Origin of the sequence: Mycolicibacterium doricum (genome assembly GCF_010728155.1) — a bacterium.
Classification (GTDB): domain Bacteria; phylum Actinomycetota; class Actinomycetes; order Mycobacteriales; family Mycobacteriaceae; genus Mycobacterium; species Mycobacterium doricum.
In genome coordinates this window covers 1,423,954-1,535,641 of the sequence record NZ_AP022605.1, presented here as the reverse complement: position 1 = coordinate 1,535,641, position 111,688 = coordinate 1,423,954, and the positions used below count along the sequence as shown (strand labels likewise).

Sequence of the window (111,688 nt, the reverse complement as noted above, 5' to 3'; positions counted from 1 at the left end):
AACGGGATCGCCGACCCGATGTTGGACATTGCCGAGGCCATCGAGACGGCGACTGTGAGGACATAGTCGACCAGTAGCGCGCTCGCCACCGTGAGGCCGGCGGTCGTCCCGAGGTTGGTGGTCACCACCTCGTAATCGCCTCCGCCGGAAGGGTATGCGTGCACGTTCTGCCGGTAACTGGCGATCACGATCAGCATGACACCGGCCACTGCGAGGCCGATCCACGGCGCCATGGCATATGAAGCCAAGCCGGCCACCGACAGCACCAGGAAGATTTCCTCCGGTGCGTACGCCACCGATGACATGGCGTCCGAGGCGAACACCGGTAGCGCGACCCGTTTGGGCAACAGCGTGTGGGAAAGCCGGTCGGTGCGGAACGGCCGCCCGAGCACCAGTCGCCGCGTCGCGGTAGAAAGCTTGGACACGAGGTCCAAGAGTATGCCCAGTGACGTAGGGCTGTAGCGTTCCCGTTGCGGAGATTCGCTACTGACATGACAGCAGCACAGCCGAAGGGAACGCACGTGCATGTAGTGGTGATGGGATGCGGCCGGGTGGGGGCCTCCCTGTCCGACGGCCTGTCGCGCATCGGTCATGACGTGGCCGTGATCGACCGGGACGCCACCGCCTTTCACCGGCTCAGTCCCGAGTTCGTGGGCGAGCGGGTGCTCGGCATGGGCTTCGACCGAGACGTGCTCCTGCGGGCAGGGATCGAGGAGGCGAGCGCGTTTGCCGCAGTGTCCTCGGGTGACAACTCCAACATCATCTCCGCACGTGTCGCGCGGGAGACGTTCGGTGTGGAGCGCGTAGTGGCCCGCATCTACGACGCGAAACGCGCAGCGGTGTACGAACGCCTGGGAATCCCCACCATCGCCACAGTCCCGTGGACGACCGACCGGCTGCTCAACGTGCTGACCCTGGAGACGGAGACCACTAAGTGGCGCGATCCGTCGGGCAACGTCGGGGTGGCCGAGCTACCGCTGCATGAGGATTGGGCCGGCCACCGCGTCACCGAACTGGAGTCCGCGACCGGCGGCCGGGTGGCATTCCTCATCCGCTTCGGAAGCGGTGTGCTGCCGGATTCCAAGTCCGTCATCCAGGCCGGCGATCAGGTGTACATCGCCGCGGTGGCCGGCCACATCGCCGAAGCGATGGCGATCAGCGCGCTGCCGCCGAGTGGCGACGACTCGTGAAAGTAGCCATCGCCGGTGCCGGCGCCGTCGGCCGGTCCATCGCCCGGGAACTCCTCGAGAGCAATCACGAGGTCACCCTGCTCGAACGCAACCCCGGCCACATCGACGTCGACGCCATACCGGCCGCACACTGGCGGCTCGGCGACGCCTGTGAGATCTCGGTGCTGGAGTCGGTTCGCCTCGAGGAATTCGACGTGGTCATCGGCGCCACCGGCGACGACAAGGTCAACGTCGTGGTGAGCCTGCTGGCCAAGACAGAATTCGGCGTCTCGCGGGTGGTCGCCCGGGTCAACGATCCGCGCAACGAGTGGCTGTTCGACGAGAATTGGGGCGTCGACGTAGCGGTGTCGACACCCCGGATGCTGGCATCTCTGGTCGAGGAGGCGGTCGCCGTGGGCGACCTGGTGCGGCTCATGGAGTTCCGCAAGGGGCAGGCCAATCTGGTGGAAATCACCCTGCCCGACGACACGCCGTGGGGTGGTAAACCCGTCAAACGTCTCGAACTGCCTAGGGATTGCGCGCTGGTCACGATCCTTCGCGGTCCGCGGGTCATCGTGCCGGGGGCCGACGAACCACTCGAAGGCGGCGACGAGCTGTTGTTCGTCGCCTCCGCGCAGGTCGAGGGCGAGCTGAGCCACCTGCTGCTGCGCCACCGCAGCCAGCCCTGAGCGTCAGTCCGTCCGGCTGTCTGCAGTGCTGTGTTCCTGCGGTGCGACCGCGGGGTGCAGGGCGCGCTGGGCGCTGCGGATGGCGAAGTAGGTCGCCAGCGCGGCGACGGCGGTCAGCGGCCATCCCATCGCGATCCGGGCGACGCCAAGCCACCCGGTCTGGTCGGCGCCGTAGAGGTGGTGCTGGACGACGAAGCGGGACAGGAACACCGCCACCCAGGTCGCCGTGGCGATGTCGAATGCCCTTACCGCAGTTCGCATTCCGCGCCAGTCGTCACTGTGACCGTTGATCCAGCCCCAGAGGTAGCCGACGACGGGCCGCCGGATCACCACCGACAGGGCGAACACGCTGGCCCAGAACAGCGACATCCAAATTCCCAGCAGGAAGTAGCCCTTCGACTCGCCGACCAGGTAGGCGATGAGCGCGCTGATGCCCACCCCGATGAACCCGGAAATCGCCGGCTGCACGGTGTCCCTGCGCACGAGGCGCCAGAGCAGGATGAGCGCGGCGACACCGAGCGCGGCGGCGACCGCCGGCACCAGACCGGCGATGGAGGAGACGGGTACGAACACGAGGACGGGCAGCGAGGAATAGATGAGGCCACTGACGCCGCCCATCTGGGCGAGGATCGCCTGCGCGCCGGTCGACTTGTCGGCTTCGGGTGCGGGGTCGCTCACTTCTGGATTTCGTAGTGCGGGTTGTAGATCGCCTTCGTCCCGTTCTCCAGCTTGCCGACCCGGCCGTGTACCCGCAGGGTCCTGCCGGATTCGATACCCGCGATACGCCGCTGTCCGAGCCACACCAGCATCACCGAGTCGGTGCCGTCGAAAAGCTCGGCCCGGACGCCGCCGGCGCACCCTTTGGAGTTGGTCTCCACGCTGCGCAACGTGCCCACCATCGTGACTTCCTGCCCGCGCTGACAGTCGATCGCCTTCTGGGCGCCGGTGTGGGCGGCTTCATCGCTGAGCTCCTCGACGTCGAGTTGCTCGGGGTCCTCCGTCAGACGTCGAGTGAGCCGACGCAGATACCCTTCGGCCGTGGCCATGGCCTCTCCTGACCTTTCGCAGATCCACCGTGGACCCGCACTCAATCCAACGCCACGGTAGACCTGTTGGTTCCCTTATGCCACGCGGGGTTGACCATGCCGCACGGTTCTCACCGCACCCGACCCGCAGGCAGTGCACGATCATGTGATGACGGTCGATCTGCGTGGTGTGACGACGGTGCTGCTACCCGGAACCGGGTCCGACGACGACTACGCCTACCGGGTGTTCTCACCCGCTCTGCACGAGGTCGGGGCAGTCGTCGTCACCCCGCGCCCGCAGCCCGCCCGGCTGGTCGAGGGGTATCGCGACGCGCTCGAGGAGGCCGCCTCCGCCGGGCCGGTCGCGGTCGGCGGAGTGTCGATCGGCGCGGCGGTCGCCGTCGACTGGGCACTGGCCAATCCGAACGCTGCGCTGGCAGTGCTGGCGGCCCTGCCGGCATGGAGTGGGTCGCCGGTGGCGGCGCCGGCGGCGATGATGGCACGTTACTCGGCGCAGGTGTTGCGTCGTGACGGGCTGGTGGCGGCGACGTCGCAGATGCGCGCCTCGAGCCCACGCTGGGTCGGTGAGGAACTCACCCGGTCATGGGTGGCGCAGTGGCCGGCGCTGCCCGACGCGATGGACGAGGCCGCGGCCTACGTCGCGCCGACGTGTGCGCAACTCGAGATGCTCAGTGTGCCGATGGGTGTGGCGGCGGCGACCGACGATCCGGTGCACCCGTTGGAAGTCGGGATGGAGTGGGTCTCCGCGGCGCCGTGCGCGGCGCTGCGGACGGTGACTCTCGACGAAATGGGCGCCGAACCCGCGGTGCTCGGCGTCGCCTGCCTGGCAGCGCTCGCCGAGGCGTTCGACCGGCTGCCCTAGCCCCGGCCGGGATACGCCGACGCTGGCGGAGGTCGCCGGCCACGGGCAGATGACCGCCCGCGATCCCCAGCTAGCCGCCGGTGATGGTGCGCAGCTGCTGCATCGCCGAACCCTGCGCGCTCCGACGCGCGGTGGGCTGCGGGGGAGGCGGGGGCGGCTGCTGCTGATCGGGCTGCTGCCCCTGCTGCGCGGCGGCAGCGGCCCGCAGCTGGGCGGCCATCGGCTCGGGCAGCTGGACTGCTAGCGGCGTGCGCACCGGCAGCGGTGTGTCGCCGCGGCGCACTACGGTGTCGCGCAGGGCTTCCCGCGCCTCGGCGGTGAGTGCGTCAATGCTCTCGGCGACCCCGTTCACGACACACCGGATCATCCAGCGATAGCCGTCGACGCCGATGAACCGCACCACCCCGGTTGCCGTGCCGACCACCTCGCGGCCCCAAGGCCCGTCCTGGACGGTCACCGCGGCGCCGTCTTTGCGCAGCGAATCGGCCAGTTCACCGGCCACCTCGCGCCACAGCCCGGCGGACTTCGGCGCCGCATAGGCGGCGATGGTGAAGCGGCCGTTGGGTGTGACCACCCACACCGCGCTGGGCACGCCGGCCTCGTTGAGCTCGACCTGCACCTGACCCGCGGCGGGCAGCGGCACCAGCACAGATCCCAGGTCCAGCCGCCCCTGGGCGGCCACCTCCGGATCGTCGAAGTCGTCGATGTCGAACGGGCCCTCGACATCCTCCTCGCTCGCCGGTTCGACGACGGGTCCGGCGGTCGGCTCCATGGCCGGCTCGCCGATCTTGTCGCCGGTGCTCTTGCGTATTCCGAATGCCATCACAAACTCGCATGTCCGCCGGAGGATCCGTGGCCACGTTCGCCACGGGTGGTTTCTGCCAGTCCGGCTTCGTCGAACGACGTCACCTCGACCAGCTCAGGTAGTTCAACCCGCTGCACCAGCAGCTGGGCGATGCGGTCCCCGCGCCGAATGACGATCGGCGCCTGTGGATCGAGGTTGATCAACGACACCTTGATCTCCCCCCGATAGCCGGCATCGATCGTCCCCGGGCTGTTGACGATGGAAAGCCCCACGCGGGCAGCCAAACCCGACCGCGGATGAACCAGGCCCACCATGCCATGGGGAATCGCCACGGCGACCCCCGTCGGCACCGACTCCCGCTGCCCAGGGGCCAGTTCGACATCGCGGGCACTGAACAGGTCGACGCCCGCGTCACCGTCATGGGCCCTTGCGGGCATTGGTAGCTCGCGGTCCAGACGCAGGACCGCCAGAGAGGTGGACACGACGTCACAGATTACTCTGAGGCGCGTGTCCGACACGCGTGCAACCACCCAAACGGTGCGCTACCGCGAACGGCTCTCGGTGCCGTGGTGGTGGTGGCTGCCCGGACTTGGGCTGGCGGCACTGATCGCCTACGAGGTCAATCTGGGCGTCGAAGCCCTGCCGGACTGGGTGCCGTTCGCGGTGTTGCTGCCGGTCGCCGCCGTCATCCTCGCGTGGTTCGGCCGAGCCGAGCTCCGCGTGGTCGGCGGTCCTGCCGGGGATACCGAACTGTGGGTCGCAGACGCGCACCTGCCGGTCAGCGTCGTGTCGAAATCGGCCGAGGTGCCCAAGACGGCGAAATCTGCGGCGCTCGGGCGCCAGCTCGACCCCGCCGCCTATGTCGTGCACCGGGCCTGGGTGGGTCCGATGATCCTGCTGGTCCTCGACGATCCCGAGGACCCCACGCCCTACTGGCTGGTGAGCACCCGCCACCCCGAACGGGTGCTGTCCGCGCTGGGCCGCTGAGCTCAGGCCGCACAGTCCGAGCAGATCATCATGCCGTTCCTCTCGCTGGCGAGCCGGCTGCGGTGGTGCACCAGGAAGCAGCTGGAGCAGGTGAACTCGTCGGCCTGCTTCGGGATCACCCGGACGGAGAGTTCCTCCCCGGACAGGTCCGCACCGGGCAGCTCGAAATTCTCGGCGGTCTCCGATTCGTCGACGTCGACGACCGCGGACTGCGCCTCGTTCCGTCGCGCCTTCAGTTCTTCGAGCGAGTCCTCGGAGACATCGTCGGTCTCGGTACGCCGTGGGGCGTCGTAGTCAGTAGCCATCGTCTTGTCCCCTCCGGTGAACCTTGCAGCAGTGCTTTGTACCAGCGTCGAACGCTTTCCCCAAACGATTCGTGCCCGTTGCCGCCGCGATCCCGCTGTGATTTACACCACACTCCTACGCCCGCGGCGCACCGACCGCAAGTGAGCAGCAGCGCGGGGCGCTCTACAGTGCATGAGTGGTTTCGAGTATCACCGAAGGCACCGCGTTCGACAGACACGGTCGCCCCTTCCGCCGGCGCAACTATGTGCCCGGCCTCCTCACGATCGGTGCACTCGCGGTCGTCACGTTGGTGGTATGGGTGATCGCCCTGAATCAGCCGACCGACGTGCGCGCTGCCGCCGTCTGCAACCCACCGCCACCGGCACCGGCCACCGGGCCGCCGCCGCCGGTTCTCGGTAAGCAGGTTGGGCACACCGACATGATCGACGTCACCCCGGCGAAACTGGCCGACACCAGGATCCGGGTACTCAACGCGAGCGGACAGGGCGGTCAGGCCGGCGAGATCGCCGGCGAACTGCGCGATCTCGGATTCGCCCAGCCCGAAGCGGCCAACGACCCGATCTACGTGACCGAGCGCCTGCAGTGCCAGGGACAGATCCGGTTCGGCCCGTCCGGGCGTGCCGCCGCCGCCGCGGTGTGGCTGGTGGCGCCCTGCACCGAACTGTTCGAAGACGGGCGGCCGGACCCCACCGTCGATCTGGCGATCGGCACGGAGTTCGCCGAGCTGACCGCCAGCGACGACATCGACGCGGTGCTGGCGAGCCTGCGCCCCGACGCCACCGCCCCAGCTGACCCCGAACTGCTCAAGCGCATCCACACCCGCACCTGCTGACCGCGTCAGCGCAGTACCCCCACGCCCCGCAGCGCATCGTCGAATTCGGCTGCGATTCCTGGTGCCACGGCGACGACCAGCCCGGCCCCGCCGACCGCGCCTGCGGGAGTTGGCAGTGACACGGTGGCCCCCGCCTCGGCGGCGACCAGAGCGCCGGCCGCCCAGTCCCACACGTTGACGCCGTCCTCGTAGTAGGCGTCCAGCTGTCCGGCCGCGACCATGCACAGATCCAGGGCACAGGACCCGATTCGGCGCATGTCGCGCACCCGGGGCATCAGCTCGACGAGGAGCTCGGCCTGCCTGCGGCGGCGTTCCGGCGCATAGGCGAATCCGGTTCCGAGCAGCGCCATGGCGAGCCGCTCGGGCGCGTTGCAGCGCAACGGGCGCGCCGTGCCGTGTCGACGCAGCTGGGCGCCGTGTCCCAGCGCGGCGGAGTACACCGCGGCCGCGGCCACGTCGGCGACCGCACCGGCCACCGATTGGCCGTCCCGCTGCACGGCGACCGACACCGCGTAGGCCTCGATGCCGTAGACGAAGTTCACTGTGCCGTCGATCGGGTCGAGGACCCACGTCAGCTGGCCGACGCCCGCGTCGGCGGCGCCGCCCTCCTCCTCGCCGAGGATATGCTCACCGGGCCGGTACTCGGCGAGCCGGTGGCGTAGCAGCCGCTCCGTCTCGGTGTCGACGACGGTCACCGGATCGGTCGGTGTGCTTTTAGCGGCCACTGCACCCGCGGGCGTGTCACCGGAGCCGGCGCCGAACACCTCGCTGCGCCGGGCCCGCACGAATTCGGCTGCCTCCGCGGCCAACTGCTCGGCCACCTCACGCAACACCACCGGGTCGTCGTCCATCCCGACATAGCATCACGTCGGAGCGAAATTGTCCCGCGGGTTGCCCCGACCCCTGTCCGGGGTCCCGGTAGCCACTAAGGTGTTGGGACGCGTACCGCCGGGCCGCCACTGTGAGGAGCGCTGATGACCGCGACCGATTCGCCCGTCGCAGATCCGGACGCCGCCGGCGGGGACGCGCGCCGCGGATTCGGCGTCGACGTCGGCGGCAGCGGCGTCAAGGGCGGCGTCGTCAACCTCGACACCGGACAGCTGATCGGCGAGCGATTCAAACTACCCACCCCACAGCCCGCCACGCCCGATGCCGTCGCGGAGACGATCGCCGCCGTCGTGAAGGAATTCGGCTGGACCGGCAAGCTCGGCGTGACCTACCCGGGCGTGGTGACCAGCGGGGTCGTGCACACCGCCGCCAACGTCGACAAGTCGTGGCTGGGCGTCAATGCCCAGGAGATCTACAGCGTCGCCCTCGACGGGCAACCGGTCACCGTGCTCAACGACGCCGACGCGGCGGGGCTGGCCGAAGAGCGGTTCGGCGCGGGCCGGGACAACACCGGCGTCATCGTGCTGCTGACTTTCGGCACCGGCATCGGATCGGCCGTCATCCACAACGGGGTCCTGCTGCCCAACACCGAATTCGGACACCTGGAGGTGGGCGGGAAGGAAGCCGAACACCGGGCCGCCTCCTCGGTCAAGGAGCGCAAGGGCTGGACTTACGAACGCTGGACGCGCGAGGTGACCACGGTCCTGGTGGCGATCGAGAACGCCATCTGGCCTGACCTGTTCATCGCCGGCGGTGGCATCAGCCGCAAGGCCGACAAGTGGGTGCCGCTGCTGCAGAACCGCACACCGGTCGTGGCCGCAGCGCTGCAGAACACCGCCGGAATTGTCGGCGCCGCGATGGCCGCTGAGGTGGACGTCACAGCTACCGACCGGTAACTATGCCCTCCGGCTCGCCCGGGCGTCGATTTTCAAGCGCTCGGCACGGCGTCGCCCCACAGTGTCGTTACAATGGAGTCGTTACAATGGACTTCGGGTCGTTGGACTTCGGGTCGTTACAATGGACTTCGGCGGCCGCCAACCGAATAGCGGCAGATATCCGAGTTGAGATCACGCCGACATTCGACATAGCCGACATTTCGGGTTGGTGCCTGCTCCCCACATTTGTTGGGTGTCGGGTGCCCACCGGAACAGTAAGACCGAAAGGGTGTATGTGGCAGCGACAAAGGCAAGCCCGGCAACCGATGAGCCGGTGAAGCGCACCGCCACCAAGACCCCCGCGAAGAAGAAGACCGCCGCGGCGAAGGCCCCGGCGGCCAACGCTGCGAACGGCACCGCGCCGGCCAAACGGGCGGCCAAGGGCACGGCGACCAAGACCCGCGGCCCGGCGAAGAACGACGGCGCCGCCCCACATGGTCGCGGCAAGAAGTCCACTGCGCCCGAGGCCGGCACCGCCGACGCCCTGGTCGACGAGGACCTCGACAGCGCCGACACCCTCGACGCCGAACCGGACATCGACGTCGAGGACGCCGACCTCGACCTCGAGGACCTCGACACCGGCGACGACACCGACAGCGGCGACGACTCCGACAGCGGCGACACCGACGCCGCCGAGGTCAAGGCCGTCCCGAAGGGCGGTGCAGTGCCCGCCGCACCCGCCACCGAGGATGACGAGATTGCCGAGCCGTCCGAGAAGGACAAGGCCTCCGGCGACTTCGTCTGGGACGAGGAGGAGTCCGAGGCGCTGCGCCAGGCCCGCAAGGACGCCGAGCTCACCGCCTCGGCCGACTCGGTGCGCGCCTATCTCAAGCAGATCGGCAAGGTGGCGCTGCTCAACGCCGAGGAAGAGGTCGAGCTCGCCAAGCGGATCGAGGCCGGCCTGTTCGCGACTCAGAAACTGGCCGAACTCGCCGAGAGGGGCGAGAAGCTGCCGGTGCAGCAGCGCCGCGACATGCAGTGGATCTGCCGCGACGGCGACCGCGCCAAGAACCACCTGCTCGAGGCGAACCTGCGCCTGGTGGTGTCGCTGGCCAAGCGCTACACCGGCCGCGGGATGGCCTTCCTGGATTTGATCCAGGAGGGCAACCTCGGCCTGATCCGCGCGGTCGAGAAGTTCGACTACACCAAGGGCTACAAGTTCTCGACCTACGCCACGTGGTGGATTCGTCAGGCCATCACGCGCGCCATGGCCGACCAGGCCCGCACCATCCGCATCCCGGTGCACATGGTGGAAGTCATCAACAAGCTGGGCCGCATCCAGCGAGAGCTGCTCCAGGACCTGGGTCGCGAACCCACGCCCGAAGAGCTCGCCAAGGAGATGGACATCACGCCGGAGAAGGTGCTGGAGATCCAGCAGTACGCGCGTGAGCCGATCTCTCTGGACCAGACGATCGGCGACGAGGGCGACAGCCAGCTCGGCGACTTCATCGAGGACTCCGAGGCCGTCGTCGCCGTCGACGCCGTTTCGTTCACGCTGTTGCAGGACCAGCTGCAGTCGGTACTGGAGACGCTGTCGGAGCGCGAGGCCGGCGTGGTGCGGTTGCGGTTCGGCCTCACCGACGGCCAGCCACGCACCCTCGACGAGATCGGCCAGGTCTACGGCGTCACGCGCGAACGGATCCGCCAGATCGAGTCGAAGACGATGAGCAAGCTCCGGCATCCCAGCCGGTCCCAGGTGCTGCGCGACTACCTGGACTGATCCCCGCCGAAGCTGGACTGATCCCCGCCGAAGCCTTCGAGGGCTCCGCCCCAACGGGTGGTGCGAACTTGTTGGCCGGAGCCGGTTTTCGACTCATCCGCGTCATCGACACCGCGACTCCGCTGTGGATCATCGAAGCCGAGCCGGTCTGATGTCCATTGGCCGCGCGCCCTTGGGATCCGGTTCGGGTCCAAGCGCCGGTGGGCTATTTCAGCGCGCGGTACGGCTGTGGGGAACTGTGTCATGGTGGTCGGCACGGCCAGGCCGGCAACGACATCGTCGTGCGAGACTTGAGATGCTTTGTGGCGCAATGCATTAGCGCTCGCTCAAGCGGGGGCCTCCCGTTAGGACGTGGTGCGCACCCGCATGTACGTCACCGACATCTCGCGGTGGCGTGAGGCGGGTTGGTACACGCGGATGTGTTCGGGACATTCGGCCGGTGGCGACTATGGTTGCCGGTGGCGACTATGGTTGCCGGTGGCGACTATGGTTGCCGGTGGCGACTATGGTTGCCGGTGGCGACTATGGTTGCCGGTGGCGTCGGCGTTGATCTCGCCCGATCTCTACGTCGAGATCGACGGCGACGCTCACACCGACTGATCGAACGGTGACTGATCAACAGGCGCGAACGTGCCGTCGGGTCCGGGTCGATACGGTCTAACAGCTGTCACCGCCGTCGCGGGCAGCGGTCCGTAGAGATGCGGGAACATCATCCCGCCGGGATCCGTTGGAACACCGGGCTCCCAGAGAACCGGGTCGGTCAGCCGGCACGGGTCGATGTGGAGCAGCACCAGATCGGTCCGGCCGGCGAATAGCCGGTTGGCCGGGAGGTGCACCTGCCGGGGTGTCGACAGATGCACGAAGCCGACACCTCCGAGCCCGTCGGGCCGGTGTTCGCCTTCAGCTGAAATCGCCTGCCACTCGGCCGCAGTGCACAAGTGCACGAGGACACGTGGTTTCGGGGCTGAATGTGGGTACACCGGTCTAGCTTGCCTCCGGCAAACCGGCGTTGACGTGAGACACCACACACCGGTGAACCCCTAGGGAACAAGGCCGGAACTGAATACGTCTGACAGAGTGGAGATACGCGAGAGGGTGAACCGCCCGATCGCAGAGAAGGAAACGGAGGGACCATGACCGCAACTCTGACCAGCCCCGAACTCACGATGGCTGATCGATGCGATCGCTGTGGTGCCGCAGCGCGTGTGCGCGCAAAGCTGCCCTCCGGCGCGGAACTGCTGTTCTGCCAGCACCATGCCAATGAACACGAGACGAAGCTGGTCCAGCTCGCAGCTGTCCTCGAGGTGAGCCCGGTCGAGGCCTGAGTTACCACCACGGCGTCCCGCCACGGCAGTAGCCCTTCTGGGCGGTCACGCCCGTCGTCAGTAATGCTGGTCTGGTCATGACAGCCCAGCGGTCCCCGGTTGAACCCTCCCGGCACCAGGTTCGGGCCGTCGTTATCCGGACGTTGTCGAAGAGCTGGGATGACTCGATATTCTCGGAGTCGGCCAAGGCGGCGTTCTGGTGCGCGTTGTCGCTACCGCCCCTGCTGTTGGGCATGCTCGGCAGCCTGGCCCACATCGCGCCGCTGTTCGGTCCGGATGTCCTCCCGACGATCGAGAACCAGCTGATCGGCACCGCCGACAGCTTTTTCTCGTCGAACGTGGTCAACGAGATCATCGAGCCGACGGTGCGCGATATCGTCGAAGGCGCCCGCGGTGAGGTGGTGTCACTGGGCTTCGTCATCTCGCTGTGGGCAGGGTCGTCGGCGATCTCGGCGTTCGTCGAATCGATCGTCGAGGCGCATGATCAGACGCCGCTGCGCCATCCGGTCCGGCAGCGCTTCTACGCGCTGGGGTTGTACGTGATCATGCTCGTGTTCGCGATCGCCACGGCCCCGCTACTGGCGCTCGGGCCGCGCAAGGTGGCCGAGTTCATCCCGGACGACTGGGACCCGGCGCTGCGCTTCGGTTACTGGCCGACGCTGTTCGTCAGCTTGATGATCATGGTGAACATCCTCTACCGGGTGTCGCTGCCGAAACCGCTGCCGTCACATCGGCTGATCTTGGGCTCCATCCTGGCCGCCGTGGTCTTCCTGGTCACGACGCTCGGGCTACGCGTGTACCTGACGTGGATTACCGGCACGGGCTACACCTACGGCGCACTGGCGACGCCGATCGCCTTCCTGCTGTTCGCGTTCTTCCTCGGTTTCGCGATCATGATCGGCGCCGAACTCAACGCGGCCATCGAGGAACAGTGGCCGGCACCGGCCACCCATGCCGGTCGGGTATGGGGCTGGCTGGAGGGCAGGGCCGCCGCCGGATCCCCTGCCACCCCCGCCGCTGCGCCGGTCCCCCCGGACGAGCCGGCTACGTCTTGAGCGACTCGTAGATCCGCTTGCAGTCGGGGCACACGGGGGAACCGGGCTTGGCCGACTTCGTCACCGGGAACACCTCACCGCAGAGCGCGACGACATGCGTTCCCATGACGGCACTCTCGGCGATCTTGTCCTTCTTGACGTAGTGAAAGAACTTGGGGGCGTCGTCGTCCGTCCCGTCGTCGAGGCGTTCGTCGGTGTCCGGGCGCTCGATGGTCTGCGTCTGCATACGTCCATTGTGCCCGGCAGGCATTCGGCAAGTAATGCGACGGCACTGTCGGCCCGAGGTGTGGAACAGTGGAGGTATGAAACACGGCTCCGGGCTGAGTTTCGACGATGAGGGTCGGCCGGTTCTGATCACTCGTGCGGCCCTGGCGTACGAGGAGCAGCACCGTGCCCGCGTCCGGAAGTACCTGACGCTGATGTCGTTCCGCATTCCCGCGCTCATCCTGGCCGCTGTCGCCTACAGCATCTGGGAGAACGGCCTGGTCTCGCTGGGCATAGTGGCGCTGTCGATCCCGCTGCCGTGGATGGCCGTTCTGATCGCCAACGACCGGCCGCCGAGGCGTGCCGAGGAACCCCGCCGCTTCGACAACAGGCGGATCCCGTTGTTTCCCACAGCCGAACGGCCCGCACTCGACCAGCGCACCCGCACCCCACCGCAACCGGACGTCGTCGGCGACGACCCCGACGCGCAACGCTGACCGGCGCGACCGGCCATTCTCAGCACATTCTCAGGACGTCCGCGAGAAACCGCTGATCAACACGTGTGAAGCAGGTGATACCCGGGAACTACTGACGGCACTTGAACGTTGAGGCTCATGACAGAACGAGCTGATCAGGAGGCCGTCATGGCAAATGCCACCACAAGCCGCGTCGATAGCGATCTGGACGCTCAGAGCCCGGCCGCTGACCTCGTGCGCGTGTATCTCAACGGCATCGGCAAAACGGCCCTACTGAACGCCGCCGACGAAGTCGAGCTGGCCAAGCGCATCGAGGCGGGGCTCTACGCCCAGCATCTGCTGAACACGAAGAAGCGGCTCGGCGAGAGCCGCAAACGGGATCTGGCCGCGATCGTCCGTGACGGCGAAGCCGCCCGGCGTCACCTGCTCGAGGCCAACTTGCGCCTCGTGGTGTCGCTGGCCAAGCGGTACACCGGTCGCGGCATGCCGCTGCTCGACCTCATCCAGGAGGGCAACCTCGGCCTGATCCGCGCCATGGAGAAGTTCGACTACACCAAGGGCTTCAAGTTCTCGACGTACGCGACATGGTGGATCCGTCAGGCCATCACCCGCGGCATGGCCGACCAGAGCCGTACGATTCGGCTACCGGTGCACCTCGTCGAGCAGGTCAACAAGCTGGCGCGGATCAAGCGGGAGATGCACCAGAACCTGGGCCGCGAAGCCACCGACGAGGAACTCGCCGAGGAGTCAGGCATTCCCGCGGAGAAGATCGCCGATCTGCTCGAGCACAGCCGCGACCCGGTGAGCCTCGACATGCCGGTCGGCAGCGACGAAGAAGCCCCGCTGGGCGACTTCATCGAGGACGCCGAGGCGATGTCAGCGGAGAACGCGGTGATCTCGGAGCTGCTGCACACCGACATCCGGCACGTCCTGGCAACGCTCGACGAGCGTGAGCAGCAGGTCATCCGGATGCGGTTCGGTCTCGACGACGGGCAGCCGCGCACGCTGGACCAGATCGGAAAGCTCTTCGGGCTGTCCCGGGAACGGGTCCGCCAAATCGAGCGCGAAGTGATGGCCAAGCTGCGCAACGGCGAACGCGCCGACCGGCTGCGCTCCTACGCCAGCTGACCGACACCATCTGAAGGACACCGTGCTCGCCGGAGCACTGAGGCGGGCACGCCGGTCGTGACCCCACATCCACCGTGCGGGTGGTCACCGATGAAGGCCCGCCGATGAGGCGGCTCAACGGTAGACTCAACGCGACAACGGGTCTTGAGAGGCGCCGAATGAACGACTTGGTCGATACCACTGAGATGTACCTGCGCACCATTTACGACCTCGAGGAAGAGGGCGTGGTGCCGCTGCGTGCGCGCATTGCAGAGCGCCTCGACCAAAGCGGTCCGACGGTCAGCCAAACTGTGTCCCGCATGGAGCGCGATGGGCTGCTCAAGGTTGCCGGAGACCGGCACCTCGAGCTCACCGAGAAGGGCCGAGCACTGGCGATCGCCGTGATGCGCAAGCACCGGCTCGCCGAGCGGTTGCTGGTCGATGTGATCGGACTGCCGTGGGAGGAAGTGCACGCCGAGGCGTGCCGTTGGGAGCACGTGATGAGCGAGGACGTCGAGCGGCGCCTCGTGCAAGTGCTCGACGACCCCAGTACTTCGCCGTTCGGTAACCCGATCCCCGGGCTGTCCGAACTCGGACTCGAGGCGTTGTCGCGGGCGGGGTCTGCCAACCTCGTCCGGCTCACCGAGCTGCCGGCCGGGATGCCGGTCGCAGTCGTCGTTCGCCAGCTCACCGAACACGTACAGGGCGACACCGAACTCATCGCACGCCTCAAGGACGCCGGCGTGGTGCCCAACGCCCGCGTCACCGTCGAGTCGGCCGACCACGGCGGGGTGAACATCGTCATTCCCGGCCACGAACAGGTCGGGTTGCCGCACCACATGGCCCACGCCGTGAAGGTCGAGAAGGTCTAGCCCGCGCGTCGGCGGATCCGCCGACGCGGCGGCAGTCGAACGCCCAACTGCTCGGCCAGCCGGTAGCCGGTCAGGGCCAGTTCGCGAATCCGTTCCGGGCGAAGTCCCGATTGCAGCGCCTGATCGAGCATGCCCGCCATCCGGTGGACGGGGTCGATGCGCAACGCGGCGTCCAGCGACACACCGGCCAGGGGGCCGTCGCCGCGGGCGTATGCGGAGAATGCCAGCAACACGAGCGCCTCGGTGCGCCACGGAGCGGGCAGAATGCGCGCCAGCAACACCCACAGCGCCTCCGCCCGGTCGGCTTCCTCCCCCACCGCGAGCGCGAACAGGGTGTCGCGCACCCGCACGTCGCTCAGTGCGCAGCCCAGTCGCGCGGCCGCCTCGTCGGACAACACGCCGCCGTCGGCCACGTGTGCCGCTGCGGCCCGGGCCTCGTTGATCACCGCGCAGGCCTGGCCGTCGGACAGAATCTTGCCGACCCGATCGGAAGCGGCCGCGATCACCTCGGCCAGTTCCGCGGTCCGCACCGGATCGACAGCGACCACTGCCTGCAGTTCGGCGCGACCGGTGTAGAGCCTGCGGCCGTCGAGCACCGCTGCGACCGCCAGCGGGGAGGCCGACGGATCCTCGATCACACCGCCGCGGCCGCAACCGTCGGCGCAGTGCCACCGCCCGCCTGTGGCGACCCGGTCGACAACGTGCGCACCGAGCAGCGCGATGTCCCAGGAGGCGAGTTGTTCAGCCAACAGCTCGGCCAGCTGCCGGTAGTCGTCATTGCACGGGCCGCAGCCCGACCCGTGCTCGTCGACGATCACCGCCACCGCGCCGTCGGACCGGCCCGCCGAAGCCACCTCGGCGAGGTGGGCAATCTGCTCCTCCATGTCGTCGCACAGGTCGATCCGGAGGACGCACCCGAGGTCACCCCGGTCCATGGTCATTAGCACGAGTGACATCTCGGGCACGAAGCCCAGGACGGCGGGCACGGCAGCGATCAGCGTGCCCGGACGGTCGAGTTCGAAGTCGGGGGTATGCGATGTCGTCATACCTCGAACAGTGGCCGCCCCCGCCGTCAGTCCGGTCGACGCGACGGCTGCGCCGGCCTCATCTGTGAATGAAGTCGCCGTTGGGGAAACCGGTGTCACTGTGCGGCGCGCCGCAACGCCTGCAAGGCGTCGGTGAACAGGACGTCGAGCGCGGCGGTGTCGGGTTCGACGTCGAGATCGTTGGTTAGCCATGCGACGGTCACCCGGGCCTCGTCGATCTGGGCGCCCAGTGTCTGGACCCGCACCGCCGGCTCGGTGGACCGCAGGATCGTGGTCCGGCTTGCGAGGGAGTCGTCAGCGTCCACCGGCGGCGGGGCCAGCAGCACGGTTTCGACGGTGCTGACCACCTCGCCTGCGGTGGCCGTCAACGACGCGCACCGCGCAAGTTGGTCGCGTCGGGTCGACAGCTTGGTGTCGGCGCGGGTGAGGATCACGGTGAGCGCGGCCCCGGTCCCCGGGTCAACGCCTTGGGCGGCCACCGCATGTTGCGGGCCAAGTCCGACGGGAGGCGGCGCACAGCCGGCCGGTTCGACGGTGGCGCCCGTGGGCACACCGTCGACGCTCGCGACGGCCTCGGCGGTGGCGTGTGGGTCCAGGACCGCCGCGTCATAGGACCGCGGGAAGCGGGACGGTTCGATGAGCGCCTCGGCGAGGACGACGGGTCTCGCGTCCGCGTCCAGTGAAGGTGCGCCGCCGGTCATGCGCACACATCCGCACAGCACCGCACACACCAGCACAACCGCACCCGGTGCCCCGATACCCTGGACGTGCACGCCGTTCATCGCGGTCATCGTCTCACCGCGCGACCACCGCGAGGGTAAGGCGCGCGGCGCGACCGTTCACGTGCTGTGGACATGGGTCTCGGCGAACAAGCCGCGGCCAACGACCCGATCCGTTGTTGGCGGCACCGCCGGTTCTGGCAAAACCGCCGGTTAGCACAGACCCATCCGGGCACCCTGCGTGGAGTGCGGTGCCACTCGCACCGTGACCGCGAACCGGTACCCGCGGCAGCCGGCGCGGCAAAATGCGCGACACTTATGGTCACGACGGACGTCGCAGAGGCGTTGACACCGCGGCGAGGAGGCGAACCGAGATGGCTGACCATCCAGACATCCCAGAGCAGTATCAACCCGAGCCGACCGGCATGTACGAGTTGGAATTCCCCGCTCCGCAGCTGTCGGCGGCCGACGGACGAGGACCGGTGTTGCTCCATGCACTGGAGGGTTTCTCGGATGCGGGGCAGGTGGTACGGCTGTCCATCGCGCACCTCAAGAACAGCCTCGACACCGAACTTGTTGCGTCGTTCGCCATCGACGAACTCCTCGACTACCGTTCGCGGCGGCCGCTGATGACGTTCAAGAGCGACCACTTCTCGGGCTACGAGGAACCCGAGCTGAACCTCTACGCCGTGCACGACAGCGTCGGTACGCCGTTCCTGCTCCTGGCGGGAATGGAACCCGACCTGCGCTGGGAGCGGTTCATCACTGCGGTCCGGAGGCTGGCCGAACAACTCGGTGTCCGCCAGACCATCGGGCTGGGCTCCATTCCGATGGCGGTGCCGCACACCCGGCCGGTGGCGATTACCGCGCACTCAAACAACAAGGAACTGATCGCCGACCACACTCCGTGGGTGGGCGAGGTGCAGGTGCCTGCGAGTGCATCGAACCTGTTGGAGTTCCGGATGGCCCAGCACGGCCACGAGGTGGTCGGTTACACCGTGTACGTGCCGCACTACCTGTCCCAGACAGCGTATCCACCGGCCGCCGAGGCCCTGCTCACCGAGGTCGCCAAGACCGCGGCGCTGCAGATCCCGCTGACCGCACTCGCTGAGGCAGGCGCGGAAGTCTACGCCAAGATCAACGAACAGGTCGAGGGCAGCGTCGAGGTTGCTCAAGTGGTGACCGCACTGGAGCGCCAGTACGATGCGTTCATCGCCGCTCAGGAGAACCGGTCGCTGCTCGCACACGACGAAGACCTCCCCAGCGGTGACGAACTCGGCGCCGAATTCGAACGGTTCCTCGCCCAGCAGGCAGGCGAGAAGGACAAAGAGGACCGGTACCGGGACGGCTTCTCCGACGGCGAGGACCGTAGCTGAGCACACCGCACGCCGCCGGAGCACTCCGGCCCGATGATGAGGTTGGCGCCATGACTGACCGCACACCCAACCTTCATCCGGTGCGGGATCTGACGCCGAAGCTGCAGTACCGCACCATCCACGGATATCGCCGGGCTTTCCGGATCGCCGGTGACGGCCCGGCGATCCTGCTGATCCACGGCATCGGTGACAACTCCACGACGTGGGGCACCGTGCAGCCCAAACTCGCACAGCGTTTCACCGTCATTGCGCCGGACCTGCTCGGGCACGGCAAGTCGGACAAACCTCGGGCGGACTATTCGGTGGCCGCCTACGCGAACGGCATGCGGGATCTGCTGAGCGTTCTCGACATCGACCGGGTGACCGTGGTCGGCCATTCCCTGGGCGGCGGGGTGGCGATGCAGTTCGCTTACCAGTTCCCCCAGTTCGTCGACCGCCTCATCCTCGTGGCCGCCGGCGGGGTGACCAAGGACGTCAACATCGCACTGCGCGTGGCCTCCCTGCCGATGGGAAGTGAGGCGCTTGCGCTGCTGCGACTGCCGCTGGTGTTGCCGACGCTGCAGTGCGCCGGGCGCGTCGCGGGCACGGTGCTCGGCACCACCAAGATGGGCCGCGACCTCGCCGAGATGATGCGGATCCTCGCCGACCTGCCCGAACCGACGGCGTCGTCGGCTTTCGCGAGGACCCTGCGCGCCGTGGTGGACTGGCGTGGTCAGGTCGTCACGATGCTCGACCGCTGTTATCTCACCGAATCGGTTCCCGTCCAGCTCATCTGGGGCAGCCACGATTCGGTGATCCCGGTCAGCCACGCCCGGCTGGCGCACGCGGCGATGCCCGGGTCGCGGCTTGAGGTATTCGAGGGCTCGGGACACTTCCCGTTCCACGACGACCCGGACCGGTTCGTCGAAACCGTCGAGCGCTTCATCGATTCCAGTGAGCCGGCGGCCCACGACCAGGACCTGCTCCGCCAGTTGTTGCGGACGGGTTTGAGCGAATCGACGATCAGCGGGTCCGTCGACACGCGGGTCGCAGTGCTCGACGCGATGGGCGGCGACGAACGCAGCGCTACCTGAGCGCCCAGCGCCGGCGAACACGTATGATCGGCCGATGGCCATCGATGTCCAGGCCTTGCGCGTCTTCACCGACTCAGAAGGGAACCACGGCAACCCGCTCGGCGTCGTGGACGCGGCGACCGTGGATCCCGGCGACCGGCAGCGCATCGCTCGCGAACTCGGTTACAGCGAGACCCTTTTCGTGGATATCCCGCAGGCCGGTGCCACGACGGCGCACGTCAGGATCTTCACCCCCGCCACCGAACTCCCGTTCGCCGGGCATCCCACCGTCGGTGCGTCGTGGTGGCTTCGCGAGAACAGGCTGCCAGTGCGCACCCTGCAGGTCCCGGCCGGAATCGTCCAGGTCCGCTACGAGGGCCACCTGACTGTGGTCAGGGCGCGCTCCGACTGGGCGCCGGAGTTTGCGATCCACGACCTGCAGTCCCGCGAGGCGTTGGCCGCCGCAGACCCCGGCGACTATCCCGACGACGCCCATCACTACCTGTGGACCTGGACCGACCGCGGCGCCGGACACATTCGAGCGCGTATGTTCGCCCCGGGTCTCGGAGTGCCCGAAGATGAGGCGACCGGAGCTGCGGCGGTGCGCATCACCGATCACCTCAGCCGCGATCTGACGATCGTGCAGGGTAAGGGCTCGGTGATCCACACCGCATGGAGCCCCGACGGCTGGGTCAGCATCGCCGGCCGCGTCATCGCCGACAGCAGGCGTCGCCTGGACTGATTCCCGGTCAGCCCGACCGCGTGACGTCCTGGTGGGCGCGCAAAGCTTCGATCTCGCGTTCGAAATCGGCTGCGGACTCGAAGGATCGGTATACCGAGGCGAACCGCAGATAGGCGACCTCGTCGAGCTCACGCAGCGGACCGAGGATCGCCAGACCCACCTCGTGGCTGGGTACCTCGGGGGAACCGGTCGCCCGGACCGCGTCCTCGACCTGCTGGGCGAGCAGATTGAGCGCGTCGTCGTCGACCTGGCGCCCCTGGCACGCCCGGCGGACACCCTTGATGACCTTCTCTCGGCTGAACGGTTCTGTCACACCGCTGCGCTTGACGACCGCGAGCACCGCGGTCTCCACCGTGGTGAACCGCCGGCCGCACTCCGGACAGGAGCGGCGGCGCCGGATGGCCTGACCTTCGTCGGTCTCCCGAGAGTCGACGACACGCGAATCGGGATGACGACAGAACGGACAGTGCATCACCGCTCCTTCGCCAAACCGCCGGGTACGCCTTTCGAACCTCTCCGAGCGTACCCGGATGGCATCCTCGCCGCCGACGGCTCGGGTCGGTGGCCACCCGACATGCGGCGCCGGGAGCAGCGTGGGGGCCCAGCACCGAAATCCCCCTGTCCACGGCACCCGTCAGCCGACAGGGGAGATCAGCATCTGGCCGGCATCGATCGCCGCCGAGTCGAGCTCGTTGAGTTCACGGATCCGCTCGACGACAGCACCGATCGGGGCGTCCGGGGCGACCCGCTGCGCGACCTGATGCAGGCTCTCCCCGCCCTGCACCTGCACCACCGCCAGTTCCGCGGGCACCGAGTCCTGCTGGCGCGCCACCCCGCCCAGGTTGGCGACCAGCCCGAGCCACACGGTGATCCCGGCGGCCACCAGCGCGAGAAGCACTGTCGTCGCGGGCGTGACGGGGCGGCGGCGATGCGACGCGCGGGAGATGAGCACCCCGGTGCCCCGGTGCCGCAGGGCGGCACCGGCGGGACGACCCGCGCCCGGCCGTCGAGTGCCCGGCCGCCGAGTGCCCGGCCGCCGAACATCCGACGCCCGGCGCACACCGCGTGCGGCCGGATATTGCGGGGTCTGCCTCACTTCGAGGATCGTCATGCGCGCGCCCTTCCTGTGGTAATCGCCTGTGTGTTCGAATATAGTCGATCGTATGTTCGATGGTAGAACGTGTGATCGAACTGTTGCAGACGATAAGTGAAGGGTCCGACAAGTACATCGGTGCCGTTGCCGCTACATCGGTGCCGTTGCCGCCCCGGGGATCCGGCGCGACATGCGTCGAACAAATGTTTGATCATCGGAGGTCGGGAGACTAGATTCAGCCCCATGATCGACGACAGCAGCGAAACCGGCACCGGCGGGCGCCGCGGCACAGACGCCGGCCTGACCGAGCGACAACGCACCATTCTGGAGGTCATTCGCGCCTCGGTGACCAGCCGCGGCTACCCCCCGAGCATCCGAGAGATCGGCGACGCTGTCGGACTGACGTCGACGTCCTCGGTGGCACACCAGCTCCGCACGCTCGAACGCAAGGGCTACCTGCGGCGTGACCCGAACCGGCCCCGGGCCGTCGATGTACGCCTCTCCGACCAGCCGGCCGCGCCGGTGGTTACCACCGATGTCGTCGGCAGCGATGCGCTACCCGAACCGACGTTCGTACCGGTGCTCGGCCGGATCGCGGCCGGCGGGCCGATCCTGGCGGAGGAAGCGGTCGAGGACGTGTTCCCGCTGCCGCGCGAACTCGTCGGTGAGGGCTCGCTGTTCCTGCTCAAGGTGGTGGGCGACTCGATGATCGACGCCGCCATCTGCGACGGAGATTGGGTCGTCGTCCGACAACAGGCGGTCGCCGACAACGGCGACATCGTCGCAGCCATGATCGACGGCGAAGCCACCGTCAAGACCTTCAAACGCAGCCGTGGGCAGGTGTGGCTGATGCCGCACAATCCCGCGTTCGAACCCATCCTGGGCAACGACGCCGCCGTGCTGGGTAAAGTCGTCACCGTCATCCGCAAGATCTGACGGCTGCTCAGGCGCCGCGCACGAACCCGTTGGTACGCGCGAAATCCTCACTTGGGAAGAAGATCTCGGCGACCGCATCGTCATAGCCGCGGCTGCCCGGCGCCCAGTAGAGGCCCGTCTTGGTGTCCGCCTTCACCGGGTAACCCGCCGGCGGCTCATCGGAGCCGTCGACAGCCAGCTGGATCGCCGTCCGGCCGGGGCCCGGCTCGTCGATGTCGATGGCCGCGTGTCTACCGCTGGGCGCGTCGTCGACGAAGGGCGCCGCCATGAACCCGCCGGGCACCACCGGCTCCTCGTCCGTCGTGTCTGCTCTGAGCGCGTCAGCGGGCGCGGGTAGAGACGGCTCCTCCAGTGCGGACTGCGCGCGTGTCTCGTCGCTCACCGCAGCCTCGATACGCGTCGGCGCGGTGTCGATCGAGTCCAGATCGTCCCGCCCACCGAACAGGTCATCGGGGCCAGACGCCGAAGCCCGCGCCGCCGCCACCCTCTCGACCGCCTCTTCGGCCGATTCGTCACGCAGGTCCCAAGGGTTCGCCGACGTGTCGCGTCCTCCGTACCCGCCGGGATACCGGCCGTGGCGTTCGTCGCCGTCATCGGCATCAGACACCCCGTGGCCGGACGGCCGGTACCGGGCGGCGTCGTCGACGATGTCGTCGTCATCGCGGAAGTGGCCGGCCCGGTCGCCGCGACGGCGGTTCCACAGCAGCGCGCCGGCGACGAGTCCGACCACGAGCAGCACCGGGATCAGCGCCAGCAGCCACCACCAGTTCCACCGCCAGCTCAACCACTCGCCGTCTCCACCGGCCGCCGACGACTGCGGCTCCGCAGGAGCCTTCGGCACCTCCTCGCCCGGCACCTGGAGACCGGCCAGCCGCGCGGCGAGGTTCGCCGGCTCGGTGCTGAACCTGCCGGTCGATCGGTCGTAGGACAGCACCCCTTCGCTGAACCGCTGGGTGACGACGTCACCGCTCTCCGTCTGATCGGCCATGGGGGCGCCCAGCGGTCCCTGTGCGCCGTCGAGTTCCGACCACCCCGCGTTCATCGCCCCACGTACGATGACGGCGCCGTAATCCGGGGTCCAGAAGATGACCGGGTTGTCCTCTGCCGCGAACGTACTGATGCGGCTGTCGGAGCCCAGACCACCGTCGGCTTCGCTGCTCGTCGGGAAGCCGAGGTCGCCCTCCGGCCCACCCACGCTCTCGTACTTCTCGAGCACCTGACCGGTGACCACGTTCGCCCCGGTCTGCGGCGTGTAGAAGATCTTGCCGCCGACGAAGTTCTGGCCGACTCCCCCAGCCCCGATCTCGTACTGCGGCCCGTCCTTGGCGCCCAGCGGCCCCAGGGCGCCGCCCGCGGCGCGCCGGGCGGCCGCGATGGCCGATGTGGCGTCCTCGGGAATCGGCAGGTCCTTCAGTTGATCGGCGAGTTCGGGTGGAACCGTCGTGAAAGTCTTGTCCGTGCGGTTCCAGGACAGCTGTCCGCCGGTGAACTGCTGGGACACCACGTCGCCGCGGTACACCTCGTCCTCCGCGGGCACGCCGAGCCCGCCCGCCGACCCGCCCAGCCGGTCCCATGCGGCGTTGATCGCACCGCGCACGACGCGGGCACCGGTCCCCGGTGTCCAGAAGATCACCGGCTTGTCCGCGGCCGAGAAGGTGACGTTCCGGCTGTCCGGGCCGACCCGGCCCGGACCCTCGTCGATCGTGGGAAAGCCGAGGTCACCGTCCGCCGGTCCGCCGAGCGACTCGTACCTCTCGAGGACGGCGCCCTGCATCCAGTGCGCGCCGGTGGCCGGGGTGAAGAACATCTTGCCCGCCGCGAAGTTCTGGCCGAAACCCTCGCCGACGGGATAGATGCCGCCTTGACGCACGCCGAGCGGACCGGTGATACCACCGCTGCCGTCGTAGGCCGCGGTGATCGCGTCGTTGGCCTCGGTGGCCGGGTCAGCCGTCGCCAGAGGCGCCCAGAACAGACCCGCCACCCCCACCGCCAGACCGGCCGTCACGCGCACCAGCGCCGTGTGCAGCAGGGTTCGCCGCCCGTTCATCGAACCTCCCGTATTCGGCGCGAAAGTGTCTCGAAAGTATCGCGTCAGCCAATCTTGTGACAGCCGACGTCCATTTCGCGGGCACGACAGGCGAATTTCGGGAAGTTACTTGCAAATCCCACCAATGTGAAGGTTTTTTCCGCCGCTGCGCCGACATCGTGTTCCCCTGGCGCCTTGAGGGCTGAGCGGGCCGCCCGCGGTGGAAGGTGCGCGGTGGAAGGTGCGGCGTCGGGCAGCCCTAGACTTTCCGCCAGACCAGCCTCACCCACTGTGGACGGCTTGGACACCGCGATCTTGTCCGGTGACACCACATCGGTGGCGCCCCGAATGGACCTTTTCGCGGCATTCGTCCAACTCGGGCGCAGCCAGGCAGTGCTGAACGACGGCTAGCGGGCGGCCTGCGGACGTCGGCGCGGGCCGCGCGAGCGCGTACCGTCGCCGCCGCCCTGAGGGCGTCCCTGCCGCTCGCCGTGGCCCTGCGGCTTCGAACGCCTGCGGGGACGGTCAGCGGCGGCGCGGGGCTGCTCGACGGCCTTCATGGCCGGCGCGCGATACGGCGCGACCTCGCCGACCAGTTCGGCGACCGACGGTGAATCGGCACCGACCTGCTGGGGTGCGACGTTGATACCGGCCCGCCGCAGCAGCGCGGCGGTGTCCCGCCGCTCCTCGGGCAGCACGACGGTGACGACGTCACCCGCACTGCCGGCGCGCGCGGTGCGGCCGGAGCGGTGCAGATACGCCTTGTGCTCGACCGGCGGATCGACGTGCACCACGAGTTCTACCTCGTCGACGTGCACGCCACGGGCCGCGATGTCGGTGGCCACCAGCACCCTGGCGTCACCGGAGGAGAAGGCGGCGAGGTTGCGCTCGCGGGCGTTCTGCGAGAGGTTGCCGTGCAGGTCGACCGAGGGCACACCGGACTCGGTGAGCTGACGGGCAAGCTTGCGGGCCTGATGTTTGGTGCGCATGAAAAGGATTCGGCGTCCCGACCCGGCGGCCAGCGTGTGCACCAGCGCCTTCTTCTCGTGGGCACCGGCCACGTGGAACACGTGGTGGGTCATGGCCGGCGGCGGCGCGTTGACCTCGTCCACCGAGTGGGTGACGGGCTCCCGCAGGAAGCGGCGCACCAGCTTGTCGACGCCGTTGTCGAGCGTCGCCGAGAACAGCAGCCGCTGACCGCCTGCTGGTGTGGCGGCCAGGATGCGTGTGACGCCGGGCAGGAAGCCGAGGTCGGCCATGTGGTCGGCCTCGTCGAGGACGGTGATCTCGACACTGTCCAGCGAGATGATCCGCTGGCGCATCAGGTCTTCGAGCCGTCCGGGGCAGGCGACGACGATGTCGACACCGGCCCGCAGCGCCGCGGCCTGTGGATTCTGCGAAACGCCACCGAAGATGGTGGCGACCTTCAAATCGTATGCCGCAGCAAGGGGTTGGAGCACCGCGGAGATCTGGGTGGCCAGCTCACGGGTCGGTGCGAGCACCAGGCCAGAGGGGCGCGACGAACGCCGCTTGGTATCGGCGAGCCGGCTCACCAGCGGCAGCGAGAACGCCAGGGTCTTACCGCTGCCCGTCTTCCCACGTCCGAGCACGTCACGGCCGGCCAGGCTGTCGGGCAACGTCGCGGCCTGGATCGGGAACGGGCTGTCGATGCCGCGGTTCTCCAGAACACGGCGCAGCGGTCCGCGCACACCGAGGTCGGCGAATGATTGTGCAGTTGTCATGCAGGTGTTTGCCTTTCAGGGCAGTGTCGCGTACCCCGCGCAGCGCCGTTGCAGGGCACAGGTGATGGGTACACAGGTGGCGAGATTGCCGGTTGGCAACATCGATCGCCGCGAGAAGAGCTTGAGCCGGACGCGATGGTAAGCGTTCCACGACGAGCCGTCGTCGGTTTCGGTGACGCCGGCGCTGGCATAGTCTAGCGCATCAGAAGGTGGCGAAATTTCGCAGGGCCGCCGCGAGGGCTACCGGCACCCTCGCTTTGACGCGCGTTCCATCGGTGGTGTGCTCGGTGGCGTCGACGTGCCCCTCCCCGTGGACGCGGGCGACGAGTTCGCCACGCTCGTAAGGAATCGTGACGTCGACGGTGACGTCGGTGGATTCGACGAGCTCCGACATCCGGGCGGATAGCCGGTCCAAGCCTTGCCCGGTGCGCGCCGAGACGAACACGGCATCGGGCAGAGCGCTGCGCAGATGTGCCAGCGAGAGCCCGTCAGCTGCGTCGATTTTGTTGACCACCAGCAATTCCGGCGCCGGCTTGGCGTTCTGTTCGGCGATGACCTCGTCGATCACCTCGCGCACCGCGCTGATCTGTGCCAGCGGGTTGGCATCCGAGCCGTCGACGACGTGGACGAGCAGGTCGGCGTCTGCGACCTCTTCGAGGGTCGACCGGAAGGCCTCGACCAACTGCGTCGGCAGGTGTCGCACGAAGCCGACGGTGTCGGTCAGCACGAACGGCCGACCGTCGTCGAATTCGCCTCGCCGCGTCGTCGGTTCCAGCGTGGCGAAGAGCGCGTTCTCCACCAGCACGCCGGCGCCCGTCAGCGCGTTGAGCAGGCTGGACTTGCCCGCGTTGGTGTAGCCGACGATCGCGACCGACGGCAGCTCGGTGCGGCGCCGCCCACTGCGCTGGGTGTCGCGGATCTTCTTCATGTCCTTGATCTCGCGCCGCAGCTTCGACATCCGCTCCCGGATGCGGCGACGGTCGGTCTCGATCTTCGTCTCACCGGGACCGCGGGTGCCGACGCCGCCGCCGGCGCCGCCGGCACGGCCGCCCGCCTGCCGTGACATCGATTCCCCCCAGCCACGCAGCCGAGGCAGCATGTACTCCATCTGCGCCAGCGACACCTGGGCTTTGCCCTCGCGACTGGTGGCGTGCTGGGCGAAGATGTCGAGGATGAGGGCGGTTCGGTCGATGACCTTCACCTTGACGATCTTCTCCAGTGCGGTCAGCTGGGCAGGGCTGAGCTCACCGTCACAGATGACCGTGTCGGCTCCGGTGGACAGCACGATCTCGCGCAGTTCGGCGGCCTTGCCGGAGCCGATGTAGGTGGACGCGTCGGGTTTGTCGCGGCGCTGGACGACGCCTTCGAGCACCTCGGAGCCCGCCGTCTCGGCCAGGGCAGCGAGTTCGGTGAGGCTGGCTTCGGCAGCGGCCGCGCTGCCCTCGGTCCACACACCGACCAGGACGACGCGTTCAAGGCGCAGCTGCCGGTATTCGACCTCGGAGATGTCGGCCAGTTCGGTCGACAACCCTGCGATACGGCGCAGAGATGCACGGTCTTCGAGCGCCAGTTCGCCGGCACTGGGCGTCTGGTGGGAGGGAAGTTCGGGAAACGTCATGAGCGAATCAAGGTTCGCACGGAGATCACTTTTCATGCACCCCAATTAACGCTGATGAGAGTGCCACCATTCCCGGGCGAGCTCGCCGGTGGCCACCAATTCCGATGGACCGCGCAGAAAGCTGGTGGTCTCGGTGACCGAGACGGTGACCACGCCGCCGGGGATGCGGACGTCGAGCGTGCCCGCCGCCGCTCCCCCCTGCGCGAGTGCGGCGACCGCGGCAGCCACTGTTCCGGTACCGCAGGATCGCGTTTCGCCGACACCGCGTTCGTGTACCCGCATCGACACCGCTCCATCGCGGATCGGGGTGAGCACTTCGACGTTGACGCCGCCCGGAAACTGGGCCTGGTCGAACTCGACGGGGGCCGCCACGTCGAGCGCGATCAGGTCCGCCTCGCTCAGCGCGGCGTCCACGCAGGCCAGATGGGGGTTCCCGACGTCGACCCCGAGGCCGGTGAAGGGGCGGCCGCCGACGACCGCCGATCCGGGGCCGAGCAGGCTGACCTTTCCCATCTCGACGGTCACGTCCGCCCGGGAGCGGTGCACCGGGTCGAAGCCGTGCAGCACGACCGGGCGGGGGCCGGCCAACGATCCGACCACGAACTCGTCGCGGGCCTCCAGGCCCGCTGCCCGCAGGTAGTGGGCGAACACTCGTACGCCGTTGCCGCACATCTGGGCGATCGACCCGTCGGCGTTGCGGTAGTCCATGTACCAGTCACCAGCGTCGACGCCCTCGGGAAGCCGCGGGAAGACGCCGGCCGACATCGCCGCGCCTGCGGTGGTGACCCGCAGCACGCCGTCGGCGCCCAGTCCGCGGCGCCGGTCGCACAGGGCGGAGACGACGGCCGGCGCCAAGGACAGCCGAGCGTCGAGGTCGGGCAGCAGCACGAAGTCGTTCTGCGTCCCGTGTCCCTTGGCGAACTGCACCCGGTCAGGATACGGCGCGCCATGCGCGCAGCGCGTGGTCGACGTTGTCCGGCGACGCACCGTCGAGCCAGCACACACGGTGGTCGCGGCGGAACCACGACCGCTGTCTGCGCACGTAGCGGCGGGTGCCGACGAACGTGGGTTCGCGCGCGGCCGACCCGCCGCCGCCGGCGTCGAGATCGGCGATCACCTGGGCGTAGCCCAGGGCCCGCGACGCCGTCACGCCCTCCCGCAGACCGCGCGCCAGCAGACCGGCCACCTCGGCGACCAGCCCCTCGGCGAACATCGTGTCGGTGCGCTCGGCCAGCCGTTCATCCAGAACCGTTGTCTCCCAGTCCAAGCCGATGATCGCCGTATCCCAGCGCGGGCTGCCGACGGTGGGTGCCGACGCGGCGAACGGCTGCCCCGTGAGTTCCACCACCTCCAGCGCCCGCACGATGCGGCGCCCGTCGGTGGGCAGGATCGAGGCCGCGGCGTCCGGGTCGACCTTGGCCAGTTCACGGTGCAACGTCGCCACACCGACCTCGGCGAGGCGCTGCTCCCATCTGGCGCGTACGGCCGGGTCGGTCGCGGGGAACGCCCAGTCGTCGAGCAGGGCCTGGACGTACATCATGGATCCGCCCACGATCATCGGCAGCGCCCCGCGCGCGGCGATGGCCTCGACGTCGCGGGCCGCGTCGGCCTGATAGCGCGCCACCGAGGCGGTCTCGGTGACGTCGAGGACATCGAGTTGGTGGTGTGGGATGCCGCGGCGCTGCCCGATCGGTAGCTTCGCCGTGCCGATGTCCATCCCGCGGTAGAGTTGCATCGCGTCGGCGTTGACGATCTCCACGCCGTTCTCGCCGCTGAGCCGTTCGGCCAGGTCCAGGGCGAGCGCCGACTTTCCCGTCCCGGTCGGCCCGACGATCGCCAGCGGCCTCATGGCGTCCAGCGACCGGCGAAGTAGCCGACCCCGTATGGCGCCCCGCGGTAGAAACCCTCGGCCGCACCGGGCGCGCAGCCGGTCAGCCCGGCCAGCACCTGATAGGCGACTCGACCGACGACCGAGCCCGGTAGCCGGACCAGTGCGGCGGCGTCGCCGGCGGCCAGCGCGTCGTCGAGGGCGGCCTGGACATGGACGGAATCCGGGTCGTAGCCGCCTGGGGCGGGCGGGGTGAGGGTGTGGCAGCCGTCGGCGACCACGAGCACCCCGATGTCCCCGTCGGCCTCGTCGATCAGCGCGCGTAGCTCCCGTCCCCGCGTCAGCGCGGTGCCGGCGTCGAGGTCGCCGGCGAAGACGCGGACTTCCGCGGCCGCGTCCGCGGCGAATTCTCCGCGCACCCATCCGGTGATGAGCGCGCACAGGGACAGCTCGACAGGTTCGGCGGCGGCATCCGGCGACAGCGTCACCCGCACGTCGACGCCGTAGCCGGCGAAGGTTCCGGTCCTGGGTGGGATGAGCACCTCGTCAGCGGCGCCGACGCCGACCGCGACCCAGCGGTCGGGCAGCGCGCTGACACCGCATGCCACCGCCGCGCGCAACTCGGACAGCTCCCCGGCCGCGCCGCCGGCCAGTTCGGGGACCATCACCGGCGCGGACGGCACGAGGGCGATCGCGGTGAGCACGAGACCAAACTAGTGCGCGAGTGAGGGCCGGGCTTCCGCGCCGGCCGCTTCCCCACGGGCCAGCGCGGCGGTGGCGAGCACCATCACCGCGGCCGCGACGACCAACGTGATCCATCCTGCTTCACCGGGGCGCATGGTTTCCCCGAGAACAACCACCCCGAGCACCGATCCCACCACCGGTTCGGCCACCGTCATCGTCGGCAGTGACGCCGTCAGGGCGCCGGAGCGGAACGACGCCTGCTGCCAGGCCGTCCCGGCGACCGCGACGGCTGCGAGCGCGTAGAGCTCGGGCATCTGCAACACCGCCCACAGGCCGTCGTCGAGCCGGTCGACGACACCTTTGGTGAGGACGGCGAAGACGCCCCACAGCGCTCCGGAGACCAGCGCCAGCAGCACGGCACTGCGCGTGCCCGACCAGATCCGTGCCCCCACGGTGCAGATCAGCAGCGCCGGGACCAGCACGGCGATCACCACCATCCAGGTCTCCCAGGACGCGCGGGCCTGTCCTGCGGTGGGATTGCCGACGGTGACGATCACCGCCACCGCGCCGGCGAGCAGGGCAGCGAAGAGCCATTCCCAGCGCGTCACCCGCCGGCCGGTCAGACGGGCGTTGATCGGCAGCGCGAACAGCAGCGACGTCACCAGCAGCGCCTGCACCAGCAGCACCGACCCCAGCCCGAGCGCAGCGGCCTGCAGACCGAACCCTACGGCGGCGACAGTGCTGCCCAGCCACCACTGCCGGTCGCGCAGCAGCCGGAAGAACAGCTCGAGATGCCCGACCGGTTCGTCGGTCACCTCGTGCGCGGAGCGCTGGTGGATGACATCGCCGATCGCGATGAACAACGCGGCGCCGAGTGCCAGCAGCGCGGCGATATCCGCCCTGGCCATCGCATCTCCTCGTCGTCGTCAGGGCACGAGCGTGCCGGGACGGCGGCCGCTGGCGCAAACCGGCGCGCCGAAGGTGTGCGCACACCCTCTACCGACCTGTTTCAATAGCCTTCGACAGCCAGGCATACCGTTCGGTATCAACAGGCTCAAACCAGCAGGCGAAGGCGCCGCGTTGCGCGGCAGTGCGCGGTCCACCGCGCGGAGGGTGCGAGGAACCAGAGATGACGACCAGCGAACCGGGTGCGACCTCGGAGGCAAACAACGAGGCGACGCCACGTCCGGCGCCGGGGCCCTCTCCTCGGCCGGGGCCCCGGCCGGGGCCGGCGCCCCGACCCGGCCGGGTGACGCCGGTGCCTGCGGTGGCGGCGCCACCGGCCAGCGACCCGCGCCGTTTCGGACGGGTCGATCCCGACGGCACCGTGTGGCTGATCACCGGATCGGGTGAGCGGGTCATCGGATCGTGGCAGGCGGGTGAGCCCGAGGCCGCGTTCGCGCACTTCGGGCGCCGCTTCGACGACCTGCAAACCGAGGTCGTGCTGCTCGAGCAGCGGTTGGTCACCCACGCTGGCGATGCCCGCAAGATCAAATCCGCCGCCGCCGCACTGGCCCAGAGCCTGCCGGAGGCACACGTGCTCGGTGACGTGGACTCGCTGGCGGCGCGACTGACCGCGATCGCGGAACACGCCGACGAGGAGGCCCAGGCGGAGCGCGCCCGCCGCGACGAGCAACGTGCCGCGCAGCTGGCGCACAAGCAGGCCTTGGCAGCGGAGGCCGAGGACATCGCCGCCAACTCCACACAGTGGAAGACGGCCGGCGACCGGCTCCGGGAGATCCTCGACGAGTGGCGCACGATCACTGGCCTGGACCGCAAGACCGACGACGCGCTGTGGAAGCGCTATTCGGCGGCCCGCGAGACGTTCAACCGGCGGCGCGGGTCGCACTTCGCCGAACTCGACCGGGGCCGCGCGGGTGCGCGGCAGGCCAAGGAGGCGCTCTGCGAACGCGCCGAGGAACTGTCGAGATCCGAAGAGTGGGGTGCGACGAGCGCCGCCTTCCGTGACCTGCTGGCGGAGTGGAAGGCGGCGGGCCGGGCCGCCAAGGACGTCGACGACGCCCTGTGGCAGCGGTTCAAGGCGGCGCAGGATGTCTTCTTCTCGGCACGCAACGCCGCCACCGCCGAACGTGACGCGGAGTTCAAGGCGAACGCCGCCGCCAAGGAGGCCCTGCTCGCACAGGCCGAACAGATCGACACCTCCAACCCGGACGCGGCCCGCGCCGCGTTCCGCGCGATCGGTGAGAAGTGGGACGCCATCGGCAAGGTGCCCCGTGAGCGGGGTGCCGAGTTCGAACGCCGCCTGCGCGCGGTGGAGAAGCGGGTTCGCGACGCAGCATCGTCGAACTCGATCGATCCCGAAGCGCAGGCCCGCGCCGATCAGTTCCGGGTACGCGCCGAGCAATACGAGCGTCAGGCGGAGAAGGCGCAGGCCGCGGGCCGGACCAAGGACGCCGAACAGGCCCGTGCGAATGCCGAACAGTGGCGGCAGTGGGCCTACGCCGCCGTCGAGGCGCTGGGCAAGCGGCGGACCTGACGGGTTCGCCCAGGGATCAGTCGGCCGGGGGTTCCGGGTCGTCGCGACGCTCGCCACCCAGGTCCATTAGGCCCTTGCCCTGGTTCTCCGCGGCGCGGCGGCGGCGCTCCTGCTCGGCGGCCAGCTGCACAGCGGTGCGCGTCCAGACCAACCGGGCCCAGTGGAAGGTGAGCACGATCACCGCAAGCCAGCCGATCACCAGGCCGATCCCCGGTCCCGGATAGGGCGCGGCCGCGGTCTGGCGGGACCACACCGCGAGCATGCCGAGCGCGCTGGCCACCGCGGAACCGGCCAGCGCCACCCAGGCGATCGCCCAGCGTCGGGTGAGCAGCGCAAGGATGGAGAACCCGACGGAGAACACGATCGCCAGGACGGCGAACACCCGTGACGGCAGCGAGATCCCCGCACTGGCGGCGGCGTCGGTGCCGGCCAGCACGTCGAAGCCCCTGGCGCCGCCGGCGTGCGGCAACACGAACGACAGCAGCACGAGGAAGACCAGGGCGGCCACCACCAGGGCGCGGGCGCCGGGGTCGAACTCGCCTGCTACCTTGCGTTCGACCTCTTCGATGTCGCCCTTGTACGACTCGAATCCGTCGGGGGCACTCATCGTGCACATCCGGCCGTCGCCCGGACCGGTGCAGGCGCGCCGATGCCCGGGATGCCCAACCCCACCCCGGTGCGCGGCCGCAGCCCGCCCGCGTGGGCGTCGCCGGCGCGGGTGCGTCGATGGGTCAACAAGGCACCGTCGGCGATGAGGTGGTGCGGGGCGGCGCCGGTGACCGTGGTGGTGACGACGTCACCGGGCCGGATGTCGGCGTGGCCGGGCGCGAAATGTACCAGCCTCCCGTCGCGGGCGCGGCCGGACATCCTGGCGGTGGCCGCGTCCTTGCGGCCCTCGCCGGTGGCCACCAGCAGTTCTAGCGTACGGCCCACCTGGGCTAGGTTCTCCTCGAGCGAGATCTTCTCCTGCAGCTCGATGAGGCGCTGATAACGTTCGCTCACAACGGCTTTCGGGAGCTGTCCGGGCATGTCGGCGGCGGGCGTTCCGGGCCGCTTGGAGTACTGGAAGGTGAAGGCGCTGGTGAACCGCGAAGCGGCCACCACGTCGAGGGTGGCATGGAAGTCTTCCTCTGTCTCGCCGGGAAAGCCGACGATCAGATCGGTGGTGATGGCCGCGTCGGGGATCGCCGCGCGCACCCGGTCGATGATCCCCAGGTACTTCTCCGCGCGGTAGGACCGGCGCATGGCACGCAGGATCCGGTCGGATCCGGACTGCAGCGGCATGTGCAGTGCGGGGCAGACATTCGGCGTCTCGGCCATCGCCTCGATCACGTCGTCGGTGAACTCCGCCGGATGCGGCGAGGTGAACCGCACGCGTTCGAGCCCGTCGATCGACCCGCAGGCGCGCAGCAGTTCGCCGAACGCGCCGCGGTTGCGGGGCAGATCGGGATCGGCGAACGACACGCCGTAGGCGTTCACGTTCTGCCCCAGCAGCGTCACCTCGAGCACGCCCTGGTCGACCAGCGTCTGGATTTCGGCGAGGACATCGCCGGGCCGCCGGTCGACCTCCTTGCCACGCAACGACGGAACGATGCAGAACGTGCAGGTGTTGTTGCAGCCCACCGAGATCGACACCCACCCGGCGTACGCGGATTCGCGCGCGGCAGGCAGCGTCGACGGGAATTCCTGTAGCGCCTCGGCGATTTCGACCTGCGCGGCGCGGTTGTGCCGGGCTCGGTCGAGCAGTGTCGGCAGCGCGCCGATGTTGTGGGTGCCGAACACGACGTCCACCCACGGGGCACGGCGAAGCACCGCCTCGCGGTCCTTCTGGGCCAGGCAACCGCCCACGGCGATCTGCATCCGCGGTTCGGACTGTTTGCGCGGCGCGAGGTGCGACAGGTTGCCGTAGAGCTTGTTGTCGGCGTTCTCCCGCACCGCACATGTGTTGAATACCACCACGTCGGCGTCGGTGCCGTCAGCGGCGCGCCGGTAGCCCGCCGACTCCAGCAGACCGGCCAACCGCTCGGAGTCGTGCACGTTCATCTGACAGCCGTAGGTGCGGACCTGATAGGTGCGCGCCGTCGCTGCCAGCCCGCTCGCCGCCTGCTGCGTCACCGTAGAAGTCACGGGGCCATGGTACGGGGGCCCAGGATTGATCGGTTCCCGGCACAGCATGCTTTCCGTGGGTAAGGTCAGCACCCATGGAAACCGCCGGACACCCCACCGGCCCCGATGCACGGGCGGTCGATCCCGAGCGTCGGGCGGTGCCGATGATCTCGATGCAGGAGGTGAACAAGCACTTCGGTGATCTGCACGTCCTCAAGGACATCAACCTGAGGGTCGACCGGGGTCAGGTCGTGGTGGTGCTCGGTCCATCGGGGTCCGGCAAATCGACGCTGTGCCGCACCATCAATCGGCTCGAGGCCATCGACTCGGGCACGATTGCGATCGACGGTGAGGTACTGCCAGCGGAGGGGCGCAAGCTCGCGCAGCTGCGTTCCGACGTGGGCATGGTGTTCCAGTCATTCAACCTCTTCGCGCACAAGACCATCCTCGAGAATGTCACGCTCGCGCCGACGAAGGTGCGCGGACTTGGCAAGGACGCCGCACGCCAGACCGCGATGGCTCTGCTCGAACGGGTGGGGGTCGCCAATCAGGCCGACAAGTACCCCGCCCAGTTGTCCGGCGGCCAGCAGCAACGTGTGGCAATCGCCCGTTCGCTCGCGATGAACCCCAAGGTCATGCTCTTCGACGAGCCGACCAGCGCACTGGACCCCGAGATGATCAACGAGGTGCTGGCCGTGATGGCGGCGCTCGCGAGTGACGGCATGACCATGCTGGTGGTGACGCACGAGATGGGCTTCGCCCGCCGCGCCTCGGACCGCGTGGTGTTCATGTCCGACGGGGCGATCGTCGAGGACGCCGAGCCTGCTCAGTTCTTCGACAACCCCCGGACCGACCGCGCCAAGGACTTCCTCGGCAAGATCCTCCATCACTAAACGCTCGGCGAAAGGAAACCCACCCATGCCGTTCTTTTCGATGACGTCTCGCAGGCGCGTCACCGCCACCCTCGCGCTGACGGTCGCTGTGCCGTTCGCGGCGACCGCCTGCGGAGGTGGTGGCGTCGGTGACGAGAACACCATCGTCGTCGGCACGAAATTCGACCAGCCCGGCCTGGGCCTACGCAACCCCGACGGTTCGATGAGCGGCTTCGACGTCGACGTCGCCACCTACGTCGCCGAGGAACTGGGCTACGCCCCCGAACAGATCGAGTGGAAAGAGTCACCGTCCAGTCAGCGTGAGACGCTGATCCAGAACGACCAGGTGGACTACATCGTCGCCACCTACTCGATCACCGACTCCCGCAAAGAGAAGGTGGACTTCGCCGGGCCCTACCTCATCACCGGCCAGAGCCTGCTGGTGCGCAACGACAACACCGACATCACCGGCGCCGCGTCGCTGGCCGGCAACAAGCGGCTGTGCTCGGTATCGGGCTCCACGCCGGCACAGAAGATCAAAGACGAGTACCCCGGTGTGCAGCTGCAGCAGTACGACACCTATTCGGCCTGCATCGAGGCGCTGAAGAACGGCGCCATCGACGCGGTCACCACCGATGAGGTGATTCTGGCCGGTTACGCCGCGCAAACCCCGGGTGCTTTCAAGATCGTCGGTGACACGTTTTCGGAGGAGCGCTACGGCGTCGGGCTGAAGAAGGACGACGCCGAGATGCGCGCCAAGATCAACGACGCTATCGAGAAGATGGAGTCCAGCGGCGCCTGGAAGGAAGCCTTCGACAGGAACCTCGGCCCGGCAGGCATTACGGCGCCCACCCCCCCGCAAATCGACCGCTACTGAGTCAGGGGTCTGGCTCCGGCCGTGGAGATATTCACCGAGTACCGCGCAGAGATCTTCCAGGCGTTCTGGACGACGGTCCAGCTGACGGTCTACTCCGCGGTCGGAGCGTTCATCCTGGGCACGGTGCTGGCCGGGATGCGGCTGTCGCCGGTGCCCATGCTGGCCTGGCTGGGCACCGCGTACGTCAACGTGGTCCGCAACACTCCGCTGACGCTGATCATCCTGTTCTGCTCGTTCGGGGTGTCCCAGACTCTCGGGATCACGCTGGTCGATCCGCAATCGAGTACGTCGATCGAGGACAGCAATTTCCGGTTGGCGGTGCTCGGGTTGACCGTGTACACCGCGTCGTTCGTGTGCGAGACGGTACGCGCGGGGGTCAACACGGTGCCGCTGGGCCAGGCCGAGGCGGCTCGTTCGCTCGGGCTGACGTTCGGTCAGAACCTGCGGATGATCCTGTTGCCGCAGGCTTTCCGCGCTGTGGTCATCCCGCTGGGCTCGGTGCTGATCGCGCTGACGAAGAACACGACGATCGCCTCGGCGATCGGCGTGGCCGAGGCGGCGTTGCTGATGAAGGAGATGATCGAGAACACCGCCGCGCTGCTCGTGGTCGGGTCGATCTTTGCCCTGGGGTTCATCGTCCTGACGTTGCCGCTGGGCCTGCTCTTCGGCTGGCTCGGGAAGCGATTGGCGGTGGCTCGGTGATGAGCGCTTGCGCGAAGAACGGACGGTCACGATGAGCGCTTGCGCGAAGAACGGACGGTCACGATGAGCGCTTGCGCGAAGAACGGACGGTCACGATGAGCGCTTGCGCGAAGAACGGACAACCCTGATGAGCGGCACCGTCCTGTTCGACGCGCCGGGACCGCGCGCCCGACGACGCAACCTCGTGATCACGGTCATCACCTTGGCGATCACCGTGTTCATCGCTTGGGTCGTGTACTCGCGACTCGAGGAGAAAGGCCAGCTGACCGCCGCCAAGTGGCAGCCGTTTCTGACGTCGGACCTCTGGACCACTTACGTGCTGCCCGGCGTGCAGGGAACGTTGACGGCGGCCGCCGTGTCTATCGTGCTGGCGCTGATCCTCGGATTCGGGCTCGGCGTCGGTCGGCTGTCGCTGATCTCGCCGATCAGCCGGGTGTGTGCGGTGATCGTGGAGTTCTTCCGCGCCGTCCCTGTGCTGATCATGATGATTTTCGCGTACTTTCTGTATGCCTTCTACGACGTCTTCCCGTCCAGACACCTTGCGTTAGCCGGCGTCATCACCGGTCTCACGCTCTACAACGGCGCGGTGATCGCCGAGATCATCCGTGCCGGCGTGCACGCGCTCCCGCGCGGTCAGGCCGAAGCTGCGTCAGCGCTCGGTCTGCGCTGGGGGCAGACCATGCGCTCGATCCTGCTGCCGCAAGCAGTCACGTCGATGTTGCCGGTGCTGGTCTCTCAACTAGTGGTCGTGCTGAAAGACACCGCAATCGGCTACCAAATCACATTCGTCGAGATGGTGCGCCAGGGCACCGTCGTCGGATCGTCCTATGGCAACTACATCCCGGCACTCATCGTCATCGCCGCGCTTATGATCAGCGTGAACTTCGCCTTGTCCACCCTGGCGAGCGGCCTCGAGCGGCGGATGCGGCGATCCCGTCGCGGACCGGCGCCGCTGGACACCGAGGCGGTCGAGCAGGAAGGCGCACCGGGTGCGAAAGTGGTGTAGTGACGCCTGTCGCGACAGACTGATCGGGTGATCGAGACCGTTACGGCGCTGGACATCCTTCCCGAGTCGACATTGCGTAGCGCCGTTGACGTCATGGTCCGCCTGGTCGAGGCGTGCGGCGCCGTAGTAATCGTGGTCGGCGCCCTCATCGCGATCGTGAAATTCGCTGCGACGCTGGCACGCCGCGATATCGGCGAGTTCTCTTCGGTCCGGTTGACACTGGGCCGGTTCCTCGCCCTCGGTCTGGAGTTCCAGCTCGCCAGCGACGTGTTGCGCACGGCGATCTCTCCGTCGTTCGAGGAGATCGGAAAGCTCGCAGCGATCGCCGCCATTCGCACTGCGCTCAATTACTTCCTGGCCCGTGAGATCGCCGAGGAGCAGCGCGCCGTCGAGGAGGGCCGGGCCGCGCAGTCGCCGCCCGATGAGTCCCCGCGATGACCGTCGCCGATCTCTCGTGGCTTATCGCCGGCGCGGGGATCGTCCTGGGCACCGCGTGTTTGGTGGTGTTCCGGCGGCCCGCGCTCGCCCTGCACGTGCTGCTCGATCTGCTTCTCGCCGCGGGGCTCTTGCGTTTGACGTCCGATGCCGGATGGTCGGTGGTCGCAGTCACCGCCGCAGTGGTGCTTCTGCGCCACCTTCTCACCCGCACCCTGATGTCCGGGCTCGGTCGGCGGCGCGCCGACGTGCGCTGATGCGGTCACCGGCTCAGACCCGACGCCGCTGCCGCTCGCCGGCCAGCTCGACGGTGACCACGTCGAGCGCCATCGACTGGCTGTAGCCGCGGCGGGCCAGCATGCCGGCCAGCCGCCGCTTGACCTTGAGGTCCGAACCCGGTTCGTCGTCGAGTTTCTCGCGGCGCAGCCGGTCGCGGACCAACCGCTCGGCCCGGTGACGTTCGGCCCCGGCATCGATGTCGGCGAGCGACGAGCTGATCACCTCGTCGTCGACACCCTTGCGGCGCAACTCATCGGCCAACGCGCGCTTGCCTTTTCCGGCGTACAGGTGGCGGGAGCGCACCCACTGCTCGGCGAAGTCCTCGTCGTCGACGAGCCCGACATCGACCAGCCGGTCGAGCACGCGCGCCACGACGGGTTCGGCGTAGCCGCGCTGCGTCAGCTTGCCGGCCAACTCCGCCCGGGTGCGGGCCCGCGCGGTGAGCAGGCGCAGACAGTAGGCGTGCGCCTGTTCTTCGCGGTTCGGATCGGGGTCGGGACCGGACTCAGAAGTCGACGGGTGCGGGAAGGACGTCATCAGCGGTCACCACGGCACCGATGTTGAGCTTCTCTTTGATCTTCTTCTCGATCTCGTTGGCCACATCGCCGTTCTCCAGCAGGAACTTACGGGCGTTCTCCTTGCCCTGGCCCAACTGCTCCCCCTCGTAGGTGAACCAGGAACCGGACTTGCGGATGAAGCCGTGCTCCACGCCCATGTCGATGAGCGACCCTTCCTTGCTGATGCCCTTGCCGTAGAGGATGTCGAATTCAGCCTGCTTGAACGGCGGCGACACCTTGTTCTTGACGATCTTGACCCGGGTGCGGTTACCCACCGCGTCGGTGCCGTCCTTGAGGGTCTCGATGCGGCGGACATCCATGCGGACCGAGGCGTAGAACTTCAGCGCCTTACCGCCCGTGGTGGTCTCGGGCGAGCCGAACATCACGCCGATCTTCTCGCGGAGCTGGTTGATGAAGATCGCGGTGGTGCCCGAATTGCTCAACGCGCCAGTGATCTTGCGCAGCGCCTGGCTCATCAACCGGGCCTGCAGACCGACGTGACTGTCGCCCATTTCGCCCTCGATCTCGGCGCGCGGCACCAGCGCGGCGACCGAGTCGATGACCAGGACGTCCAGCGCGCCGGAGCGGATCAGCATATCGGCGATCTCGAGGGCCTGCTCACCGGTGTCGGGCTGGGAGACCAGCAGCGAGTCGGTGTCCACCCCCAGCTTCTTGGCGTAGTCGGGATCCAGCGCGTGCTCGGCGTCGATGAACGCTGCGATGCCGCCGGCGGCCTGGGCGTTGGCCACCGCGTGCAACGCGACAGTGGTCTTACCCGAGGACTCCGGACCGTAGATCTCGATGACGCGGCCGCGCGGCAGGCCGCCGATGCCCAGCGCCACGTCCAAGGCGATGGAGCCGGTCGGGATGACCGAGATCGGCGCGCGGACCTCGTCGCCGAGCCGCATCACCGAGCCTTTACCGTGACTCTTCTCAATCTGCGCGAGAGCCAGCTCGAGGGCCTTCTCGCGATCGGGTGCCTGCGCCATGGTGATCTCCGTCCTGGATGGTCTAGCTGTTCGGTGATCGGTGTCGATCAATTGGCCGTGACGCTAGAGGCAGCCACCGACAAGTCGCCTGACCATCATCTAGCCGTCGAACACCGCCAAGAGTAGACGAACACGTGTTCGACTCAAGCGGACACGCCGTGCGATCGCCTACCGGTCGCTATAGTTCCGGATATGCCCATGTCAGCACCGGGCGACATCCGTATTCCTGCCGGCGGCGAGCAGATCGCCGCCTACCTCTACCGGCCGGACGGCGCCGGGCCCGCACCGTGCATCGTCATGGCGCACGGCTTCACCGCCACTCGCGACGATGGGTTGCCCCGCTACGCCGAGGCGTTCCGCGACGCCGGCTACGCCGTCGTGCTGTTCGACTATCGCCACTTCGGTGCCTCGACCGGCGAACCACGCCAGCTGCTCGACGTTGGCCGCCAGCACGACGACTACCGCACGGTGCTGGCGTGGGCCCGCCAAAGCGACGGCGTCGACCCCGCGCGCATGGCTGTGGGGGACCTCGTACAGCGGCGGCCATGTGCCCGCCGTGGCGGCCGACGGTCCCACCGTCGCCGCGGTGATCGCCCAGGCCCCGTTCACCGACGCCATCCCCACGCTGCGGCTTGTGCCGCCGGCGACCGCCGCCCGGGCCACGTTCGAGGGGATACGCGACGAGGTGCGCGCCAGACGCGGCCGCACGCCGGTTTACCTGTCCGCAGTCGGCGCGCCCGGCACCGTCGCCGCGATGACCGCGCCTGACGCGCAGCCCGGCTCCGAGGCACTAGTTGCTCCGGAAAGTCTATGGCGCAACGAGTTCGCGGCCCGCCTGATGCTGCGCTTCGCGTTCTACCGACCCGGCCGCAAGGCGGCCAGGCTCCCCATGCCGGTGCTGCTCTGCGTCTGCGAGAACGACTCCACAACGCCGGCGAAGCCGGCCATCGCTGCGGCCCACCGCGCCCCCCGAGGGGAACTGCGCCTCTACTCGAGCGGTCACTTCAACATCTACCACGATCCCGCCGCCTTGGCCGACCAGCTCGACTTCCTGCAACGGGTGGTCCCCGCGGGCGGCTGACCGAATCGTCGACGCACGGTCCGGCACCGGCCTATCGTGAGGGCACCGCCCCCGTCGAGGACGGCACACCGAATGCACGAGATGGCGATCACCCAGAGCGTTGTCGACGCGGTCTGCGACCACGCCGCCGGCCGGCGCGTGCACAGCGTCCGGCTCGAGGTGGGCGCACTGTGCGCCGTGGTGCCCGACGCGATGCGGTTCTGCTTCGAGCTGGCCACCGAGGGCACCGCCGCCGACGGCGCCCGCCTCGACCTCGACGTGCGGCCGGGTCTCGCACGCTGCCGCACCTGTGAGACCGACTTCGAACTGACCGACCTGATCCTGCTGTGCCCGTGCGGCAGCGCCGACGTGGAGGTGCGCGCGGGCCGCGACCTGCGGATCCTCTCGATGGAAGTGAGCTGACCATGTGCGCAACCTGTGGCTGCGGCGGCGACGACGCCGTGATCACCCTGGGCCACGCGCCACACGACCACCCGCACCAGCACGACCACGATCACGACCACCCCCACACCGAGACGGTGACCCTGGAACAGAAGGTGCTCGCGCGCAATGACGACATCGCCGCGCACAATCGCCGCTGGCTCGCCGAACACGACATCCTCGCGCTCAACGTCACCAGTTCCCCGGGGGCGGGCAAGACCACCCTGCTGGAGCGGACCATCCGCGAACTGGGTGCGCACCGCCCCATCGCCGTCATCGAAGGTGACCAGGAGACGGCGCTCGACGCCGATCGCATCCGCGCGGCAGGCGCTCGGGCCGTGCAGGTCAACACCGGCCCCGGGTGCCACCTCGACGCACTGATGGTGCGCCGCGCCCTCGAGGCTCTCGACCCGGACCCGGGCACGCTGCTGTTCATCGAGAACGTCGGCAACCTCGTCTGCCCCGCGCTGTTCGATCTCGGTGAGCACGGCAAGGTGGTGGTCATCTCGGTCACCGAGGGCACCGACAAACCGCTGAAATACCCGCACATGTTTGCCGCCGCCGGCTTGATCATCGTCAACAAGACCGACCTGTTGCCCTACGTCGACTTCGACCTCGACGCGTGCACCCGCTACGCGCAATCGCTGAACCCGGGCGTCGGCGTGCTGCCGGTGTCGGCCACCACGGGCCGAGGTATCGAGCAGTGGTACGGCTGGATCGAGTTCCTGGCAAACCCGTCCAAGAACCCGGTCATGTCGTGAGACCCGTTGACAGAACAATGTCGTCGGAGTAAACCCAGAACTTAGCGTCGCGCAAGTGGGCCGAGGGTCGACTCCGGCGGCGCAGGGGTCGTCAGCCCCGACCCCGGAAAGCTGTGGCGATGCCGACTGAGGCAGCAGTCAAAGCGGAAGAGGCGCTGATCCACATTCTTTGGATCAATGCCGGATTGAGTTGCGACGGTGATTCTGTGGCGCTGACTGCCGCCACCCAGCCCAGTATCGAGGAGATCGCGCTCGGCGCCCTCCCCGGACTACCCAAGATCGCCGTTCACTGGCCCCTGATCGATTTCGAATGCGGACCGAACGGGGGCGCCGATGACTTCCTCGAATGGTTCTTCAGAGCGGACAGAGGCGAATTGGAACCGTTCGTGTTGGTCGTCGAGGGATCCATCCCGAATGAGGCGATCAAGGACGAGGGATACTGGTGCGGGTTCGGTAACAACCCGGCCACCGGCCAACCGATGACCACCAGCGAGTGGCTCGACCGGTTGACGCCCAAGGCGACCGCCGTGGTCGCGGTGGGCACCTGCGCGACCTACGGCGGCATCCACGCCATGGCGGGTAATCCCACCGGAGCAATGGGTGTGCCCGACTATCTCGGCTGGGACTGGAAGAGCAAGGCGGGCATACCGATCGTGTGCGTCCCGGGGTGCCCGATACAACCGGACAACCTGGCCGAGACGCTCACCTACCTGCTCTACATGGCCACCGATCAGGCGCCGATGATCCCGTTGGACGATGCTCTGCGGCCGCAGTGGCTTTTCGGTCAGTCAGTACACGAGGGGTGTGACCGCGCCGGCTACTACGAGCAGGGTGATTTCGCCACCGAGTACGGGTCGCCGAAATGCATTGTGAAACTGGGTTGTTGGGGCCCCGTGGTGAAGTGCAACGTGCCCAAGCGCGGATGGATCAACGGTGTCGGAGGGTGCCCCAACGTCGGCGGCATCTGCATCGGATGCACCATGCCGGGCTTCCCGGACAAGTTCATGCCGTTCATGGACGAACCACCGGGCGGGAAGGTCTCGACCACCGCATCCACCCTGTACGGATCGGTCATCCGCAGCCTGCGCCACGTCACCGGCCGCACCGTCGACAAAGAACCGAAGTGGCGCCACCCCGGCACGAAACTCGAAACGGGCGCGACGCGCACCTGGTAGGTGCGCGTCGTCGCGTCCGCATCTGCGCGCCGGAGTCGATTGATCGCCATCGGCGCGCGGATCGCTGAGCACGAGAGAAGGATTCGATGACCACGACTATCCCCGACCCGTCGCACGTCAAGCGGGAGCCCGGCCAACTGGTGGAGATGGCCTGGGACCCCATCACCCGCATCGTCGGCAGCCTCGGCATCTACACCAAGGTCGACTTCGAGAACCGCGAAGTCGTGGAGTGCCACAGCACCTCATCGATCTTCCGCGGCTACTCCATTTTCATGAAGGGCAAGGATCCGCGCGACGCCCACTTCATCACCAGCCGGATCTGCGGTATTTGCGGAGACAACCACGCCACCTGCTCGTGTTACACGCAGAACATGGCCTACGGGGTGCAGCCCCCGCACCTGGCCGAGTGGTTGGTCAACCTCGGCGAGGCTGCAGAATACATGTTCGACCACAACATCTTCCAGGAGAACCTCGTCGGGGTCGACTACTGCGAGAAGATGGTCGCCGAGACCAACCCGTCGGTGCTGGCCAAGGCGGAGAACGCCCAGGCGCCGCACGCCGACATGCACGGCTACCGCACGATCGCCGACATCATGCGGGCGCTCAACCCGTTCACCGGCGAGTTCTACCGGGAGGCGCTGCAGGTCAGCCGCTGGACACGAGAGATGTTCTGCCTCATGGAAGGTCGGCACGTCCACCCGTCGACCCTGTATCCCGGCGGGATCGGCACCACGGCGACCGTCCAGCTGATGACCGACTACATGACCCGACTGATGCGCTACGTGGAGTTCATGAAGAAGGTCGTGCCGATGCACGACGATCTGTTCGACTTCTTCTACGAAGCGCTACCCGGCTACGACCAGGTGGGGCTGCGCCGCACGCTGCTCGGCTGCTGGGGTTCGTTCCAGGACCCCGAGCACTGCAACTTCAGCTACAAGGACATGGAGGCCTGGGGTCGCAAGATGTTCGTCAGCCCCGGCGTCGTGGTGGACGGCAAACTCGTCACCACATCGCTGGTCGACATCAACCTCGGCATCCGGATCCTGTTGGGCCACAGTTACTACGAGGACTGGGCCGATCAGGAGATGTTCGTCAAGACCGACCCACTGGGCAACCCGGTCGACCGGCGGCACCCGTGGAATCAGCACACCAACCCCAAGCCGCAGAAGCGCGACTTCGACGAGAACTACAGCTGGGTGATGTCACCGCGCTGGTTCGACGGCAACGACCACCTGGCACTGGACACCGGCGGCGGACCGCTGGCGCGTCTGTGGTCGACGGCGCTGGCGAATCTCGTCGACATCGGTTACGTGAAGTCGACCGGTCACAGTGTGCAGATCAACCTGCCCAAGACCGCGCTCAAGGGTCCGGTGGAACTCGAATGGAAGATCCCGCAGTACGGCAGTAACACTCTGGAACGCAACCGGGCCCGCACGTACTTCCAGGCCTATGCGGCGGCGTGTGCGCTGCACTTCGCCGAGAAGGCGCTGACGGAGATCCGGGCCGGCCGCACCAAGACGTGGGAGCGTTTCGAGGTGCCCGACGAAGGCATCGGCTGCGGCTTCACCGAGGCGGTGCGCGGAGTGCTCAGCCACCACATGGTGATCCGCGATGGCAAGATCGCGAACTACCACCCGTATCCGCCGACGCCGTGGAACGCCAACCCGCGTGACAGCTACGGCACACCGGGACCGTACGAGGACGCCGTGCAGGGTCAACCGATCTTCGAGGAGAACGGTCGGGAGAAGTTCAAGGGCATCGACATCATGCGGACGGTGCGCAGCTTCGACCCGTGTCTGCCCTGCGGGGTGCACATGTACCTGGGCGGCGGGAAGTCGTTGGAGTTGCTGCACTCCCCCACCCAGTCCGTCACCGGGGAATAGGGTATGTGTCCGGCCGCGCCGAGTGAACACGATGCGGACGCGGACACGCGCTGGCGCACGGCGGGCGAGCGCATCCAGACGCTGCTGGACGCCAGTTCGGCTGGCGGCGCCGCCGCGCGGGAACGCGCCGAGCAATTGGTCGGCGAGGTCACCGACCTGTACGGGGCGGCACTGGGCCGGGTGCTCGGCCTCGCGGTGAGCGCCGATCCCGACCTCGTCGACGCCGTCGCGGCCGACCCGCTCGTCGCCAGCCTGCTGCTGGTACACGGTATGCACCCGCACAGCGTCGAGCGGCGGATCACCGACGCACTCGACACCGTCCGGCCCTATCTCGGCTCGCACGGTGGCGATGTCCATCTGCTCGGCGTCGACGGGGACACTGCGCGGCTGCGGTTCGCCGGTAGCTGCAAGAGCTGTCCGTCCTCGGCGGTCACCCTCGAACTGGCCGTGGAAGACGCGATCCGCGCCGCCGCACCGGAGATCGAGACCATAGAAGTCGTTACCGAAGAACGTGATTCAGTAGATTCGGTCATCCCCGCCGAGTCGTTGTTCACCCGGGTGCACGCTTCGGCGTCCTGGCTGCCCGTACCCGGGTTGGCCGAGATCCTGCCGGGTGAGGTCGGCGGGTTCGCCGTCGCCGGAACGCCGGTCCTGGTCTGCCGGCTCGGCGACACGCTCTACGCCTACCGCGACCGGTGTGGCCGTTGCGATGCGTCGATGGCCGGTGCGCGCCTCGACGGCGAGGTGCTGCGGTGCCCGCGCTGCGACGCCGGATTCGACGTGGTGCGCGCCGGTGCGGGTGTCGAAGGTCTCGAACGCCTCGAGCCCGTGCCGGTCCTGCGGCGCCAGGGCGTCTGGGCGGTCGCGATCGCCGAGAGCGTGGCCTGATGACGACCTCCGCCTACGACATCCTCGCCCGGATTCGGGCCGCCCGCACCGAACCCCGGCCCGTGGGCGAGCGGTGCGAGATGTGCGCCGAGCCGATCGCCGACGAGCACCAGCACGTGGTGAACGTCGAGGGGCGGCAACTGATGTGCGTCTGCCGCGGTTGCTACCTGCTGTTCACCGACACGCACGCCGCGCTGCGGTATCGCGCGGTGCCCGACCGCTACCTCGTCTTCGAAGACTTCGCACTCGACCGCCGGCACTGGGAGGCGCTTCAGATTCCTGTCGGTCTGGCGTTCTTCTTCCGCAACTCGGCCCTCGAGCGGGTGGTCGCGTTCTATCCGGGACCCGCCGGTGCGACCGAGTCCGAACTCGACCTCACCGCATGGCAGGACATCCAGTTGGCCGACCCGCGGGTGGACCTGCCCGCCGAGGACACCGAGGCACTGCTGGTGCGGATGCCGGAGCGCACCGACACCGACGCTTCGCCGCGCGGCTACCTGCTGCCGATCGACGCCTGTTACGAACTGGTCGGCCGGATGCGCATACTGTGGCACGGGTTCGACGGCGGCGCCGAGGTCCGCGACTACCTCACCGGGTTCTTCGACGCGGTCGCCGAATGTTGCAGGACGGTGCCGAGGTGACCGCCGATGTGACGTTCACCGTGCAGGATGTGACGCCCGAACGCTACGCCGTCACACCGGTTCTGACCGCACGGATCGAGGTCACCGCCACCGGTGACGACCCGGTGCACGCCATCGCGCTGCGCTGTCAGGTCCGCATCGACCCGCTACGGCGCGGCTACACCGACGAGGAGGCGGAAGGTCTCGCCGACCTGTTCGGTCCACGCGAGCGTTGGGACACCACGCAACACACCTTCCTGTGGCAACACAGCGTGACGATGGTCCCCGGATTCTCCGACGGCACACATGTCGACCTGCCCCTGGAGTGCACGTACGACGTGGAGGTCGCCGCGGCGAAGTACATGCACGCCCTGCGCGACGGTGTGATCCCGCTGCAGTTCCTGTTCAGCGGAACGCTGTTCACCCGCGGTGCGGGGGGATTCGCGGTGACGCAGATCCCGTGGGACTGCGAGGACACCTACCGGCTGCCGGTGACGGTGTGGCGCGACCTGATCGCACTGCACTACCCGAACACCGGTTGGCTGCGGTTGTCGCACGACACGATCGCCGCGCTCACCTCCTACCGGTCCACACACGGACTCCTGTCCTGCGACGACGCCGTCACCGCGCTGTTGTCCCAGGCCAGGCAGGAGGTGCCGTGAACGCCGACTGGGCCAGGGCGCGCAAGGTCGCCGACGCCGTTCTCTACGAGGGGTACCTGCTGTACCCGTACCGCGCGACATCGCGGAAGAATCAGGCGCGGTGGCAGTTCGGGGTGCTGGGCCCGCCGGGCGCCGCGGCGGCCGGATTCGGCGAGGACGATCACCTCGGCGCCCAACTGCTCGTCGACCACGCCGGGCAGGCCTCGATCTCACTGGCGGTCCGCTTCCTGCAGCTGCAGCACCGGCGCGCCGAGAAGTCTACTGCGGAATGCACATTCGTTCCCGTCGAGGAACTTCTCACCGCGGACGGCCCATGGGTGACGTGGGACGAGGCGGTCGCCCGTGAGATCGCCGTGGACCCGGTGCCCCTGGTCGAGGTGACGATGACGCTGCCGTTCACCGTCGAATCCGGTCGTGAGGTGGAACCGGTCGACGGCGGCCGCCTGGTGCGCAGCCGGTGCGATCTACACGCCGAACTGACCGTCCACGCACAGCCCGAGGGCGACCTGACCCGGGTGACGGTGAGCGTGCGGAACACCGGCGCGGCCGCCGGCGACAAAGACGCCCACGACAAAAACGCCCACGACAAGGACACGGCGATCGCGCGATCCCTGATCGGCACCCACGTCATCGCCGAGGTCCATGACGGTGAGTTCGTCTCCCTGCTCGACCCGCCGGCCACCGCCACCGACGCGGTCGCCCGGTGCCACCACCACCGCTGCTTCCCCGTCCTGGCCGGCGCCCCCGGCGACCGGGACCTGATGCTGATCTCGCCGATCATCCTCTACGACCACCCCGAGATCGCCGAGCAGAGTGGCGGCGACCTCTACGACGCGACGGAGATCGACGAGATCCTGACCCTGCGCGTCATGACCATGACCGACGAGGAGAAGGCGCAGGCGCGCGCGACCGACCCGCGGGCCGCCGCGATCGTGGACCGCTGCGAGAGCATGTCGCCCGAGGCGATGCTCAAACTGCACGGGGTGTTGCGCGATCCGCACGCCGCGCCGGGGCCCGATCTGATTCCCGAGGTCCCCGACGGCGTCGACTGGTGGGATCCGCTCGCCGACAGCGCAGTCGCGCCCGACCGCGATGCGGTGCTGGTCGGCGGCGTGCGGGTGCGCCGGGGCAGCCGGGTGCGCCTGCACCCCGCGCGGCGCGCCGACGCCCAGGACCTGTTCTACGCCGACCGGCTCGCGCGGGTGACGTCCGTGCACGAGACCGTCGACGGCGATGCGCAGATCGGCGTCGTGCTCGACGACGACCCCGCAGCCGACCTGCACGACTGGTACGGCCGCTACCTGTACTTCGCACCCGACGAAGTGGAACCGCTCAACGATGGGAGCCCGTCATGCAAGTAGTCGGTTGGATCGCCGTGATCGTCGCGGCGATCGTCACACTGTTGGCCGTGTCCCTGGGCCTGCGCTCCATACCGGACGCCAAGCGCTACCTCAAGATGCGCCGGATGTAGCCGGGTGACACCACGTCCGACATCCTGATCGCCGGAATCGGCAACATCTTCCTCGGTGACGACGGCTTCGGCCCTGAGGTGCTCCGCCGCGCCGCGCCGCTGATCACCGACCCCCGCGTACACGCGGTCGACTACGGCATCCGCGGAATGCACCTCGCCTACGACCTGCTCGAGCCCTGGGAGCTGCTGGTGCTCGTCGACGCGTTGCCGGACAGCGGCGCGCCCGGCACCCTGCACGTCTTCGAAGCCGATCACGACGTACTCTGCGCGACAGGCGGGCTCGACGCCCACGCGATGGATCCCGCGGCCGTGTTCGCGAGCCTCACCGCACTGGGCGGCGCCCCGCCGCGCACGGTGGTCATCGGGTGCGAGGTCGCCGACGTCACCGAGGGCATCGGGCTGTCCAGCCCCGTCGCGGCGGCGGTGCCGGAAGCCGTGCGGGCGGTCGGCGCAGTGGTGTTCAGGCAGACGACGCAACCGGGCCGGGTGTGACGCCATGTGCCTCGGAATCCCCGGACAGGTCGTCAGGTTGCTCGACGGCTACGGCGGTCAACTCGCACTCGTCGACGTCGCGGGTGAACACCGCAGGGTCAACATCGGGATGCTCCCGGAGGAGATTTTCGGCCCCGGCGACTGGGTGATCATCCACATGGGATTCGTCGTGGAGAAGACCGACCGCGCCGGGGCCGACGCGGCGATGGCCGGACTCGAACTCATGGGCCGTGGCGGACCGCCGGACCCGGAGGCCGCACCGTGACCCGCCGTCGGATGCGGTTGTGTGTGCGCGGCGTGGTCCAGGGCGTCGGCTTCCGGCCCTTCGTGTACACGACCGCGACGGCGCTGGGACTGACCGGTTCTGTGCGCAACGACAGCGCGGGCGCGGTCGTCGAGATCGAGGGTGCCCCGGACGCGCTGACCCGCTTCGTCGAGCGGCTGCACACCCGGCCACCACCGCTCGCAGTCATCGAATCCGTTGACACCGAGGACCTTCCGCCCGTCGGCGGCACCGGGTTCTTCATCGCCGACACCTCTCGCGGCCGCGGCCGCACGCTGGCCTCACCGGATGTCGCGATGTGCTCACAATGCGCCGCCGAACAGCGCGACCCCGGCGACCGGCGCTACCGGCACCCGTTCGTCAACTGCACCGACTGCGGACCCCGGTTCACCATCATCGCGTCGCTGCCCTACGACCGGGCCGCCACGTCCATGGCCGGTTTCGCGATGTGCGCGGCCTGCGCCGCCGAGTACGCCGACCCCACCGACCGCCGGTTCCACGCGCAACCCGTGTGCTGCCCGCACTGCGGCCCGACGTTGACCTTCCGCGACTCCGACGGAAACCACACCGCAGGCGAGGACGGTCTGCGCCGGGCGCGGCGACTGCTCCGCGATGGGGGTGTCGTCGCGGTCAAGGGCATCGGCGGCTACCACCTGGCCTGCGACGCCGAGAACAACACCGCGGTGGCCGAACTGCGCCGCCGGAAGCAGCGCGGCGACAAGCCCTTCGCGGTCATGGTGCCCGATGCGGCCGCGGCCCGCCGGATCACCGTGCTCGACGAGGTGGCGCAGCAGCTGCTGAGCGGACCGCAGCGGCCGATCGTGCTGGCGCCGCGGCGGACGCCGACGACGGTGGCGGCCGCGGTGGCGCCCGGGAACCCGGACCTGGGCGTGCTGCTGGCCTACTCACCGCTGCATACGCTGCTGTTCGGGCTGCCCGGTGACGAATCAGGCGCCCAGGTGCTGGTGATGACGTCGGGGAACCTCGCGGGCGAACCACTCTGCTACGCCGACGACGACGCCGTCGCCCGGCTTCGCGCACTGGCCGACGGCTGGCTGATGCACGACCGCGAGATCCTGGTGCCCTGTGACGATTCGGTGGTCCGGGTGGTCGACGGAGTCGAACTGCCGATCCGGCGCTCCCGGGGGTACGCCCCGTTGCCGGTGGCCCTGCCCGTCGCGGTACCGCCGACACTGGCGGTCGGCGCCGACCTGAAGAACACCATGGCCGTCGCCGACGGCCGATACGCCTGGCTGAGCCAGCACATCGGCGACATGGACGACATCGCGACACTGTCGGCGTTCACCGCCGCGGAACGGCAGCTGCGGGAACTCACCGGGGTGGCCCCGCAGATCATCGCGACCGACGCCCATCCGCGGTACCGCTCGACCGGATGGGCCCACCGGAACGCCGGTGACCGGCCGGTGCGGGCGGTACAGCACCATCACGCCCACATCGCCGCGGTGATGGCCGAGCACGGGCTCGACGGTTCGGCGCCCGTACTCGGATTCGCCTTCGACGGAACTGGATACGGACCCGACGGCGCGGTGTGGGGCGGGGAGGTGCTGCTCGCCGACTACAAGGGCTTCCGCAGGATCGCGGCGCTGGAATACGTACCACTGGCCGGCGGCGATGTCAGCGTCCTGCGGACGTACCGGATGGCGCTCGCACATCTGTGGGCCGCCGGGTTGCCGTGGGCCGGCGACCTTCCGCCGGTGCAGGCGTGTCCGGAAGGCGAGCGGCGGGTGCTGCGCCACCAACTGGAGACCGGCCTGAACTGCGTGCCCACCTCCAGCATGGGGAGGTTGTTCGACTGCGTCGCCGCGCTCGCGGGGGTCCGGCAGACCGTCGCCTACGAGGCGCAGGCGGCGATCGAACTCGAGGCGCTGGCGCGCACCGTCGACGACGGTCCCGTGCCCTATGCCTTCACCGTCACCGAGTCCTCGGGGACGGCGCTGATCGGCGCCGCCGCGGTGGTCGAGGCGATCGTCGCCGACCGCAGGCGCGGCACGTCCGCCGCGGTGATCGGATGGCGATTCCACCGTGCGGTGGCCGACCTCGTCGTACGGTTGGCAGAGGGAGCCCGCGCCCCCGTGGCGTTGTCGGGCGGGGTGTTCCAGAACGCCCTGCTCCTGCGCATGACGTTGCGCGCGTTGACCGAACGCGGCGTCGAGGTGCTGACCCACCGCCGGGTGCCGCCGAACGACGGCGGCATCGCACTGGGTCAGTTGATGGTGGCCAACGCAGGGTGAGGCCGGAGTAGAGGAGGACGCCGATGTGTTTGGCGGTACCGGGAAAGATCGACAGCGTCACCGACCGTGACGGCACGCTGATGGCCGTCGTCGACTTCGGCGGCATCAAGAAAGACGTTTGCCTGCAGTACATCCCGGACGCGCAGGTCGGGCAATACGTCGTGGTGCACGTGGGCTTCGCGATCCAGCGCCTCGACGAGGAATCGGCGATGCGCACGCTGCGGGAGTTCGAGCACCTCGGGGTGCTCGAGGAGGAGTTCGGTGACGGTTTCGAACTCGCCGCACGTCAGGCCGGGCTGGCCAACCCGAATGGTTGAGAGGGCACAGGGATGAAGTATCTGGACGAATTCAGCGACCCGCAGCTGGCACGCAAGCTCATCGAGCAGATAAAATCCGTCACGGCACGACGCTGGTCGATCATGGAAGTTTGTGGCGGGCAGACGCATTCGATTATCCGGCACGGCATCGACCAGCTGCTCCCCGACCAGATCGAGATGATTCACGGCCCCGGGTGCCCAGTGTGCGTCACTCCGCTGGAGATCATCGACAAGGCGCTCGAGATCGCATCGCGTCCCGAGGTGATCTTCTGTTCCTTCGGCGACATGCTGCGGGTGCCCGGCAGCGAGAGCGACCTCTTCCAGATCAAGAGCCGTGGCGGTGATGTGCGGGTGGTGTACTCACCGCTCGACGCACTCACCGTGGCCAAGGACAATCCGGACCGGCAGGTGGTGTTCTTCGGTATCGGCTTCGAGACCACCGCCCCGGCCAACGCGATGACCGTCTACCAGGCCAAGAGGCAGCGCATCGGAAACTTCACGTTGCTGGTGTCCCATGTCCTGGTGCCCCCGGCGATCTCGGCGATCATGGAGTACCCGACGTGCCGCGTCCAGGCGTTCCTGGCGGCCGGTCACGTGTGCTCGGTGATGGGCACCGCCGAGTACCCGCCGCTGTGCGAGAAGTATGGGATCCCGATCGTGGTCACCGGTTTCGAGCCACTGGACATCCTCGAGGGCATCCGCCGCACGGTCGTGCAGCTCGAGGCGGGCCGACACGAACCGGAGAACGCCTATCCGCGCGCGGTACGCGCCGAGGGCAATCCGGCGGCAAAGGCGATGCTGGCGGATGTCTTCGAGGTCACCGACCGCAGTTGGCGCGGTATCGGGATGATCCCGCAAAGCGGTTGGCGGCTGTCACCGGCGTACCGGGACTTCGACGCGGAGTACCGCTTCGCCGTGACCGACATACACACCGACGAGTCGACGCTGTGCCGATCGGGAGAAGTATTGCAGGGCTTGATCAAACCGCACGAATGCGCGGCGTTCGGCACGGTGTGCACACCCCGCAATCCGCTCGGCGCCACGATGGTCTCCTCCGAGGGCGCCTGCGCGGCCTATTACCTCTACCGTCGCCTCGAGGTAAGCCATGCGTGACGAACACGGCGCCACGGTCGACACGCCGCCCGCGGCGGCCATCGACACGTCCCCGGAGGCGACCATCGATATGGAGAGCTGGGTGTGCCCCGCACCGCTGCGGGATTCGCCGAACGTCGTGATGGGTCACGGCGGTGGCGGCGCGATGTCGGGTGAGCTGATCGAGCATCTGTTCCTGCCCGCGTTCGGTTCGGCCGCGGACGCGGCGATGGGCGATTCGGCCGTCGTCGAGGTCGGCGGCACGCGGCTGGCGTTCTCCACCGATTCGTTCGTCGTCAAGCCGATGGTCTTTCCGGGCGGCACGATCGGCGAGCTGGCGGTCAACGGCACGGTCAACGACCTCGCGGTGGCCGGCGCCACGCCGATGGTGCTGTCGACGGCCTTCATCCTCGAGGAAGGCACCTCGCTCGACGACCTGGCGCGGGTCGCTCATGCGGTCGGCACCGCGGCCATGGCCGCCGGGGTCAAACTGGTCACCGGCGACACCAAGGTCGTCGATTCCGGGCACGGCGACGGAATCTATGTGAACACCACCGGGATCGGGGTGATCGACCCGCGGGCCGACATCCGGCCACAGCGCGCCACCGAGGGCGACGCGGTCATCGTCAGCGGTGACATCGGCGTCCACGGAATCGCCGTGATGAGCTGCCGCGAAGGTCTGGAGTTCGCGACCAGCATCGCCAGCGACACCGCACCCCTGCACGGTCTGGTGGCGGCGATGATCGAGACCGGTGCCGACATCCACGCACTGCGCGACCCCACCCGCGGCGGGATGGCCGCCACTCTGAACGAGATCGCCAAGGCCGCCCAGGTGGGCATAGTGCTCGACGAACGATCGATTCCGGTGCCGCCGGAGGTGCGCGACGCCTGCGGCCTGCTGGGCCTCGATCCGATGTACGTGGCCAACGAGGGCAAGCTGGTGGCGTTCGTCCCGGCCGCCGACGCCGGTCGCGTGGTCGAGTCGATGCGGGCGCATCCGCTGGGCGCCCACGCCGCCGTCATCGGCACCTGCGTCACCGACCACCCCGGGATGGTCGTCGCCCGCACCGCACTGGGTGGTACGCGGGTGGTCGACCTGCCGATCGGCGAACAGCTCCCCCGGATCTGTTGACATGCTGCCGACGAGGCGTCGCGGCGACACACTCTTCGCCCAGTATGCCTTCCCGCCGAACGAACTCGGATACTGCGGTCCACCGGGCACCGCGACCGTCGGCGGGGTCACCGAGTTGGCCGGACAGGCCCGCGAGTTCGACGGCGCGTGGCCGTACCTGCGAGCACTGGCCGCGGCCGCAGGTGACACCGACGTCCTCGACGAAGACGTGGTGCGCAGTTACTGGATCGGCGGCGGCCTGCTGCATGACGTCGATGCCGAGGGACTCCTCAAGGCGCTGCAACGCGCCTTCACCGGACAGGTGACCGGTCTGCTCGACGCCGTGCCCGCCGGGACCGCACTGGCCCACCACAGCTTTCACGTCTTCGTCGTCTATCCGTGGGCGCGTTTCCTCGACCGCGACCCGACCACACCGATACGGGTCATGCAGCAATGTCGAATCCGTTCGGGGACAGTCGAATCCGTGGACAGCGACCACGTCGCGCTGAGTACGCGTCCGTTGACCGTGGACGGCGGCGCGCTGGCGCTCGGCGCGGCCACCTCTGAACGGGTGCGGTGGCGCAGGGACGGGGCGTCGCTGATCCCCGCGCCGCGACCGGGTGACCGTGTCGCCGCGCACTGGGACTGGGTCTGCGACGTGTTGACCGAGGACGACGTCATGGCGCTGACGGCCGCGACGCAGGCGACGCTCGACCTCGTCAACTTGATACGCGCCGCCGTCAACCGAGGAGCGCCCACACAGTAGACCTGCGGCCGTGTGCTGCGGCCGCTCGAGAGGAGGCGAGATGAGCACCTCGAACGAACACCTGTCCGAAGAACCGCAGGAGCAGCGGGGCGCACCGGGATCGCGCGACACCGGCTCCGATCAGCCGTCGGGTGGGCCGACCGACCGGCCGTCGGGGACCTACCGCGGCGACGAGACGGTGCCGGCCCACGAGGGAGGCGGGTTTGGACAGACCGGACGCGAGAAAACCGAGGCGCCGCCGTCGGACGCCGAACCCGCCGTACCGCCCTACGAGGGTCGCCAGACGACCGCAAAACCGGACACCGGGGTGGACGACGGCGGCGACGCGCGCACCGGCGGTGCGGTCAAGCCGGGGTCCGCCGCGGACTGACCCGCCTCACCACTGGTCGCGCGGGACGTCGAAGTCGGCGCACAGCGCCCGCCACACGTCACGCGGTTCGACGCCGTCCTCGATCGCCTGTGCCGCGGTGCGCCCGCCGAGCCCACTGAGCACATGGTCGACGAGCAGCGACCGGCCACGGATGGTGCCGAACTGGCCGTCGACGAGTTCGCGGAATTCCGTCAGTCGCACGACATCAAATTACGCGAGCGCGCGGTGGCACACCTGAATCGGATCGGTGACCTGGCCGGCGGTCGCAGCCGCCGACCGGGCCGCCGACCGGTAACCCGGATCGTCGAGCACCTCACGGACGGCCGTTGCCAGCGCGTCCGCGGTCAGTGGCCGTACCAGCCGCGCACTGCCTTGACGCACAACCCGATTGGCGATCTCCCATTGGTCGCCGCCACCGGGGACCACCACCATCGGCACCCCGGCCAGCAGCGTCTTGGCCACCATGCCGTGCCCGCCCCCGCAGATCACCACGTCGGCGTGGACGAGCAGTTCGTCCTGCCGGCCAAGCCCGACGACCGCCCACGGTGGCACCGCCGCGTCCGGACCGGACAGCCGCGAGACCACCACCCGCGCACCGCCGGGCAGGACATCACCCGGCGCCAGCGCCTCCAACGCCACCTCGGCGACCCCGCGCTCCCCCGTGCTGGCCGTCGACGGCGCGACCAGCACCACCGGCCCGTCACCGGGCGGCACTGGCAACACCTGGTCGGTCGGTTCGAAGTGCAAGGGACCCACCATCACCGCCTCGGCGGGCCAGTCCGGGCGCGGCACCTCGAGGGCGGGAAGCGTGGCGATCAGGCGCCGCAACGGGCCGGGGTCGTCGGCGGGCAGCCCGATACCCACCCGCGCCTCGGCGCGCTGCCGCAGTCCTTGCCGCCAGGACCGGGCCGTCAGTGCCCGCATCACGGCGTCGCGCAGCCGGCCGCGCACGCCCACCCCCGGGGCGAGGCCACTGCCCAGCGGTGGCAACCCCTTCGACGGACGGTAGAGCGGATGCGGGCTGAGTTCGACCCAGGGCAGGCCGAGCAGTTCGGCGGCCATGCCACCGCAGGCGGTGATGACGTCGGACACCACGAGGTCTGGCGCGAGCGCCTCGATCAGGGATGCGTTGAGCACCGCCATCCGCGCGGCCCGCCGATGGATCTTGGCGCCGGCGTCGGAGTCGTCGTCGGCAGCGGTCGGGTCGAGTCCGAGGAGTTCTTCGGCGGACACTCCCGCCGCCCGTGCGGTGTCGAGCCATTCCACCCCGGTCAGCAGTGTCGGCTCATCACCGGCGGCGGCGAACCTGCGGCACAACGAGATCGCGGGGAACGCGTGGCCGGGGTCGGGACCGGCGACGACAGCGACACGCACCCGCCCACCCTGCCACAGCTGTTCCTCCGACGGCGCCCGGGCGAGGGACTACCCTTGGCCACCATGACCGAATCGAGCAACGGTTCCACCTCGGCCCTGCAGAGCACCACCAACGCGCGCACGGTCGAGACGTTCCTGTTCGCCCTTCAGGACGAGGATTTCGATGCCGCGGATTCACTGATGGCCGACCACATCGCCTGGCAGAACGTGGGGTTCCCGACGATCCGTGGCCGCGAACGCATCACCAAGATCTTCCGCAGCGGCCAGGGGCGGATGCGGTTCGAGGTCAAAGTGCACCGCGTCGCCGCCGAGGGAGACACGGTGCTCACCGAACGGACCGACGTGCTCGAGTTCGGTCCGGTGCGTATCCAGTTCTGGGTGTGCGGCGTCTTCGAACTCCATGCCGGCCGCATCACGCTGTGGCGCGACTACTTCGACACGCTCGACTTCCTCAGGGCGACGGTCCGCGGGCTGCTGGCCGTGCCGTTCCCTGCGCTGCGGCCCACCCTCTAGGGGTCAGGCGCCGCGGCGCAGGTGCCCCAGTTCGTCGAACGCCTGCGCCCAGCCCTGCAGCCGATCGGTGGCGTTGACCAGCTCCTCGCGGTAGCGCCGGCCGTGCATCGTGGTATTGGACAGCGGCGAACTCGACATCGGGCCGTTGTTGGCCGCCGACACGAGCTGCGCTGCCGCGTCCACCATCTCGTGGTACTGCCGCACACCCTGATCCATCTGGGCGGTGAACGCCCGGACCGTCGACTGCAGATGCGCGCGCGACTGCGGCGCCGAGGCCATCGCGCGTTCCATCGACACCACCTCGGCCGCAGTGGCGGACATGGTCGCCGCGCTCTGCTGGGCCGCCATCGTCAACTCCCGCAGTTCATGCTGCGGCAGCATGCGGCCCCGCTCCAGCACGCCGAGCAGGGAGAAGAACCCGCGCTCGGCGGAGGTCAGGGCGGCCATCGGCGCCCGTGCCGCCGAGTTCCACGGGGGTAGCCGGCGCGCTCCACGCGCACGCGCGGGCGGCAGCGGTTCGGCGCGCAGCCAGCGATAGCGCAGCAGCAACAAGGTGGCGGGGAACATCGCTCCGGCGGCGATCGCCCCGGTGATGATGAACACCCAGAACGGCGTACTCCAGGCGGCCAGCACGGCGGTGATCAGGATCCAGAACACGCTGGTGACCGTGAAGAACAACCCGAGCCGCAGGGCCCAGCGCCGCTTGCGGAGCAGCTTGGCCCGCGGGTCGGCGGCGGCGTGCAGTTTGTCGGCCACCACATCGGACAGTTCGGCAGCGGTGTCCACCCCGCGCTGCAGCATCGAGCGCCACGCCGTCGGCGCCTGTCGGGTCTGGGTCTTCACTGCCTCACCTCGCGGTCTTCACTGCCTCACCTCGCGAGAACTACCTCACCTCGCGAGAACTACGGTGACAACGGATTTTCCGGCGTCGGGTGAGCCGGGTTGGTGGCCGGGGTGGCCGGGTTTGCGGCCGCTGTGGCGCCGCCGGACGGCAGTGCCTCACCGCCGCCGGACGGCAGTGCCTCACCCCGCATCGACGCGCGGATCTGCTCGAGCCGCGAATGGCCGGCCATCTGCACGGTGGCCTGCTGGACTTCGAGCATTCGGCCCTGCACAGAGTTCTGCGCCAGCTCCGCCTCACCCATCGCGTTGGCGTAGCGCCGCTCGATCTTCTGGCGCACCTCGTCGAGGCTTGGGGTGGTGCCCGGGGCCGCCAGTTCGCTCATCGACCGCAGGGAGGAGCTGACCTGCTCCTGCATCTTGGCCTGCTCGAGCTGGCTGAGCAGCTTCGTGCGCTCGGAGATCTTCTGCTGCAGCATCATCGCGTTCTGCTCCACGGCCTTCTTGGCCTGGCCGGCCGCCTGCAACGCCTGGTCGTGCAGCGTCTTGAGGTCTTCCACGCTCTGTTCGGCCGTCACCAGCTGGGCGGCGAAGGCTTCGGCGGCGTTGTTGTACTCGGTGGCCTTGGCGGCGTCACCGTTGGCCACGGCCTGATCGGCCAGGGTCAGTGCCTGGCGAACGTTGACCTGGAGCTTCTCGATGTCGGCTAGCTGCCGGTTCAGCCTCATCTCCAGCTGGCGCTGGTTGCCGATGACCTGGGCCGCCTGCTGGGTCAATGCCTGATGCTGGCGCTGCGCCTCTTCGATCGCCTGCTGAATCTGCACCTTCGGATCGGCGTATTCGTCGACCCTCGAGCTGAACAGCGCCATCAGGTACTTCCACGCCTTGACGAACGGGTTGGCCATCGGTTCACTCCGCCTTCGGGTCTTGTCGACTATCCGACGCTCTGTCGCGTCGGTTTCCTGCTGCCAACTTATCGGTTCTGCGCACGTCGCCACACCCCCGTCGGGAGATGGGAGGCGCTGTCAGGCCACCTCTCAGGCAACGGCCATCGACACAGCCTGCGGAATCACGACCTTTGTCGTCACGTCGATGTTCGACAACCGCGCGGCGGCGTGTTCCTGATCGGCCAGTTCCTCGCCCGCATCGACGAGCACCCGAGACAGCGGGACGTCGAGTGCTCCGCAGATCGCGCTGAGAAGTTCGCTGGACGCTTCCTTACGGCCACGTTCGACCTCGGAGAGATAACCCAGGCTGACCCGGGCGGTGTCAGAGACTTCGCGCAGAGTGCGGCCCTGCGAGGTGCGAGCACGGCGCAGCACGTCACCGATCACCTCGCGCAGCAATGCCGCCATCGTGCCCTCCTTCGTTGGCTGGGTTGCTACCTGCACAACGCGGCGGACGCCGACGCGGTTCCCAGCCGCGAAAGAGTTTCAGATCACTGCGCTTCGACGAGAGCGCGCAGGCGTGCGATCGCCTCGTCGACCGCGGCCTTTCGGATGTCCCACCGGGAACCGCTCAGGCCCAGTTCGAAGACCTCGGTGTCGATCGGTCCGGCCAGGCCGAGGAACACGGCGCCCACCGGGTGGCCACCGTGCGGTTCCGGTCCGGCCACCCCGGTCAGTCCCACCCCCCAGGTAGCGCCGCAGCGCTGCCGCGCGCCGACAGCGAGCGCCCGCGCGGTGGGGGCGGCGACGGGTCCGACAGCGTCGAGAACCTGTGGGGCCACCCCTGCGAGCGCGATCTTGGTGTCCTCGACGTAGGTGACCAGGCCACCTCGCAGCACGGCACTCGATCCTGGGACGCCGGCCAGCGTCGCGGCCAGCAGGCCAGCGGTCAGCGACTCCCCCGTCGCCACGCTCTGATGGCGCACGGTCAGGTCGGCGACCAGCGCGCGGGCGTTGTCAGTGAGCAGCGGGTCGTTCACGGGAGTCCCGTATCGCCGAGAGTACGTAGTCCACCCCGGTGAGCAGCGTCAGCGCGACGGCGGCCACCATGATCACCCAGGCCAGCGAGAGCCACGGTCCGGGCCAGGCCGCCAGAGGCAGCACGAAGAGCCCGATCGCGGCCGCCTGCACGAGGGTCTTGAGCTTGCCGCCGCGACTTGCCGGGATCACCCCGTGGCGCAGCACCGCCAAGCGCAACACCGTCACACCGAGTTCGCGAGCGAGGATGACCACGGTGACCCACCACGGCAGATCTCCGAGCACCGACAGCCCGATCAGCGCGGCGCCGATGAGAGCCTTGTCGGCGATCGGGTCCGCGAGCGTGCCGAACTCGGTGACCATGCCGTAACTGCGGGCCAGCGCGCCGTCGAAGCGGTCGGTGATCACCGCCACCGCGAACACGACGAAAGCCACGACCCTCCAGTGCGTTTCATGACCGTCTCCGACGAACAGCGCGGCCAGGAACACCGGCACGAGGAGGAACCGCACACCGGTCAGCACATTGGCGATATTCGCCACTCGGGCGCGCGGCACCACCGGATCAGTAGGAGACGGGCCCGACACCGCAACAGAATATCGGTTGGCGCTGCCGATATTCTCGCAGCGTGAGCGCAGCGGATCCGAACATCGCCGAGAAGGTCGCCGGGGAGGTCATCGTGCGCCGGGCGCGCACCTCCGACGTACCGGCGATCAAGGGGCTCGTCGACATCTACGCCGGCAGGATCCTGCTCGAGAAGAACCTGGTCAACATCTACGAGTCGGTGCAGGAGTTCTGGGTGGCCGAGCTCGACGACGAGCTGATCGGCTGCGGCGCCCTCCACGTGCTGTGGGCTGACCTCGGCGAGGTGCGCACTGTGGCGGTGCACCCCAAGGTCCGGGGACGCGGTGTCGGACACGTCATCGTCGAGCGGCTGCTCGACGTGGCGCGCGAACTGCGTCTGCAACGGATTTTCGTGCTGACCTTCGAGGTGGAGTTCTTCGCTCGGCACGGCTTCGCCGAGATCGACGGCACACCGGTCACCGCGGAGGTGTACGAGGAGATGTGCCGCTCATACGACACCGGCGTCGCCGAGTTCCTGGACCTCTCCTACGTCAAGCCCAATATCCTGGGCAACACCCGGATGCTCCTCACCCTCTGATTCTCGCGCCGAAACGAACAAACCGGCGCGAAAGTACGAGTACCCGCCGCCATTTCGTCGATCTCGGCACCGACATCACTCGCCGTCGGCGCCGTTGGCGTCGCTTCCGCCGCGGATCAGCGCCAACGTACCCGCCAGCTCGTCGGGTTTGACCAGCACCTCACGCGCCTTGGAGCCCTCCGAGGGTCCCACGATGCCGCGGGTCTCCATCAGGTCCATCAGACGGCCCGCCTTGGCGAAACCGACCCGCAGCTTGCGCTGCAGCATCGACGTGGAGCCGAACTGTGACGACACCACGAGCTCGACGGCCTGGAGGAACACGTCCATGTCATCGCCGATGTCGGGGTCGACGTCCTTGCGCTCGCCGGCCTTGGCCGCGGTGACGCCCTCGATGAACTCCGGCTCGGCCTGATCCTTGGTCGCCGAGACGACGCCCTGGATCTCCTCGTCGGTGATAAACGCACCCTGCAGGCGGATTGGCTTACCGGCGCCCATCGGAAGGAACAACCCGTCGCCCATACCGATCAGCTTCTCCGCTCCCGGCTGGTCCAGGATGACGCGGCTGTCGGTCAGCGACGAGGTGGCGAACGCAAGCCGAGACGGCACGTTGGTCTTGATCAGACCGGTGACGACGTCCACCGAGGGCCGCTGCGTGGCCAGCACCAGGTGGATACCGGCGGCGCGGGCCTTCTGGGTGATCCGCACGATCGCGTCCTCGACGTCGCGCGGGGCGGTCATCATGAGGTCCGCGAGCTCGTCGACGATCGCGAGGATGTAGGGGTAGGGCTGGTAGACCCGCTCGCTGCCCAACGGTGCGGTGATCTCTCCCGACCGAACCTTCTCGTTGAACACGTCGATGTGACGCACCCGCGAGGCCTGCATGTCCTGATAGCGCTGCTCCATCTCCTCGACCAGCCAGGCCAGCGCCGCGGCCGCCTTCTTCGGTTCGGTGATGATCGGCGTGATCAGGTGTGGGATGCCCTCGTAGGGCGTCAGCTCCACCATCTTCGGGTCGATCAGGATCATCCTGACCTCGTCGGGGGTGGCGCGGGCCAACAGCGAGACCAGCATCGAGTTGACGAAGCTGGACTTACCCGAACCGGTCGAGCCGGCGACCAGCAGGTGGGGCATCTTGGCCAGGTTGGCCGAGATGAAGTCACCCTCGATGTCCTTGCCCAGCCCGATCACCAGCGGATGGTGATCGCGGCGGGTCGACGGCGCGGTCAGCACGTCGGCGAGGCGCACCATCTCGCGGTCGGTGTTGGGCACCTCGATGCCGACGGCCGACTTGCCGGGGATGGGCGCCAGCATGCGGACGCTCTCGGTGGCCACCGCGTAGGCGATGTTGCGCTGCAGCGCGGTGATCTTCTCGACCTTCACTCCGGGTCCGAGTTCGACCTCGTAGCGGGTGACGGTCGGCCCACGGGTGCACCCGGTGACGGCGGCGTCCACCTTGAACTGCTGCAGTACCGAGTTGATCGCATCGATCATGCGGTCGTTGGCCGAACTGCGCAGCTTCGGCGGATCACCGGCGATCAGCAGGTCCAGCGGCGGCAGCGTGTAGGGCCCTTCGACGACGCGGTCGAGCGACAGCGTGTCCTGGTCCCCGACCGGCTTCTTCTCCGCGGCCGCCTTCTTGCGCTTCGGTTTGACCTCGGGCGCGGCCGGCAGTGCGGGCGCCTCGGGCAGCGTCGGCACGTCGGCGCCCTGCGGGTCTAGCGGATAGTTGTCCATCGGCGAACCGGCCGGCCAGCGCTGCTCGTCGCGCGACATCGCCGGATCGTCGTAGTAGCCGTCCGAGAAGTCTTGCCCCTCAGCGGGGTCCGGATCACCGTCGTACTCGCCGTAGTCGTCGTACTCGTCGTACGCGTCGAAGTCCTCGTCGCTGTATCCACGCGTGGAGAACATCGCGCGCACCGTGTCCGGCACTTCCCGGATCGTCGTTCCGGTGACGAGCAGCAGACCGAACAGCGCCCCTATGAACAGCAGCGGCGCTGCGATCCAGGCAGTGAGCCCGTCCGCGAGCGGGCCGCTGATGGCGAAGCCGGCGAATCCGGCCGCGTGTTGGCGCGCCCCGGGGGCCTGCGGGGAACCCGACCACAGATGCCAGAGCCCGAGTACGGGCAGGGTGGTCATCGCCACGCCAAGGATCAGGCGGGGACGGCCCTCCGGGTCCGGTTCTCTGCGCATGAGGGCGACGGCGACGGCTGCCAGTGCCACCGGCACGAGGACCACCGCGTCGCCGACCAGGGTGCGCAGCACCGTATCGATCCACTGGCCGACCGGACGGGCGGCGTCGAACCATGATCCGGCGGCCACCACGACCGCGATCCCGAGTAGCGCGAGAGCGACGCCGTCGCGGCGGTGCGCGGGTTCGATTTCGCGGGCCCGGCCCACTGAGCGCGCCGCGCTGCCCGCCCCACGCGCCAGCATCAACCAGCCGGCCCGTGCTCCGCGGCCCACTGCTGCGCCGGCAGCTCCGACGGGTGACGGATGACGCCGCGGCGCCGGTTTGCGGCGGGGCGCGGTTTTCGCGGGCCGAGGGGACCGGGCCCCGTTCCGCGTTCCGGCCTTCGACCGGCTCGTACGGGTGCCGGAGCGGGCGACGGTCTTTCCAGCCATTGGCCCAGCCTAGTCGCATCCGTCTCAGAACCACCACCAGCCACACCGGCCACAGAATGGTTTCGGCCGAGTCTCGGCGACGTCGCAGTGAGTAGGGTGGACAGCTGTCCTATCCGGCGTCACTCATCGAGGAGTCCACCGCCCATGCCCGTAGTCGTCGTCGCCACCATGACCGCCAAACCCCATTCGGTCGACACCGTTCGAGAGGCGTGCAAGAAGGCCATCGAGAGCGTGCACTCCGAGCCGGGCTGCGACCTTTACTCGCTGCACGAGGCCAACGGCACATTCGTGTTCGTCGAACAGTGGGCCGACGCGGACGCGCTGAAGACCCACAGCACTGCGCCCGGTTTCACCACTTTGTTCGCCGAGGTCGGCGAACACCTCGACGGCGCTCCCGACATCAAGATGCTTGAACCGGTCCCGGCCGGTGACCCGGCCAAGGGAACGCTGCGGCCGGTGAACGTGGCGACACCGCATCGGTGACACACCCACGGTCTCGAGGCATTGCGACGTTGTCGTCTCACCACACCACTCAGCGCGGCGCGGCGCCTGGTAGGAACGGGTTCACTTCGATGACCGCTCGAGAACACCTGGTCAGATCTCGATGACCGTGGGCACGATCATCGGCTGGCGGCGATAGGTCTCACCGACCCATTTGCCGACGGCGCGCCGGACCGCCTGGGCGATCCGGCCGGGGTCGGTGACCGTATCGGCGGCCAGTCGATCCAGTTCCTGTTCGACCTTGCGGGCGGCCGGTTCGAGCGCCTTGGCATCCTCGGAGAATCCGCGCGACATCAGGTGCGCCGGCCCCGCCGGCCGACCTGTCCCCCGGTGTACGACGACGGTGACCGCGACGAAACCCGAACCCAGAACGAGGCGCTCGCCGAGCGTGGTCTCACCGACATCACCGGTGACCAGCCCGTCGACGAACATCTTCCCGACACCGACCGCACCGGCGATGGCGGCCTTGCCTGCCACCAGGTCGACACTCACCCCGTTCTCGGCCAACACGATCGACTCGGGCGGCACCCCGGTTCGCGCGGCCAGCGCGGCGTTGGCGCGCAGATGTCGCCAGGTGCCGTGCACGGGCATCACATTGCGCGGTTTGACACCGTTGTAGAGGAACAGCAACTCACCCGCGTAGGCGTGGCCCGAGACGTGAACTCGGGCATGAACATTCGTGACCACCCTGGCCCCGATCTTGGACAGTGAGTCGATGACGCCGTACACGGCCTCTTCGTTCCCGGGGATCAGCGACGAGGACAGGATGATCAGGTCACCGGCGGTCAGCGTGATACTGCGGTGCTCTCCCCGCGACATCCGCGACAGCGCCGACATGGGTTCGCCCTGCGTTCCGGTGGTGATCAACACCACTTTCTCGGCGGGCATCATCTCGGCGGCGCCGATATCGAGTAGATCGTCGTCGCCGACCTTGAGGTACCCGAGGTCCCGGGCGATACCCATGTTGCGCACCATGGACCGGCCGACGAAGGAGACCCGCCGGCCCAGCGCCACCGCCGCGTCGATGATCTGTTGCACGCGGTCGACGTTGGAGGCGAAGCAGGCGACGATCACGCGGCCGTCGGCGCCGCGGATCAGGCGGTGCAGGGTCGGCCCGATCTCACTCTCCGACGGCCCGACGCCGGGGCGATCGGCGTTGGTGGAATCGCAGAGGAACAGGTCGACGCCGGCGTCGCCGAGCCGGGACATCCCCGGCAGGTCGGTGGGCCGCCCGTCGAGAGGCAGCTGATCGAGCTTGATGTCACCGGTGTGCAGCACAGTTCCGGCGCCAGTGTGGAGCGCGACGGCCAGGCACCCCGGAACCGAGTGGTTGACCGCGAAGTACTGGCATTCGAAGACGCCGTGGGTGCTGCGCTGCCCTTCGGCGACCTCGACGAATTGCGGTTTGATCCGATGTTCGCGGCACTTCTCGCGGACCAGCGCGAGGGTGAACTGCGAACCGACGACGGGGATGTCGGGCCGTAACTTGAGCAGAAACGGCACCGCGCCGATGTGATCTTCGTGCGCATGGGTGAGCACCAGCGCCTCCACGTCGCCGAGGCGCTCCTCGATGTGGCGCAGGTCAGGAAGGATCAGGTCCACGCCGGGTTCGTCGTGGCCAGGGAACAGCACCCCACAGTCGATGATCAGCAGCCGGCCGAGGTGTTCGAAGACGGTCATGTTGCGACCGATCTCGCTGATGCCGCCGAGCGCGGTCACCCGCAACCCGCCGACCGCGAGCGGGCCGGGCGCGACGAGGTCGTTGTTCATGGCGTCACCGCAGCACCGCCGCGGCGCGCATGTCCTCGGCCAGCGCGGTCAGCTCCTCTGGGCTCGGCGGGAGTTGCGGCAGCCGAGGCAGTCCGACGTCGAAGCCCAGCAGGCCAAGACCGGCCTTGGACATCGTCACACCACCCAGCCGCACCTGCGCGTCGCTGAGTCGGCCGAGCCCGACGTTGATCTTGCGTGCGGTCGCCACGTCCCCGGAGCCGAACGCGGACAACATCTCTCGTAGCTGACCGGCCGCGAAGTGCCCCCACACACTGATGACGCCGACGGCGCCCATGGCCAGCCACGGGAGGTTCAGCGAGTCGTCGCCGCTGTAGTACGCCAACCCGGTCTCGGCGATGATCTGACCGCCACCGTGCAGGTCACCCTTCGCGTCCTTGATCGCGACGATGTTCGGATGCTCGGCGAGCGCCCGGACGGTGTCCCAGGCGATCGGCACGACTGACCGAGGTGGGATGTCGTAGAGCACGACCGGCAGGTCGGTCGCGTCGGCCACGGCGGTGAAGTGGGCGAGAAGCCCAGCCTGGGACGGGCGTGAGTAGTACGGCGTGACCACGAGCAGCCCGTGCGCGCCCTCGGCCGCGCACGCCTTGGCCAGGTGGATGCTGTGCGCGGTGTCGTAGGACCCGGCACCGGCGATGATGCGGGCCCGGTCGCCGACCGCCTCCATCACAGTGCGCAGCAGTGTCAACTTTTCGTCGTCGGTGGTGGTCGGGGACTCGCCGGTGGTGCCGGACAACACCAGACCGTCGCAGCCGGAGTCGACAAGGTGGGCCGCCAGACGCGCGGCGGCGGCCGTGTCGAGGGAGCCGTCGGGCTTGAACGGGGTGACCATCGCGGTGAGTACGGTGCCCAACCGGGCCGTCACGTCGAAGCCGCTGATACTCACGGGTGACAAGATTACCCGCTTGACCTCAGGCCTCGGTGACGAGCGGGGTCGTGGCCACCTCCGTGCCGTCGGACAGCGTGTAGATCTCGAAGTCGGCGAACACCGCGGGGGCATCGGCGACCAGTTCCCGCAGGCAGGCGATGGCGAGCCGGCGAATCTCGAGGTCGGCGTGCTCGCTGGCCCGCATCGCGATGAAATGACGCCAGGCGCGGTAGTTGCCGGTGACGACGATGCGGGCCTCGGTGGCGTTCGGCAGCACCGACCGGGCCGCCTGCCTGGCCTGTTTGCGCCGCAGCGTGGCGTTGGGCAGGTCGGCAAGCTTGGCCTCCAGCTTCGTCAGCAGTTCGGCGTACGCGGCGCGGCTCGCATCGGCCGTCGCGGTGAAGATCTCCTCGAGTTCGGCGTCGCCGTCGATTCCGGGTGGGACCACGACCTGTGCGTCGTTCTCGGGGACATAGCGTTGCGAAAGCTGCGAGTACGAGAAGTGTCGGTGCCGGATCAGTTCGTGGGTGCACGACCGTGAGATGCCGGTGATGTAGAAGGACACCGACGCGTGCTCGAGAACGGACAGGTGTCCGACGTCGATGATGTGGCGCAGGTACGAGGCGTTGGTGGCCGTGCGGGGGTTGGGCTTCGACCAGCTCTGGTAGCAGGCCCGGCCGGCAAACTCCACGAGCGCGGGGCCGCCGTCGGCGTCGGTGCCCCAGGGCACGTCGGGTGGCGCCAAGAACTCGGTCTTGGCGATCAGCTGCACGCGCAGCTCTGCGGTCTCGGCCACGGCGTCACCCTAACGCGGCGGACTCGCGCAGAATTTCGGCCAGGTCGCCGCGTTCCCCCACGGTGACGTCGGACAGCCCCAGCCATTCCGCCATTGTCTTCAGCTCCACCGCCAGCGCCGTCGCCACCGGCAGGGGGCTCTCTCCCGGTTCGACGAACGCGGCCACCACGTGCAGCGCGTCACGGGTCCGCTCGGCCTTGAGATCGACCCGCGCGACCAATCGGCCGTCGAGCAGGAACGGCCACACGTAGTAGCCGTACTGCCGCTTGGCCGCCGGTGTGTAGATCTCGATGCGGTAGTGGAATCCGAAAAGTCGTTCGACGCGCGGGCGGAAGAAGATCAGCGGATCGAACGGGCACAGCAGCGCCGTCCCCCGATCGGTTCGAGGAACGGTCTGCCCGGCACGCAGGTACGCCGGCGCCGCCCAGCCCTCGACGTGGACCGGGTCGAGTTCTCCGGCGGCGACCAAGTCCACGATCGCCGGTTTGACCTGTTTGGCCGAAAGCCGGAAGTAGTCGCGGACGTCGGCCTCGGTGGCCACTCCCAACGCCCGCGCCGCCCGCAGGCACAGCTCACGCACCGCCTGGGCGTCGTCGACTGTTCGGGCCACCACCTCCGCGGGCAGCACCCGCTCGGTCAAGTCGTAGTGACGCGCGAAGCCGACCCGCGTCGCGGTGGTGAGCACGCCCGAGGCGAACAGCGCCTCGGCCACCCATTTGGTGTCGCTGCGATCCCACCACGGGCCCTTGCGGCCGCGCTGTCGGGCGCCGAGGTACTCCTCGATCTGGCCCGCGGTGGCCGGCCCCAAGGCGGTGACCGCCTCGACGATGTCCTCGACCAGTTGCGGGTTCGCCTTGACGATGTGTGCGCCCCACCGGCCGTGGGTGTATTCGCCCATGCGCCACCGCAGCAGCGGCCAGTCGTCGACGGCCATCAGCGCGGCCTCGTGTGCCCAGTACTCCACCAGCAGACGTGGCGAGCGCGCAGAGTGTGACCAGGCGGCGCTGTCCAGCACAGCGCGGTCATAGGGCCCGAGCCGGCTGAACACCGGTGCGTAGTGCGCGCGCACCGTCACCGACACCGAATCGAGCTGCAGTACCTGGATGCGGTTGATCAGCCGTCGCAGATGCGCACGCGTGACCGCGCCGCGCGGCTTGGGTTCGGTGAACCCCTGCGCGGCGACGGCGATCCGGCGGGCCTGCGCGCCGGTGAGGACGGCACCCATCACCACATCGTCGCCTACCGCACCGACAGGAGGCGGTCGAAGACAAGTGGGCCCCTCAGGCGCCGACGCGCTGGTAGCTGTGGAAGCGGTAGCGCAGCCCGGAAGTGCTGGTCTGCCACAAGCCGAGTGTTCCGACCCAGCCCCCACCCAGCACGGGCGCGACGGCGTCCGCATCCTGACGGTGCACTTCGATATCGACCTCGGTGACCTCGCACCGCGTAGCTCGGTGCAGCGCCAGCGTGTAGACGCGCTCGCCGCCGATCACCCACGTCTCCTCGTTGCCCAGCGCGTCGTCGAGACTCGTCACAACCTCTGCACCGTCAGCCAGGTAGTCGGCCTGCCGGGTGAGCACGACGTTCTTACGTCCTGGGAGCGGCCGGACCTTGGATGGCAGCGATTCCCACGTGAGTCGACCCATCACCACCGGGTGACCGAGGGTGATCTCCTTGAACCGGGCGAGATCCTCCGGCAGCCGCCACGGGATTCCGCCGCCACGTCCGATCACGCCTGAGGTGGACTGCGCCCAGATGAGTCCTACCGAACTCATACCGCCACCGGCGCTTTGATCGCCGGGTGCGGGTCATAGTTCTTGACGTCGACATCCTCATAGGTGTAGTCGAATATCGAATCGCGGTGGGCGAGAACCAGTTCAGGGTATGGCCGGGGTTCGCGGCCCAGCTGCTCGGTTACCTGCTCGACGTGGTTGTCATAGATGTGACAGTCACCGCCGGTCCACACGAACTCACCGACGTCGAGCCGGGCCTGCGCGGCCATCATGTGTGTGAGCAACGCATAACTGGCGATGTTGAACGGCACGCCGAGGAACAGGTCCGCGCTGCGCTGGTACAGCTGACAGGACAGCCGGCCGTCAGCGACGTAGAACTGGAACAAGGCGTGGCAGGGCGGCAACGCCATCTGCGGGATCTCCCCGACATTCCACGCCGAGACGATGTTGCGCCGCGAGTCCGGGTCGGTCCTGAGCAGGTCGATGGCCGCGCTGATCTGGTCGACGTGTCCTCCCGACGGCGCCGGCCACGAGCGCCACTGCGCCCCGTAGACGGGGCCGAGGTCACCGGTGTCGCCGGCCCATTCGTCCCAGATGGTGACCCCGTGTTCCTGCAGCCAGCGGACGTTGGAGTCGCCACGCAGGAACCACAACAGCTCGTAGACGAGCGACTTGAAGTGCACCTTCTTGGTGGTGATCAGCGGGAAGCCAGCAGCCAGGTCGTAGCGCATCTGGTGACCGAACAGGCTGCGGGTCCCGGTCCCGGTGCGGTCCGCCTTGGGTGTGCCGCGCTCGAACACGAGACGCAGTAGGTCCTCGTAGGGCGTGGGGATCGGCCCGGAGATCGACACGTCGGCCAGCTTACTTCCTGAGGCGGCGAGTAGAACGGATGGCATGCCGAGTATCACCGCGACCGTGACGACGCCGGACGGCGACTGTCCCGTGACCCTGCACACGCCGAACGGACCCGGTCCGTGGTCCGGTGTGGTGATGTATCCGGACGCCGGCGGCGTCCGTCCCACGTTCCACCAGATGGCCGACCGGCTGGCCGCTTTCGGTCACGCCGTCCTGCTGCCGGACGTGTATTACCGCAGCGGCGACTGGGCGCCCTTCGACATGGGCACGGTGTTCAGCGATCACGCCGAACGCACACGCCTGTTCCGGATGATCAAAACGGTGTCGCCTGATGCGATGGCTTCCGATGCCACCGCCTTCTTCGACTTCCTCGCCGGGCGGCCCGAGGTGCGGGGCGACCGCTTCGGGGTGTGTGGGTACTGCATGGGCGGGCGAACGTCGCTGATCGTGGCGGGCCGGGTTCCCGAGCCGGTTGCGGCAGCGGGTTCGTTCCACGGCGGCGGTCTGGTCACCGACGACGAGACCAGTCCACATCTGCTGGCCGACCGGATGACCGCCACCGTGTATGTGGCGGGCGCGCAGAACGACAACTCCTTCACCACGGAACAGGCCGAGACTCTGGACAAGGCGCTCACGGTGGCCGGAGTCCAGCACACCGTGGAGATGTACCCGGCCGGTCACGGTTTCGCCGTGCCCGACAACGCCCCCTACGACGAGGAGGCCGCACAGCGGCACTGGATCGCGCTGCAGGAACTGTTCGCCGGCTCGTTGCCGAGTTAGGCGGCGGTGTCGCGGTTGCGCCGCATTCTGCCCAGCGCACGCGAAATACCTCGCGCCGCGTAGATGCCTGCGACGACCGCTAGCACGATGAGCGCGATGAACATCACCAGCCAGTTGCTGCGGCTGTGGCTCACGTTCCACCACACGATCGTGAACAGCACGGTACAGAGGAACACCACGATGTCGCGCCAGTTGCCCTCGTAGGACATCGCGGCGGTGCGCAGCTCACGGGTGCGCTCAGTGGTCGTGATCATATCCTCGATGCGCTGGTCGATGCTGCGTTTGAGACGCTCGCGCAATTCGGTGTGATCGGGCGGGATGCGTTCGAGCAGATCCATGTCCTTGGCGATCATGCTCCGGACGTCGGGCCCTTTCATACCGCCCGCAGCGATACCGAGGAGGGCACCGCCGGCGATGGGAGCGGCCCCCAGGGCGATCTCGGCGATACCCGGCATACGTAACATCCCTTCACTGCATCAACCCTTCACTGCATCAACGTGGCGGCGAGCGTGCCGCCCAGTTCGTAGGCCCGCTCGCGGACGGCGGCGTCGGCCGCGCCCGCGACGTCGAGCACGTCGGCGGCCTTCTCGAGACCCAATCCCGTCGCCAGCTTCTCCACCGCGTTCACCGCGCCGACGGTGTCGTTGTTGCCATGGACCCACAGTCCGTACGGGCGACCGGCCACGTGGTCGAGGCTCGGGTAGTACACGGTGTCGAAGAAGTGTTTCAGCGCGCCCGACATGTAGCCGAAGTTGGCGGTGGTGCCGAACAGGTAGCCGTCCGCGGCCAGCATGTCCGGCAGCGTGGCCGCCAGGGCCGGTCTCACCTCGACGTCCACCCCGTTGATGTCGGGATCGCGCGCACCAGCGAGAACCGACTCGAGGAGTTCCCGCGTCGCCGGCGACGGCGTGTGGTGGACGATCAGCAGGGTGCTCACGCGGAGGCTTCTAGCTCGACGGCTCGACGCATCGCCGCGCGGGCTCGACCGCGATCGCCGGCGTAGTCGTACGCCCTGGCGAGTCGGTACCAGCGGATCCAGTTGTCCGGATCCTCCTGCAATTCGTTGCGCACGACGTCGAAAAGGGCGTCGGCGGCGGCCCGCTCGATCCGACCCGACGGGCGACGCGGCAGATCGCTGACGTCGAGGTCCAGGTTCTGCTCACTGGCCAACCGCACCAATCGTTGGTGGGCGAAGCCGGCCTGCAGGGTGCTGACCATCACCCAGATCCCGATCAACGGCAGTGCCAGCAGCGCGACACCCAGTCCGATGGCCGCCGGCTCGCCGGAGCTGATGAAGGCGAAGGCGATCCGGCCGAGGAGCAGGAAGTACACGACCAGCGCAACGCACATGAGGGCGATGAGCACCTGGGTGCGCAGGGCGCGCCGGTCGTCGGTCATGTCAGGTCGAGAAGCGGTTCGATACCGACGGTCAGGCCGGGCCGCTTGGATACCGTTCGCACCGCGAGCAGGACCCCGGGCACGAATGAGGTGCGGTCGATGCTGTCGTGCCGGATGGTCAGCGTCTCGCCCTGGGTGCCGAAGAGGATTTCCTGGTGCGCTACCAGTCCGGCCAGCCGGATCGAGTGCACGGGAACGCCGTCGACGTCTGCGCCGCGGGCCCCGTCCAGGCCGGTGCTGGTGGCGTCGGGGTTGGCCGGCATGCCTTTTCGCGCGGCGGCGATGAGCTTCGCGGTGCGTGCCGCCGTACCCGACGGGGCGTCCGCCTTGTGCGGGTGGTGCAGTTCGATGACTTCCACCGATTCGAAGAACCGCGCTGCCTGCTGCGCGAAGTGCATGGACAGGACGGCGCCGATCGCGAAGTTGGGGGCAATCAGCACGGCCGACTCGGGCCTGTCTGCCAGCCAGTGCTGCACCTGTGAGATGCGCTCGTCGGTGAAGCCGGTGGTACCGACGACCGCGTGAATGCCGTTGTCGATCAGGAACTTCAGGTTGTCCATCACCGCGCTGGGGTGGGTGAAGTCGATGGCGACGTCGGTCTGGGTGTCGACCAGCGCGCTCAGCGGATCACCGGCGTCGACCCCTGCCGTGAACGTGAGGTCGTCGGCGGTCTCGACCGCCTGCACCATCGTCGCTCCCACCTTGCCTTTGGCACCCAGCACGCCTACTCGCATGGGCTCACCCTAGTAGGCGGCCTTCACGACCCCTCCCCTCGTCCCCGCGACCGTGTGGGTCTGAACCCGACTCAAACAACTTGTGTCACATAGGTTTCACCAGTCACGCGGCGGCACGGTTTTGTCGGACCATCGAACTAATGTTCGAGATATGGACGGGGCAGCAGTCGTCGCGGCATTCGCCGAAGTCGAAGCCGCCCGTGACGCATTGGCCGCGCTGCCGGTGGAGTCGCTGAGCGCCGCGCAAACCCTGGAAGTCATCGCGCTGCGTGAGCGTGGCCGCCGCAGCGACCAGGCCATCGACCACACCCTGACCGCCCGCCTGATCGACCAGGCCAACCCCCACGATTGGGGTGCCACCTCGGTCAAGAAGCTGCTCGCCGGCCGGTTGCGGATCTGGGAGAATGACGCCGCCGACCGACTATCGGGCGCCCGGCAACTAGGCCCGCGCTACTCTCTGACGGGGGAACGGCTGCAGACCGAGTTGGCCCACACCGCCGCCGCGGTCGCCCGCGGCGACATCGGAACCGCGCACGTGCGCATCATCCAAGACTTCATCAAGAAGCTGCCCGTGTGGGTGTCGTTCACCCAACGCGACGATTGCGAACGCGTTTTGGTCGGCCATGCCGGCGATTTCGGTCCCGGAGACTTCCGTAAGGTCGCCGAGGCGCTGCTCGCCCACATCGACCAAGACGGCACCGAACCCGACTACCCCACGCAACAACGCCGCCGCGAACTCACCGTCGGGCGCCAACAAGCCGACGGGATGAGCCGCATCTCAGGCTGGCTCACCCCCGAAGGCCGGGCTTACTGGGACGTCATCGCGGCCAAATACGCCGCCCCCGGGACCAACCTGCCCCACGACGACTCCGTCACCGGCAGCGACGACCGCACCACCGCCCAACGCAATCACGACGCGCTCACCCGAGCGATGCGCGACGCGATCGAATTCGGCTCCCTGGGCCAGGTCGCCGGGGTCCCGGCCACCATCGTGGCCACCGCCACCCTCGGAGAACTCGAACGCGCCGCAGGGTGGGCGGACACCGGCGGCGGCAACCGGATCCCGATCCGCGACCTGATCCGCATGGCCGGGCAATCCCGCCACTATCTGGCGGTGTTCGACGACCACACCGAAGAGGTTCTGTATTTCGGCCGGGCCAGACGCTGCGCCACCACCGCCCAACGCTTGGCCTTGTTCGCCCGCGATCGCGGCTGCACTCATCCGTCGTGCACGGTGCCGTTCTACTGGTGCGAATCCACCACACCCGCGACTTCTGCAACGGCGGGAACACCGAGATCGACGAAATGACCTTGGCCTGCCAACCTGCCAACCGGTTGATCGAACAAACCCGACTGGACCACCGAACGACCCGGCAACGGCCGCACCGAGTGGATCCCGCCCACCCACCACGACACCGGCCAACCACGGGTCAACCACCACTTCCACCCCCACTGCTACCTCGCCGACAGCAACGGCAACGGCAGTGCCAACGGCAGTGCCAACGGCAGTGCCAACGACGACGGCAGTGCCAACGAAGACGAGGAACCCGAATAGCCCTGCACCACCGTCACAACGGTGACGCGCCCCGCAGATGTTCGAAGATCAACGACGTCTGCGTACCGGCCACGTCGGCATCGGCGTTGAGGTTCTCGACCACGAACGCCCGCAGATCCTCGGTGTCCCGCGCCGCGACGTGGAGAATGAAATCGTCGGCGCCGGCGACGAAGTAGACGTCCATCACCTGCGGCCTGCTCCGGATGTACCGGATGAAGTTGCCGATCTTGCCGCGCGCGTTGGACTGCAGGGTCACCGAGATCATCGCCTGTAGAGACAAGCCCATGGCCGCCGGGTCGATGTCGGTGTAGAACCCGCGAATCACGCCGAGTTCCTGAAGACGACGAACCCGGCCGTGACAGGTCGACGGCGCGATCCCGATCCACTCGGCCAGCGCGCTGTTCGAGATGCGCGCGTCGGCATGCAGGGCGGTCAGGATGCGGCGGTCGACATCGTCGATGTCCCCAGTCCGAACATCCTTCAGCGAGCACGCCGCTCCGCGACCGGAGTTCGTCGATTCTTCAGTCACACGGTCAACATATCGAAGAGAGTTCAACTGTATGGTTCGCGCGTCGAAGTTTCTTCACACTTTCACCATCGACTACTTGAGCACCATCGACTACTTAAGGAGATTCATGCGCGTCGGAATCCCGACCGAGATCAAGAACAACGAGTACCGCGTCGCCATCACGCCCGCGGGCGTGGCTGAACTGACCAACCGCGGTCATGATGTGCTGATCCAATCCGGCGCCGGCGAGGGTTCGGCCATCTCCGATGTCCACTTCGAAGCCGCAGGCGCCCAACTCAGCCCGGGCGCCGACGAGGTGTGGGCCGAGGCCGACCTCCTGCTGAAGGTCAAAGAACCGATCGAAGCCGAGTACTCCCGCATGCGGGAGGGCCAGACTCTGTTCACCTATCTGCACCTCGCCGCGTCGAAGCCCTGCACCGACGCGCTGCTCGCCTCCCGCACCACGTCGATCGCCTACGAGACCGTGCAGACGGCCGACGGCGCGCTGCCACTGCTCGCCCCGATGAGCGAGGTGGCCGGACGCCTGTCCGCTCAGGTTGGCGCCTACCACCTCATGCGGGCCCAGGGCGGCCGCGGCGTGCTGATGGGCGGCGTCCCCGGCGTCGCCCCGGCCAAGGTCGTGGTGATCGGCGGCGGTATGGCCGGCGACAATGCCGCCGCAGTGGCCTGGGGAATGGGCGCGCACGTCACCGTGTTCGACCTCAATATCGACATCCTGCGCAAGATCGATGCCGAGTACGGCGGCGCCATCGAGACCCGCTACTCCTCGGGCCTCGAGCTGCAGGAGGCGGTCACGCAGGCCGACTTGGTGATTGGCGCCGTGCTGATCCCCGGTGCGAAGGCTCCCAAGCTCGTCACGAGTTCGACTGTGGCGAAGACGAAACCGGGGGCGGTGTTGGTCGACATCGCGATCGACCAGGGCGGCTGCTTCGAGGATTCCCGGCCCACCACGCACGACGACCCGACGTTCACCGTGCAGGACACGGTCTTCTACTGCGTGACCAACATGCCGGGCGCCGTGCCGCGCACCTCGACTTTCGCGCTGACTAACGCCACGACCCCGTACGTGCTGAGGCTCGCCGACGAGGGTTGGCGGGCCGCGTGCCAGGCCGATCCCGCACTGGCCAAGGGTTTGTCCACCCATGCCGGCGCACTGCTCAGCGAGCAGGTGGCGGCCGACCTCGAACTGCCCTTCACCGATCCGGCGACCGTTCTCGGCTGATCAGTCGACGTCTCCGTCGACGTAGAACCAGCGCCGCGCTCGAACGGCGAACCGCGACCGCTCGTGCAGGGTGCCGGTTCGCCGGCCGTCACGGTAGTGCGCCCGGAACTGAACCTCTCCGGTGTCGTCGTCGGGACCACCTGCGACCACGTCGACGACCTCCAGGCCGAGCCATTCGATGCCCGTGTCGGGTGCGAGCGTGGCGGGTCGGGTGCGTGGATGCCAGGTCCGCCAGAGGTACTCGGAGTTGCCGGCGGCGTAGGCGCTGTAGCGCGACCGCATCAGCTCTTCGGCGGTGTCGGCCTGACGATCACCCACCACGAGCGGCCGGCAGCACCGCGCGAACGATTCGCCGGTGCCGCACGGGCACGGGTCGGTGGGCTGCACTAAGCCGCGCCACAACTGCGGGAACACCGCCGCGGTGACCTCGCCGGTCAACCGCCTCATGTTCCCCGCATTCTGATCGTCGGTGGCCGACCGCGTCATCACCTTTACCGGCCGACGGTCCGAAGTGGCTTGGGCAGCGATGATTTCGAACGGTGCGGGCCCAGAACCGCCGCACCGTAGGACCGGGTGAGCAGCTGCCGCGCCACGGCATTGACCTCGTCGAGGGTGACGGCGCTGATCTGCTCCAGCGTGTGGTCGATGCTGCGGTGCTTGCCGTAGTTCAATTCGCTTCGGCCGATTCGGTGCATGCGCGAACCGGAATCCTCCAGTCCCAGCACCAGACCGCCGCGCAACGACCCCTTTGCGATTCGGCACTCCGACTCGGTGATGCCGTCACGAGCCACGTCGTCGAGCACCGCTGTCGTCACGCGGACCACCTCGTCGAACCGTTCCGGTTGACACGCCGCGTAGATCGACAGCGCTCCACTGTCGGAGAAGGTGTCCACCGTGGAGTACACCGAGTACGCCAGACCGCGGGTCTCACGAATTTCCTGGAATAGCCGTGAACTAAGCCCACCGCCCAATGCCGTGTTGAGAACGGACAGCGCCCACCGGTGCTCCCAGTGTCGGCCGGGGGTGCGCACACCCAAGGACAGATGCGTCTGTTCGGCATCGCGGTTGATCAGCTGCAGCGTCGGGCGACCCGGTACCCGCCCGGTGCCCTTGCGCGGCGGCACTGCCGAGTTGCCGCGAATCAGTTTGGGGCCGAAGTGCTTGTGTGCCATCGCCACGACGTCGTCGTGTTCGACGTTGCCGGCGACCGCGAGCACCATTCGTTCGGGTGTGTAGCGCCGGATGTGGAAGGAGTGCAGTTGGTGGCGGGTCATCGCTTCGATCGACTCGACGCTGCCGATCACCGGCCGACCGACCGGATGCGAGCCGAACATCGCCGACAGGAAGACGTCACCGAGTGTGTCCTCCGGGTCGTCGTCGCGCATCGCGATCTCTTCGAGCACCACGTCGCGCTCGACCTCGACGTCCTCGGCGGCACACCGTCCCCGAAGCACGACATCGGCTACCAGGTCGACCGCCAACTCGAGGTCGGTGTCGAGCACATGCGCGTAGTAGCAGGTGTGCTCGCGGGCGGTGAAAGCGTTCAATTCACCGCCGACGGCGTCCACCGACTGAGCGATGTCCACGGCTGTGCGGGTCGGCGTCGACTTGAACAGCAGGTGTTCGAGGAAATGCGCGGCCCCCGCCACCGTCGGTCCCTCATCACGGGAACCGACGTTGACCCACACCCCGACCGACGCGGAGCGCACCGAGGGGATGCGTTCGGTGACCACTCGCAGGCCACCGGGCAGCGTCGTGCGGCGCACCACGGACCCAAAATCGTCGTCCACGGTGGCCGCGTCCGCGCTTGCTGTGCTGCGCCGCAGCGATTGCCGACTAATTGCCGGTCGCGCCGGCATCGGCGGTCGCCGGCGTCTCGGCCTTACCGGAGGCACCGCCCGACGGCGTGACCGCGCCGTTGTCCGACGCCTCGTCTTCGGCCACCGGGACCAGCGAGATCTTGCCGCGATTGTCGATGTCGGCGATCTCCACGCGGAGCTTGTCGCCGACCTTCACGACGTCGTCGACCTTCGCAATCCGCTTGCCGCGTCCCAGCTTGGAGATGTGCACCAGACCGTCACGGCCCGGCAGCAGCGACACGAAGGCGCCGAAATCGGTGGTCTTCACCACGGTGCCGAGGAACCGCTCCCCGATCTTGGGCAGCTGCGGGTTGGCGATCGCGTTGATCTTGTCGATCGCGGCCTGGGCCGACAGACCGTCGGCGGCACCGACGAACACGGTGCCGTCGTCCTCGATCGAGATCTGCGCGCCGGTCTCCTCGGTGATCGAGTTGATCATCTTGCCCTTCGGCCCGATGACCTCGCCGATCTTGTCGACCGGCACCTTGATCGTGGTGATCCGCGGCGCGTACGGGCTCATCTCGTCCGGGGCGTCGATGGCCTCGGCCATCACCTCGAGGATGGTCGTGCGCGCATCCTTGGCCTGGGCCAGCGCGCCCGCCAGCACCTGCGATGGGATGCCGTCGAGCTTGGTGTCCAACTGCAGTGCGGTGACGAAGTCCTTGGTGCCCGCCACCTTGAAGTCCATGTCGCCGAACGCGTCCTCCGCGCCGAGGATGTCGGTCAGGGCGACGAAGCGCGTTTCCACACCACCACCTTCAACTTCCACGTCATCGGAAACCAAGCCCATCGCGATGCCTGCAACCGGCGCCTTGAGCGGCACACCGGCGTTGAGCAGCGAGAGCGTCGACGCGCACACCGACCCCATCGACGTCGACCCGTTGGAGCTCAACGCCTCCGAGACCTGACGGATCGCGTACGGGAACTCCTCGATGCTCGGCAGCACCGGCAATAACGCACGCTCGGCCAGCGCGCCGTGGCCGATTTCGCGACGCTTCGGCGATCCGACGCGACCGGTCTCACCGGTCGAGTACGGCGGGAAGTTGTAGTGGTGCATGTAGCGCTTGGTGGTCTCGGGCCCCAGCGAGTCGATCTGCTGGGCCATCTTGATCATGTCCAGCGTGGTCACGCCCAGGATCTGGGTCTCACCGCGCTCGAAGAGCGCGCTGCCGTGGGCGCGAGGCACCACGGCAACCTCAGCGGAGAGGGCGCGGATATCGGTGATGCCACGGCCGTCGATGCGGAAGTGGTCGGTCAGGATGCGCTGGCGAACCAGCTTCTTGGTCAGCGAGCGGAACGCCGCGCCGATCTCCTTCTCGCGGCCGGCGTACTGGTCGGCGAGCCGGCCGAGCACCTCGACCTTGATCTCGTCGGTGCGGGCGTTGCGCTCGTGCTTGCCGGCGATGGTCAACGCCCCCGACAGCGCGTCGGTGGCCACCGAGACAACGGCGTCGTAGACGTCGTCACCGTATTCCGGGAACAACGGGTAGTCGGCTGTCGGCTTGGCGGCGCGCCCGGCGAGTTCCTGCTGGGCGGCGCACAGGGCGGCGATGAACGGCTTGGCCGCCTCCAGCCCCTCGGCGACGATGGCTTCGGTGGGTGCCTGGGCACCGCCGGCGACCAGTTCGACGACCCTGTCGGTGGCCTCGGCCTCGACCATCATGATCGCGACGTCACCGTCGGCGAGCGCCCGGCCCGCGACGACCATGTCGAAGACGGCGCCGTCGAGCTGCTCGACGGTCGGGAAGGCGACCCACGTCCCGTCGATGAGCGCGACCCGCACGCCGCCGACCGGGCCGGAGAACGGCAGGCCGGCGATCTGAGTCGACGCCGAGGCGGCGTTGATCGCCACCACGTCGTACAGATCCTCGGGGTTCAGGCTCAGCACCGTGACGACGACCTGGATCTCGTTGCGCAGCCCGGAGACGAACGTCGGACGAAGCGGACGGTCGATCAACCGACAGGTCAGGATCGCGTCGGTGGAGGGACGACCTTCACGACGGAAGAACGAGCCAGGGATGCGGCCCGCGGCGTACATCCGCTCTTCGACGTCGATCGTCAGGGGGAAGAAGTCGAAGTGGTCCTTCGGGCTCTTGCTGGCCGACGTGGCCGACAACAGCATGGTCTCGTCGTCGAGGTAAGCGACGACAGCACCGGCCGCCTGCTGGGCCAACCGGCCGGTCTCGAAACGAATGGTGCGGGTGCCGAAGCTCCCGTTGTCGATGACGGCGGTCGATTCGTACACACCGTCTTCAAGTTCAACTACAGACATTGACGTCCGTACAGCCTCTCTGAATTCATTCAGCTGTTTCGCGTCGTCACGCCGGGAACACTCGCAGCGGATGTACCACCGGCCTTGATGCGGCCACGGCCGTCGATCGAAGCGGCCGGAAACCGTGAGGTCACCGGCAGCCACTACCGAAGACCGCCCGATCAGGCGGCTCCTGGCATGACACACGGGAACAAAGCCCGCGGACTGCGCGCTTCGCACCCAATATCGTGTTCGAGCGTCGCATCGAACACATCAATGCTACATGGCGGGCATCTGCGACCGGAGCCTGGACGGCCCCCGCGGCGATCCCGCCCCCGTGGGGGAGCAAGGTCACATCGTCAGGTCACATCGTCAGCGACGCAGGCCCAGTCGCTCGATCAGCGAGCGGTAGCGCTCGACGTCGACCTGGGCGACGTACTTCAGCAGCCGGCGACGACGGCCGACCAGCAGCAGCAGCCCGCGCCGCGAGTGGTGATCGTGCTTGTGCTGCTTGAGATGCTCGGTCAGGTCCGAGATGCGCTTGGTCAGCAGGGCGACCTGCGCCTCGGGTGAGCCGGTGTCCGACTCGTGCAGGCCGTACTGGCCCAGGATCTCTTTTTTCTGCTCGGCGGTAAGCGCCACGAAAATACTCCATCCATCGGTCCGCGGGTGAACGAAACTGTGCCCTCGCAAGGGCGACGCGGCCGCCGCGAACTGCAGCACACGCCGTAGACCCGAGCAGTCTAACAGCGAGGTGACATCAGCCAGAATTGCGCAGGATCGCACGGGCCCGCTCGGCGTCCGTAGCCATCGTCGCGATCAGGTCGTCCACCGAGTCGAACTTCTCCTGTCCGCGGATTCGGGCCACGAAATCGACGGCGACGTGCTGTCCGTAGAGGTCGGCGGAGGTGTCGAGGATGAACGCCTCGACGGTTCGGGTGCGGCCGGAGAACGTCGGATTGGTGCCGACGGACACGGCCGCCTGATAGCGCTCGCCGGGCACCACTGTGCCCATCACCGGACCGTGTCCGAGGACGGTGAACCAGGCGGCGTAAACCCCGTCGGCCGGGATCGCCGAGTACATCGGCGGGGCCACGTTCGCGGTTGGGAACCCCAGCCCGCGGCCTCGCCCGTCACCGCGTACGACGACACCTTCGACGCGGTGCGGACGGCCGAGCGCCTCCGCGGCGGCGACGACGTCACCGGCGTCGACGCAGGACCGAATGTAGGTCGAGGAGAAGGTGACGGTCTCGTCGCGGTCGGAATCGGCGGCCTCGGAAACCAAAGACAGACTGTCGACGGAGAACCCGAACCGCTCCCCCGCCTTCCGCAGTAAGTCGACGTTGCCCGCCGCCTTCTTCCCGAACGTGAAGTTCTCGCCGACGACGACCTCGACGACGTGCAACCGTTCGACGAGCAGTTCGTGGATGTAGCGCTCGGGGGTGAGCTTCATGAAGTCCGCCGTGAACGGCATCACCAGGAAGACGTCGATGCCGAGCTCCTCGACCAGCTCCGCCCTGCGTGTCAGGGTCGTCAGCTGGGCCGGGTGACTGCCCGGGAAGACGACCTCCATCGGGTGCGGGTCGAACGTCATCAGGACGGTCGGCACACCGCGGGAACGACCGGACTTCACTGCGTTGTCGATCAACTCCGCGTGCCCACGGTGGACACCGTCGAACACTCCGATGGTGACGACACATCGCCCCCAGTCCGTGGGAATGTCGTCCTGACCCCGCCAGCGCTGCACGACCGCAAGCCTACGGCGCGCCACGCTGGCCGGCTTCGCTAGATCACCCGATCTATCGGTGACTGCCTAAACTCGGTGACTGTGAGTCCTGACGGCAACACCCGCGACCTGACGACGGTCGCTCAGGACTACCTCAAGACCATCTGGACCGCGCAGGAGTGGTCGCGCGGAAAGGTCAGTACGAAGTTGCTCGCCGAGCGGATCGGCGTCTCCGCTTCGACCGCATCGGAGTCGATCCGCAAACTCGCCGATCAGGGTCTGGTCAACCACGAGAAGTACGGCGCGGTGACACTGACCGACGAGGGCAGGCGCGCTGCGCTGCAGATGGTCCGCAGGCACCGGCTGATGGAGACGTTCCTGGTCAACGAGCTCGGGTACAGCTGGGACGAGGTCCATGACGAGGCCGAGGTGCTCGAGCACGCGGTCTCGGATCTGATGCTCGACCGCATCGACGCCAAGCTGGGCCACCCGACCCGCGATCCGCACGGGGACCCGATCCCGGCCGCGGACGGGCGGGTGCCCACCCCGCCAGCACGCCAGTTGTCGGAATGCGAGAACGGCGACGCGGGCACGGTGGCCCGGATCTCCGACGCCGACCCGGAGATGCTGCGGTACTTCGACAGCGTCGGGATCAGCCTGGACTCGAGGTTGCGGGTGCTGGCCCGGCGCGACTTCGCCGGGCTGATCTCGGTGGCCATCGAGGGCGGCGAGGGCGGCGAGGGCGGCGACGCCACGGTCGATCTGGGCAGTCCCGCCGCCGAGGCCATCTGGGTCGTCGCCGGCTAGCTCACAGGGTGGCGGGTCGTAGCACCACCACGGACTTCGTCCGCTGCGGTCCGTCCTCGAGCAGCGCGAGGACCGACCCGTCCGGCGCAGTGGCCGCGTAGATGCCCCCGATCCCCGCCGGTTGCAGCGCCCGCCCGTGCCGGGTCGACTCCGCCTCCTCGGTGGTGAGGTGGCGGCACGGGAATGTGAGCAGGCACGCCGCGTCGAGCGAATGGCTCAATCGCGGCTCGTCGGACAGCGCATCGAGCGTGTGCGCGTCGTCCAACCCGAACCGCCCGACGCGCGTGCGGCGCAGCGCGGTCAGATGCCCACCGACCGCGAGGGCGATACCGACATCTCGGGCCAGTGCCCGGATGTAGGTGCCGCTGGAGCAGTCGACCGCGACGTCGACGTCTGTGAACCCGTCCACCCGCCGGATCGCGAGCACGTCGAAGCGGTCGACGCGCACCCGCCGAGCGGCCAGTTCGACGGTTTGCCCCTCCCGCGCGAGCTTGTAGGCACGCTGCCCGCCCACCTTGATCGCGCTGACCGACGACGGCACCTGCTCGATCTCGCCGCGCAGCGCCGCGACCGAGTGTTCGATCTGCTCGTCGGTGATGCCGGCCGTCGGTGCGGTTTCGACGACCTTTCCTTCGGCGTCCTCGGTCGTGGTCGTCTGCCCGAGGCGGATCGTGGCCGAGTACGACTTGTCCGTCGCGGTGAGCAGGCCCAAAAGTTTGGTGGCGCGGTCGATGCCGACCACCAGCACCCCGGTGGCCATCGGGTCGAGCGTGCCCGCATGACCGACCTTGCGCGTGCCGAAGATCCGCCGGCACCGGCCGACGACGTCGTGGCTGGTCATTCCCGCGGGTTTGTCGACGACGACGATGCCGCCACTGGTCACAGGACGATGGCTGTCAATGCCAGGCTGCCGCGCACCGACCACCTGCCCTCCAGAGCGGTCAGCGGCGGCCCGGACTCGGCGGCAGGATCGACCAGCACCTTCGACAGGAACCGCCCCGTTTGCCCGGACCCGTCGACGTCGAAGGTGATGTGGGCGTCTTCGAACCCGAGCCACCGATGGGTCAGCGGGAACCAGGCCTTGTACGTGGCCTCCTTGGCACAGAACAGGATCCGGTCCCAGTGCAGGCCGGCGGGCAGCACCGCGAGTTCACTGCGCTCGTCGGGCAGGCTGATCGCTTCGAGCACGCCCTTGGGTAGGACGTCGTGCGGTTCGGCGTCGATCCCGATCGAGCGAACGTCGCCGCGGCGAGCGACGGCGGCGCCGCGGAAACCCTCACAGTGGGTGAGGCTGCCGACCACGCCGTCGGGCCAGCACGGTTCACCCTTGTCGCCCTTGAGGATCGGGACCGGCGCCACGCCGAGTCCACCGAGCGCCTCGCGCGCGCACAAGCGCACCGTCAGGAACTCGTTGCGCCGCTTGGCCACCGAATGCGCGATCAACGGCTCCTCTTCGGGCAGCGGGGCGATGCCGGGCGGATCGTCGTAGCGTTCGGCGGAGATCACCCTGTCCCCCAACACTTCGGGCAGGAGTGTCATCCGCGCCTCACCTTGATTCGCTCCTGGATCTTTTCCGCGTTCTCCCGCATCTCCCGCGTGATCTGGAAGTGGCCGCCGAATTCGTTGAGGTAGCCCGACGGGTACTCCGGCTCGGGCAGGATCTGGCGCAGCCAACGATAAGGCTTGCGGCGACGCCATTCTCGCGGATATCCGACCGACACCTCTTCGAAGCGCACGTCGTCGTACCAGGTGGTGCGCGGAATGTGCAGATGCCCGTACACCGAACACGCCGCGTTGTACCGTGTGTGCCAGTCGGCGGTCGCCGTCGTACCGCACCACAGCGAAAACTCGGGATAGAACATGGCGTCGCAGGGTTCGCGCATCATCGGGAAGTGGTTCACCTGGATCGTCGGCGTCATCCAGTCGAGGTCCTCGAGGCGCTTGCGCGTGTGGTCGACCCGGTCGCGGCACCACGCGTCCCGGGTGGCGTAGGGCTCGGCGGACAGCAGAAACTCGTCGGTGCCGACGACGTTGCGCTCACGGGCGATCGCCAGTCCTTCCGCCTTCGAGCCCGCGCCGGGCGGCAGGAAACTGTAGTCGTACAGCAGGAACATCGGCACGATCGTCGCGGGGCCGCCTTCCCCGGTCCACACCGGGAACGGGTGCTCAGGGGTGACGATTCCCATCTCGTCGCACATCGTGACCAGGTAGTCGTAGCGCGACCGGCCGAAGATCTGCATCGGATCCTTGGTGGTCGTCCAGAGTTCGTGGTTACCCGGCACCCAGATGACCGTCGCGAAACGCTTCCTCATCAGGTCCAGCGCCCAGCGGATCTCGTCGGTGCGCTCCCCGACGTCGCCGGCGACGATGAGCCAATCGTCCGGGGATGCCGGGTAGAGCGACTCGGTGACCGGCTTGTTGCCGGAGTGACCCGTGTGCAAGTCGCTGATCGCCCACAACACCGGTCGCCGGTCGCGGGAGTTTCGGGGTGCCGCCACAATCTGTCAGCCTACTGATGCGCCGCAGCACAGCGCCGGACGCCGACTGTCGGCGTCAGCGGCCCAGCCACGGTCAACCCACTGACCGGCGCACCGATTCGGCGATCGCGGCGAGCGCGGCGTCGTCGTGTACGGGCGCCCCCCACACCGGGTTCACCGGTAGCTCGACCCAGCTCGTGCAGCCCCCGTACTGCGCGGTGCGCTCGACTGGCACCGGTTCGGCCAGCGGGCTGACCTGGACCACCAGCACGGTCAGCCGGTGTTTCGGCCGAAAGTCCAGCCGGTCGGCCCGCACCGACTCGCCGGTCCAGATGTGCAGCGGCTCCAAGTCGACGACGGCCTCCTCGCGGTTCACCTCGACGGCGGCGACGACTTTCGCTCCGGCGCGCAGCGTCAGCGCTTCCTCGGTGCTGTCGGCCGCTGCCGGGCCGAGGAGGTCGCGGTGTTCGGGGCGCACCCGTTCGGCGTGGCTGTGGGCGACCGTCGGGAACAGCAGGAACCGCTCGGCGTCGAGACGGAATCGCTTCTCCCCGATACCGCCCTTGCGCAGAAGGACAGTCTGCCTGCCGTCGAGCAAGGCGTGCACGGCGGCACTCCACTCCTTGAGCGCCGGGGTGCTCACGCGAGATTGCGCCCGGCCCGCACCTCGGGCCGGCGCAGCGGCGGCACCCTCCTGGGTGGTTGACGTCGCGGCGGCAGCGCAGACAGCAGCCGAGCCGTCGTCGCGGTGACCTCGGCGACGGCGGTCTCGAACGCCTCCGCGTTGGCCGCCGTGGGGGTGAGCCCACTGACCTTGCGGACGTACTGCCGGGCCGCCGCCTCGATCTCCTCAGCCGTCGCCGCCGGCTCCAGACCGCGCAATTCGGTGATGTTTCGGCACATGACAGCCACGATAGGCGCCGAATCCAGCGTCTGGCACCGTGAGCAACGCCGAGGCCGTCATCGCCAGCCGGGCAGCGACTTCGCCGATCGGATCCGCCTCCATCCGGCCATTTGACTTCAACCCGACTTGAACCGGCAAACTGGAACCCATGAACGAACCCGTCACCGTAGTGAACCACCACGCCGGCCAGCCCGGCTTCGCCGGACTCACCGGTGTCTTGTTCGCCGTCGTGTTCCTGCTCGTCGGGCGCGGCAACGCCCGCCTCGCCGCCGACGTCGCCGGGGTGTCGGTCCACGATCGTGTCGTCGACGTCGGGTGTGGCCCCGGGACCGCCGCCCGGGTCGCGGCCCGCCGGGGCGCCCGGGTGACCGGTGTCGACCCGTCGGAAACCATGTTGAAGGTGGCGCGGGCGGTGACCCGCCGTCGCACCGCGGTGACGTGGATGCGGGGCGGGGCCGAGGCGCTGCCCGTGCCCGATGCGTCCGCGACGGTGGTGTGGGCGCTGGCCACGGTGCACCACTGGCCCGACGTCGAGGCGGCCCTGACCGAGATACACCGCGTGCTGTCTCCTGGCGGGCAGCTGCTCGTCGTGGAGCGTCAGGTGCAGCCCGGCGCCACGGGGTTCGCCAGCCACGGCTGGACCGCGCAGCAGGCCGAGACGTTCGCCGCCCTGTGCCGGTCAGCCGGCCTGACCGAGGTGCGCGTGACCGGACACGGACGCGGCCGTCGAGCCAGCTGGACCGTCCGCGGCCTCCGGCCCTCAAACCTTTGACCTCCCCGGTACCAACCAACGCCCCGACAGCGCCCGCGCCCCGACGAACACCAGCCGCAGCACCATGAACGTCGACAGCCCGGCCCAGATGCCGAGCAGTCCCCACCCGAACGCCAGCGCCAGCCAGATCAACGGCAGAAACCCGACCAGCGCGCTGATCAAGGTCGAGTTGCGCATGAACTTCACGTCGCCGGCACCCAGCAGTACCCCGTCGAGCGCGAAGACCACACCAGCGACCGGCAACTGCGCAACCAGGAACCACCACGGCACGCGGATCTCGTCGAGCACCGAACGGTCGTCGGTGAACACACCCGGCAGCACCGACGACCCGAAGGCGAACACCAGCGCCAACAGCCCGGCGGCCACCGTCGAGAAGGCGGTCACCCGCCACGCCACCGACTTGGCGTGCGGAAGGTGCCCGGCTCCCAGGGCCGCACCGACCAGCGACTGCGCTGCGATGGCGAGCGAATCGAGCACCAGCGCAAGGAAATTCCACAATTGCAGCACCACCTGGTGGGCCGCGACGGCGGCGGCGCCGAACCGTGCGGCCACCGCCCCTGCCGAGACGAAGCAGGCCTGGAACGCCAGGGTCCGCAGTACCAGGTCGCGGCCCATCACCACCTGCGCGCGCAGCACCGGTGGCTGCGGCCGCAGCGGTACCTTCTCCACGAACAACGCCCGACAGAACAGGATGGCGGCCAGCCACTGCCCGACCGCGTTGGCCACCGCCGAGCCTCCCAGCCCCATCTGCGGCGCGCCCAGCCAGCCGTACACCAACAGCGGGCACAGCACCGCCGACACCGCGAACCCGAGGACGACGTAGCGCAACGGCCGCATGGTGTCCTGCACGCCCCGCATCCACCCGTTGCCGGCCGCGGCGATGAGGATCGCGGGCACCGCGAGGCTGGCGATGCGCACCCACGGCAGCGCGGCGTCGGTTATCTCCCCGCGGGCGGCGAGCGCGGAGACCAACGGGACCGCCGTCGCCTGCACCGCCACCACGAGCGTCGTGCCGATGCCCAGGGCGAGCCAGGTGGCCTGGATGCCTTCTCCCACCGCCGCCGTCCGGTCGCCTGCGCCGTAGCACCGTGCCGCGCGCGCCGTCGTCCCGTACGAGAGGAACGTCAGTTGCGCACTAAGCACACCCATGACCAGCGCACCGATCGCCAGCCCGGCGAGGCTGAGCGCGCCCAGCCGGCCGACGACCGCGAGATCGAACAGTAGATAGATCGGTTCGGCGGCGAGCACGCCCAGCGCCGGGAACGCCAGCGCCGCGATGCGCCGGCTGCTCGCCGGCTCGACGGACGGAACGCCGTCGACCTCAGCCAAGTGCCGCCCTGAGCGACGCCACCACGTCGTCGGCGGGACCGCTGGCCGAATACCCGGCCGCCAGCCGGTGACCGCCGCCGCCGAACGCACTGGCCACCGACGTGAGGTCGATCGACTTCGCGCGCATCGACACCGACCATTGCTGGGGTTCGAGTTCCTTGAACACCGCGGCGACCTCGGCCTGCTGCGTGGTCCGGACGATGTCCACGATGCTCTCGACTTCTTCGGGCCGCGCTCCGGTCAACTCCTCGTGGGTGACCACCGCGTACACCAGTCCGCGGCCGTCCACCGCATCGGGAAGCAACCGGGCCGACCCCAGCACGCGGGACAGCATCGGCAGCCATGCGAACGGATGGGTGTCGAGCAGCGTCCGGCTGATCGCGGCGTTGTCCACGCCGATCTCGACCAGACGTGCGGCCAGCCGGTGCGCGCGTGCGCTGGCCCAGCGGAATGATCCGGTATCGGTGGTCAGGCCGGCGTAGAGGCAGTGCGCGACACCGAGGTCGATCGGCTTGTGCCACGCGTCGAGCAGCTCGGCGACCAACATCGTGGTCGAGTCCGCTGTCGGGTCGACATAGTTCGCCGTGCCGAACAGCTGATTGGACGCATGGTGGTCGATCACCAGCACGCGGCGTCCGGGCGTGGCAAGACCGCCCAACGCGCCGAGCCGGTTCACGCTCGGAATGTCCACGGTGACGACCAGGTCGGCGTCGCGGCGCATCTCCTCGGGAGTGACCAGCAGATGACCGCCGGGCAGCGACTGCAATGACTCCGGCAGGTTGGCGGGGGCGGCGAAACTGACCTCGACGCCCTTACCGGCGTGGTCGAGGACGAGCGCCAGCGCCAGACCGGCACCGATGGTGTCGGCGTCCGGATAGACATGGCAGACCACGCTGACGGTCGAGGCCGCGGCCAGGATGTCGGCCGCCCGGTATGCGTCTATGTGCGCGCCGGCAGGTACGTCAGTCGTCTTGTCGATTGCGGTCACCGGTGTCCTCAGCGTCGAGCGCGGCCTGAACTTCTCCAGACCCCCCGGCTTCGTCCCCCACCCCACTCACACGGTACGGGTCGGGCTCCCCCGCGTGCTTGGCGCCCTCGCGAACTCTCGCCAAACCCTCATCTGCGGCGCGTGCCCGGGCCAGCAACTGCTCCATCCGGTGCGCGGCGTCGGGCACCGTGTCGCGGACGAACGCCAGGGTCGGGGTGAATCGCACCCCGGTCCCGGCGCCCACCTTGGTGCGCAACACGCCCTTTGCCTTGTCCAGCGCGGCCGCCGCGCCGGCGTAATCCGGTTCCTCGTCGAGGCTGCGGCCCAACACCGTGTAGTACAGCGTCGCGTCGTGCAGATCGTTGGTCACCTTGGCGTCGGTGATCGTCACACCGGCCAGCCGCGGATCCTTGATCTCGTACTCGATCGCCGAGGCGACGATGGTGGAGATGCGCTTGGCCAACCGCCTCGCCCTTGCTGGGTCAGGCACAGCACTCCTCGTGCCAGCGCTCGTCGGCCATGCGTTATGTCCTCGCCTTCTCCACCAGTTCGTACGTCTCGACGACGTCGCCCTCTTTGATGTCCGAGTAGGTCAGCGTCAGACCGCATTCATACCCGTCGCGCACCTCGGTGACGTCCTCCTTCTCCCGCCGCAGCGAGGAGACGGTGAGGTTCTCGGCCACCACGACGTTGTCGCGCAGCAGGCGGGCCTTGGCGTTACGCCGCATGATGCCCGACTGGACCAGGCAACCGGCGATGTTGCCGACCTTCGACGACCGGAAGATCGCCCGGATCTCGGCGCGGCCGAGCTCGCGCTCCTCGTAGATCGGCTTGAGCATGCCCTTGAGCGCGCTCTCGATCTCGTCGATGGCCTGGTAGATCACCGAGTAGTACCGGATCTCAACGCCCTCGCGGTTGGCCAGCTCGGTGGCCTTGCCCTCGGCACGGACATTGAACCCGATGATGATCGCGTCCGAGGCCGACGCCAGGTTGACGTTGGTTTCGGTGACACCGCCCACACCGCGGTCGATGACACGCAGTTCCACCTCGTCGTCGACATCGATGCCCAGCAGGGACTCCTCGAGCGCCTCGACCGTTCCGGCGTTGTCGCCCTTGAGGATCAGATTCAGCTGGCTGGTTTCCTTCAGCGCCGAATCCAGGTCCTCCAGGCTGATGCGCTTGCGGCTGCGGGCGGCCAACGCGTTGCGCTTGCGCGCGCTGCGCCGGTCGGCGATCTGCCGGGCGATGCGGTCCTCGTCGACGACCAGGAGGTTGTCGCCCGCGCCGGGCACCGACGTGAAGCCGATGACCTGCACCGGCCGTGACGGCATGGCCGCCTCGACGTCGTCGCCGTGCTCGTCGACCATGCGGCGCACACGCCCGTAGGCGTCACCCGCGACGATCGAGTCGCCGACCCGCAGCGTGCCGCGCTGGATGAGCACGGTCGCAACGGGGCCGCGGCCACGGTCGAGGTGCGCCTCGATCGCCACACCCTGGGCCTCCATGTCGGGGTTGGCCCGTAGGTCCAGCGATGCGTCGGCGGTCAGCAGCACCGCTTCGAGCAGCGCGTCGATGTTGGTGCCCTGCTTGGCCGAGATGTCGACGAACATGGTGTCGCCGCCGTACTCCTCCGGGATGAGGCCGTACTCGGTGAGCTGTCCGCGGATCTTGGCCGGGTCGGCGCCCTCCTTGTCGATCTTGTTGACCGCCACCACGATCGGCACGTCGGCGGCCTGCGCGTGGTTGATGGCCTCCACCGTCTGGGGCATGACGCCGTCGTCGGCGGCGACCACGAGGATTGCGATGTCGGTGGCCTTGGCGCCACGGGCACGCATGGCGGTGAACGCCTCGTGACCAGGGGTGTCGATAAAGGTGATGAGCCGTTCGTTGCCCTCGAGCTCGGTGAGCACCTGGTAGGCACCGATGTGCTGGGTGATGCCGCCGGCCTCGCCCTCGCGGACGTTGGCTTGCCGGATCGTGTCCAGCAGTCGGGTCTTGCCGTGGTCGACGTGGCCCATGACGGTGACGACCGGCGGACGGATCTCCAGATCTTCTTCGCCGCCCTCGTCCTCGCCGTAGGTGAGGTCGAACGACTCGAGCAGTTCGCGGTCCTCGTCCTCGGGCGACACGACGTGCACGACGTAGTTCATCTCGCTGCCGAGCAGCTCGAGGGTCTCGTCGTTCACCGACTGAGTCGCGGTGACCATCTCACCGAGGTTGAACAGCGCCTGCACCAGAGAGGCCGGGTTGGCGTTGATCTTATCGGCGAAGTCGGACAGCGACGCGCCGCGGGCCAACCGGATGGTCTCGCCGTTGCCGTGCGGCAACCGCACGCCACCGACGACCGGCGCCTGCATGTTCTCGTACTCGGCGCGTTTCGCCCGCTTCGACTTGCGCCCCCGCTTCGGGGCGCCGCCGGGCCGGCCGAACGCCCCCGCAGCACCTCCGCGCTGCCCGGGCCGGCCGCCGCCGCCGGGACGGCCTCTGAAACCTCCAGCAGCCGCACCCCCTGCGCCGACGCCACCGCCGGCGCCACCGCCGCCGCGGTAGTTGCCACCGCCACCGCCGCCGCCGGGACCACCGGGGCGACCACCGCCGGCACCGGGCCCACGGCCACCGGGACCGGGGCGGGGCCCGCCGGGACGTCCTGCAGGAGCACCCGGACGGGGGCCAGCGGGACGCGGCGGCATGTTGTTGGGCGACATCCCGGGACGCGGTGTGCCGGGCCGGGGGGCTCCGGGACGCGGCTGCGGCCGAGGAATCGGCCGGTCCACGGGCTGTTGCGTGGAGAACGGGTTGTTGCCGACGCGCGGGGTGCGCGGTGCGGGCTTGGGCGCAGGGCCGGGTCGCGGACCTGGTGTCGGTCCCGTTCGCGACGGAGCAGATGCTGGTGCGGAAGCCGCGGGCTGAGCCGGTGCGGAGGCCGTGGGCTGGGCCGGGGCGGCCGGTTGTGGGACGGGCGCAGGTGCCGCGGGCTTGGGAGCCGCAGGCCTGGCCGGAGTGGGCGGCGCCGGAGTGGGCGGCGCCGGAGTGGGCGCTGTCGGGTTAGGGGCTGCCGGGTTAGGGGCTGTCGGCGTCGGTGCTGCAGCGGCAGCCGGTGTCGCGGGGGTGGGCGCCGGTGCGGCCGAGGCACCGTTGCCCGAATTCCTGGGCGGCGCGGATTTACCGGCGCCGAACTTTTCGCGCAACCGGCGCGCTACGGGTGCCTCGACGGTCGACGAGGCTGACTTGACGAACTCACCCTGCTCTTTGAGCGTTGTGAGCAATTCTTTGCTGGTGACACCGAGTTCCTTTGCCAACTCGTGTACGCGAGCCTTACCTGCCACTACATCTCCATCTCTAGAGGCGACAGCGGTGGTAGGCGCCGCGCCTCGGTTTAGCTATGACGCATGGTCATCGGGACTTCACGGTGTACTCATGTTCTTCGCTACCTGTTCTCTTGCCGGGTGAGGCGAACCCGCCGAAACACTCTCGACGTGCTCGATCACCGCGGATAGGTCCGGTGAACCGGTGATTCGCAGCGCTCGGACGAACGCTCGCCGCCGGATCGCCACGTGTAGACACTGCGCGTCGGGATGCAACCAAGCACCCCGCCCGGGCAGATTACCCGTTGTGTCCACGGTCACGGCGAATTCACCGTTCTCGTCGACCACAGCGGCCACTCGAAGCAGTTCGGCGGCCAACTCTCGTCTCCGGCATCCCACACATGTCCGCACGGGCCCCGAGGGAGCTGCCGTACTTCCATGCGGCGATACCGGAATCTCGCGCTGGCTCACGGTTGAGTCTAGCGCCCCGGTCCCCGGGAACCGAAACGGCCGTCGTACTACCTGTCACGTACTACCTGTCACGTACTACCTGTCACGTACTACCTGTCACGTACTACCTGTCACGTACTACCTGTCACGTACTACCTGTCACGTACTACCTGTCACGTACCGCCTACCTGTCACGTGCCGCCGATTCTGTCACGTACCGCCGATTGTGGTGCGTCGAAATTGGGCCGGTGCTGATCGGGCGGTGCCGCGTCGCTGCGGATGTCGATCCGCCACCCGGTCAGCCGGGCGGCCAGCCGGGCGTTCTGCCCTTCCTTGCCGATCGCCAGCGACAACTGGAAGTCGGGCACCACGACCCGCGCGGCGCGGGTCTGTTCGTCGATGACACCGACCGAGAGCACCTTGGCCGGCGACAGCGCGTTGGCGACGAACCGGGCCGGGTCCTCGTCGTAGTCGATGATGTCGATCTTCTCGCCGGACAGTTCGCTCATCACGTTGCGGACCCGCTGGCCCATCGGCCCGATGCAGGCGCCCTTGGCGTTCAGGCCGGGAACGCGCGAGGCCACCGCGATCTTCGACCGGTGCCCGGCCTCGCGAGCCACCGCGACGATGTCGACCGAACCCTCGTTGATCTCGGGGACCTCGAGGCTGAACAGTTTCCGCACCAGGTTCGGGTGCGTACGCGACAGGGTGATCAGAGGTTCCCGGGCGCCGCGGGCCACGCCGACGACGTAGCAGCGCAGCCGGTCGCCGTGCTCGTAGCGTTCACCGGGCACCTGCTCGGCGGACGGGATGACGCCCTCGTTGCCCTTGATCTCGCTGCCCATCCGCACCACGACCAGACCGCGGGCGTTCGCGCGCGCGTCACGCTGGATGACTCCCGCGACGATGTCCCCCTCGCGGGCGGAGAACTCGCCGTAGTTCTTCTCGTTCTCCGCGTCTCGCAGACGCTGCAGGATGACCTGGCGCGCGGTGGTGGCCGCGATCCGGCCGAAGCCCTCAGGGGTGTCGTCCCATTCCTGGATGAGGTTGCCGTCGGCGTCGGTCTCGCGCGCCATCACCTTCACCGCACCGCTCTTGCGGTCGATGTCGATGCGCGCATCCGACTGGTGACCTTCGGTGTGACGGTATGCGGTCAGCAGCGCCGACTTGATCGTCTCGACGACGACGTCGACCGAAATACCCTTGTCGGCCTCGATGGCATGCAGGGCCGCCATGTCGATGTTCATGCGCCGGCCTCCTCTCCCGATTGGCCGGTCAACTCCAGCTCACGCTGGCCGGGCGGTGCGAATTCCACCTGGACAACGGCTCTGAGGATTGCCTCCAACGGCAACTCGCACACGGAGAACTTGGCGCGGGCTCCTTCGCGGACCACCAGCGACACCGACCTGCCGCCGTCGGTCAGCGCACCCACCCGACCGGTCAGCTGCGAACCGTCGGACAGGGTCAGTTCAACTTTGCGTCCACGGGCCCGCCGGAAGTGCTTCTCGGTGGTCAGCGGCCGGTCCACCCCTGGTGAGCTGACCTCCAGGACGTAGCTGGCAGCGCCGACCGACTCGTCGATCCGGTCGAGTTGTTCGGACGCCGAGCGCGACAGGGTCGCGATGGTGTCCAGGTCGAGCGGGCGGTCGCCGTCGACGACGACGGTGATGTGCGGCGGGCGTGCCCCGCCGTCGATGACGACGTTCTCGATTTCATATCCGGCGCGGGCGAACTCGCCGTCGAGTAGCTCCATCACCTGCTCCTGCGACGGCAACCCCGCCGGCCGCAACTTCGGCTCCGGTGCCACGACGAGCTCCTCATCTTGAGTTGTCTGAACGCATGCCGGCGGTCGGGCCACGGTGGCCGCCGGAATCGACTATTCACGATACGCCAGGCGCGCCGGGGCACACAGCGAACGCACCAGCACCCGACGCGCTCGGTCTCGCGCAGCGGACGGCTGTGCCGGCAATGGCAGGATGTTTCCCGTGCCGAGCACCCCCGACAGAATCAGCAGGCGAGGTCTGCTGGCCGGCACCGCGGTGCTGGCGGTGCTGGGCGTGTCCGCCGCTGCGTGCGGGTCCGCACCGCCGCCACCGGAGGTCGACGAGCTGGCCGCCCAGCTCGACCGGGCGCGAGCCGACAGCCGGCTGGCCACCGACGCCGCCGAAACCGCGCGCCCGCCGTTGAAACAGGCACTGACTGCGGTGGCCGCCGAACGCGACGCGCACGCCCGTGCGCTCGCCGACGAGCTCGTCCGTCTAGTCGGCACCGAAGCCCCGACCAGCACCCCGTCGATCAGCACGGCGGAACCGGCCAGACCACCGACGGTTCGCGATGTCGTCGGCGCCCTGCGCCAGTCCGCCGAGAGCGCCACCGGGCTCGCTGCGCAGATGTCGGGCTACCGCGCCGGTCTGCTGGGGTCGATCGCCGCGGCCTGTACCGCGGCGTGGCAGGTCGCGCTGGCGCCACCACCGAGGGACACGCCGTGACCTCTGTCGAACCGACCCCGGACCTCGATATGCCGTCCCGCCCCGCGGACAGCGCGGACGGCGCGCTGTATGACGCGATCGCCACCGAACACGCCACGATCTACGGATACGGCCTGGTGTCGGCGCATTCCCCGCCCGACGTGAACTGGCTGGTGTCGGCGTCGTTCGCCGAGCATCGGGAACGCCGGGAGGCCGCGATCGCACTGTTGGAGAAGGGGGAGGTGGAGAAGGGGGAGGTGGAGAAGGGCGAGGTGGAGAAGGGCGAGGTGGAGCCCCCGCTGCCGGCGGCCGGCTACCAGGTGCCGATGCGGGTCGACGATCCCCGGGACGCCGCCAAGCTCGCCGTCCGGATGGAAAAGGACGGCGCCGCGGCGTGGCGGGCAGTCGTCGAACAGGCCACCGGAACCGAGGGCCGGGCCTTCGGACTCAGGGCCCTGACGGAGTCGGCGGTCGCGGCGGCGCGGTGGACGCAGATCGTCGGCACCGATCCGGTCACCGTCGCCTTCCCCGGCGGCAACGAGTAGCGCTACGTCGATACGCGTTACCGCACGGCGGCGAGGATCTCCATCGCCGCGTCGTCGGCGCCGATCTCCCGCTTCTCGCCGCTGAACCGGTCGCGCAGCTCGACGACACCGTCGCCCCAGCCGCGGCCCACCACGACGATCCACGGCAGGCCGAGCAGTTCGGCATCCTTGAACTTGACCCCCGGGGAGGATCTGCGGTCATCGAGCAGCACCTCGAGTCCCAGCCGGTCCAGCTCGCCGGCCAGTTCGGTGGCGCCGGTGCGGGCCGCGTCGTCCTTGTTGGCAATCACCACGTGGACGTCGAACGGGGACACCGCGGGAGGCCACCGCAGCCCCAGCTCGTCGTGCTGCTGTTCGGCGATCACGGCCACCAGCCGCGACACCCCGATGCCATAGGACCCCATGGTCAACCGGACCGGTTTGCCGTCCTCGCCGAGGACGTCGGCATTGAACGCCTCGGTGTACTTGTGGCCCAGCTGGAAGATGTGGCCGATCTCGATACCGCGCGCACTGACCAGCGGCCCCGCCCCGTCCGGTGACGGATCACCGTCGCGCACCTCGGCGGCCTCGATCGTCCCGTCCGCCTGGAAGTCGCGGCCAGCGACGAGTCCGACGACATGCTTGCCGGGGGCGTCCGCACCGGTGATCCACGCCGTGCCGTCCACGATCCGCGGGTCGACGAGGTAGCGAACACCGTTGTCGAGCAACGCCTTTGGACCCACATAACCCTTGACCAGGAACGGGTGCTTGGCGAAGTCGGAGTCGTCGAGCAGCGCGTACTCCGCCGGTTCCAGCGCCGCACCGAGCCGCTTGTCGTCGACCTCACGGTCACCCGGCACCCCGACGGCCAGCAGCTCCCACTCCCCGCCCGGTTCACGGACCTTGAGCAGGACGTTCTTCAGGGTATCCGCGGCGGTCACCGCGCGGCCGGCGAAGCTGGGCAGGTCGGCGCTGTTGGCCCAGTCGACGAGCGTCGCAATCGTCGGAGCGTCCGGGGTCTCGTAGACGACCGCCGCCGGCTGTCCCTCGATGGGCAGCGCCTCGGGCACCCGGGTCAGCACCGCCTCGACGTTGGCGGCGTAGCCGGATTCCAGGCAACGCACGAACGTGTCCTCACCGACCTCGCTCTCGGCCAGGAACTCCTCGGATGCGCTGCCCCCCATGGCACCTGACACCGCGGCGACGATCACGTACCGCAGGCCGAGGCGGGCGAAGATCCGCTGATACGCCTCCCGGTGCAGGTGGTAGGCGGTCTTGAGACCGTCGTCGTCGACGTCGAACGAGTACGAGTCCTTCATGACGAACTCCCGGCCGCGCAGGATGCCGGCGCGCGGGCGGGCCTCGTCACGGTATTTGGTCTGAATCTGGAACAGGATCAGCGGGAAGTCCTTGTAGGAGCTGTACTCGCCCTTCACCGTGAGCGTGAACAGCTCCTCGTGGGTGGGCCCCAGCAGGTAGTCGTTGTCGCGGCGGTCCTTGAGCCGGAACAGGGTGTCCCCGTACTCCGTCCACCGGTTGGTCGTCTCGTACGGTGCCCGCGGCAGCAGCGCGGGGAACAGGATCTCCTGGCCGCCGATCGCCGTCATCTCGTCGCGGACTATCTGCTCGATCTTTCGGTACACACGCAGCCCGAGGGGCAGCCAGGTGTAGAGGCCGGGGCCGACGGGGCGAACGTAGCCGGCCCGGATGAGGAGCTTGTGGCTGGGCACCTCCGCGTCGGCGGGATCGTCGCGCAGGGTACGCAGGAACAGCTCGGACATGCGGGTGATCACAGCCGACCACCTTAGCCGTCGGCCAGGTCACCGACAGTGGTCGGCCAGCTCACAACTCGCCGGCGTCGATCGCGTCTTTGACTTCCTGGGCGTGCGCCACCTGCTGGGAGGTGTAGCCGATCAGCAGCGCTGCACCGCCGACGAGGACCGCCACGGCGGCCACCCACAGCAACCCGTAGGTGTAGCCGGCGTCGAGCGCGGTCAACTGTGTGGAGTCCATGTTCTTCACCGGGCCGGTGGTGCCACCGAGGTACAGCGTACGTGAGGTGATCACGGCCTGGATGATGGCCAGCACCACCGGTCCACCCAGGTTCTGCATCACCAGCGTGATCGCCGAGACCGGACCGATCTGGTCGAAGCCGACGCCGGCGATGGCCGAGAGCATCAGCGCGACGAAAATGATGCCGATGCCGATGCCGCCCACTACCAGCGGGAGCACCAGGTTCGGGAAGTACGGGATACCCGCGTTGAGTGTCGAGCCGTACAGCATGGCGCCGAGGACCAGCACGCCGCCGGAGATGACCAGGACCCGTGGCGGCAACACTGACACCAACTGCGACGACAGCGCCAGGCCGATGCCCATCGCGATGGCGAACGGGATGAATCCGATACCGGCACGCAGCGGGCTGTAGCCCAGGATGTCCTGTACGTAGAGCCCGATGAGCACCGACAACGTGAACATCACCCCGCCCGCGAGGAAGACCGCCCCGAAGGTGGCGACGCGGTTGCGGTCGCGGAACAGCGAGAACGGCACCACGGGGTTCTCCGCGGTGCGTTCGACCAGGACGAATGCGATGAGGAAGACGCCCGCGGCCACGATCGAGCCGACGGTGATCGGTGACGCCCAGCCCTTCTCGGGCCCCATAGAGAAGCCGAACACCGCGGCGGTACAGCCGAGCGTGGCGAGAATGGCCCCCGACGCGTCGAGCTTCATGCGCTCCCTGTGCGTCTCACGGAGCGAGGTGTGCGCCAGGTAGAGGATCAACAGACCGATCGGGACGTTCACCATGAACGCCCACCGCCACGAGAGCTCGGTCAGCGCGCCGCCGACGACGAGTCCCATGACCGAACCGACGCCGGTCATCGCCGCGAACACCGCCGTGGCGGCGTTGCGTGCCGGGCCCTTCGGGAAGGTCGTCGCCACCAGCGCCAGGGCGGTCGGCGAGGCGATCGCTGCGCCGATGCCCTGCAGCAGGCGGGCGACCACCAGAGTGGCCTCGTTCCACGCGATGCCACACAGCAGCGAGGCGATGGTGAACAGGGCGACGCCGACGATGAACGTCCGCTTGCGGCCGATCGTGTCGCCGAGTCGGCCGCCAAGCAGCATCAGTCCGCCGAACGTGAGCACGTAGGCCGTGATCACCCAGCTGCGGCCGGCGTCGGACAGATCGAGCGCATCTTGGATCTTGGGGAGCGCGACGATGGCGATGGTGCCGTCCATCGTGGCCATGAGCTGCATGCCGGCGATCGCGATCACCGCGGCGAAGAAGCGCCGCGACGGGAGCCAGGCGGGAGTCCTACCGCTACGAGCGGTCACGGGGTTGACCGGCGCGGACGCCGCCCGGTTCTTGCCCGCCCGGTTCTTGCCCTCCTCAGCGTCGCGGATCATGGCTGCGCGCTCCTCGTCATTGAGAGCCGTCATAGCGGGTACCTTACAGTACTCTTAGGAATCGTTTACCCGCCGAGGGCTGCGACCGGCCCGATCACGATGATCGCCGGGGGCCGGATACCCTCCGCGCTCATTCGTTCCGACGCGTCGAGGAGCGTTGCCCGCAACGTGCGTTGCGCCGTCGTGGTGCCGTGCTGAACGACGAGCACCGGCGTATCCGCAGGTCGCCCGCCGTCGATCAGTGCTTTGGTGAACAACTCGACGCGTTCGACCGCCATCAGCAAAACAATCGTGCCGGTGAGGGCGGCCAGGGCATCCCAATTCACTAACGATTCCGGGTGATCCGGCGCAACATGCCCGCTGACCACCACGAATTCATGCGTCACGTGCCGGTGGGTGACGGGCACACCGGCCAACGCCGGGACTCCTATGGCGCTGGTCACCCCGGGTACGACGGTCACCGGGATACCGGCGTCGACGCAGGCGAGCACCTCTTCGTACCCGCGCGCGAAGACGAACGGGTCACCACCCTTGAGGCGGACGACGAACTTGCCCGCCGAGGCCCGGTCGATCAGCACCTGGTTGATGGCGTCCTGCCCCATCGCCCGGCCGTACGGGATCTTGGCGGCATCGATCACCTCGACGTGCGGCGGTAGCTCGGCGAGCAGCTCCTGTGGGGCCAGCCGGTCGGCCACGACGACGTCGGCCTGTGCGAGCAGACGGCGCCCCCGCACCGTGATGAGTTCCGGGTCGCCGGGACCTCCGCCGACCAGCGCGACGCCGGTGGTGACCGTCTCCGAGTCGTCCCCCGAGATGACCCCGCTGGCGAGGGCCTCGCGGATGGCCGACCGGATGGCCGCCGAACGGCGATGCTCACCACCGGCGAGGACCCCGACCGACAGCCCCTCGTACTCGAAGGTCGCGGGCGTGACGGCAGTGCCCTCGCGGGCGACGTCGGCGCGCACGCAGAAGATGTGGCGGCGTTCGGCTTCGGCGACGACTGCCGCGTTGACGTCCGGATCGTCGGTTGCGGCGATGACGTACCACGCGCCGTCGAGGTCCCCGACGCGGAAATCGCGCAGTGTCAGTGTGATTCCGGTCATAGCCTCGACGGCGGGTGTGGCGGCGCGGGCGATGACGTGCACGTCGGCGGCGTTCGCGATCAACAGCGGCAGCCGGCGCTGCGCGACCGTGCCGGCACCGACGATGACGACCTTCCTGCCTGCGAGCCGCAGGCCGACGAGGTAGGCGTTATCGGTCACCCGGCGAGCTTAGAGCGTGCGGCCGATGCGACGAAGCGGGCGATGGCGTGCGGGTGTGCGGCCGGGTGGGTGTGCAGGTAGCCCGCGTGCACACCGCGGTGCACCACCCCGTCGGTGACGGTCCCCGCCGGCCCGCCGGCGACGTGCCAGGCCGGCTGGTACCGCTCGGCGAATGTGACGGCGGTGCGGTGGAACTCGTGGCCGGTGACCCGCTCCCCCGCGCGGTGCAACGGCGAGTCGGTGGTCGCGATGGCCTGCCGGTAGCCCAGCGTGAGGCGCTCGGTGAACCACGCCGAACCCGACAGCACTCCGCACATCGGCTGGCCGTCGAGGTCGTCGGCGAGGTAGGTCAGCCCCGCACACTCAGCGTGGATAGGTGCCCCGAGCGCTGCCAGCTGCGCGATCTGTTGGCGTACAGGCGTGTTGGCGGATAGGTCGGCGCCGTGCTGTTCGGGGAAGCCGCCGGGGATCACCAGCGCCGACGTGTCCTGGGGGAGGTCGTCGGTCATCGGGTCGAATTCGACGACCTGTGCGCCGGCCGCGCGCAGCAGTTCACTGTGTTCCGGATAGCCGAAGGTGAACGCCTTTCCGGCGGCCAGTGCGACGGTCACACCGGGAGGAGCGGCACCGACGAGGGGATCCCAGGGTGCATCCGCGACGGCGGCGTGCGCGCTGCCGACGACGGCGTCGAGGTCGATGTGGCGCGCGACGAGGTCGGTCATCGCGGCGATCGCGTCGTAGGCTGCGCGTCCGTGTTCGACCGCGGTGACCAGGCCGAGATGACGGGACGGGACGGTCAGCGCCTCGGTCCGCGGGATGGACCCGAAGACAGGCAGTCCGGCGTGTTCGCACCCCTGCCGTAGCACCTCCTCGTGGCGCGGGGTGCCGACCCGGTTGAGGACCACGCCGGCGATGCGGGTGTGCGCGTCGAAGGTCGAGAAGCCGTGCAGCAGTGCGGCGATGCTGTGGCTCTGCCCGCGGGCGTCGACGACGAGGACCACCGGCGCACCGAGCAGGCCGGCCACGTGCGCGGTGGAGCCCGTTGCGGGGCCGAACATCTGGTCGTCGATGCGCCCGTCGAACAGTCCCATGACACCCTCGACGACGGCGATGTCGGTGCCCGCGGAGCCGTGCGCATACAGCGGGCCGATCAGCTGTTCGCCGACGAGGACCGGGTCGAGGTTGCGGCCGGGGCGACCGGTCGCCAGGGCGTGGTAACCGGGGTCGATGAAGTCCGGGCCGACCTTGAACGGCGCGACCGCATGTCCGGCCCGCCGTAGCGCCCCCATGAGACCCGTTGCGAACGTGGTCTTTCCGCTACCAGAGGCGGGCGCGGCGACGACGACGGCGGGAACGCTCACGCGCTCACCACTCGATGCCCTTCTGACCTTTGCGGCCCGCGTCCATCGGGTGTTTGACCTTGGTCATCTCGGTCACCAGATCGGCGGCGTCGATCAACCCCTGCGGCGCATCCCGGCCGGTGACCACGACGTGCTGCCTGCCCGGACGTGAGCGGAGCACCTCGACCACCTCGTCGACGTCGACCCAGCCCCACCTGAGCGGATAGGTGAACTCGTCGAGCACATAGAAGTCGTGGCGCTCCTCGGCGAGCCGGTGGCAGATCTCGGCCCACCCGTCGGCCGCCGCGGCCGCGTGGTCGTCGTCGCTGCCCGACTTGCGCGACCACGACCAGCCCGACCCCATCTTGTGCCATTCGACGGCGCCGCCGGCGCCGTGCTGGTCATGCAGGCGGCCGAGCTCACCGAACACCGACTCCTCGCCGACCTTCCACTTCGCGCTTTTGACGAACTGGAACACCGCGATGTCGAAGCCCTGGTTCCACGCGCGCAGCGCCATGCCGAACGCGGCGGTCGACTTGCCCTTGCCCGGCCCGGTGTGCACGGCCAGCAGCGGTGCGTTTCGCCGGGCGCGGGTGGTCAGCCCGTCGTCGGGGACGGTCGCGGGACGGCCCTGCGGCATGGGTTCCTCCGTTAGGCGGCGGTGCGGTCGGACTGGGTGACCAGCCGGGTGAGATCGTCGGCTCGCAGGTGAGCCAGGCGGACGGCAGGCGCGCGCAGCGCAACCGCGAGTTCTTCGGCCAGCCCCAGCCGCACGAACGACGTCTCGCAGTCGACGACCACGGCGGCGGCGCCTTCGGCCACCAGGCGGGCGGCAGCCTGCCGCATGCGGCCCAACGGGTCCGGTCCCCCGGTGGCGCGGCCGTCGGTCAGCACGACGACAAGACAGCGGCGGGTGCGGTCGCGGGCCTTCTCCCGGACGACGACGTCGCGGGCGGCGAGCAGTCCTTCCGCCAGTGGCGTCTTACCGCCGGTGTCGAACCGCGACAGCCGGCGGCCGGCAATGTAGACCGACGTCGTGGGCGGCAGCAGCAGCGTGGCCTGCCGCTGCCGGAACGTGATCACCGCGACCTTGTCGCGCCGCTGGTAGGCGTCGCGCAGCAGGGACAGTGTGGCGCCGCCGACCGCGGCCATCCGGTCGCGCGCCGCCATCGAGCCAGAGGCGTCGACGACGAAGACCACCAGGTTGCCCTCGTGGCCTGCACGCACGGCGCGGCGCACGTCCTGCACTCCTGGCCGGGGCCGGCCCGGGATGCGCTGGTTCTCCGCGGCGGCCAGCAGCGTGCCGAAGACGTGCAGACCGTGTCCGGTGTCGGCGGCGGCGGTGGACGCCACGACGGTGCCGGTGCGATTGCGGGCCCGGGACCGCCGTCCGGGCGCACCCTCTCCGACGCCGGGCACCACGAGGGTCTTGGTCTTGAAGACCGCAGACGGGTCGCCGCTGCGGCGGGTCTGAGTCGACGACGAACCACCCTGCGGGCGTGACGGTGCCGACGATTCCCTGGAGGCTCCCGCGCCTGGCGGTTCCGGCGGCGGTTCGGGGTCGGGGTTGCCGTCGGGGGAGTCGGCGGATTCACCGGCCTGTTCCATCGCCTCGTCGAGGCGCTTCGGGTCGAGGCCGGGATCGTCGAACGGGTCGCGCCTGCGCCGGTGTGGCAGCGCAAGCTCGGCCGCCACCCGGATGTCCTCCTCGCCGACGGTGAGTTCCCCCCGCCAGGCGGCGTGCGCCACCGCGGTGCGCGCCACTACCAGGTCGGCTCGCATCCCGTCCACGTCGAACGCCGCGCACAGCCCGGCGATCCGTCGTAGCTCGTTGTGCGGCAAGGCCACAGATGGCACCAGCGCACGCGCATCGGCCACCCGCCGGGCCAGTTCGGCGTCGTGCTCGGCGTGGCGGTCGGCGAAGCCGGCCGGGTCGGCCTCGAACGCCATCCGGGCGCGGATCACCTCGACGCGGACGTCGACGTCGCGCGACGCCGCGACGTCCACGGTGAGCCCGAACCGGTCTAGCAACTGCGGACGCAGTTCGCCCTCTTCGGGATTCATCGTGCCGATCAGCACGAATCGCGCCTCGTGAGTGTGCGAGACGCCGTCCCGTTCGACGTGCACGCGGCCCATCGCGGCCGCGTCGAGCAGCACGTCGACCAGGTGGTCGTGCAGCAGGTTGACCTCGTCGACGTACAGCACGCCACCGTGGGCGCGCGCGAGCAGGCCCGGCGAGAAGGCATGTTCGCCGTCGCGTAGCACCTTCTGCAGGTCCAGCGATCCGACGACGCGGTCCTCGGTGGCCCCGATCGGTAGTTCGACGAGCGCACCACCGTCGACGCGGGACAGGATGTGCGCCAGGCCGCGCACGGCGGTCGATTTCGCGGTGCCCTTCTCGCCGCGGATCAGCACGCCGCCGATCTCGGGACGCACGGCGCACAGCAGCAGGGCCAGCAGCAGCCGGTCGTGCCCGACGATGGCGCTGAACGGATAGGTGGGCGTCGTGGGCTCGGTCACGGGTGGGCCGTCCCGGAAGCCGGCCGCAGCATGGGTACGTGCGGGATGCCGTCGTCGACGAATTGATCACCGGCACGGACGAATCCGTGCCGGGCGTACATGGCCTCGAGATAGGTTTGGGCGTCGATGCGGCACGGGTGGTCGCCGACGTCGGCGAGTGCGGCCTGCATCAGCCGAGCGGTGTGGCCGTGGCCGCGGGCGTCCTTGCGGGTGCAGACGCGGCCGATGCGGAATCCCTTCTGGCCGCCGGGATGTTCCTCCATCAACCGCAGTGTGGAGATCACCTCACCGTCGGAACCCTCCAGCCAGAAGTGACGGGTCTCGGCGAGCAGGTCTCGACCGTCGAGTTCCGGGTACGGGCAGGCCTGTTCGACGACGAAGACCTCCACCCGCAGTTTGAGAAGTTCGTACAGCGTCGCCGCGTCGAGGTCCTTGGCCCAGCTGCGGCGCAGCCCCACCGTCATCGTCGCACCACGTCAGGCAGTCACCGCGGTCGAACGCGACCCATCGGACTGATGGTGCTCGGTGTCGGGGCCGCCGATCGGCAGACCCGAGGCCGGGCGGTCGAGTTGAAGGACCTTGGTGCCGTGTGCCCAGACCTCTGCGAACAACTTGGGGTCCTCGGACAGTTTGACGCCGAGCGAGGGCACGATCTCCTTGAGCTTCGGCAGCCAGGCGGTGTAGCGATCGCCGAAGCAGCGCTCCATCACGTCGAGCATCGCGGGCACCGCGGTGGATGCGCCGGGTGAAGCCCCGAGCAGACCCGCGATGCTGCCGTCCTTGGCGGCCAGGACCGTGGTGCCGAACTCCAGGACTCCGCCCCTGCCCTTGCGGCGGATCACCTGCACCCGTTGACCGGCGATGTCGAGTTCCCAGTCGGAGTTGCGGGCGCTGGGGGCGAAGTCACGCAGCGACTCCACCCGGTCGGCCTCGCTGAGCAGTAGCTGACCGATGAGGTATTTGAGCAGTCCCATCTCGGTGAGCCCGACGCCGAGCATCGACGCCAGGTTGTTCGGCTTGACCGAGAACGGCAGGTCGGTCACCTTGCCCTGCTTGAGGAACTTCGGCGACCAGCCCGCGAACGGTCCGAACAAGAGCCAGGACTTCCCGTTGATGACACGGGTGTCGAGGTGCGGCACCGACATCGGCGGCGCACCCAGCGGCGGCATCCCGTAGACCTTGGCCTGGTGCCTCGCCGTCAGCTCGGGGTTGCCGCTGCGCAACCACTGCCCGCCGACCGGGAACCCGCCGAAGCCCTTGGCCTCCTCGATGCCAGCCTTCTGTAGCAGCGGCAAGGCGCCGCCGCCCGCGCCGATGAAGACGAACTTCGCGTTGATCTTGCGTTTGGCGCCTGTGCGGCGGTTGATCGCCTTGACCGCCCAGCTGCCGTCGGACTGCTGGTCCAGGTCGCGGACCTCGTGGCCGAACAGCGTCGTCATCCCGCGCTGGGCGGAGTAGCCGATCAGCTGACGCGACAGCGAGCCGAAATCGATGTCGGTGCCGTCCTGGGTCCAGTTCAGGGCGACCGGTTCGCGAAAGTCCCGCTTCTCGGCCATGAACGGGAGCCGCCGGGCGAACTCATCGCGGCCCTCGATGTACTCCATCGTGGCGAATAGCGGGTTGGTGACCAACGCGTCGTAACGGGCCCGCAGGTACCGCACGTTCTTCGCACCGCTGACGAAGCTGACGTGCGGGATCGGATTGATGAAGTTTCGCACGTCGGGCAGCACACCGTTCTCCACGGCGTAGCTCCAGAACTGCCGCGACACCTGGAACTGCTCGTTCACGTGCACCGCTTTGCTGATGTCGATGCACCCGCCAGGGCCCTCCGGCGTGTAGTTGAGCTCGCACAGCGCGGAGTGCCCGGTGCCGGCGTTGTTCCACGCGTCGCTGCTCTCGGCGGCCGCGCCGTCGAGCCGCTCGATCAGGGTGATGGACCAGTCCGGCTCGAGAAGCTTGAGCAGAACACTGAGTGTGGCGCTCATGATGCCGGCACCGACCAGCACGACGTCGGTCTTGGCTACCTGTGCATCGGACACGGAATCAGACACCTCATCGGTCCTTTTCGTCGCGGCTGTGGGACGGCCTACCCGGCTCAAGGTTATCCCGCTGTGGTGTTCGGGAACCGCGCGGCCACTGTGCCATCGCTCACCGCTGTCGCCTGCAGCGTTATGACGCCGCCTAAGGTGACATCCGTGAGCACCCAGGGGCCGAGCTGGGAAGCCGACGTGCTGCCCGACTATCACCGGCACACGATGACGCTGGGCCGCGATCCGGATGGGGAAGGTGACCTGGTCGCGACGATCGTGCGGCGGGGTGGGTCGCAGCCGCAGGCCCGTCACGCCGTGTTGCTGGTGCACGGTTTCACCGACTACTTCTTCCACACCGAACTCGCCGATCACCTGGCCGACCGGGGATTCGCCTTCTACGCAGTTGACCTCCACAAATGCGGTCGGTCACGGCGCGACGGGCAGACCCCGCACTTCACAACGGACCTGGCGCGCTATGACGGTGAGCTCGAGCAGAGTCTGCGGATCGTCGGGCAGGAGACCCAGGCCGCGGTGCTGGTGGTCGGCCATTCCGCCGGTGGGTTGATCGTGTCCCTGTGGCTCGACCGGCTGCGGCGACGAGGGATGACCGAGCGACTCGGCGTGACCGGCCTGGTGCTCAACAGCCCGTGGTTCGACCTGCAGGGGCCGGCCGTGCTCCGCTCGGCGGCCACCTCGGCCGCCCTGGGGGCGGTGTCGCGGTTCGGGAAGCGCCGCATCGTGCGGACGCCCAACCCGGGCGGCGGCTACGGCGCCACCCTGCACCGGGACTTCGCGGGCGAGTTCGACTACAACCTCGAGTGGAAGCCGGTCGGCGGCTTCCCGGTGACGGCGGGATGGGTGCACGCCATCCGCCGCGGCCACGCCCGGCTGCACCGGGGGCTGGACGTCGGCGTGCCCAACCTGATTCTGCGGTCGGACCACAGTGTGCGGGAAGCACCCGATCCCGATGCGATGCAGCGGGGCGACGCGGTGCTCGACGTCACGCACATCGCCCGCTGGGCGGGCTGCGTCGGCAATCGCAGCACCATCGCACCGATCGTCGACGCCAAACACGACGTGTTCCTTTCGCTCACCGAGCCGCGACTGGCGGCCTACGGTGAACTGGACCGCTGGCTCGACTGGTATCTGGCCGAGGACCGGGCTACCGGGCGAGCGAAGCGACGGGAAATATAGACGGTGCGAGCGAAGCGACGGGGAATATAGATGGCGCACTTCGAGATCGCGATCATCGGATCGGGCTCGGGCAACACGATTCTCGACCAGCGCTACGTCGACAAGCGGGTGGCCGTGTGCGAAGAAGGGGTGTTCGGCGGCACCTGCCTCAATGTCGGGTGCATCCCGACGAAGATGTTCGTGTACTCGGCCGGTATCGCCCAGAGTGTCGGTGATGCAAGGCGGTTCGGTATCGACGCCCACATCGACGGGGTTCGGTGGAGTGACATCGTGTCGCGCGTGTTCGGCCGGATCGACCCCCTGTCCACCGGCGGTGAGCACTACCGGCGTTCCACGCCCAACGTCGAGGTGTTCTCCAGCCACGCCCGGTTCGCCGGCGCTCTGCCCGACGGTCGGTACCGGTTGCGCACCGCCGACGGTGACGAGTTCACCGCCGACCAGGTGGTGATCGCCGCGGGTTCACGCGCGACGGTGCCCCCGGCGATCGCCGACTGCGGGGTGGCCTACCACACCAGCGACACCATCATGCGGCTGGCGGAGTTGCCCGAGCACGTCGTCATCGCCGGCGGCGGTTACGTCGCCGCGGAGTTCGCGCACATCTTCTCCTCACTGGGATCGCGGGTCACGATCGTCATCCGGGGTACGGCCATGCTCGCCGACGCCGACGACACTGTCTGCGAGCGCTTCACCGACATCGCGGGCAAGAAGTGGGAGATCCGCACCCGTCGCAACATCGTCGGCGGCTCGACCGACGAGTCAGGGGTCACGCTGAACCTCGACGATGGGTCAGCGCTGCGTGGGGACGTGCTGCTGGTCGCCACCGGCCGGGTGCCCAACGGCGATCGGCTCGATGCGCACCTGGCTGGAGTGGCGGTCGAGGACGGTCGGGTGACCGTCGACGAGTATCAGCGGACGACCGCACGCAACATCTTCGCGCTCGGCGACGTCAGCTCGCGCTACCAGCTCAAGCATGTCGCCAACCACGAAGCACGAGTGGTGAAGGAAAACCTGCTCGTCGACTGGGACGACACCGATGCGCTGATCCCGGCCAATCACCGCAACGTGCCGTCGGCGGTGTTCACCGAACCGCAGATCGCCTCGGTCGGTCTGACCGAGAATGATGCGCGTGCACAGGGTTTCCGGATCAGGAGCAAGGTCCAGGACTACAGCGACGTGGCCTGTGGGTGGGCGATGGAGGACAACGACGCCTTCGCCAAACTCATCGTCGACGACGACACCGGACTGCTACTCGGTGCCCACATCATGGGTCACCAAGCGTCGTCGATCATTCAGCCGCTGGTGCAGGCCATGGCGTTCGGGCTGCCCGCGCAGGACATGGCACGCGGACAGTACTGGATCCATCCGGCGTTGCCCGAGGTGGTGGAGAACGCTCTGCTGGCGCTTTGTGGTGAGCCGCCGTGGCCACCGGCCCGTCGGCACTGAGCTTCAGCTGGCGCAGCCGCCCGGCTGGTTTGGGCGGGGCGCTTCGCGCGGCACGAGGAGGTTCAGACGTTGGTCATGATCCGCAGTAGCCACGCCCGCAGTTTGGTCGCCGTCGGTGTAGTTGCGAGAATCCGCGTACGCCTTGGGTCACCGTCTCTGCACCTGATCCTCGGCGTCGGTGACGTTAGTGGTGTAGCGCTGCGCGGCGCGGTAGCCGGTGTCTTGAGGTCAAGCCATTTTTCTTCACCACCGCCGCGGCACCACGAAACCCCACGGTAGCTCCAGCCGGTGGGCCGACAGCAGGTCGCCGTCGCAGAGCAGTTCATCGATCGGCCCGTCGGCCACCACCACACCGGCGTCGACGATCACGGCGCGCGCACACAGTTGCGCGGCGTAGGGCAGGTCGTGGGTGACGACAATAGTCGTGGCACAGATGGTCTGCAGCGTCTCGGCGAGTTCGCGCCGCGCGACGGGGTCGAGGTTGGACGACGGTTCGTCGAGCACCAGGACCTCGGGTTCGCACGCCAGAACGGTTGCCAGCGCCGCGCGCCTGCGCTGACCGGCCGACAGATGACGGGGACTGCGGTCGGCCTCGCCGGTGAGCGACATCGCGTCCAGCGCGCGGCGCACCCGCGCGCCCAATTCGTCCCCGCGCACACCGAAGTTCGCGGGTCCGAACGCCACGTCCTGCGCGACGGTCGGCATGAACAGTTGGTCGTCGGGGTCCTGGAACACCAGGCCGACGCGTCTGCGGATGTCGGTGAGCGTCTTGCGGCCAACGGGAGTTCCGCCGATGTGCACGCTGCCTGCGGTCGCCTCGAGCACTCCGTTAAGGTGCAGCATGAGCGTCGTCTTGCCCGCACCGTTCGGCCCGAGCACCGCGATGCGCTCCCCGACGCCGATGGTGAGATCCACGCCGGCGAGTGCGACATGACCGTCGGGATAGACGTGCCGCAGTCGCTCGACGTGCACCGCGGGCACACTCATACGCCGGCCCAGGTGGCCCACGCGGCCGCCGCCACCACGGCGGCCGCCACGGCGGGCAGCAGAGCCACCGCCCACTGCCCCCGACTAGCCGGCGGCGGTGCCCCGACTGCGGCCAGATCAGGTGCACGACCGTCGAAACCCCTGGAGAGCATGGCCAGGTGGACGCGTTCGCCCCGTTCGTAGGACCGCAGGAACAGCGCACCGACGCCGGTGGCTACGGCGCCGGCCTGGTGTAGCGCACGTGGCGAGTCGCCGCGCGAGATGCGGGCGATCCGCATGCGTCCCGCCTCGGCCGCCAGCAGATCGACGTAGCGGATCATCAGCACGAGCACGGAGGTCATGACGGCCGGCAC

122 protein-coding genes and 2 pseudogenes (2 of these 124 running past the window's edge) are annotated in these 111,688 nt (G+C 68.6%); 54 read left to right on the top strand and 70 right to left on the bottom strand.

Translation table 11 applies throughout. The annotated features are described in order from the left end of the window. Positions 1 to 434, bottom strand: the beginning of a protein-coding gene (locus tag G6N07_RS07685) for an APC family permease (protein WP_197913019.1). Its footprint begins 1,573 nt before the window's first position; the window shows 434 of its 2,007 coding nt (coding positions 1-434); it begins with the start codon at positions 432 to 434; the stop codon falls past the left edge of the window. Positions 435 to 521: 87 nt separating this feature from the next. Here G6N07_RS07685 and G6N07_RS07680 point away from each other — a divergent pair, with 87 nt between their 5' ends. Together G6N07_RS07680 and G6N07_RS07675 are read left to right on the top strand one after the other, a co-directional pair. Next, a complete protein-coding gene (locus G6N07_RS07680; protein ID WP_099050216.1) occupies positions 522 to 1,190 on the top strand; it encodes a potassium channel family protein in 669 nt (222 codons plus the stop codon). Further along, complete coding sequence (locus G6N07_RS07675) at positions 1,187 to 1,858, top strand: potassium channel family protein (RefSeq protein ID WP_085190892.1); 672 nt, start codon at positions 1,187 to 1,189, stop codon at positions 1,856 to 1,858. The genes G6N07_RS07680 and G6N07_RS07675 overlap by 4 nt, the downstream gene beginning before the upstream one ends. Positions 1,859 to 1,861: 3 nt before the next feature. On the opposite strand, the gene G6N07_RS07670 is transcribed toward G6N07_RS07675, so the two are convergent. Further along, complete coding sequence (locus G6N07_RS07670; protein WP_099050224.1) at positions 1,862 to 2,476, bottom strand: DUF3159 domain-containing protein; 615 nt, start codon at positions 2,474 to 2,476, stop codon at positions 1,862 to 1,864. Positions 2,477 to 2,532: 56 nt separating this feature from the next. Further along, entirely contained in the window at positions 2,533 to 2,904 is a 372-nt protein-coding gene (locus tag G6N07_RS07665) for an OB-fold nucleic acid binding domain-containing protein (RefSeq protein ID WP_059097201.1), read from the bottom strand. A 148-nt stretch (positions 2,905 to 3,052) separates the two neighbouring features. Here G6N07_RS07665 and G6N07_RS07660 point away from each other — a divergent pair, with 148 nt between their 5' ends. After that, the gene (locus G6N07_RS07660; protein WP_085191165.1) at positions 3,053 to 3,766 is read left to right on the top strand and encodes a hypothetical protein; all 714 of its coding nucleotides are present in this window, start codon (positions 3,053 to 3,055) and stop codon (positions 3,764 to 3,766) included. A 70-nt stretch (positions 3,767 to 3,836) separates the two neighbouring features. Here the strand turns inward: G6N07_RS07660 and G6N07_RS07655 are convergent, their stop codons facing one another. Together G6N07_RS07655 and dut are read right to left on the bottom strand one after the other, a co-directional pair. Beyond that, positions 3,837 to 4,589, bottom strand: coding sequence for a DUF3710 domain-containing protein (locus tag G6N07_RS07655; RefSeq protein WP_085190896.1), 753 nt, complete (start codon positions 4,587 to 4,589; stop codon positions 3,837 to 3,839). Then, positions 4,589 to 5,053, bottom strand: a complete 465-nt coding sequence (dut, locus tag G6N07_RS07650) for a dUTP diphosphatase (protein ID WP_085190898.1) — start codon at positions 5,051 to 5,053, stop codon at positions 4,589 to 4,591. The genes G6N07_RS07655 and dut overlap by 1 nt, the downstream gene beginning before the upstream one ends. Before the next feature lie 25 nt (positions 5,054 to 5,078). On the opposite strand from dut, the gene G6N07_RS07645 reads away from it, so the two are divergent. Then, positions 5,079 to 5,558: a DUF3093 domain-containing protein gene (locus G6N07_RS07645; RefSeq protein WP_085190900.1), complete on the top strand. Its 480-nt coding sequence runs from the start codon at positions 5,079 to 5,081 to the stop codon at positions 5,556 to 5,558. Between the two features lie 2 nt (positions 5,559 to 5,560). On the opposite strand, the gene G6N07_RS07640 is transcribed toward G6N07_RS07645, so the two are convergent. Then, on the bottom strand, positions 5,561 to 5,863 hold the full coding sequence (locus tag G6N07_RS07640; protein WP_085190902.1) for a DUF4193 domain-containing protein: 303 nt from the start codon (positions 5,861 to 5,863) through the stop codon (positions 5,561 to 5,563). 176 nt (positions 5,864 to 6,039) lie between these two features. Between G6N07_RS07640 and cei the strand changes: the two genes are divergently transcribed. After that, on the top strand, positions 6,040 to 6,696 hold the full coding sequence (gene cei / locus G6N07_RS07635; protein ID WP_085190904.1) for an envelope integrity protein Cei: 657 nt from the start codon (positions 6,040 to 6,042) through the stop codon (positions 6,694 to 6,696). Between the two features lie 5 nt (positions 6,697 to 6,701). Here cei and G6N07_RS07630 read toward each other — a convergent pair whose 3' ends face one another. Then, a complete protein-coding gene (locus G6N07_RS07630; protein WP_085190906.1) occupies positions 6,702 to 7,547 on the bottom strand; it encodes an inositol monophosphatase family protein in 846 nt (281 codons plus the stop codon). A gap of 123 nt (positions 7,548 to 7,670) precedes the next feature. Between G6N07_RS07630 and ppgK the strand changes: the two genes are divergently transcribed. From ppgK to G6N07_RS20695, 3 genes are all read left to right on the top strand, one after another. After that, entirely contained in the window at positions 7,671 to 8,480 is an 810-nt protein-coding gene (gene ppgK, locus G6N07_RS07625; RefSeq protein WP_085190908.1) for a polyphosphate--glucose phosphotransferase, read from the top strand. A 268-nt stretch (positions 8,481 to 8,748) separates the two neighbouring features. Then, a complete protein-coding gene (locus tag G6N07_RS07620) occupies positions 8,749 to 10,239 on the top strand; it encodes an RNA polymerase sigma factor (protein WP_235849749.1) in 1,491 nt (496 codons plus the stop codon). Positions 10,240 to 10,716: 477 nt separating this feature from the next. After that, positions 10,717 to 10,839 (top strand): hypothetical protein, encoded by a 123-nt coding sequence (locus tag G6N07_RS20695; RefSeq protein ID WP_263858031.1) that lies wholly within the window; start codon positions 10,717 to 10,719, stop codon positions 10,837 to 10,839. On the opposite strand, the gene G6N07_RS07610 is transcribed toward G6N07_RS20695, so the two are convergent. Then, entirely contained in the window at positions 10,827 to 11,219 is a 393-nt protein-coding gene (locus tag G6N07_RS07610; protein WP_085190912.1) for a DUF952 domain-containing protein, read from the bottom strand. The two genes, G6N07_RS20695 and G6N07_RS07610, sit on opposite strands and share 13 nt — an antisense overlap. 153 nt (positions 11,220 to 11,372) lie before the next feature. Between G6N07_RS07610 and G6N07_RS07605 the strand changes: the two genes are divergently transcribed. Beyond that, complete coding sequence (locus G6N07_RS07605; protein WP_085190914.1) at positions 11,373 to 11,564, top strand: DUF7455 domain-containing protein; 192 nt, start codon at positions 11,373 to 11,375, stop codon at positions 11,562 to 11,564. A gap of 77 nt (positions 11,565 to 11,641) precedes the next feature. Continuing rightward, positions 11,642 to 12,619: a YihY/virulence factor BrkB family protein gene (locus tag G6N07_RS07600; RefSeq protein ID WP_085190916.1), complete on the top strand. Its 978-nt coding sequence runs from the start codon at positions 11,642 to 11,644 to the stop codon at positions 12,617 to 12,619. Here G6N07_RS07600 and G6N07_RS07595 read toward each other — a convergent pair. Next, positions 12,609 to 12,845 (bottom strand): DUF3039 domain-containing protein, encoded by a 237-nt coding sequence (locus G6N07_RS07595; protein ID WP_085190918.1) that lies wholly within the window; start codon positions 12,843 to 12,845, stop codon positions 12,609 to 12,611. The genes G6N07_RS07600 and G6N07_RS07595 overlap by 11 nt on opposite strands. 76 nt (positions 12,846 to 12,921) lie before the next feature. On the opposite strand from G6N07_RS07595, the gene G6N07_RS07590 reads away from it, so the two are divergent. From G6N07_RS07590 to G6N07_RS07580, 3 genes are all read left to right on the top strand, one after another. After that, entirely contained in the window at positions 12,922 to 13,320 is a 399-nt protein-coding gene (locus tag G6N07_RS07590) for a DUF3099 domain-containing protein (RefSeq protein WP_179959960.1), read from the top strand. 117 nt (positions 13,321 to 13,437) lie between these two features. Continuing rightward, positions 13,438 to 14,427: a sigma-70 family RNA polymerase sigma factor gene (locus tag G6N07_RS07585; RefSeq protein WP_263858030.1), complete on the top strand. Its 990-nt coding sequence runs from the start codon at positions 13,438 to 13,440 to the stop codon at positions 14,425 to 14,427. A 158-nt stretch (positions 14,428 to 14,585) separates the two neighbouring features. Then, positions 14,586 to 15,278, top strand: a complete 693-nt coding sequence (locus G6N07_RS07580; protein WP_085190921.1) for an iron-dependent transcriptional repressor DtxR — start codon at positions 14,586 to 14,588, stop codon at positions 15,276 to 15,278. Here the strand turns inward: G6N07_RS07580 and G6N07_RS07575 are convergent. Then, entirely contained in the window at positions 15,275 to 16,324 is a 1,050-nt protein-coding gene (locus tag G6N07_RS07575; RefSeq protein WP_085190923.1) for a DUF4192 domain-containing protein, read from the bottom strand. The genes G6N07_RS07580 and G6N07_RS07575 overlap by 4 nt on opposite strands. Positions 16,325 to 16,419: 95 nt before the next feature. After that, the gene (locus G6N07_RS07570) at positions 16,420 to 17,115 is read right to left on the bottom strand and encodes a DUF5642 family protein (RefSeq protein WP_085190925.1); all 696 of its coding nucleotides are present in this window, start codon (positions 17,113 to 17,115) and stop codon (positions 16,420 to 16,422) included. A 302-nt stretch (positions 17,116 to 17,417) separates the two neighbouring features. Between G6N07_RS07570 and G6N07_RS07565 the strand changes: the two genes are divergently transcribed. The 3 genes from G6N07_RS07565 to G6N07_RS07555 are packed head-to-tail and all read left to right on the top strand — an operon-like array spanning position 17,418 to position 20,213. Next, the gene (locus G6N07_RS07565; protein ID WP_085190927.1) at positions 17,418 to 18,419 is read left to right on the top strand and encodes a proteasome assembly chaperone family protein; all 1,002 of its coding nucleotides are present in this window, start codon (positions 17,418 to 17,420) and stop codon (positions 18,417 to 18,419) included. A 50-nt stretch (positions 18,420 to 18,469) separates the two neighbouring features. Continuing rightward, a complete protein-coding gene (locus G6N07_RS07560; protein WP_085190929.1) occupies positions 18,470 to 19,492 on the top strand; it encodes an alpha/beta fold hydrolase in 1,023 nt (340 codons plus the stop codon). A 34-nt stretch (positions 19,493 to 19,526) separates the two neighbouring features. Further along, positions 19,527 to 20,213 (top strand): PhzF family protein, encoded by a 687-nt coding sequence (locus tag G6N07_RS07555; RefSeq protein ID WP_085190931.1) that lies wholly within the window; start codon positions 19,527 to 19,529, stop codon positions 20,211 to 20,213. A 7-nt stretch (positions 20,214 to 20,220) separates the two neighbouring features. On the opposite strand, the gene nrdR is transcribed toward G6N07_RS07555, so the two are convergent. Both nrdR and G6N07_RS07545 read right to left on the bottom strand, forming a co-directional pair. Then, on the bottom strand, positions 20,221 to 20,685 hold the full coding sequence (gene nrdR, locus G6N07_RS07550; protein WP_085190932.1) for a transcriptional regulator NrdR: 465 nt from the start codon (positions 20,683 to 20,685) through the stop codon (positions 20,221 to 20,223). Positions 20,686 to 20,847: 162 nt separating this feature from the next. Further along, positions 20,848 to 21,324 (bottom strand): LysM peptidoglycan-binding domain-containing protein, encoded by a 477-nt coding sequence (locus tag G6N07_RS07545; protein WP_085190934.1) that lies wholly within the window; start codon positions 21,322 to 21,324, stop codon positions 20,848 to 20,850. A gap of 225 nt (positions 21,325 to 21,549) precedes the next feature. Between G6N07_RS07545 and lexA the strand changes: the two genes are divergently transcribed. Further along, positions 21,550 to 22,242, top strand: coding sequence for a transcriptional repressor LexA (gene lexA, locus G6N07_RS07540; protein WP_085190936.1), 693 nt, complete (start codon positions 21,550 to 21,552; stop codon positions 22,240 to 22,242). A 7-nt stretch (positions 22,243 to 22,249) separates the two neighbouring features. On the opposite strand, the gene G6N07_RS07535 is transcribed toward lexA, so the two are convergent. The 7 genes from G6N07_RS07535 to G6N07_RS07505 form a co-directional block, all read right to left on the bottom strand. After that, the gene (locus tag G6N07_RS07535; protein ID WP_085190937.1) at positions 22,250 to 24,289 is read right to left on the bottom strand and encodes an LGFP repeat-containing protein; all 2,040 of its coding nucleotides are present in this window, start codon (positions 24,287 to 24,289) and stop codon (positions 22,250 to 22,252) included. Between the two features lie 386 nt (positions 24,290 to 24,675). Next, positions 24,676 to 26,010, bottom strand: a complete 1,335-nt coding sequence (locus G6N07_RS07530; RefSeq protein WP_085190939.1) for a DEAD/DEAH box helicase — start codon at positions 26,008 to 26,010, stop codon at positions 24,676 to 24,678. A gap of 202 nt (positions 26,011 to 26,212) precedes the next feature. Continuing rightward, positions 26,213 to 27,628 (bottom strand): GTPase HflX, encoded by a 1,416-nt coding sequence (gene hflX, locus G6N07_RS07525; protein ID WP_099050218.1) that lies wholly within the window; start codon positions 27,626 to 27,628, stop codon positions 26,213 to 26,215. Positions 27,629 to 27,673: 45 nt separating this feature from the next. Continuing rightward, complete coding sequence (gene dapF / locus G6N07_RS07520) at positions 27,674 to 28,555, bottom strand: diaminopimelate epimerase (protein ID WP_085190942.1); 882 nt, start codon at positions 28,553 to 28,555, stop codon at positions 27,674 to 27,676. A gap of 4 nt (positions 28,556 to 28,559) precedes the next feature. Continuing rightward, entirely contained in the window at positions 28,560 to 29,477 is a 918-nt protein-coding gene (gene miaA / locus G6N07_RS07515) for a tRNA (adenosine(37)-N6)-dimethylallyltransferase MiaA (RefSeq protein WP_085190944.1), read from the bottom strand. Further along, positions 29,474 to 30,160: a class III extradiol ring-cleavage dioxygenase family protein gene (locus G6N07_RS07510; protein ID WP_085190946.1), complete on the bottom strand. Its 687-nt coding sequence runs from the start codon at positions 30,158 to 30,160 to the stop codon at positions 29,474 to 29,476. The genes miaA and G6N07_RS07510 overlap by 4 nt, the downstream gene beginning before the upstream one ends. A gap of 9 nt (positions 30,161 to 30,169) precedes the next feature. Beyond that, complete coding sequence (locus G6N07_RS07505) at positions 30,170 to 31,048, bottom strand: DMT family transporter (RefSeq protein WP_085190949.1); 879 nt, start codon at positions 31,046 to 31,048, stop codon at positions 30,170 to 30,172. A 221-nt stretch (positions 31,049 to 31,269) separates the two neighbouring features. Between G6N07_RS07505 and G6N07_RS07500 the strand changes: the two genes are divergently transcribed. Then, positions 31,270 to 32,637, top strand: a complete 1,368-nt coding sequence (locus tag G6N07_RS07500) for a DUF349 domain-containing protein (RefSeq protein WP_085190950.1) — start codon at positions 31,270 to 31,272, stop codon at positions 32,635 to 32,637. A gap of 16 nt (positions 32,638 to 32,653) precedes the next feature. Here G6N07_RS07500 and G6N07_RS07495 read toward each other — a convergent pair whose 3' ends face one another. Then, positions 32,654 to 33,253, bottom strand: coding sequence for an Rv2732c family membrane protein (locus G6N07_RS07495; RefSeq protein WP_085190952.1), 600 nt, complete (start codon positions 33,251 to 33,253; stop codon positions 32,654 to 32,656). Further along, on the bottom strand, positions 33,241 to 34,812 hold the full coding sequence (gene miaB, locus G6N07_RS07490; protein WP_099050225.1) for a tRNA (N6-isopentenyl adenosine(37)-C2)-methylthiotransferase MiaB: 1,572 nt from the start codon (positions 34,810 to 34,812) through the stop codon (positions 33,241 to 33,243). The genes G6N07_RS07495 and miaB overlap by 13 nt, the downstream gene beginning before the upstream one ends. A gap of 95 nt (positions 34,813 to 34,907) precedes the next feature. On the opposite strand from miaB, the gene G6N07_RS07485 reads away from it, so the two are divergent. From G6N07_RS07485 to G6N07_RS07460, 6 genes are all read left to right on the top strand, one after another. After that, the gene (locus G6N07_RS07485) at positions 34,908 to 35,636 is read left to right on the top strand and encodes an amino acid ABC transporter ATP-binding protein (RefSeq protein WP_085191171.1); all 729 of its coding nucleotides are present in this window, start codon (positions 34,908 to 34,910) and stop codon (positions 35,634 to 35,636) included. 25 nt (positions 35,637 to 35,661) lie between these two features. Continuing rightward, positions 35,662 to 36,492 (top strand): glutamate ABC transporter substrate-binding protein, encoded by an 831-nt coding sequence (locus tag G6N07_RS07480; RefSeq protein ID WP_085190953.1) that lies wholly within the window; start codon positions 35,662 to 35,664, stop codon positions 36,490 to 36,492. Between the two features lie 21 nt (positions 36,493 to 36,513). Further along, positions 36,514 to 37,194 (top strand): amino acid ABC transporter permease, encoded by a 681-nt coding sequence (locus tag G6N07_RS07475; RefSeq protein WP_085190955.1) that lies wholly within the window; start codon positions 36,514 to 36,516, stop codon positions 37,192 to 37,194. Positions 37,195 to 37,321: 127 nt separating this feature from the next. After that, a complete protein-coding gene (locus G6N07_RS07470; protein WP_085190956.1) occupies positions 37,322 to 38,200 on the top strand; it encodes an amino acid ABC transporter permease in 879 nt (292 codons plus the stop codon). Positions 38,201 to 38,227: 27 nt separating this feature from the next. Further along, complete coding sequence (locus tag G6N07_RS07465; RefSeq protein ID WP_085190958.1) at positions 38,228 to 38,638, top strand: DUF1622 domain-containing protein; 411 nt, start codon at positions 38,228 to 38,230, stop codon at positions 38,636 to 38,638. Next, positions 38,635 to 38,892, top strand: coding sequence for a hypothetical protein (locus G6N07_RS07460; protein WP_085190960.1), 258 nt, complete (start codon positions 38,635 to 38,637; stop codon positions 38,890 to 38,892). The genes G6N07_RS07465 and G6N07_RS07460 overlap by 4 nt, the downstream gene beginning before the upstream one ends. 13 nt (positions 38,893 to 38,905) lie before the next feature. On the opposite strand, the gene recX is transcribed toward G6N07_RS07460, so the two are convergent. After that, a complete protein-coding gene (gene recX / locus G6N07_RS07455; protein WP_085190962.1) occupies positions 38,906 to 39,451 on the bottom strand; it encodes a recombination regulator RecX in 546 nt (181 codons plus the stop codon). Then, entirely contained in the window at positions 39,420 to 40,460 is a 1,041-nt protein-coding gene (recA, locus tag G6N07_RS07450; protein WP_085190963.1) for a recombinase RecA, read from the bottom strand. The genes recX and recA overlap by 32 nt, the downstream gene beginning before the upstream one ends. Before the next feature lie 198 nt (positions 40,461 to 40,658). On the opposite strand from recA, the pseudogene G6N07_RS07445 reads away from it, so the two are divergent. From G6N07_RS07445 to G6N07_RS07365, 18 genes and pseudogenes are all read left to right on the top strand, one after another. Next, positions 40,659 to 41,541: pseudogene (locus G6N07_RS07445) on the top strand (alpha/beta hydrolase). A gap of 72 nt (positions 41,542 to 41,613) precedes the next feature. Further along, positions 41,614 to 41,943 (top strand): hydrogenase maturation nickel metallochaperone HypA/HybF, encoded by a 330-nt coding sequence (locus tag G6N07_RS07440; RefSeq protein WP_085190965.1) that lies wholly within the window; start codon positions 41,614 to 41,616, stop codon positions 41,941 to 41,943. Positions 41,944 to 41,945: 2 nt separating this feature from the next. Beyond that, positions 41,946 to 42,722, top strand: coding sequence for a hydrogenase nickel incorporation protein HypB (gene hypB, locus G6N07_RS07435; protein WP_085190967.1), 777 nt, complete (start codon positions 41,946 to 41,948; stop codon positions 42,720 to 42,722). A gap of 119 nt (positions 42,723 to 42,841) precedes the next feature. Next, positions 42,842 to 43,897: an NADH-quinone oxidoreductase subunit B family protein gene (locus G6N07_RS07430; protein WP_085191173.1), complete on the top strand. Its 1,056-nt coding sequence runs from the start codon at positions 42,842 to 42,844 to the stop codon at positions 43,895 to 43,897. Positions 43,898 to 43,983: 86 nt separating this feature from the next. Then, positions 43,984 to 45,780, top strand: a complete 1,797-nt coding sequence (locus tag G6N07_RS07425; RefSeq protein ID WP_085190969.1) for a nickel-dependent hydrogenase large subunit — start codon at positions 43,984 to 43,986, stop codon at positions 45,778 to 45,780. A gap of 3 nt (positions 45,781 to 45,783) precedes the next feature. Further along, complete coding sequence (locus G6N07_RS07420; protein ID WP_085190970.1) at positions 45,784 to 46,668, top strand: NifU family protein; 885 nt, start codon at positions 45,784 to 45,786, stop codon at positions 46,666 to 46,668. Next, on the top strand, positions 46,668 to 47,309 hold the full coding sequence (locus G6N07_RS07415; RefSeq protein WP_085190972.1) for a DUF5947 family protein: 642 nt from the start codon (positions 46,668 to 46,670) through the stop codon (positions 47,307 to 47,309). Before G6N07_RS07420 ends, G6N07_RS07415 begins: the two co-directional genes overlap by 1 nt. Further along, complete coding sequence (locus G6N07_RS07410; RefSeq protein WP_085191176.1) at positions 47,306 to 47,950, top strand: DUF6084 family protein; 645 nt, start codon at positions 47,306 to 47,308, stop codon at positions 47,948 to 47,950. The genes G6N07_RS07415 and G6N07_RS07410 overlap by 4 nt, the downstream gene beginning before the upstream one ends. Continuing rightward, entirely contained in the window at positions 47,947 to 49,311 is a 1,365-nt protein-coding gene (locus G6N07_RS07405) for a hypothetical protein (RefSeq protein WP_085190973.1), read from the top strand. The genes G6N07_RS07410 and G6N07_RS07405 overlap by 4 nt, the downstream gene beginning before the upstream one ends. After that, entirely contained in the window at positions 49,302 to 49,421 is a 120-nt protein-coding gene (locus G6N07_RS20945; RefSeq protein WP_099050220.1) for a DUF6893 family small protein, read from the top strand. The genes G6N07_RS07405 and G6N07_RS20945 overlap by 10 nt, the downstream gene beginning before the upstream one ends. Positions 49,422 to 49,442: 21 nt before the next feature. Next, positions 49,443 to 49,913 (top strand): hydrogenase maturation protease, encoded by a 471-nt coding sequence (locus G6N07_RS07400; protein WP_179960026.1) that lies wholly within the window; start codon positions 49,443 to 49,445, stop codon positions 49,911 to 49,913. Between the two features lie 4 nt (positions 49,914 to 49,917). Then, on the top strand, positions 49,918 to 50,178 hold the full coding sequence (locus G6N07_RS07395) for a HypC/HybG/HupF family hydrogenase formation chaperone (protein WP_085190976.1): 261 nt from the start codon (positions 49,918 to 49,920) through the stop codon (positions 50,176 to 50,178). 11 nt (positions 50,179 to 50,189) lie between these two features. After that, complete coding sequence (gene hypF / locus G6N07_RS07390; protein WP_085190978.1) at positions 50,190 to 52,448, top strand: carbamoyltransferase HypF; 2,259 nt, start codon at positions 50,190 to 50,192, stop codon at positions 52,446 to 52,448. 23 nt (positions 52,449 to 52,471) lie between these two features. Continuing rightward, complete coding sequence (locus G6N07_RS07385; protein ID WP_085190980.1) at positions 52,472 to 52,765, top strand: HypC/HybG/HupF family hydrogenase formation chaperone; 294 nt, start codon at positions 52,472 to 52,474, stop codon at positions 52,763 to 52,765. A gap of 12 nt (positions 52,766 to 52,777) precedes the next feature. Next, positions 52,778 to 53,878 carry a hydrogenase formation protein HypD gene (gene hypD, locus G6N07_RS07380; RefSeq protein ID WP_085190981.1) on the top strand — a complete coding sequence of 367 codons (1,101 nt, stop codon included), beginning with the start codon at positions 52,778 to 52,780 and terminating at the stop codon, positions 53,876 to 53,878. A 70-nt stretch (positions 53,879 to 53,948) separates the two neighbouring features. Then, positions 53,949 to 54,989, top strand: a complete 1,041-nt coding sequence (gene hypE, locus G6N07_RS07375) for a hydrogenase expression/formation protein HypE (protein ID WP_099050226.1) — start codon at positions 53,949 to 53,951, stop codon at positions 54,987 to 54,989. 1 nt (position 54,990) lies between these two features. Then, positions 54,991 to 55,734, top strand: coding sequence for a DUF6390 family protein (locus G6N07_RS07370; RefSeq protein WP_085190985.1), 744 nt, complete (start codon positions 54,991 to 54,993; stop codon positions 55,732 to 55,734). Positions 55,735 to 55,774: 40 nt separating this feature from the next. Further along, positions 55,775 to 56,104, top strand: coding sequence for a hypothetical protein (locus G6N07_RS07365; RefSeq protein WP_085190986.1), 330 nt, complete (start codon positions 55,775 to 55,777; stop codon positions 56,102 to 56,104). Positions 56,105 to 56,110: 6 nt separating this feature from the next. On the opposite strand, the gene G6N07_RS07360 is transcribed toward G6N07_RS07365, so the two are convergent. Both G6N07_RS07360 and G6N07_RS07355 read right to left on the bottom strand, forming a co-directional pair. Then, positions 56,111 to 56,305 (bottom strand): DUF3046 domain-containing protein, encoded by a 195-nt coding sequence (locus G6N07_RS07360; RefSeq protein WP_059161103.1) that lies wholly within the window; start codon positions 56,303 to 56,305, stop codon positions 56,111 to 56,113. Between the two features lie 9 nt (positions 56,306 to 56,314). After that, positions 56,315 to 57,478 (bottom strand): glycosyltransferase, encoded by a 1,164-nt coding sequence (locus G6N07_RS07355; RefSeq protein WP_085190988.1) that lies wholly within the window; start codon positions 57,476 to 57,478, stop codon positions 56,315 to 56,317. Between the two features lie 63 nt (positions 57,479 to 57,541). On the opposite strand from G6N07_RS07355, the gene G6N07_RS07350 reads away from it, so the two are divergent. Continuing rightward, positions 57,542 to 57,991, top strand: a complete 450-nt coding sequence (locus G6N07_RS07350) for a limonene-1,2-epoxide hydrolase family protein (protein WP_085190990.1) — start codon at positions 57,542 to 57,544, stop codon at positions 57,989 to 57,991. 3 nt (positions 57,992 to 57,994) lie between these two features. Here G6N07_RS07350 and pspM read toward each other — a convergent pair whose 3' ends face one another. From pspM to pgsA, 5 genes are all read right to left on the bottom strand, one after another. Further along, positions 57,995 to 58,834, bottom strand: a complete 840-nt coding sequence (gene pspM, locus G6N07_RS07345) for a phage shock envelope stress response protein PspM (RefSeq protein WP_085190991.1) — start codon at positions 58,832 to 58,834, stop codon at positions 57,995 to 57,997. Positions 58,835 to 58,893: 59 nt separating this feature from the next. Further along, positions 58,894 to 59,736: a phage shock protein PspA gene (gene pspA / locus G6N07_RS07340; protein WP_085190993.1), complete on the bottom strand. Its 843-nt coding sequence runs from the start codon at positions 59,734 to 59,736 to the stop codon at positions 58,894 to 58,896. A 132-nt stretch (positions 59,737 to 59,868) separates the two neighbouring features. Further along, entirely contained in the window at positions 59,869 to 60,186 is a 318-nt protein-coding gene (gene clgR, locus G6N07_RS07335; protein ID WP_085190994.1) for a transcriptional regulator ClgR, read from the bottom strand. Between the two features lie 83 nt (positions 60,187 to 60,269). Further along, positions 60,270 to 60,758, bottom strand: coding sequence for a CinA family protein (locus G6N07_RS07330; RefSeq protein ID WP_085190996.1), 489 nt, complete (start codon positions 60,756 to 60,758; stop codon positions 60,270 to 60,272). After that, positions 60,736 to 61,341 (bottom strand): CDP-diacylglycerol--glycerol-3-phosphate 3-phosphatidyltransferase, encoded by a 606-nt coding sequence (gene pgsA / locus G6N07_RS07325; RefSeq protein WP_085190998.1) that lies wholly within the window; start codon positions 61,339 to 61,341, stop codon positions 60,736 to 60,738. The genes G6N07_RS07330 and pgsA overlap by 23 nt, the downstream gene beginning before the upstream one ends. A gap of 92 nt (positions 61,342 to 61,433) precedes the next feature. On the opposite strand from pgsA, the gene G6N07_RS07320 reads away from it, so the two are divergent. Continuing rightward, a complete protein-coding gene (locus tag G6N07_RS07320; RefSeq protein WP_085191178.1) occupies positions 61,434 to 61,916 on the top strand; it encodes an amino-acid N-acetyltransferase in 483 nt (160 codons plus the stop codon). A gap of 75 nt (positions 61,917 to 61,991) precedes the next feature. On the opposite strand, the gene G6N07_RS07315 is transcribed toward G6N07_RS07320, so the two are convergent. Beyond that, entirely contained in the window at positions 61,992 to 64,538 is a 2,547-nt protein-coding gene (locus G6N07_RS07315; RefSeq protein WP_085191000.1) for a DNA translocase FtsK, read from the bottom strand. Between the two features lie 144 nt (positions 64,539 to 64,682). Here G6N07_RS07315 and G6N07_RS07310 point away from each other — a divergent pair, with 144 nt between their 5' ends. Next, positions 64,683 to 65,021 (top strand): putative quinol monooxygenase, encoded by a 339-nt coding sequence (locus tag G6N07_RS07310; protein WP_085191002.1) that lies wholly within the window; start codon positions 64,683 to 64,685, stop codon positions 65,019 to 65,021. Between the two features lie 111 nt (positions 65,022 to 65,132). Here G6N07_RS07310 and G6N07_RS07305 read toward each other — a convergent pair whose 3' ends face one another. Genes G6N07_RS07305 through G6N07_RS07280 form a run of 6 tightly spaced genes read right to left on the bottom strand, consistent with a single transcriptional unit; the run spans position 65,133 to position 71,120 of the window. Further along, positions 65,133 to 66,809: a ribonuclease J gene (locus tag G6N07_RS07305; protein WP_085191003.1), complete on the bottom strand. Its 1,677-nt coding sequence runs from the start codon at positions 66,807 to 66,809 to the stop codon at positions 65,133 to 65,135. Positions 66,810 to 66,813: 4 nt separating this feature from the next. Next, the gene (gene dapA / locus G6N07_RS07300; RefSeq protein WP_085191005.1) at positions 66,814 to 67,716 is read right to left on the bottom strand and encodes a 4-hydroxy-tetrahydrodipicolinate synthase; all 903 of its coding nucleotides are present in this window, start codon (positions 67,714 to 67,716) and stop codon (positions 66,814 to 66,816) included. A gap of 25 nt (positions 67,717 to 67,741) precedes the next feature. Then, positions 67,742 to 68,494, bottom strand: coding sequence for an FAD-dependent thymidylate synthase (gene thyX / locus G6N07_RS07295; RefSeq protein ID WP_085191007.1), 753 nt, complete (start codon positions 68,492 to 68,494; stop codon positions 67,742 to 67,744). Between the two features lie 4 nt (positions 68,495 to 68,498). After that, entirely contained in the window at positions 68,499 to 69,719 is a 1,221-nt protein-coding gene (locus tag G6N07_RS07290) for a winged helix-turn-helix domain-containing protein (protein ID WP_085191180.1), read from the bottom strand. A 55-nt stretch (positions 69,720 to 69,774) separates the two neighbouring features. Then, complete coding sequence (locus tag G6N07_RS07285; protein ID WP_085191009.1) at positions 69,775 to 70,266, bottom strand: dihydrofolate reductase; 492 nt, start codon at positions 70,264 to 70,266, stop codon at positions 69,775 to 69,777. Then, positions 70,263 to 71,120 carry a thymidylate synthase gene (locus G6N07_RS07280; protein WP_085191010.1) on the bottom strand — a complete coding sequence of 286 codons (858 nt, stop codon included), beginning with the start codon at positions 71,118 to 71,120 and terminating at the stop codon, positions 70,263 to 70,265. Before G6N07_RS07280 ends, G6N07_RS07285 begins: the two co-directional genes overlap by 4 nt. Between G6N07_RS07280 and G6N07_RS07275 the strand changes: the two genes are divergently transcribed. Continuing rightward, a complete protein-coding gene (locus G6N07_RS07275) occupies positions 71,119 to 71,859 on the top strand; it encodes a dienelactone hydrolase family protein (protein WP_085191012.1) in 741 nt (246 codons plus the stop codon). The genes G6N07_RS07280 and G6N07_RS07275 overlap by 2 nt on opposite strands. Here the strand turns inward: G6N07_RS07275 and G6N07_RS07270 are convergent. The 4 genes from G6N07_RS07270 to dapB are packed head-to-tail and all read right to left on the bottom strand — an operon-like array spanning position 71,856 to position 73,991. After that, positions 71,856 to 72,314 carry a hypothetical protein gene (locus G6N07_RS07270; protein WP_085191013.1) on the bottom strand — a complete coding sequence of 153 codons (459 nt, stop codon included), beginning with the start codon at positions 72,312 to 72,314 and terminating at the stop codon, positions 71,856 to 71,858. The genes G6N07_RS07275 and G6N07_RS07270 overlap by 4 nt on opposite strands. A gap of 29 nt (positions 72,315 to 72,343) precedes the next feature. Then, the gene (locus tag G6N07_RS07265; RefSeq protein ID WP_085191015.1) at positions 72,344 to 72,796 is read right to left on the bottom strand and encodes a flavodoxin family protein; all 453 of its coding nucleotides are present in this window, start codon (positions 72,794 to 72,796) and stop codon (positions 72,344 to 72,346) included. Continuing rightward, complete coding sequence (locus tag G6N07_RS07260) at positions 72,793 to 73,257, bottom strand: hypothetical protein (RefSeq protein WP_085191017.1); 465 nt, start codon at positions 73,255 to 73,257, stop codon at positions 72,793 to 72,795. The genes G6N07_RS07265 and G6N07_RS07260 overlap by 4 nt, the downstream gene beginning before the upstream one ends. Further along, entirely contained in the window at positions 73,254 to 73,991 is a 738-nt protein-coding gene (gene dapB, locus G6N07_RS07255) for a 4-hydroxy-tetrahydrodipicolinate reductase (protein WP_085191018.1), read from the bottom strand. Before dapB ends, G6N07_RS07260 begins: the two co-directional genes overlap by 4 nt. A 151-nt stretch (positions 73,992 to 74,142) precedes the next feature. Here dapB and G6N07_RS07250 point away from each other — a divergent pair. Next, a pseudogene (locus G6N07_RS07250) lies at positions 74,143 to 75,546 on the top strand (DUF222 domain-containing protein). Positions 75,547 to 75,559: 13 nt separating this feature from the next. Here G6N07_RS07250 and G6N07_RS07245 read toward each other — a convergent pair. Then, positions 75,560 to 76,075, bottom strand: coding sequence for an HTH-type transcriptional regulator AldR (locus tag G6N07_RS07245; RefSeq protein ID WP_085191020.1), 516 nt, complete (start codon positions 76,073 to 76,075; stop codon positions 75,560 to 75,562). Positions 76,076 to 76,181: 106 nt separating this feature from the next. Here G6N07_RS07245 and ald point away from each other — a divergent pair, with 106 nt between their 5' ends. Further along, positions 76,182 to 77,297 (top strand): alanine dehydrogenase, encoded by a 1,116-nt coding sequence (gene ald, locus G6N07_RS07240; RefSeq protein WP_085191182.1) that lies wholly within the window; start codon positions 76,182 to 76,184, stop codon positions 77,295 to 77,297. On the opposite strand, the gene G6N07_RS07235 is transcribed toward ald, so the two are convergent. From G6N07_RS07235 to G6N07_RS07215, 5 genes are all read right to left on the bottom strand, one after another. Next, complete coding sequence (locus G6N07_RS07235; RefSeq protein WP_085191184.1) at positions 77,298 to 77,684, bottom strand: YchJ family protein; 387 nt, start codon at positions 77,682 to 77,684, stop codon at positions 77,298 to 77,300. Positions 77,685 to 77,788: 104 nt separating this feature from the next. Next, complete coding sequence (locus G6N07_RS07230) at positions 77,789 to 79,156, bottom strand: M16 family metallopeptidase (protein ID WP_235849751.1); 1,368 nt, start codon at positions 79,154 to 79,156, stop codon at positions 77,789 to 77,791. Further along, positions 79,134 to 81,428, bottom strand: a complete 2,295-nt coding sequence (locus G6N07_RS07225) for a polyribonucleotide nucleotidyltransferase (RefSeq protein WP_085191023.1) — start codon at positions 81,426 to 81,428, stop codon at positions 79,134 to 79,136. The genes G6N07_RS07230 and G6N07_RS07225 overlap by 23 nt, the downstream gene beginning before the upstream one ends. A gap of 351 nt (positions 81,429 to 81,779) precedes the next feature. Beyond that, a complete protein-coding gene (gene rpsO, locus G6N07_RS07220; RefSeq protein ID WP_011559497.1) occupies positions 81,780 to 82,049 on the bottom strand; it encodes a 30S ribosomal protein S15 in 270 nt (89 codons plus the stop codon). A gap of 118 nt (positions 82,050 to 82,167) precedes the next feature. Beyond that, entirely contained in the window at positions 82,168 to 83,154 is a 987-nt protein-coding gene (locus tag G6N07_RS07215; RefSeq protein WP_099050227.1) for a bifunctional riboflavin kinase/FAD synthetase, read from the bottom strand. Positions 83,155 to 83,235: 81 nt separating this feature from the next. Between G6N07_RS07215 and mntR the strand changes: the two genes are divergently transcribed. Further along, positions 83,236 to 83,940, top strand: a complete 705-nt coding sequence (gene mntR / locus G6N07_RS07210; protein WP_085191026.1) for a manganese-binding transcriptional regulator MntR — start codon at positions 83,236 to 83,238, stop codon at positions 83,938 to 83,940. A 1-nt stretch (position 83,941) separates the two neighbouring features. On the opposite strand, the gene truB is transcribed toward mntR, so the two are convergent. The 5 genes from truB to G6N07_RS07185 form a co-directional block, all read right to left on the bottom strand. Further along, positions 83,942 to 84,823, bottom strand: a complete 882-nt coding sequence (truB, locus tag G6N07_RS07205; protein WP_085191028.1) for a tRNA pseudouridine(55) synthase TruB — start codon at positions 84,821 to 84,823, stop codon at positions 83,942 to 83,944. Beyond that, entirely contained in the window at positions 84,820 to 85,479 is a 660-nt protein-coding gene (gene pptT, locus G6N07_RS07200) for a 4'-phosphopantetheinyl transferase PptT (protein WP_085191030.1), read from the bottom strand. Before pptT ends, truB begins: the two co-directional genes overlap by 4 nt. Beyond that, the gene (locus G6N07_RS07195) at positions 85,476 to 86,438 is read right to left on the bottom strand and encodes an ACP phosphodiesterase PptH (protein ID WP_085191031.1); all 963 of its coding nucleotides are present in this window, start codon (positions 86,436 to 86,438) and stop codon (positions 85,476 to 85,478) included. The genes pptT and G6N07_RS07195 overlap by 4 nt, the downstream gene beginning before the upstream one ends. A gap of 73 nt (positions 86,439 to 86,511) precedes the next feature. Continuing rightward, entirely contained in the window at positions 86,512 to 87,060 is a 549-nt protein-coding gene (locus G6N07_RS07190) for a DUF1802 family protein (RefSeq protein ID WP_085191033.1), read from the bottom strand. Further along, complete coding sequence (locus G6N07_RS07185) at positions 87,057 to 87,320, bottom strand: DUF2277 family protein (RefSeq protein ID WP_085191035.1); 264 nt, start codon at positions 87,318 to 87,320, stop codon at positions 87,057 to 87,059. The genes G6N07_RS07190 and G6N07_RS07185 overlap by 4 nt, the downstream gene beginning before the upstream one ends. Before the next feature lie 149 nt (positions 87,321 to 87,469). On the opposite strand from G6N07_RS07185, the gene G6N07_RS07180 reads away from it, so the two are divergent. Further along, positions 87,470 to 88,093, top strand: coding sequence for a class I SAM-dependent methyltransferase (locus G6N07_RS07180; RefSeq protein ID WP_085191036.1), 624 nt, complete (start codon positions 87,470 to 87,472; stop codon positions 88,091 to 88,093). Here the strand turns inward: G6N07_RS07180 and G6N07_RS07175 are convergent. From G6N07_RS07175 to rimP, 7 genes are all read right to left on the bottom strand, one after another. After that, on the bottom strand, positions 88,082 to 89,422 hold the full coding sequence (locus G6N07_RS07175) for an MATE family efflux transporter (RefSeq protein WP_085191038.1): 1,341 nt from the start codon (positions 89,420 to 89,422) through the stop codon (positions 88,082 to 88,084). The genes G6N07_RS07180 and G6N07_RS07175 overlap by 12 nt on opposite strands. Continuing rightward, the gene (locus G6N07_RS07170) at positions 89,415 to 90,410 is read right to left on the bottom strand and encodes a DHH family phosphoesterase (protein ID WP_085191040.1); all 996 of its coding nucleotides are present in this window, start codon (positions 90,408 to 90,410) and stop codon (positions 89,415 to 89,417) included. Before G6N07_RS07170 ends, G6N07_RS07175 begins: the two co-directional genes overlap by 8 nt. Beyond that, complete coding sequence (gene rbfA / locus G6N07_RS07165) at positions 90,385 to 90,900, bottom strand: 30S ribosome-binding factor RbfA (protein ID WP_085191041.1); 516 nt, start codon at positions 90,898 to 90,900, stop codon at positions 90,385 to 90,387. Before rbfA ends, G6N07_RS07170 begins: the two co-directional genes overlap by 26 nt. A 34-nt stretch (positions 90,901 to 90,934) precedes the next feature. Beyond that, positions 90,935 to 93,736: a translation initiation factor IF-2 gene (gene infB / locus G6N07_RS07160; RefSeq protein ID WP_085191043.1), complete on the bottom strand. Its 2,802-nt coding sequence runs from the start codon at positions 93,734 to 93,736 to the stop codon at positions 90,935 to 90,937. Positions 93,737 to 93,814: 78 nt separating this feature from the next. Beyond that, positions 93,815 to 94,063 carry a YlxR family protein gene (locus tag G6N07_RS07155; protein ID WP_404822154.1) on the bottom strand — a complete coding sequence of 83 codons (249 nt, stop codon included), beginning with the start codon at positions 94,061 to 94,063 and terminating at the stop codon, positions 93,815 to 93,817. A 293-nt stretch (positions 94,064 to 94,356) separates the two neighbouring features. Continuing rightward, the gene (gene nusA / locus G6N07_RS07150) at positions 94,357 to 95,412 is read right to left on the bottom strand and encodes a transcription termination factor NusA (protein ID WP_085191047.1); all 1,056 of its coding nucleotides are present in this window, start codon (positions 95,410 to 95,412) and stop codon (positions 94,357 to 94,359) included. Further along, positions 95,409 to 95,972 carry a ribosome maturation factor RimP gene (gene rimP / locus G6N07_RS07145; RefSeq protein WP_085191049.1) on the bottom strand — a complete coding sequence of 188 codons (564 nt, stop codon included), beginning with the start codon at positions 95,970 to 95,972 and terminating at the stop codon, positions 95,409 to 95,411. Before rimP ends, nusA begins: the two co-directional genes overlap by 4 nt. Positions 95,973 to 96,141: 169 nt before the next feature. Between rimP and G6N07_RS07140 the strand changes: the two genes are divergently transcribed. Together G6N07_RS07140 and G6N07_RS07135 are read left to right on the top strand one after the other, a co-directional pair. Continuing rightward, positions 96,142 to 96,654, top strand: a complete 513-nt coding sequence (locus G6N07_RS07140) for a ferritin family protein (RefSeq protein ID WP_085191051.1) — start codon at positions 96,142 to 96,144, stop codon at positions 96,652 to 96,654. Further along, positions 96,651 to 97,178 carry a ferritin-like domain-containing protein gene (locus G6N07_RS07135; protein WP_085191186.1) on the top strand — a complete coding sequence of 176 codons (528 nt, stop codon included), beginning with the start codon at positions 96,651 to 96,653 and terminating at the stop codon, positions 97,176 to 97,178. The genes G6N07_RS07140 and G6N07_RS07135 overlap by 4 nt, the downstream gene beginning before the upstream one ends. 17 nt (positions 97,179 to 97,195) lie before the next feature. Here G6N07_RS07135 and G6N07_RS07130 read toward each other — a convergent pair whose 3' ends face one another. The 8 genes from G6N07_RS07130 to mqo are packed head-to-tail and all read right to left on the bottom strand — an operon-like array spanning position 97,196 to position 107,666. After that, entirely contained in the window at positions 97,196 to 98,950 is a 1,755-nt protein-coding gene (locus G6N07_RS07130) for a proline--tRNA ligase (RefSeq protein ID WP_085191053.1), read from the bottom strand. Positions 98,951 to 98,999: 49 nt separating this feature from the next. Beyond that, positions 99,000 to 100,592 carry an MFS transporter gene (locus tag G6N07_RS07125; RefSeq protein ID WP_085191055.1) on the bottom strand — a complete coding sequence of 531 codons (1,593 nt, stop codon included), beginning with the start codon at positions 100,590 to 100,592 and terminating at the stop codon, positions 99,000 to 99,002. 32 nt (positions 100,593 to 100,624) lie between these two features. Next, complete coding sequence (cobA, locus tag G6N07_RS07120) at positions 100,625 to 101,821, bottom strand: uroporphyrinogen-III C-methyltransferase (RefSeq protein WP_085191057.1); 1,197 nt, start codon at positions 101,819 to 101,821, stop codon at positions 100,625 to 100,627. Then, positions 101,818 to 103,182 (bottom strand): cobyrinic acid a,c-diamide synthase CobB, encoded by a 1,365-nt coding sequence (locus G6N07_RS07115; RefSeq protein ID WP_085191059.1) that lies wholly within the window; start codon positions 103,180 to 103,182, stop codon positions 101,818 to 101,820. Before G6N07_RS07115 ends, cobA begins: the two co-directional genes overlap by 4 nt. Positions 103,183 to 103,186: 4 nt before the next feature. Continuing rightward, complete coding sequence (cobO, locus tag G6N07_RS07110) at positions 103,187 to 103,801, bottom strand: cob(I)yrinic acid a,c-diamide adenosyltransferase (RefSeq protein WP_085191061.1); 615 nt, start codon at positions 103,799 to 103,801, stop codon at positions 103,187 to 103,189. 11 nt (positions 103,802 to 103,812) lie between these two features. Then, positions 103,813 to 105,681 carry a magnesium chelatase subunit D family protein gene (locus G6N07_RS07105; protein WP_085191063.1) on the bottom strand — a complete coding sequence of 623 codons (1,869 nt, stop codon included), beginning with the start codon at positions 105,679 to 105,681 and terminating at the stop codon, positions 103,813 to 103,815. Further along, positions 105,678 to 106,145, bottom strand: coding sequence for a GNAT family N-acetyltransferase (locus G6N07_RS07100; RefSeq protein ID WP_085191065.1), 468 nt, complete (start codon positions 106,143 to 106,145; stop codon positions 105,678 to 105,680). Before G6N07_RS07100 ends, G6N07_RS07105 begins: the two co-directional genes overlap by 4 nt. A 12-nt stretch (positions 106,146 to 106,157) precedes the next feature. Further along, on the bottom strand, positions 106,158 to 107,666 hold the full coding sequence (gene mqo / locus G6N07_RS07095) for a malate dehydrogenase (quinone) (RefSeq protein WP_235849770.1): 1,509 nt from the start codon (positions 107,664 to 107,666) through the stop codon (positions 106,158 to 106,160). A 270-nt stretch (positions 107,667 to 107,936) separates the two neighbouring features. Between mqo and G6N07_RS07090 the strand changes: the two genes are divergently transcribed. Next, positions 107,937 to 108,905, top strand: coding sequence for an alpha/beta hydrolase (locus tag G6N07_RS07090; RefSeq protein WP_275990738.1), 969 nt, complete (start codon positions 107,937 to 107,939; stop codon positions 108,903 to 108,905). A gap of 30 nt (positions 108,906 to 108,935) precedes the next feature. Further along, on the top strand, positions 108,936 to 110,348 hold the full coding sequence (gene mtr / locus G6N07_RS07085) for a mycothione reductase (RefSeq protein ID WP_085191071.1): 1,413 nt from the start codon (positions 108,936 to 108,938) through the stop codon (positions 110,346 to 110,348). Positions 110,349 to 110,591: 243 nt separating this feature from the next. On the opposite strand, the gene G6N07_RS07080 is transcribed toward mtr, so the two are convergent. Both G6N07_RS07080 and cbiQ read right to left on the bottom strand, forming a co-directional pair. Further along, positions 110,592 to 111,335 (bottom strand): energy-coupling factor ABC transporter ATP-binding protein, encoded by a 744-nt coding sequence (locus G6N07_RS07080; RefSeq protein ID WP_085191073.1) that lies wholly within the window; start codon positions 111,333 to 111,335, stop codon positions 110,592 to 110,594. Then, positions 111,332 to 111,688 carry the end of a cobalt ECF transporter T component CbiQ gene (gene cbiQ / locus G6N07_RS07075; RefSeq protein WP_085191075.1) on the bottom strand. 426 nt of this gene lie beyond the right edge of the window, so only the last 357 of its 783 coding nucleotides appear in the window; the start codon falls outside the window, past its right edge; its stop codon occupies positions 111,332 to 111,334. Before cbiQ ends, G6N07_RS07080 begins: the two co-directional genes overlap by 4 nt.

Coding starts and splice junctions, on each gene's coding strand:
- G6N07_RS07555 (WP_085190931.1), top strand. CDS start 19,527: ATGGCCATCGATGTCCAGGCCTTGCGCGTCTTCACCGACTCAGAAGGG.
- G6N07_RS07430 (WP_085191173.1), top strand. CDS start 42,842: ATGCCGACTGAGGCAGCAGTCAAAGCGGAAGAGGCGCTGATCCACATT.
- G6N07_RS07480 (WP_085190953.1), top strand. CDS start 35,662: ATGCCGTTCTTTTCGATGACGTCTCGCAGGCGCGTCACCGCCACCCTC.
- G6N07_RS07535 (WP_085190937.1), bottom strand. CDS start 24,289: ATGAACGGGCGGCGAACCCTGCTGCACACGGCGCTGGTGCGCGTGACG.
- G6N07_RS07545 (WP_085190934.1), bottom strand. CDS start 21,324: ATGACGATCCTCGAAGTGAGGCAGACCCCGCAATATCCGGCCGCACGC.
- G6N07_RS07665 (WP_059097201.1), bottom strand. CDS start 2,904: ATGGCCACGGCCGAAGGGTATCTGCGTCGGCTCACTCGACGTCTGACG.
- G6N07_RS07425 (WP_085190969.1), top strand. CDS start 43,984: ATGACCACGACTATCCCCGACCCGTCGCACGTCAAGCGGGAGCCCGGC.
- G6N07_RS07180 (WP_085191036.1), top strand. CDS start 87,470: ATGAACGAACCCGTCACCGTAGTGAACCACCACGCCGGCCAGCCCGGC.
- G6N07_RS07630 (WP_085190906.1), bottom strand. CDS start 7,547: ATGGACGACGACCCGGTGGTGTTGCGTGAGGTGGCCGAGCAGTTGGCC.
- G6N07_RS07570 (WP_085190925.1), bottom strand. CDS start 17,115: ATGACCGCGATGAACGGCGTGCACGTCCAGGGTATCGGGGCACCGGGT.
- G6N07_RS07560 (WP_085190929.1), top strand. CDS start 18,470: ATGACTGACCGCACACCCAACCTTCATCCGGTGCGGGATCTGACGCCG.
- G6N07_RS07275 (WP_085191012.1), top strand. CDS start 71,119: ATGCCGAGTATCACCGCGACCGTGACGACGCCGGACGGCGACTGTCCC.
- nusA (WP_085191047.1), bottom strand. CDS start 95,412: ATGAACATCGACATGGCGGCCCTGCATGCCATCGAGGCCGACAAGGGT.
- G6N07_RS07305 (WP_085191003.1), bottom strand. CDS start 66,809: ATGAACAACGACCTCGTCGCGCCCGGCCCGCTCGCGGTCGGCGGGTTG.
- hflX (WP_099050218.1), bottom strand. CDS start 27,628: ATGACGTTTCCCGAACTTCCCTCCCACCAGACGCCCAGTGCCGGCGAA.
- hypD (WP_085190981.1), top strand. CDS start 52,778: ATGAAGTATCTGGACGAATTCAGCGACCCGCAGCTGGCACGCAAGCTC.
- cobO (WP_085191061.1), bottom strand. CDS start 103,801: ATGCCGCAGGGCCGTCCCGCGACCGTCCCCGACGACGGGCTGACCACC.
- recA (WP_085190963.1), bottom strand. CDS start 40,460: ATGGCGCAGGCACCCGATCGCGAGAAGGCCCTCGAGCTGGCTCTCGCG.
- G6N07_RS07600 (WP_085190916.1), top strand. CDS start 11,642: ATGACAGCCCAGCGGTCCCCGGTTGAACCCTCCCGGCACCAGGTTCGG.
- G6N07_RS07505 (WP_085190949.1), bottom strand. CDS start 31,048: ATGGCCAGGGCGGATATCGCCGCGCTGCTGGCACTCGGCGCCGCGTTG.
- G6N07_RS07260 (WP_085191017.1), bottom strand. CDS start 73,257: ATGACCGACGACCGGCGCGCCCTGCGCACCCAGGTGCTCATCGCCCTC.
- miaB (WP_099050225.1), bottom strand. CDS start 34,812: ATGCTGTGCCGGGAACCGATCAATCCTGGGCCCCCGTACCATGGCCCC.
- G6N07_RS07415 (WP_085190972.1), top strand. CDS start 46,668: ATGACGACCTCCGCCTACGACATCCTCGCCCGGATTCGGGCCGCCCGC.
- hypE (WP_099050226.1), top strand. CDS start 53,949: ATGGAGAGCTGGGTGTGCCCCGCACCGCTGCGGGATTCGCCGAACGTC.
- G6N07_RS07580 (WP_085190921.1), top strand. CDS start 14,586: ATGAACGACTTGGTCGATACCACTGAGATGTACCTGCGCACCATTTAC.
- G6N07_RS07365 (WP_085190986.1), top strand. CDS start 55,775: ATGAGCACCTCGAACGAACACCTGTCCGAAGAACCGCAGGAGCAGCGG.
- G6N07_RS07530 (WP_085190939.1), bottom strand. CDS start 26,010: ATGACAACTGCACAATCATTCGCCGACCTCGGTGTGCGCGGACCGCTG.
- G6N07_RS07285 (WP_085191009.1), bottom strand. CDS start 70,266: ATGAGTTCGGTAGGACTCATCTGGGCGCAGTCCACCTCAGGCGTGATC.
- G6N07_RS07290 (WP_085191180.1), bottom strand. CDS start 69,719: ATGGGTGCCGTCCTCACCGGCGCGCAGGCCCGCCGGATCGCCGTCGCC.
- G6N07_RS07350 (WP_085190990.1), top strand. CDS start 57,542: ATGACCGAATCGAGCAACGGTTCCACCTCGGCCCTGCAGAGCACCACC.
- clgR (WP_085190994.1), bottom strand. CDS start 60,186: ATGGCGGCATTGCTGCGCGAGGTGATCGGTGACGTGCTGCGCCGTGCT.
- G6N07_RS07395 (WP_085190976.1), top strand. CDS start 49,918: ATGTGCCTCGGAATCCCCGGACAGGTCGTCAGGTTGCTCGACGGCTAC.
- G6N07_RS07280 (WP_085191010.1), bottom strand. CDS start 71,120: ATGCCATCCGTTCTACTCGCCGCCTCAGGAAGTAAGCTGGCCGACGTG.
- G6N07_RS07575 (WP_085190923.1), bottom strand. CDS start 16,324: ATGACGACATCGCATACCCCCGACTTCGAACTCGACCGTCCGGGCACG.
- G6N07_RS07640 (WP_085190902.1), bottom strand. CDS start 5,863: ATGGCTACTGACTACGACGCCCCACGGCGTACCGAGACCGACGATGTC.
- miaA (WP_085190944.1), bottom strand. CDS start 29,477: ATGAGGCCGCTGGCGATCGTCGGGCCGACCGGGACGGGAAAGTCGGCG.
- G6N07_RS07185 (WP_085191035.1), bottom strand. CDS start 87,320: ATGTGCCGAAACATCACCGAATTGCGCGGTCTGGAGCCGGCGGCGACG.
- G6N07_RS07090 (WP_275990738.1), top strand. CDS start 107,937: ATGACGCTGGGCCGCGATCCGGATGGGGAAGGTGACCTGGTCGCGACG.
- dapB (WP_085191018.1), bottom strand. CDS start 73,991: ATGCGAGTAGGCGTGCTGGGTGCCAAAGGCAAGGTGGGAGCGACGATG.
- nrdR (WP_085190932.1), bottom strand. CDS start 20,685: ATGCACTGTCCGTTCTGTCGTCATCCCGATTCGCGTGTCGTCGACTCT.
- G6N07_RS07225 (WP_085191023.1), bottom strand. CDS start 81,428: ATGTCTGTAGTTGAACTTGAAGACGGTGTGTACGAATCGACCGCCGTC.
- G6N07_RS07370 (WP_085190985.1), top strand. CDS start 54,991: ATGCTGCCGACGAGGCGTCGCGGCGACACACTCTTCGCCCAGTATGCC.
- G6N07_RS07270 (WP_085191013.1), bottom strand. CDS start 72,314: ATGCCGGGTATCGCCGAGATCGCCCTGGGGGCCGCTCCCATCGCCGGC.
- G6N07_RS07385 (WP_085190980.1), top strand. CDS start 52,472: ATGTGTTTGGCGGTACCGGGAAAGATCGACAGCGTCACCGACCGTGAC.
- G6N07_RS07440 (WP_085190965.1), top strand. CDS start 41,614: ATGCACGAGATGGCGATCACCCAGAGCGTTGTCGACGCGGTCTGCGAC.
- G6N07_RS07495 (WP_085190952.1), bottom strand. CDS start 33,253: ATGTGCACGATGAGTGCCCCCGACGGATTCGAGTCGTACAAGGGCGAC.
- pptT (WP_085191030.1), bottom strand. CDS start 85,479: ATGACACTCCTGCCCGAAGTGTTGGGGGACAGGGTGATCTCCGCCGAA.
- ald (WP_085191182.1), top strand. CDS start 76,182: ATGCGCGTCGGAATCCCGACCGAGATCAAGAACAACGAGTACCGCGTC.
- G6N07_RS07655 (WP_085190896.1), bottom strand. CDS start 4,589: ATGGCATTCGGAATACGCAAGAGCACCGGCGACAAGATCGGCGAGCCG.
- G6N07_RS07420 (WP_085190970.1), top strand. CDS start 45,784: ATGTGTCCGGCCGCGCCGAGTGAACACGATGCGGACGCGGACACGCGC.
- G6N07_RS07080 (WP_085191073.1), bottom strand. CDS start 111,335: ATGAGTGTGCCCGCGGTGCACGTCGAGCGACTGCGGCACGTCTATCCC.
- G6N07_RS07140 (WP_085191051.1), top strand. CDS start 96,142: ATGTTTCCCGTGCCGAGCACCCCCGACAGAATCAGCAGGCGAGGTCTG.
- G6N07_RS07565 (WP_085190927.1), top strand. CDS start 17,418: ATGGCTGACCATCCAGACATCCCAGAGCAGTATCAACCCGAGCCGACC.
- hypB (WP_085190967.1), top strand. CDS start 41,946: ATGTGCGCAACCTGTGGCTGCGGCGGCGACGACGCCGTGATCACCCTG.
- G6N07_RS07585 (WP_263858030.1), top strand. CDS start 13,438: ATGACAGAACGAGCTGATCAGGAGGCCGTCATGGCAAATGCCACCACA.
- G6N07_RS07470 (WP_085190956.1), top strand. CDS start 37,322: ATGAGCGGCACCGTCCTGTTCGACGCGCCGGGACCGCGCGCCCGACGA.
- pspA (WP_085190993.1), bottom strand. CDS start 59,736: ATGGCCAACCCGTTCGTCAAGGCGTGGAAGTACCTGATGGCGCTGTTC.
- G6N07_RS07310 (WP_085191002.1), top strand. CDS start 64,683: ATGCCCGTAGTCGTCGTCGCCACCATGACCGCCAAACCCCATTCGGTC.
- hypF (WP_085190978.1), top strand. CDS start 50,190: ATGCGGTTGTGTGTGCGCGGCGTGGTCCAGGGCGTCGGCTTCCGGCCC.
- G6N07_RS07500 (WP_085190950.1), top strand. CDS start 31,270: ATGACGACCAGCGAACCGGGTGCGACCTCGGAGGCAAACAACGAGGCG.
- lexA (WP_085190936.1), top strand. CDS start 21,550: ATGATCGACGACAGCAGCGAAACCGGCACCGGCGGGCGCCGCGGCACA.
- G6N07_RS07605 (WP_085190914.1), top strand. CDS start 11,373: ATGACCGCAACTCTGACCAGCCCCGAACTCACGATGGCTGATCGATGC.
- G6N07_RS07230 (WP_235849751.1), bottom strand. CDS start 79,156: ATGCCGGCGCGACCGGCAATTAGTCGGCAATCGCTGCGGCGCAGCACA.
- G6N07_RS07590 (WP_179959960.1), top strand. CDS start 12,922: ATGAAACACGGCTCCGGGCTGAGTTTCGACGATGAGGGTCGGCCGGTT.
- G6N07_RS07660 (WP_085191165.1), top strand. CDS start 3,053: ATGACGGTCGATCTGCGTGGTGTGACGACGGTGCTGCTACCCGGAACC.
- G6N07_RS07485 (WP_085191171.1), top strand. CDS start 34,908: ATGATCTCGATGCAGGAGGTGAACAAGCACTTCGGTGATCTGCACGTC.
- G6N07_RS07460 (WP_085190960.1), top strand. CDS start 38,635: ATGACCGTCGCCGATCTCTCGTGGCTTATCGCCGGCGCGGGGATCGTC.
- G6N07_RS07670 (WP_099050224.1), bottom strand. CDS start 2,476: ATGGGCGGCGTCAGTGGCCTCATCTATTCCTCGCTGCCCGTCCTCGTG.
- G6N07_RS07315 (WP_085191000.1), bottom strand. CDS start 64,538: ATGGCTGGAAAGACCGTCGCCCGCTCCGGCACCCGTACGAGCCGGTCG.
- mqo (WP_235849770.1), bottom strand. CDS start 107,666: ATGAGCGCCACACTCAGTGTTCTGCTCAAGCTTCTCGAGCCGGACTGG.
- G6N07_RS07595 (WP_085190918.1), bottom strand. CDS start 12,845: ATGCAGACGCAGACCATCGAGCGCCCGGACACCGACGAACGCCTCGAC.
- recX (WP_085190962.1), bottom strand. CDS start 39,451: ATGACGTCCTTCCCGCACCCGTCGACTTCTGAGTCCGGTCCCGACCCC.
- G6N07_RS07100 (WP_085191065.1), bottom strand. CDS start 106,145: ATGACGGTGGGGCTGCGCCGCAGCTGGGCCAAGGACCTCGACGCGGCG.
- G6N07_RS20945 (WP_099050220.1), top strand. CDS start 49,302: ATGCAAGTAGTCGGTTGGATCGCCGTGATCGTCGCGGCGATCGTCACA.
- ppgK (WP_085190908.1), top strand. CDS start 7,671: ATGACCGCGACCGATTCGCCCGTCGCAGATCCGGACGCCGCCGGCGGG.
- mtr (WP_085191071.1), top strand. CDS start 108,936: ATGGCGCACTTCGAGATCGCGATCATCGGATCGGGCTCGGGCAACACG.
- G6N07_RS07125 (WP_085191055.1), bottom strand. CDS start 100,592: ATGACGGCTCTCAATGACGAGGAGCGCGCAGCCATGATCCGCGACGCT.